Origin of the sequence: Pseudomonas sp. CFBP 8772, from assembly GCF_014841665.1 — a bacterium.
Taxonomy (GTDB): Bacteria; Pseudomonadota; Gammaproteobacteria; order Pseudomonadales; family Pseudomonadaceae; genus Aquipseudomonas; species Aquipseudomonas graminis_B.
On record NZ_JACYUI010000009.1, the window covers coordinates 1 to 115343 of the forward strand.

General features: G+C 57.0%; 92 protein-coding genes, 4 tRNA genes and 2 pseudogenes (1 of these 98 running past the window's edge). 30 read left to right on the forward strand and 68 right to left on the reverse strand.

Going from position 1 to position 115343, the window contains the following annotated elements; all coding sequences use genetic code 11:
* Nucleotides 1-169: 169 nt before the first annotated feature.
* The 10 genes from brnQ to sdhC form a co-directional block, all read right to left on the reverse strand.
* Complete coding sequence (brnQ, locus tag IFT99_RS18095) at nt 170-1483, reverse strand: branched-chain amino acid transport system II carrier protein (RefSeq protein ID WP_065986298.1); 1314 nt, start codon at nt 1481-1483, stop codon at nt 170-172.
* A 314-nt stretch (nt 1484-1797) separates the two neighbouring features.
* Nucleotides 1798-2685 carry a succinate--CoA ligase subunit alpha gene (sucD, locus tag IFT99_RS18100; protein ID WP_037009399.1) on the reverse strand — a complete coding sequence of 296 codons (888 nt, stop codon included), beginning with the start codon at nt 2683-2685 and terminating at the stop codon, nt 1798-1800.
* Complete coding sequence (sucC, locus tag IFT99_RS18105; protein ID WP_192134074.1) at nt 2685-3851, reverse strand: ADP-forming succinate--CoA ligase subunit beta; 1167 nt, start codon at nt 3849-3851, stop codon at nt 2685-2687. The genes sucD and sucC overlap by 1 nt, the downstream gene beginning before the upstream one ends.
* A gap of 198 nt (nt 3852-4049) precedes the next feature.
* Complete coding sequence (lpdA, locus tag IFT99_RS18110) at nt 4050-5486, reverse strand: dihydrolipoyl dehydrogenase (RefSeq protein WP_065986297.1); 1437 nt, start codon at nt 5484-5486, stop codon at nt 4050-4052.
* 172 nt (nt 5487-5658) lie between these two features.
* Nucleotides 5659-6909 carry a 2-oxoglutarate dehydrogenase complex dihydrolipoyllysine-residue succinyltransferase gene (gene odhB / locus IFT99_RS18115; protein WP_065986296.1) on the reverse strand — a complete coding sequence of 417 codons (1251 nt, stop codon included), beginning with the start codon at nt 6907-6909 and terminating at the stop codon, nt 5659-5661.
* A 42-nt stretch (nt 6910-6951) separates the two neighbouring features.
* Nucleotides 6952-9783 carry a 2-oxoglutarate dehydrogenase E1 component gene (locus tag IFT99_RS18120; RefSeq protein WP_065986295.1) on the reverse strand — a complete coding sequence of 944 codons (2832 nt, stop codon included), beginning with the start codon at nt 9781-9783 and terminating at the stop codon, nt 6952-6954.
* A 269-nt stretch (nt 9784-10052) separates the two neighbouring features.
* Entirely contained in the window at nt 10053-10757 is a 705-nt protein-coding gene (locus tag IFT99_RS18125; protein WP_065986294.1) for a succinate dehydrogenase iron-sulfur subunit, read from the reverse strand.
* Nucleotides 10758-10768: 11 nt separating this feature from the next.
* Nucleotides 10769-12541 carry a succinate dehydrogenase flavoprotein subunit gene (gene sdhA, locus IFT99_RS18130; RefSeq protein WP_192134076.1) on the reverse strand — a complete coding sequence of 591 codons (1773 nt, stop codon included), beginning with the start codon at nt 12539-12541 and terminating at the stop codon, nt 10769-10771.
* A 3-nt stretch (nt 12542-12544) separates the two neighbouring features.
* Nucleotides 12545-12913, reverse strand: coding sequence for a succinate dehydrogenase, hydrophobic membrane anchor protein (sdhD, locus tag IFT99_RS18135; RefSeq protein ID WP_065986292.1), 369 nt, complete (start codon nt 12911-12913; stop codon nt 12545-12547).
* On the reverse strand, nt 12907-13281 hold the full coding sequence (gene sdhC, locus IFT99_RS18140; RefSeq protein ID WP_065986291.1) for a succinate dehydrogenase, cytochrome b556 subunit: 375 nt from the start codon (nt 13279-13281) through the stop codon (nt 12907-12909). Before sdhC ends, sdhD begins: the two co-directional genes overlap by 7 nt.
* Before the next feature lie 362 nt (nt 13282-13643).
* On the opposite strand from sdhC, the gene gltA reads away from it, so the two are divergent.
* Complete coding sequence (gene gltA / locus IFT99_RS18145) at nt 13644-14933, forward strand: citrate synthase (RefSeq protein WP_037009384.1); 1290 nt, start codon at nt 13644-13646, stop codon at nt 14931-14933.
* 84 nt (nt 14934-15017) lie between these two features.
* Here the strand turns inward: gltA and IFT99_RS18150 are convergent, their stop codons facing one another.
* The 9 genes from IFT99_RS18150 to IFT99_RS18190 form a co-directional block, all read right to left on the reverse strand.
* A complete protein-coding gene (locus tag IFT99_RS18150; protein ID WP_192134078.1) occupies nt 15018-15626 on the reverse strand; it encodes an START domain-containing protein in 609 nt (202 codons plus the stop codon).
* A gap of 45 nt (nt 15627-15671) precedes the next feature.
* Nucleotides 15672-15929, reverse strand: coding sequence for a YkgJ family cysteine cluster protein (locus tag IFT99_RS18155; RefSeq protein WP_192134080.1), 258 nt, complete (start codon nt 15927-15929; stop codon nt 15672-15674).
* 95 nt (nt 15930-16024) lie between these two features.
* Nucleotides 16025-16705 carry a translation initiation factor 2 gene (locus tag IFT99_RS18160; RefSeq protein WP_192134082.1) on the reverse strand — a complete coding sequence of 227 codons (681 nt, stop codon included), beginning with the start codon at nt 16703-16705 and terminating at the stop codon, nt 16025-16027.
* A 140-nt stretch (nt 16706-16845) separates the two neighbouring features.
* Nucleotides 16846-18285, reverse strand: coding sequence for an aminotransferase-like domain-containing protein (locus IFT99_RS18165; RefSeq protein WP_192134084.1), 1440 nt, complete (start codon nt 18283-18285; stop codon nt 16846-16848).
* A 151-nt stretch (nt 18286-18436) separates the two neighbouring features.
* Nucleotides 18437-19252 (reverse strand): OmpA family protein, encoded by an 816-nt coding sequence (locus IFT99_RS18170; RefSeq protein WP_192134086.1) that lies wholly within the window; start codon nt 19250-19252, stop codon nt 18437-18439.
* Nucleotides 19249-19602 carry a DUF4398 domain-containing protein gene (locus tag IFT99_RS18175; protein ID WP_192134316.1) on the reverse strand — a complete coding sequence of 118 codons (354 nt, stop codon included), beginning with the start codon at nt 19600-19602 and terminating at the stop codon, nt 19249-19251. Before IFT99_RS18175 ends, IFT99_RS18170 begins: the two co-directional genes overlap by 4 nt.
* 21 nt (nt 19603-19623) lie before the next feature.
* Complete coding sequence (locus IFT99_RS18180) at nt 19624-20445, reverse strand: substrate-binding periplasmic protein (RefSeq protein ID WP_446731143.1); 822 nt, start codon at nt 20443-20445, stop codon at nt 19624-19626.
* Between the two features lie 136 nt (nt 20446-20581).
* On the reverse strand, nt 20582-21511 hold the full coding sequence (locus IFT99_RS18185; RefSeq protein WP_065986284.1) for an electron transfer flavoprotein subunit alpha/FixB family protein: 930 nt from the start codon (nt 21509-21511) through the stop codon (nt 20582-20584).
* Entirely contained in the window at nt 21511-22260 is a 750-nt protein-coding gene (locus IFT99_RS18190; protein ID WP_065986283.1) for an electron transfer flavoprotein subunit beta/FixA family protein, read from the reverse strand. The genes IFT99_RS18185 and IFT99_RS18190 overlap by 1 nt, the downstream gene beginning before the upstream one ends.
* A gap of 562 nt (nt 22261-22822) precedes the next feature.
* Between IFT99_RS18190 and IFT99_RS18195 the strand changes: the two genes are divergently transcribed.
* A complete protein-coding gene (locus IFT99_RS18195) occupies nt 22823-24487 on the forward strand; it encodes a 4Fe-4S dicluster domain-containing protein (protein WP_192134090.1) in 1665 nt (554 codons plus the stop codon).
* Between the two features lie 507 nt (nt 24488-24994).
* On the opposite strand, the gene IFT99_RS18200 is transcribed toward IFT99_RS18195, so the two are convergent.
* Nucleotides 24995-25900 (reverse strand): AraC family transcriptional regulator, encoded by a 906-nt coding sequence (locus IFT99_RS18200; RefSeq protein ID WP_192134092.1) that lies wholly within the window; start codon nt 25898-25900, stop codon nt 24995-24997.
* 178 nt (nt 25901-26078) lie between these two features.
* Here IFT99_RS18200 and IFT99_RS18205 point away from each other — a divergent pair.
* Together IFT99_RS18205 and IFT99_RS18210 are read left to right on the forward strand one after the other, a co-directional pair.
* A pseudogene (locus IFT99_RS18205) lies at nt 26079-26201 on the forward strand (NAD(P)-dependent alcohol dehydrogenase); the annotation flags it as partial.
* 116 nt (nt 26202-26317) lie between these two features.
* Nucleotides 26318-27802 carry a site-specific integrase gene (locus IFT99_RS18210; protein WP_192134094.1) on the forward strand — a complete coding sequence of 495 codons (1485 nt, stop codon included), beginning with the start codon at nt 26318-26320 and terminating at the stop codon, nt 27800-27802.
* A gap of 169 nt (nt 27803-27971) precedes the next feature.
* Here the strand turns inward: IFT99_RS18210 and IFT99_RS18215 are convergent, their stop codons facing one another.
* From IFT99_RS18215 to IFT99_RS18240, 6 genes are all read right to left on the reverse strand, one after another.
* Nucleotides 27972-28394, reverse strand: a complete 423-nt coding sequence (locus tag IFT99_RS18215) for a hypothetical protein (protein WP_017683598.1) — start codon at nt 28392-28394, stop codon at nt 27972-27974.
* Nucleotides 28391-30445, reverse strand: a complete 2055-nt coding sequence (locus IFT99_RS18220) for an integrase (RefSeq protein WP_192134095.1) — start codon at nt 30443-30445, stop codon at nt 28391-28393. Before IFT99_RS18220 ends, IFT99_RS18215 begins: the two co-directional genes overlap by 4 nt.
* A complete protein-coding gene (locus IFT99_RS18225; protein WP_192134097.1) occupies nt 30442-32235 on the reverse strand; it encodes a hypothetical protein in 1794 nt (597 codons plus the stop codon). The genes IFT99_RS18220 and IFT99_RS18225 overlap by 4 nt, the downstream gene beginning before the upstream one ends.
* Nucleotides 32236-32330: 95 nt before the next feature.
* Entirely contained in the window at nt 32331-33482 is a 1152-nt protein-coding gene (locus IFT99_RS18230) for a DUF4427 domain-containing protein (RefSeq protein WP_192134099.1), read from the reverse strand.
* Between the two features lie 493 nt (nt 33483-33975).
* Complete coding sequence (locus IFT99_RS26900) at nt 33976-34278, reverse strand: reverse transcriptase domain-containing protein (protein ID WP_206758799.1); 303 nt, start codon at nt 34276-34278, stop codon at nt 33976-33978.
* 696 nt (nt 34279-34974) lie between these two features.
* Nucleotides 34975-35193: a hypothetical protein gene (locus tag IFT99_RS18240; RefSeq protein WP_057426281.1), complete on the reverse strand. Its 219-nt coding sequence runs from the start codon at nt 35191-35193 to the stop codon at nt 34975-34977.
* Between the two features lie 295 nt (nt 35194-35488).
* Between IFT99_RS18240 and IFT99_RS18245 the strand changes: the two genes are divergently transcribed.
* Nucleotides 35489-36709 (forward strand): hypothetical protein, encoded by a 1221-nt coding sequence (locus IFT99_RS18245; protein ID WP_192134101.1) that lies wholly within the window; start codon nt 35489-35491, stop codon nt 36707-36709.
* 221 nt (nt 36710-36930) lie between these two features.
* Here the strand turns inward: IFT99_RS18245 and IFT99_RS18250 are convergent, their stop codons facing one another.
* Both IFT99_RS18250 and IFT99_RS18255 read right to left on the reverse strand, forming a co-directional pair.
* A complete protein-coding gene (locus IFT99_RS18250) occupies nt 36931-38043 on the reverse strand; it encodes an XRE family transcriptional regulator (protein WP_057426279.1) in 1113 nt (370 codons plus the stop codon).
* Nucleotides 38036-38656: a hypothetical protein gene (locus IFT99_RS18255; protein ID WP_192134102.1), complete on the reverse strand. Its 621-nt coding sequence runs from the start codon at nt 38654-38656 to the stop codon at nt 38036-38038. Before IFT99_RS18255 ends, IFT99_RS18250 begins: the two co-directional genes overlap by 8 nt.
* A gap of 453 nt (nt 38657-39109) precedes the next feature.
* Here IFT99_RS18255 and IFT99_RS18260 point away from each other — a divergent pair, with 453 nt between their 5' ends.
* Nucleotides 39110-40078: a DUF4238 domain-containing protein gene (locus tag IFT99_RS18260; protein ID WP_192134104.1), complete on the forward strand. Its 969-nt coding sequence runs from the start codon at nt 39110-39112 to the stop codon at nt 40076-40078.
* Between the two features lie 662 nt (nt 40079-40740).
* Here the strand turns inward: IFT99_RS18260 and IFT99_RS18265 are convergent.
* The 4 genes from IFT99_RS18265 to IFT99_RS18280 all read right to left on the reverse strand — a co-directional run bounded on the left by IFT99_RS18265 (nt 40741) and on the right by IFT99_RS18280 (nt 46225).
* On the reverse strand, nt 40741-43545 hold the full coding sequence (locus IFT99_RS18265) for an ATP-binding protein (RefSeq protein WP_192134106.1): 2805 nt from the start codon (nt 43543-43545) through the stop codon (nt 40741-40743).
* A gap of 493 nt (nt 43546-44038) precedes the next feature.
* The gene (locus IFT99_RS18270) at nt 44039-44371 is read right to left on the reverse strand and encodes a hypothetical protein (protein WP_057428312.1); all 333 of its coding nucleotides are present in this window, start codon (nt 44369-44371) and stop codon (nt 44039-44041) included.
* A gap of 131 nt (nt 44372-44502) precedes the next feature.
* Nucleotides 44503-45093 (reverse strand): hypothetical protein, encoded by a 591-nt coding sequence (locus IFT99_RS18275; RefSeq protein WP_192134108.1) that lies wholly within the window; start codon nt 45091-45093, stop codon nt 44503-44505.
* Nucleotides 45083-46225: an XRE family transcriptional regulator gene (locus tag IFT99_RS18280; RefSeq protein WP_197986032.1), complete on the reverse strand. Its 1143-nt coding sequence runs from the start codon at nt 46223-46225 to the stop codon at nt 45083-45085. The genes IFT99_RS18275 and IFT99_RS18280 overlap by 11 nt, the downstream gene beginning before the upstream one ends.
* A 284-nt stretch (nt 46226-46509) precedes the next feature.
* On the opposite strand from IFT99_RS18280, the gene IFT99_RS18285 reads away from it, so the two are divergent.
* On the forward strand, nt 46510-47439 hold the full coding sequence (locus IFT99_RS18285; RefSeq protein ID WP_122236242.1) for a bacteriophage abortive infection AbiH family protein: 930 nt from the start codon (nt 46510-46512) through the stop codon (nt 47437-47439).
* 40 nt (nt 47440-47479) lie between these two features.
* Here the strand turns inward: IFT99_RS18285 and IFT99_RS18290 are convergent, their stop codons facing one another.
* Both IFT99_RS18290 and IFT99_RS18295 read right to left on the reverse strand, forming a co-directional pair.
* Nucleotides 47480-48343, reverse strand: coding sequence for a hypothetical protein (locus IFT99_RS18290; RefSeq protein WP_234697548.1), 864 nt, complete (start codon nt 48341-48343; stop codon nt 47480-47482).
* A 393-nt stretch (nt 48344-48736) separates the two neighbouring features.
* Complete coding sequence (locus IFT99_RS18295; RefSeq protein ID WP_197986033.1) at nt 48737-49012, reverse strand: ASCH domain-containing protein; 276 nt, start codon at nt 49010-49012, stop codon at nt 48737-48739.
* A 425-nt stretch (nt 49013-49437) separates the two neighbouring features.
* Here IFT99_RS18295 and IFT99_RS18305 point away from each other — a divergent pair, with 425 nt between their 5' ends.
* From IFT99_RS18305 to IFT99_RS18320, 4 genes are all read left to right on the forward strand, one after another.
* Nucleotides 49438-49617, forward strand: coding sequence for a hypothetical protein (locus IFT99_RS18305; protein ID WP_057427499.1), 180 nt, complete (start codon nt 49438-49440; stop codon nt 49615-49617).
* A gap of 27 nt (nt 49618-49644) precedes the next feature.
* A complete protein-coding gene (locus IFT99_RS18310; protein WP_192134110.1) occupies nt 49645-51258 on the forward strand; it encodes a hypothetical protein in 1614 nt (537 codons plus the stop codon).
* 117 nt (nt 51259-51375) lie between these two features.
* Nucleotides 51376-51534 (forward strand): DUF7740 domain-containing protein, encoded by a 159-nt coding sequence (locus tag IFT99_RS18315; RefSeq protein ID WP_192134112.1) that lies wholly within the window; start codon nt 51376-51378, stop codon nt 51532-51534.
* A gap of 352 nt (nt 51535-51886) precedes the next feature.
* The gene (locus IFT99_RS18320; RefSeq protein WP_057426415.1) at nt 51887-52120 is read left to right on the forward strand and encodes a DUF7706 family protein; all 234 of its coding nucleotides are present in this window, start codon (nt 51887-51889) and stop codon (nt 52118-52120) included.
* 118 nt (nt 52121-52238) lie between these two features.
* Here IFT99_RS18320 and IFT99_RS18325 read toward each other — a convergent pair whose 3' ends face one another.
* Nucleotides 52239-53399, reverse strand: a complete 1161-nt coding sequence (locus IFT99_RS18325) for a DUF3800 domain-containing protein (RefSeq protein WP_192134114.1) — start codon at nt 53397-53399, stop codon at nt 52239-52241.
* Nucleotides 53400-53668: 269 nt separating this feature from the next.
* Between IFT99_RS18325 and IFT99_RS18330 the strand changes: the two genes are divergently transcribed.
* Nucleotides 53669-56257 (forward strand): UvrD-helicase domain-containing protein, encoded by a 2589-nt coding sequence (locus tag IFT99_RS18330; protein ID WP_192134116.1) that lies wholly within the window; start codon nt 53669-53671, stop codon nt 56255-56257.
* 284 nt (nt 56258-56541) lie between these two features.
* Here the strand turns inward: IFT99_RS18330 and IFT99_RS18335 are convergent, their stop codons facing one another.
* Nucleotides 56542-58446 carry an ATP-dependent nuclease gene (locus tag IFT99_RS18335; protein ID WP_192134119.1) on the reverse strand — a complete coding sequence of 635 codons (1905 nt, stop codon included), beginning with the start codon at nt 58444-58446 and terminating at the stop codon, nt 56542-56544.
* 30 nt (nt 58447-58476) lie between these two features.
* The gene (locus tag IFT99_RS18340; RefSeq protein WP_057426409.1) at nt 58477-59232 is read right to left on the reverse strand and encodes a response regulator transcription factor; all 756 of its coding nucleotides are present in this window, start codon (nt 59230-59232) and stop codon (nt 58477-58479) included.
* Between the two features lie 110 nt (nt 59233-59342).
* On the opposite strand from IFT99_RS18340, the gene IFT99_RS26505 reads away from it, so the two are divergent.
* Together IFT99_RS26505 and IFT99_RS26510 are read left to right on the forward strand one after the other, a co-directional pair.
* Nucleotides 59343-60086, forward strand: coding sequence for an SDR family NAD(P)-dependent oxidoreductase (locus tag IFT99_RS26505; RefSeq protein ID WP_269059404.1), 744 nt, complete (start codon nt 59343-59345; stop codon nt 60084-60086).
* A gap of 1 nt (nt 60087) precedes the next feature.
* A complete protein-coding gene (locus tag IFT99_RS26510; RefSeq protein ID WP_269059405.1) occupies nt 60088-60318 on the forward strand; it encodes an SDR family oxidoreductase in 231 nt (76 codons plus the stop codon).
* 115 nt (nt 60319-60433) lie between these two features.
* On the opposite strand, the gene IFT99_RS18350 is transcribed toward IFT99_RS26510, so the two are convergent.
* The 4 genes and pseudogenes from IFT99_RS18350 to IFT99_RS26910 all read right to left on the reverse strand — a co-directional run.
* A complete protein-coding gene (locus tag IFT99_RS18350) occupies nt 60434-62545 on the reverse strand; it encodes a hypothetical protein (protein WP_192134132.1) in 2112 nt (703 codons plus the stop codon).
* A gap of 145 nt (nt 62546-62690) precedes the next feature.
* Nucleotides 62691-65657 (reverse strand): DEAD/DEAH box helicase, encoded by a 2967-nt coding sequence (locus IFT99_RS18355; RefSeq protein WP_230692238.1) that lies wholly within the window; start codon nt 65655-65657, stop codon nt 62691-62693.
* A 289-nt stretch (nt 65658-65946) separates the two neighbouring features.
* The gene (locus IFT99_RS26905; RefSeq protein ID WP_192134134.1) at nt 65947-66240 is read right to left on the reverse strand and encodes a hypothetical protein; all 294 of its coding nucleotides are present in this window, start codon (nt 66238-66240) and stop codon (nt 65947-65949) included.
* 39 nt (nt 66241-66279) lie between these two features.
* Nucleotides 66280-66462 (reverse strand): annotated as a pseudogene (locus IFT99_RS26910) (methyl-accepting chemotaxis protein); the annotation flags it as partial.
* 172 nt (nt 66463-66634) lie between these two features.
* Between IFT99_RS26910 and IFT99_RS18370 the strand changes: the two are divergent.
* Together IFT99_RS18370 and IFT99_RS26385 are read left to right on the forward strand one after the other, a co-directional pair.
* Nucleotides 66635-67423 (forward strand): hypothetical protein, encoded by a 789-nt coding sequence (locus IFT99_RS18370; RefSeq protein ID WP_230692237.1) that lies wholly within the window; start codon nt 66635-66637, stop codon nt 67421-67423.
* Between the two features lie 285 nt (nt 67424-67708).
* Complete coding sequence (locus IFT99_RS26385; RefSeq protein ID WP_230692236.1) at nt 67709-68023, forward strand: hypothetical protein; 315 nt, start codon at nt 67709-67711, stop codon at nt 68021-68023.
* Here IFT99_RS26385 and IFT99_RS18375 read toward each other — a convergent pair.
* A complete protein-coding gene (locus tag IFT99_RS18375; RefSeq protein WP_159420298.1) occupies nt 68017-68169 on the reverse strand; it encodes a hypothetical protein in 153 nt (50 codons plus the stop codon). The two genes, IFT99_RS26385 and IFT99_RS18375, sit on opposite strands and share 7 nt — an antisense overlap.
* Before the next feature lie 49 nt (nt 68170-68218).
* Nucleotides 68219-68569, reverse strand: coding sequence for a hypothetical protein (locus tag IFT99_RS18380; RefSeq protein ID WP_192134137.1), 351 nt, complete (start codon nt 68567-68569; stop codon nt 68219-68221).
* A 658-nt stretch (nt 68570-69227) separates the two neighbouring features.
* On the opposite strand from IFT99_RS18380, the gene IFT99_RS18385 reads away from it, so the two are divergent.
* Nucleotides 69228-70130: an AbiJ-NTD4 domain-containing protein gene (locus IFT99_RS18385; RefSeq protein WP_192134139.1), complete on the forward strand. Its 903-nt coding sequence runs from the start codon at nt 69228-69230 to the stop codon at nt 70128-70130.
* A 156-nt stretch (nt 70131-70286) separates the two neighbouring features.
* Here the strand turns inward: IFT99_RS18385 and IFT99_RS18390 are convergent, their stop codons facing one another.
* The 4 genes from IFT99_RS18390 to IFT99_RS18405 form a co-directional block, all read right to left on the reverse strand.
* A complete protein-coding gene (locus tag IFT99_RS18390; RefSeq protein ID WP_192134141.1) occupies nt 70287-70919 on the reverse strand; it encodes an HAD family hydrolase in 633 nt (210 codons plus the stop codon).
* A 70-nt stretch (nt 70920-70989) separates the two neighbouring features.
* On the reverse strand, nt 70990-71670 hold the full coding sequence (locus IFT99_RS18395; RefSeq protein WP_192134143.1) for a DUF6957 family protein: 681 nt from the start codon (nt 71668-71670) through the stop codon (nt 70990-70992).
* Nucleotides 71671-71758: 88 nt separating this feature from the next.
* Nucleotides 71759-72085 (reverse strand): hypothetical protein, encoded by a 327-nt coding sequence (locus IFT99_RS18400; protein ID WP_192134145.1) that lies wholly within the window; start codon nt 72083-72085, stop codon nt 71759-71761.
* Between the two features lie 345 nt (nt 72086-72430).
* Nucleotides 72431-73165: a metallophosphoesterase family protein gene (locus tag IFT99_RS18405; protein WP_192134147.1), complete on the reverse strand. Its 735-nt coding sequence runs from the start codon at nt 73163-73165 to the stop codon at nt 72431-72433.
* A 302-nt stretch (nt 73166-73467) separates the two neighbouring features.
* Here IFT99_RS18405 and IFT99_RS18410 point away from each other — a divergent pair, with 302 nt between their 5' ends.
* Nucleotides 73468-73923 (forward strand): helix-turn-helix domain-containing protein, encoded by a 456-nt coding sequence (locus IFT99_RS18410; protein WP_192134149.1) that lies wholly within the window; start codon nt 73468-73470, stop codon nt 73921-73923.
* A 120-nt stretch (nt 73924-74043) separates the two neighbouring features.
* On the opposite strand, the gene IFT99_RS18415 is transcribed toward IFT99_RS18410, so the two are convergent.
* Both IFT99_RS18415 and IFT99_RS18420 read right to left on the reverse strand, forming a co-directional pair.
* Entirely contained in the window at nt 74044-74598 is a 555-nt protein-coding gene (locus IFT99_RS18415; protein ID WP_192134150.1) for a hypothetical protein, read from the reverse strand.
* 629 nt (nt 74599-75227) lie between these two features.
* Entirely contained in the window at nt 75228-76280 is a 1053-nt protein-coding gene (locus tag IFT99_RS18420; protein ID WP_192134152.1) for an NAD(P)-dependent alcohol dehydrogenase, read from the reverse strand.
* A 423-nt stretch (nt 76281-76703) separates the two neighbouring features.
* Between IFT99_RS18420 and IFT99_RS18425 the strand changes: the two genes are divergently transcribed.
* Nucleotides 76704-77687, forward strand: a complete 984-nt coding sequence (locus IFT99_RS18425) for an NAD(P)-dependent alcohol dehydrogenase (protein ID WP_342214633.1) — start codon at nt 76704-76706, stop codon at nt 77685-77687.
* Between the two features lie 36 nt (nt 77688-77723).
* Here the strand turns inward: IFT99_RS18425 and IFT99_RS18430 are convergent, their stop codons facing one another.
* Nucleotides 77724-78527, reverse strand: a complete 804-nt coding sequence (locus IFT99_RS18430; RefSeq protein ID WP_192134154.1) for an IclR family transcriptional regulator — start codon at nt 78525-78527, stop codon at nt 77724-77726.
* Between the two features lie 237 nt (nt 78528-78764).
* Here IFT99_RS18430 and IFT99_RS18435 point away from each other — a divergent pair, with 237 nt between their 5' ends.
* The 3 genes from IFT99_RS18435 to IFT99_RS18445 all read left to right on the forward strand — a co-directional run bounded on the left by IFT99_RS18435 (nt 78765) and on the right by IFT99_RS18445 (nt 87007).
* Nucleotides 78765-79787: a metallophosphoesterase gene (locus IFT99_RS18435; protein ID WP_244657013.1), complete on the forward strand. Its 1023-nt coding sequence runs from the start codon at nt 78765-78767 to the stop codon at nt 79785-79787.
* Nucleotides 79788-80742: 955 nt separating this feature from the next.
* Entirely contained in the window at nt 80743-83745 is a 3003-nt protein-coding gene (eprS, locus tag IFT99_RS18440) for an autotransporter serine peptidase EprS (RefSeq protein WP_192134161.1), read from the forward strand.
* A gap of 151 nt (nt 83746-83896) precedes the next feature.
* The gene (locus tag IFT99_RS18445) at nt 83897-87007 is read left to right on the forward strand and encodes an autotransporter domain-containing protein (RefSeq protein ID WP_192134163.1); all 3111 of its coding nucleotides are present in this window, start codon (nt 83897-83899) and stop codon (nt 87005-87007) included.
* Between the two features lie 268 nt (nt 87008-87275).
* Here the strand turns inward: IFT99_RS18445 and IFT99_RS18450 are convergent, their stop codons facing one another.
* The 4 genes from IFT99_RS18450 to IFT99_RS18465 all read right to left on the reverse strand — a co-directional run bounded on the left by IFT99_RS18450 (nt 87276) and on the right by IFT99_RS18465 (nt 91629).
* Nucleotides 87276-88589, reverse strand: coding sequence for an MFS transporter (locus tag IFT99_RS18450; RefSeq protein WP_192134165.1), 1314 nt, complete (start codon nt 88587-88589; stop codon nt 87276-87278).
* 180 nt (nt 88590-88769) lie between these two features.
* Nucleotides 88770-89918, reverse strand: a complete 1149-nt coding sequence (dgoD, locus tag IFT99_RS18455) for a galactonate dehydratase (RefSeq protein WP_065986272.1) — start codon at nt 89916-89918, stop codon at nt 88770-88772.
* A 54-nt stretch (nt 89919-89972) separates the two neighbouring features.
* Entirely contained in the window at nt 89973-90608 is a 636-nt protein-coding gene (locus tag IFT99_RS18460; protein ID WP_065986271.1) for a 2-dehydro-3-deoxy-6-phosphogalactonate aldolase, read from the reverse strand.
* A gap of 1 nt (nt 90609) precedes the next feature.
* Nucleotides 90610-91629 (reverse strand): 2-dehydro-3-deoxygalactonokinase, encoded by a 1020-nt coding sequence (locus IFT99_RS18465; RefSeq protein WP_192134167.1) that lies wholly within the window; start codon nt 91627-91629, stop codon nt 90610-90612.
* Between the two features lie 391 nt (nt 91630-92020).
* Between IFT99_RS18465 and IFT99_RS18470 the strand changes: the two genes are divergently transcribed.
* The gene (locus IFT99_RS18470; RefSeq protein ID WP_192134169.1) at nt 92021-93154 is read left to right on the forward strand and encodes an acyltransferase family protein; all 1134 of its coding nucleotides are present in this window, start codon (nt 92021-92023) and stop codon (nt 93152-93154) included.
* 1096 nt (nt 93155-94250) lie between these two features.
* Here IFT99_RS18470 and asd read toward each other — a convergent pair.
* The 4 genes from asd to leuC form a co-directional block, all read right to left on the reverse strand.
* The gene (gene asd / locus IFT99_RS18475; protein ID WP_065986059.1) at nt 94251-95363 is read right to left on the reverse strand and encodes an aspartate-semialdehyde dehydrogenase; all 1113 of its coding nucleotides are present in this window, start codon (nt 95361-95363) and stop codon (nt 94251-94253) included.
* Nucleotides 95364-95444: 81 nt separating this feature from the next.
* Nucleotides 95445-96527, reverse strand: a complete 1083-nt coding sequence (gene leuB, locus IFT99_RS18480) for a 3-isopropylmalate dehydrogenase (RefSeq protein WP_192134171.1) — start codon at nt 96525-96527, stop codon at nt 95445-95447.
* 148 nt (nt 96528-96675) lie between these two features.
* Nucleotides 96676-97314: a 3-isopropylmalate dehydratase small subunit gene (leuD, locus tag IFT99_RS18485; RefSeq protein WP_065986057.1), complete on the reverse strand. Its 639-nt coding sequence runs from the start codon at nt 97312-97314 to the stop codon at nt 96676-96678.
* A gap of 10 nt (nt 97315-97324) precedes the next feature.
* Nucleotides 97325-98749 carry a 3-isopropylmalate dehydratase large subunit gene (gene leuC / locus IFT99_RS18490; RefSeq protein ID WP_192134173.1) on the reverse strand — a complete coding sequence of 475 codons (1425 nt, stop codon included), beginning with the start codon at nt 98747-98749 and terminating at the stop codon, nt 97325-97327.
* Between the two features lie 155 nt (nt 98750-98904).
* Between leuC and IFT99_RS18495 the strand changes: the two genes are divergently transcribed.
* Nucleotides 98905-99801, forward strand: a complete 897-nt coding sequence (locus IFT99_RS18495; protein ID WP_192134175.1) for a LysR family transcriptional regulator — start codon at nt 98905-98907, stop codon at nt 99799-99801.
* Between the two features lie 51 nt (nt 99802-99852).
* Here the strand turns inward: IFT99_RS18495 and IFT99_RS18500 are convergent, their stop codons facing one another.
* The 9 genes from IFT99_RS18500 to gltX all read right to left on the reverse strand — a co-directional run bounded on the left by IFT99_RS18500 (nt 99853) and on the right by gltX (nt 105091).
* Nucleotides 99853-100296, reverse strand: a complete 444-nt coding sequence (locus tag IFT99_RS18500; protein ID WP_192134177.1) for an Hsp20 family protein — start codon at nt 100294-100296, stop codon at nt 99853-99855.
* A gap of 114 nt (nt 100297-100410) precedes the next feature.
* Entirely contained in the window at nt 100411-101370 is a 960-nt protein-coding gene (locus IFT99_RS18505) for a tRNA dihydrouridine synthase (protein ID WP_065986053.1), read from the reverse strand.
* A 76-nt stretch (nt 101371-101446) separates the two neighbouring features.
* The gene (locus tag IFT99_RS18510; RefSeq protein WP_192134178.1) at nt 101447-101887 is read right to left on the reverse strand and encodes an acyl-CoA thioesterase; all 441 of its coding nucleotides are present in this window, start codon (nt 101885-101887) and stop codon (nt 101447-101449) included.
* Nucleotides 101888-102164: 277 nt separating this feature from the next.
* Entirely contained in the window at nt 102165-102704 is a 540-nt protein-coding gene (locus IFT99_RS18515; RefSeq protein ID WP_192134180.1) for a TetR/AcrR family transcriptional regulator, read from the reverse strand.
* Between the two features lie 197 nt (nt 102705-102901).
* Nucleotides 102902-102977 (reverse strand) — tRNA-Glu (locus IFT99_RS18520).
* A 53-nt stretch (nt 102978-103030) separates the two neighbouring features.
* A tRNA-Ala gene (locus IFT99_RS18525) sits at nt 103031-103106 on the reverse strand.
* A 51-nt stretch (nt 103107-103157) separates the two neighbouring features.
* Nucleotides 103158-103233, reverse strand: a tRNA-Glu gene (locus tag IFT99_RS18530).
* Between the two features lie 83 nt (nt 103234-103316).
* Nucleotides 103317-103392 (reverse strand) — tRNA-Ala (locus tag IFT99_RS18535).
* Nucleotides 103393-103609: 217 nt separating this feature from the next.
* Nucleotides 103610-105091, reverse strand: a complete 1482-nt coding sequence (gene gltX / locus IFT99_RS18540) for a glutamate--tRNA ligase (protein WP_065986050.1) — start codon at nt 105089-105091, stop codon at nt 103610-103612.
* A 257-nt stretch (nt 105092-105348) separates the two neighbouring features.
* On the opposite strand from gltX, the gene IFT99_RS18545 reads away from it, so the two are divergent.
* On the forward strand, nt 105349-106404 hold the full coding sequence (locus IFT99_RS18545) for an HlyD family secretion protein (protein ID WP_192134182.1): 1056 nt from the start codon (nt 105349-105351) through the stop codon (nt 106402-106404).
* A 49-nt stretch (nt 106405-106453) separates the two neighbouring features.
* Entirely contained in the window at nt 106454-107944 is a 1491-nt protein-coding gene (locus IFT99_RS18550; RefSeq protein ID WP_192134327.1) for a DHA2 family efflux MFS transporter permease subunit, read from the forward strand.
* Nucleotides 107945-108203: 259 nt separating this feature from the next.
* Here IFT99_RS18550 and uvrB read toward each other — a convergent pair whose 3' ends face one another.
* Entirely contained in the window at nt 108204-110219 is a 2016-nt protein-coding gene (gene uvrB, locus IFT99_RS18555) for an excinuclease ABC subunit UvrB (protein ID WP_065986047.1), read from the reverse strand.
* Between the two features lie 333 nt (nt 110220-110552).
* On the opposite strand from uvrB, the gene IFT99_RS18560 reads away from it, so the two are divergent.
* The 4 genes from IFT99_RS18560 to IFT99_RS18575 all read left to right on the forward strand — a co-directional run.
* Nucleotides 110553-111749, forward strand: coding sequence for an amino acid aminotransferase (locus IFT99_RS18560; protein WP_192134184.1), 1197 nt, complete (start codon nt 110553-110555; stop codon nt 111747-111749).
* 597 nt (nt 111750-112346) lie between these two features.
* Nucleotides 112347-112694 (forward strand): hypothetical protein, encoded by a 348-nt coding sequence (locus tag IFT99_RS18565; RefSeq protein WP_192134186.1) that lies wholly within the window; start codon nt 112347-112349, stop codon nt 112692-112694.
* 397 nt (nt 112695-113091) lie between these two features.
* Nucleotides 113092-114417 carry an MFS transporter gene (locus IFT99_RS18570; protein WP_192134329.1) on the forward strand — a complete coding sequence of 442 codons (1326 nt, stop codon included), beginning with the start codon at nt 113092-113094 and terminating at the stop codon, nt 114415-114417.
* Nucleotides 114418-114558: 141 nt separating this feature from the next.
* Nucleotides 114559-115343: the 5' portion of an oxidoreductase gene (locus IFT99_RS18575; RefSeq protein ID WP_192134188.1), read on the forward strand. Its footprint extends 49 nt past the window's final position; 785 of the gene's 834 nt are visible here — the first part of the coding sequence; the start codon lies at nt 114559-114561; its stop codon lies beyond the right edge, outside the window.

Below are 115343 nucleotides of genomic sequence, written 5' to 3' on the forward strand. Positions count from 1 at the left end.
ATCCGATGCCAGGTATCTGGCATCGGATTTTCTAAGAACCCCGGCTGTGGTTCAAATGCTTAAGTGAACAGCATTACGCATTAAGCGGGCTTTGTTTTGTCTATCAAATGATCAGCTCTGCTTCAGAGTGATCGGCGCATCGCTTTCACGGCGCGCCAACCTCCCCCCCTCAGGCCAGTGCCTCGCTGCGCTTGCCGAGCATGCGGTCCACGACGAACGCGACGAACAGCGTGATCAGCGACGGGATCAGCCATGCCAGGCCTTGCTCGCTCAAGGGCAGATGAGCCAGCGCATCCGGCAGGTACACACCCAGCGCAGAGCCCTTCACCGCATCCACCGCACCGATCAGGAACGCCACCAGCATGACCGGCGCCACGATCCGCCCCTGCTCGTGCCAGAAATCCTTGCAGAAGCTCAACGCCACCAGTGCAATGCACGGCGGGTAGATCGCGGTCAGCACCGGAATCGAGAACTGGATCAGCTTGGTCAGGCCCAGGTTGGACACCAGCAGGGAAAACACTGCCAGCAGAATCACTAGCGTCTTGTAAGACAGGGGCAGCACGCGGCTGAAGTATTCGGCGCAGGCGCAGGTCAGGCCGACGGCGGTCACCAGACACGCCAGCGAGATCAGCACGGCAAGGAAGCTGCTGCCCAACGTGCCGAAGGTGTGTTGGACGTAGGCATGCAACACAGCGGCGCCATTGGTTGCCCCGGCAGCGATGGCGTGGCTGTCGGAACCCAGACGGAACAGGCTGATGTACACCAGTGCCAGTCCCACACCGGCGATCAGGCCGGCGATGATGGCGTAGCGGGTGATCAACCGAGGCGACTCGACACCGCGGGAGCGAATCGCGTTGACGATGACGATGCCGAAAACCAGCGCGCCCAAGGTGTCCATGGTCAGGTAGCCGTTGATGAAGCCTTGGGAGAACGGCGCGGCGACGTAGGCAGGTTCGGCAATACCGACGTCACCCGCCGGCAGGACAAACGCGGCGATGCCGAGGATGGCCAAAGCAATGATTTTCAGTGGCGCCAGGAAACGGCCGACGGTGTCGAGCAGACGACCCGGATAAAGCGAGATCCAGAACACCAGCACGAAATAAACCAGGCTGTAGAGAAACAGCGCGAGCGGACTTTCACCGGTTAAGGGCGCCAGGCCGACCTCAAACGACACCGTCGCCGTGCGCGGCGTGGCGAACAATGGACCCACGGACAGGTAGCAGACGGCGGCGAGGATGGTTCCGGCGACCTTGCCGATTGGACTGCTCAAGGCGTCCATGGCGCCGCCGACCTTGGCGAGCGCGATCACGGTGACCACCGGAAGGCCGACCGCCGTGACCAGAAAGCCCAACGCGGCCATCCATACATTGGGGCCGGCCTGGAGGCCTACGATCGGGGGGAAGATGATATTGCCAGCGCCCACGAACAGCGCAAACGTCATGAAACCCAGTGCCAGAATGTCCTGGCCTTTCAACACTTTCATTGAGGAAACCACACTGCTGAATCGGAATTAAGAAGAGGATTTCCCTGAGGGTGGGGGAAATGCTGCCCGCCCTTTTAAGACAGACCCTGAGCGCGCCGCCGCTCCTTGTGGGAGCCGACTGCACAAAACGGCGGCTAGCCTACCCTATTTGGCGCACCGATACAGGGCGGTGCGACCGCTGAACGCACGTTCGTGTCGCATATCAGAAATGTCTTACAGGATCAGGGCCTTCCCGCCGGCGCAAATCGAAACGCCAGAAACGCAAAAGCCACCCGAAGGTGGCTTTTGTTGATCAGGCAGTGAGACGAGGGCGATTAAGCCTTCTTCACTTCCCAACCGGTCAGCTCAGCCAGGGCTTTGCCGATGTCTGCCAGCGAACGCACGGTTTTCACGCCTGCGTCTTGCAGCGCAGCGAATTTCTCGTCTGCAGTGCCTTTGCCGCCGGAGATGATCGCGCCCGCATGGCCCATGCGCTTGCCCGGAGGAGCAGTCACACCCGCGATGTAGGAAACGACTGGCTTGGTCACGTGTGCCTTGATGTAGGCAGCCGCTTCTTCTTCAGCCGAACCGCCGATCTCGCCGATCATGACGATCGCTTCGGTCTTCGGGTCTTCCTGGAACAGCTTCAGGATGTCGATGAAGTTCGAACCCGGGATCGGATCACCACCGATGCCGACGCACGTCGACTGACCGAAACCGGCGTCAGTGGTCTGCTTCACAGCTTCGTAAGTCAGGGTGCCGGAACGCGACACGATACCGACTTTGCCTGGCAAGTGAATGTGACCCGGCATGATGCCGATCTTGCACTCGCCCGGGGTGATAACGCCTGGGCAGTTAGGGCCGATCAGGACCACACCCAGTTCGTCGCACTTGACCTTGGCTTCGAGCATGTCGATGGTCGGGATGCCTTCGGTGATGCAAACGATCAGCTTGATGCCGCCGAACGCTGCTTCAAGGATGGAATCCTTGCAGAACGGAGCCGGAACGTAGATGACCGAAGCGGTTGCGCCGGTTTTTTCTACTGCTTCGGACACCGTGTTGAACACTGGCAGGTTCAGGTGCGTGGTGCCGCCCTTGCCTGGGGTCACGCCGCCAACCATTTTGGTGCCGTAGGCAATGGCTTGCTCGGAGTGGAAGGTACCCTGGGAGCCGGTGAAGCCCTGGCAGATAACCTTGGTGTCTTTATTGATCAGGACGCTCATTATTTGCCCTCCGCAGCTTTGACGACTTGTTGAGCAGCGTCGGTCAGGCTGGTAGCTGCGATGATGTTCAAGCCGCTTTCTGCCAGTACTTTAGCGCCCAGCTCAGCGTTGTTGCCTTCAAGGCGAACAACAACCGGGATTTTCACGCCGACTTCTTTCACCGCGCCAATGATGCCTTCGGCAATCATGTCGCAACGGACGATGCCGCCGAAGATGTTGACCAGTACTGCAGCGACGTTGGTGTCGGACAGGATGATCTTGAACGCTTCGGTAACGCGTTCTTTGGTTGCGCCGCCGCCTACGTCGAGGAAGTTGGCTGGCTTGCCGCCGTGCAGGTTGACGATGTCCATGGTACCCATGGCCAGACCGGCACCGTTGACCATGCAGCCGATGTTGCCTTCCAGTGCCACGTAGTTCAGTTCGAACTTGGCAGCGTGGGCTTCACGTGGGTCGTCTTGCGACGGGTCGTGGAAAGCCTTCAGCTTTAGCTGACGGTACATGGCGTTGGCGTCGATGTTGATCTTGGCGTCGAGGCAATGCAGATCGCCGTCAGCCTTGATCACCAGCGGGTTCACTTCCAGCAGGGCCAGGTCGTGGTCCTGGAACAGCTTGGCCAGACCGGTGAAGATCTTGGCGAACTGAGTGACCTGCTTGCCTTCCAGACCCAGCTGGAAGGCCAGATCGCGACCCTGGAATGGCTGAGCGCCAACCAGTGGATCGATGGTCGCTTTGAGAATCTTCTCAGGCGTGTCGTGAGCGATTTTCTCGATGTCCACGCCACCTTCGGTGGACGCCATGAACACGATACGGCGGCTCGAACGATCGACTACAGCGCCCAGGTACAGCTCTTTGGCGATGTCAGTGCACGATTCAACCAGGATCTTGGTGACCGGCTGACCGTTGGCATCAGTCTGGTAAGTGACCAGACGCTTGCCCAACCACTGTTGAGCGAACGCAGCGGCGTCTTCCTTGCTGCGAACCAGCTTGACGCCGCCCGCTTTACCGCGACCGCCTGCGTGAACCTGGGCTTTGACGACCCACTCGGTTCCGCCGATCTTGTCGCACGCTTCTGCTGCTGCTTCCGGGGTGTCTACTGCATAGCCCTTGGATACTGGCAGGCCGTATTCAGCAAACAGCTGCTTACCCTGATACTCGTGAAGATTCATGCTTATTACCGTCTTCGTTAGGTACTGCGCATTCGGTGCTGCTCGTCAAAGCGTGCCGCACCACCTGTGACCGCTTCTCCCGGAGAACGCAGATCAGGCGTGAAGCCTGCCTGTGCTGCCGGGAGTTCGAGTCCAACGATCCTTCCGCGGTAAGCCCTGCGAGCAGGGCCTGCGACGGGCGGATCGTCGTGGTTATTTTCAGCGTTTTTTCTTGTTCTGGATGTGGATGGCGCCGCCATTCACTGCCAGTGCCGCTTCGTGCAGCGCTTCGGACAGCGTCGGGTGGGAGAAGACCATCATGCCGATGTCTTCGGCACTGGTGCCGAACTCCATACCGATCGCGCCCTGCTGTACCAGCTCTGCAGCGCCAGGACCAATGACGTGCACACCCAGTACACGGTCGGTCTTGGCATCAGCGATGACCTTGACGAAACCGCCGGTGTCATTCGCTGCCATTGCACGGCCGCTCGCCGCGAACGGGAACTGACCGACGTTGACTTCCACGCCTTCGGCCTTGAGCGTCTGCTCGGTCTTGCCAACCCACGCGATTTCCGGGTGGGTATAGATAACCGACGGGATCAGGTCGTAGTTCATCTGGGTCTTGTGACCCTTGATGCGCTCGACGACCATGATGCCTTCTTCGGACGCTTTGTGCGCCAGCATCAGACCACGAACCACGTCACCGATGGCGTACACGCCAGGAACGCTGGTCTCGCACTGCTCATTGACGAAGATGAAGCCGCGCTCGTCGATGTCGACGCCGCTGTCGGCAGCCAGCAGCTCGGTGGTCACCGGGCGACGGCCAACGGCCACGATCACGCGGTCGAACGTGATGTTCTGCTCGCCGTCCTTGTCGGTGTAGGTCACGACAACTTCATCGCCATTGACCTTGGAACCGGTGACGCGAGCGCCCAGCTTGATGTCCAGACCCTGCTTGTTGAAGGTCTTCTGCGCTTCCTTGGCAACGGCTTCGTCGGCGGCAGGCAGGAATTTCTCCAGCGCTTCGAGAACCGTCACTTTGGCACCCAGGCGAGCCCAGACCGAACCCAGTTCCAGACCGATGACACCGGCGCCGATGACGCACAGGCGCTCAGGCACTGCCGGGAATTCCAGGGCGCCTGTCGAATCGACGATGGTGACCTGATTGACCGGAGCCGGCGGAATGTCGATTGGACGCGAACCGGACGCCAGAATGATGTTTTCGGCTTCGATGACTTCGGTGGTGCCGTCAGGCTTGGTCAGCTCGACTTTCTTGCCGGCCAGCAGTTTGCCGTGGCCCTGCAGGGAAGTGACGCCGTTGGCCTTGAACAGGCTGGCAACGCCGCCGGTCAGGCCTTTGACGATCTGTGCCTTGCGACCAATCATGGCAGCAATGTCCATCTTCAGGTCGCTGAGCGAGATACCGTGAACACCGAACTGATTCTTGGCTTCGTAGAATTTCCAGGAGCTGTCCAACAGCGCCTTGGAGGGGATGCAGCCCACGTTCAGACAGGTACCGCCGAGGGCCAGCTTGCCCTCTTTATCCTGGTACTTCTCGATGCAGGCAGTCGTGAGACCGAGTTGCGCGGCCTTGATAGCGGCCACATAGCCGCCAGGGCCAGCGCCAATCACTACCACGTCGAATTTCTGGGACATAGAAAAGAGTTCCTCTTTAGCTGCGAGCTTTAAGCCACAAGCTGCAAGCTGATCCGTGATGCTTTACAGACGAGTTGCAGCCTGTTCATTAGGATGTTGCGACGACCCAAGCGTCGGCGCCAGGCTGCTGTAACTTGCAGCTTGACGCTTGCGGCTTGCAGCTGTCCTTGAATCAGATGTCCAGCAACAGACGCGCCGGGTCTTCCAGCAGGTTCTTGATGGTCACCAGGAAGGTCACGGCTTCTTTACCGTCGATCAGGCGGTGATCGTAGGACAGCGCCAGATACATCATCGGACGGATGACGACCTGGCCGTTGATCGCCATAGGACGCTGCAGAATGTTGTGCATGCCCAGAATCGCCGCTTGCGGCGGATTGACGATAGGGGTCGACATCATCGAACCGAAAGTACCACCGTTGGTGATGGTGAAGGTACCGCCAGTCATCTCGTCGATGGACAGTTTGCCGTCACGGGCTTTCTTGCCGAAGGTGGCGATACCGCCTTCGATTTCAGCCAGGCTCATCTGCTCGGCGTTGCGCAGCACCGGAACCACCAGACCGCGATCGCTCGACACGGCAACGCCGACGTCGGCATAACCGTGATAAACGATGTCAGTGCCGTCGATCGAGGCGTTGACGGCCGGGTAGCGTTTCAGCGCTTCGGTCGCGGCCTTGACGAAGAACGACATGAAGCCCAGGCGTACGCCGTTATGGGACTTCTCGAACAGGTCCTTGTACTTCGAACGCAGGGCCATGACTTCGGTCATGTCGACTTCGTTGAAGGTGGTCAGCATCGCCATGTTCGACTGAGCTTCAACCAGACGCTCTGCCACCTTGGCGCGCAGACGGGTCATCGGCACGCGCTTCTCGGTGCGGTCGCCAACGGCAGCCACAGGCGCGGCGGCAGCGGCAGCAGGCTTGGCGGCAGGTGCAGCGGCCGGAGCGGATTTCTTCGCTTCGATGGCAGCAACAACGTCTTCCTTGGTCACGCGGCCGTCTTTGCCTGTGCCTTTGACGCTGGACAGGTTGATGCCGTTTTCTTCGGCCAGCTTGCGGGCGGCCGGAGCGCCGATGGCGTCTTCGTCACCGGAAGCGGCGGCAGGTGCAGCAGCAGCCTGGGCAGGCGCAGCAGCCGGAGCCGATGCAGCAGCGGCTGGAGCGGCAGCGGCTGGGGCAGCGGCAGCACCGCCCTCTTCGATCGATCCCAGTAGCTGGTTCGACAGGACAGTAGCGCCCTCTTCGGCAACGATTGCGCCCAGTACACCGTCAGCTTCGGCCAATACTTCCAGCACGACCTTGTCGGTTTCGATATCGACGATCAGGTCATCACGCTTGACGGCGTCGCCCGGTTTTTTGTGCCAGGTGGCAACGGTGCCGTCGGCAACGGATTCCGGGAAAGAGGGGGCTTTGATCTCAATAGCCATTATCTGTAATTCCTTTAATTCGGTTTCTAGTGCGCGAAGGCGTTAAACGGAGAACGCGTCTTTCAGCAGTTTTTCCTGCTGTTCGGCGTGCATCGAAGCGTATCCACAAGCAGGGGCAGCGGAGGCATCACGGCCGGCATACTCGAGAACGAGGTTGCGGTTGTGATTGCCGATGCTGCGGCGCAAGTGGTGCTGACTGCTGTACCAGGCGCCCTGGTTCATCGGTTCTTCCTGACACCAGACCACGTTGGTCAGATTGGTATACGACGCGATAGCGTCCATCAGGTCGTCTTCCGGGAACGGATAGAGCTGCTCGAGACGCACGATGGCGATGTCTTCGCGGCCTTCGGCACGGCGCTTTTCCAGCAGGTCGTAGTAGACCTTGCCGCTGCACAGCACCAGACGCGTCACTTTCGCGGCATCGAGGGTGTCGATTTCCGGGATGACCGTCTGGAACGATCCATGGGCCAGATCTTCCAGTGTCGACACGGCCAGCTTGTGGCGCAGCAACGACTTCGGCGTCAACACGATCAGCGGCTTGCGCAGCGGACGGATCACCTGACGGCGCAGCAGATGGTAGATCTGAGCCGGGGTGGTCGGTACGCAGACCTGGATGTTGTGCTCGGCGCACAATTGCAGGTAACGCTCAAGACGTGCCGATGAGTGCTCCGGGCCCTGCCCTTCGTAGCCATGGGGCAACAGCATGGTCAGGCCGCACAGACGGCCCCATTTGTGCTCGCCGCTGGTGATGAACTGGTCGATCACGACCTGTGCACCGTTGGCAAAGTCACCGAACTGGGCTTCCCAGATCACCAGCGCATTGGGCTGAGTGGTCGAGTAACCGTATTCGAACGCCAGCACGGCTTCTTCCGACAGGAAAGAGTCGTACAGGTCAAAGCGAGGCTGACCGGCATACAGGTTCTGCAGAGGCACGTAGGTCGCGCCGTCTTTCTGGTTGTGCAGCACGGCGTGGCGGTGCGAGAACGTACCGCGACCAACGTCCTGCCCGGTTATGCGAACCTGATGCCCTTCAAACGCCAGCGTGGCGTAGGCCATGGTTTCGGCGTAACCCCAGTTGATCGGAAGGCCACCGACTTGCATCTTCTGGCGGTCTTCGTAGATTTTCTGGACCTGACGCTGAACCACGAAACCTTCCGGCACTTCCATCAGCTTGGCCGACAGTTCCTGCAGGGTCTTGAGGTCGAAACTGGTGTCGTGACGTGCAGTCCACGCGTGACCCAGGTACGGACGCCAGTCAACGAACAATTCCTTGTTCGGCTCTTTGACCAGGCTTTTGACAACGTGCATGCCGTTGTCCAGCGCGTTGCGGTACTCGTCGACCTTGGCCTGAGCGGCTTCGGCGTTGAGGATGCCGGCGGTGGCCAGTGCATCGGCATACAGCTCACGGGTGGTGCGCTGTTTGGCGATCTGCTGGTACATCAGCGGCTGGGTGCCACTCGGCTCATCGGCTTCGTTGTGACCGCGACGACGGTAGCAGACCAGATCGATGACCACGTCACGCTTGAACTGCATGCGGTAGTCGATCGCCAGCTGGGTCACGAACAACACGGCTTCCGGATCATCGCCATTCACATGGAGGATCGGCGCCTGAATCATCTTGGCAACGTCGGTCGCGTACTCGGTGGAGCGCGAGTCTTCCTGCTTGCTGATGGTGAAGCCGACCTGGTTGTTGATCACGATGTGGATCGTGCCGCCGGTCTTGAAGCCGCGGGTCTGCGACATCTGGAAGGTTTCCAGCACCACACCCTGACCTGCGAACGCCGCGTCACCGTGAATCGAGATCGGCAGCACTTTCTCGCCAGTGGCGTCGTTGCGACGGTCCTGACGGGCACGCACCGAACCCTCAACCACAGGGGAAACGATTTCCAGGTGGGACGGGTTGAACGCCATCGCCAGGTGGACTTCGCCGCCGGTGGTCATCACGTTGGACGAGAAGCCCTGGTGATACTTGACGTCACCGGAGCCCAGCTCGACCTTCTTCTTGCCTTCGAACTCGTCGAACAGGTCGCGCGGGTTCTTGCCGAAGGTGTTAACCAGCACGTTGAGACGGCCACGGTGGGCCATGCCGATGACAACTTCCTTGGTGCCGTAGGAACCGGAGCGCTGAATCAGCTCGTCGAGCATCGGAATCAGGCTTTCGCCGCCTTCCAGACCGAAACGCTTGGTGCCCGGGTATTTGGTGCCCAGGTACTTCTCCAGACCCTCGCCCGCCGTCACACGCTCAAGCAGATGGCTCTTGATGTCGGCGGAATAGGCAGGACGGCCACGCACGCTTTCGAGGCGCTGCATGAACCAGTTGCGCTGGTTGGAATCGACGATGTGCGTGAACTCGGCGCCGATGGTGCGGCAATATGTCTGCTGCAACGCTTCGACGATTTCGCGTAGGCTCGCTTCTTCTTTGCCGATGAACAGGTCGCCGGCACGGAATGTGGTATCGAGGTCAGCGTTGGTCAAACCGTAATGGTTGATCGACAGGTCAGCTGGCGCAGTACGCTTCCACAGACCCAGAGGATCGAGTTGCGCACCCTGATGGCCGCGCATACGGAATGCCTGGATAAGTCGCAGCACTTCAACTTGCTTCTTTTCATGCTCGCTGCTCACGCTGCCGGCAGAGACCGGTTGAGCGCGGCGCTGGTTTTTCCCCAGCAACACAAAATGATCGCGAACCGTAGAGTGCGATACATCGGTGGCAGTGCTGCCGTCAGCCGGCAACGTCTGAAAATAGGTGCGCCACTCTTCTGGCACAGCGTTAGGGTCGTGCAGGTAGAGCTCGTAGAGCTCTTCCACATAGGCAGCGTTACCACCGGAAAGGTGGGCGCTGTTCCACATGCGCTGCATCACGCTTTCTTGCATGCTTGGTCACCCTCGATTAGGGGACACCATCGGCGTCGATGCCAGCGCAAACTTGAAAAGTCCATGTGCAGCGACTTCAAGTCACTAGGGATCACGCAGATAGTCCGGGTACCAGCCCGGATGCCCCTGCTGGTTTCATTTCTTCAAAATAAGAGCTGAAGCCCTGCGACAACTGCTCAGGTTAAAACTACGGCGCCGGTTGAAGCCTGCGCCGCAGCGTTTACGGGTGCTGCAGTAGCGGGTGCTGCGGTGTTACAGATGCGGCAAACTCAGACACCGCTTTTGAGCAGCATGTTGCGCACGTGACCGATAGCCTTGGTTGGGTTCAGGCCTTTCGGGCAAACGTTGACGCAGTTCATGATGCCGCGGCAGCGGAAAACACTGAACGGATCGTCCATCGACGCCAGACGCTCTTGGGTCCGGGTGTCGCGGCTGTCAGCCAGGAAACGATAGGCTTGCAGGATCGCGGCAGGCCCGAGGAACTTGTCGGGGTTCCACCAGAACGACGGGCAGGACGTCGAGCAGCAAGCGCACAGGATGCACTCGTACAGGCCGTCGAGTTTTTCCCGCTCTTCCGGGCTCTGCAGGCGCTCGATGGACGGAGCCGGCGTGTCGTTCTGCAGGAATGGCTTCACCTTCTCGTACTGCTTGTAGAAGATGCTCATGTCGACGGCGAGGTCGCGGATGACCGGCAGGCCAGGCAGTGGGCGAACCACCAGCTTGTTGCCCTTGACCACAGCCGACAGCGGCGTGATGCAGGCCAGGCCGTTCTTGCCGTTGATGTTCATGCCGTCGGAACCGCACACGCCTTCGCGGCACGAGCGACGGTACGAGAAGCCTTCGTCCTGCTCTTTGATCAGAGCCAGTACATCCAGGACCATCAGGTCTTTGCCACCGGTGTCGACCTGGAAATCCTGCATGAACGGCGCGGCGTCCTGATCAGGGTTGTAGCGATAAACACTGACTTGCAACATGGCGGTCACCCTTAATAAGTCCGAATCTTAGGCTCAAAAGTCGGAACAGTTTTTGGCAAGAAGTTCACGGCACGCTTGGCTACGCGCTTGTCACCCGGGAAGTACAGGGTGTGACACAGCCAGTTCTCGTCGTCGCGATCTTCGAAGTCTTCACGGGCGTGAGCGCCACGGGACTCCTTGCGATGCTCTGCGGCGATCGCCGTTGCTTCAGCGACTTCCAGCAGGTTCTGCAGCTCCAGCGCTTCGATCCGGGCAGTGTTGAATGCCTGGCTCTTGTCGTTGATCTTGACGTTGGCGATGCGCGTGCGCAGGTCAGCCAGCTGGGCGATACCCTTCTGCATGTATTCGCCGGTACGGAACACACCGAAGTAGTTCTGCATGCAGCTTTGCAGCTCTTTGCGCAGGGTAGCGACGTCTTCGCCATCGGTGCGCGAGTTCAGGCCATTGAGGCGAGCCAGCGCAACGTCGATGTCGGTTTCGGAAGCGCGACGGTAGTCGACGCCTTCGTTGAGTGCCTGCTCCAGGTGCAGACCGGCAGCACGGCCGAACACCACCAGATCGAGCAGCGAGTTGCCGCCCAGACGGTTGGCACCGTGAACCGATACGCATGCCACTTCACCCACCGCGAACAGGCCCGGGATGATGGTGTCGACGCCAGCGGCGTCCTGGGTGATCGCCTGACCATGAATGTTGGTGGCAACGCCGCCCATCATGTAGTGGCAGGTGGGCACGACAGGGATTGGCGCAACGGCCGGATCGACGTGTGCGAAGGTCTTGGACAGTTCCATGATCCCTGGCAGACGGCTGTGCAGCACTTCCTCACCGAGGTGATCGAGTTTGAGCATCACGTGGTCACCGTCGGGACCGCAACCGTTGCCGGCGATGATCTCTTTAACCATCGAGCGAGCCACAACGTCACGACCGGCAAGGTCCTTGGCGTTTGGCGCGTAACGCTCCATGAAACGCTCGCCATGCTTGTTGATCAGGTAACCGCCTTCACCACGGCAGCCTTCTGTGACCAGTACACCTGCGCCGGCGATGCCGGTCGGGTGGAACTGCCACATTTCGATGTCCTGAACCGGAACACCGGCACGCAGCGCCATGCCCACGCCGTCGCCGGTGTTGATCAGGGCGTTGGTGGTGGAGGAGTAGATACGGCCAGCACCGCCAGTGGCCAGTACAGTCGCGTCAGCGCGAATGTAGGAGGTTTCACCGGTTTCGATGCAGATGGCAATGATGCCGACGAACGCGCCGTCCTGGTTCTTCACCAGGTCAACGGCGTAGTACTCGTTGAGGAATACAGTGCCGGCCTTCAGGTTGGCCTGATACAGGGTGTGCAGCAGTGCGTGACCGGTACGGTCGGCAGCAGCACAGGTACGTGCAGCCTGACCGCCCTTGCCGAAGTCTTTCGACTGGCCGCCGAACGGACGCTGATAGATGCGGCCCTGCTCGGTACGGGAAAACGGCAGACCCATGTGCTCGAGCTCGAACACGGCTTCCGGGCCCACGGAACACATGTATTCGATAGCGTCCTGGTCACCGATGTAGTCGGAGCCCTTGACGGTATCGTACATGTGCCAGCGCCAGTCATCGTTCGGATCAGCCGAAGCGATGGCGCAGGTGATGCCACCCTGTGCGGAAACGGTGTGGGAGCGAGTCGGGAAAACCTTGGTGACTACAGCGGTCTTGTGGCCGCCCTGAGCCAGCTGCAATGCGGCACGCATGCCCGCACCGCCGCCGCCAATGATAATGGCGTCGAATGAAAGCGTATTAATGTTAGCCATGAATCAGATACCCCAAAGAATCTGCACACCCCAGACGAAGTAAGCGAACATCGCAATGCCGCACACCGCCTGAAAAAGGAAACGCACCACTGTCGCGGAGTTGCCCAGCGCCATCGGCGTCAGGTAATCGGTCGCGATGGTCCACATGCCAACCCAGGCGTGAGCCGCCAGGGCAACAAGGGCCAACAGGCTGAAGATGCGCATTGCGTTATGGGAGAACAGCGCGTGCCACGTGGCGAAATCAAGGCCAGGGTGCGCGATCAGGTACCCGATCAGGAAAATGAAATAAGCCGCGAGTACGACGGCGGAGACGCGTTGCGCCATCCAGTCATACAGGCCCGAACGAGAAAGGTTAGTGACGTTGGTTACCATATCCACACTCCTGCCAGAACGATCACCACCACAGACACGGCGATAACAATTTGAGAGCCCCGCTTGCCGCCTTCCAGCGTCTCGCCGATGCCCGTGTCCATGATCAGATGACGGACGCCCGCCACCAGGTGATAAAGCAGTGCGGACAGAAGAGCCCAGATCACGAACTTGGCCAGCGGACTGGTCAGTCCCGCTTTCACCGACGCGAAGCCTTCCTCGGAGTCGAGCGACAGGTCCAATGCATAAAGCATGATGGCAATGCCGACGAAGAGGATGACACCGGAAATACGGTGAAGGATGGACGTGTAAGCAGTGATAGGGAGTTTGATGGTCCTTAGGTCTAGGTTTACAGGTCGTTGGCTTTTCACGGCTTTTTTTCACACTGAAGAGCCCTAACACTCAGGGCAAGTTGTTGGGAAGTGTACTGGTCAGGTACCCACTACCCAGGAAGTGACCAACCCCGTTGAATCAGGCCTGAAAGCCCCTGGCGGTCGGACGCCGAGTATAGACAGTTAGCCCGCTAATGACAACGCGCAGACCCTGTCCCAAGGGTGGATTGCTTTAGCCCGATAATTGGCGTAAATGGCCCGTAATTTCGACGAAAACCATGGCTTAAAGCCCTCTGCTACAAGACTTTTGGCAAATTGACTTTAGAATTTATCTCACTATAGTGATGCGGGCCCTGCGTGGGGGGTCTGTCTGATGATTTGAAGCATAATTAGGAGGCCACATGGCTGATAAAAAAGCGCAGTTGATCATCGAGGGCGCAGCCCCCGTCGAGCTGCCCATTCTGACCGGCACCGTTGGTCCCGATGTTATCGACGTACGCGGCCTGACTGCCACCGGACGCTTCACATTCGACCCAGGCTTCATGTCCACCGCCTCATGCGAATCGAAGATCACCTATATCGATGGTGACAACGGCATTCTCCTGCATCGCGGCTACCCGATCGAACAGCTGGCCGAGCAATCGGACTACCTGGAAACCTGCTACCTGTTGCTTAACGGCGAGCTGCCAACCGCCGAGCAAAAAGCCGAATTCGTCGTCACCGTGAAGAATCACACCATGGTGCACGAGCAACTGAAGACCTTCTTCAACGGTTTCCGCCGCGACGCCCACCCGATGGCCGTCATGTGCGGTGTGGTTGGCGCCCTGTCGGCGTTCTACCACGACTCCCTGGACATCAATAATCCGCAGCACCGGGAAATCTCCGCGATCCGACTGGTCGCCAAGATGCCGACCCTGGCCGCAATGGTTTACAAGTACTCCATGGGTCAACCCATGATGTACCCGCGCAACGACCTCAGCTACGCGGAAAACTTCCTGCACATGATGTTCAACACGCCGTGCGAGATCAAACCGATCAGCCCGACGCTGGCCAAGGCCATGGACCGGATCTTCATCCTTCACGCCGACCACGAACAGAACGCCTCGACGTCCACCGTGCGCATGGCAGGCTCGTCGGGCGCCAACCCGTTTGCCTGTATCGCAGCCGGTATCGCCGCGCTCTGGGGCCCTGCCCACGGCGGCGCCAACGAAGCCGTGCTGACCATGCTCGATGAGATTGGCGATGTGTCCAACATCGACACCTACATCGCCAAGGCCAAGGACAAGAACGATCCGTTCAAGCTGATGGGCTTTGGCCACCGGGTTTACAAGAACCGCGACCCGCGCGCCACCGTGATGAAGCAGACCTGCGACGAAGTCCTGCGCGAGCTGGGCATCACCAACGACCCGCAGCTCGAACTGGCCATGCGTCTTGAAGAGATCGCCCTGACCGACCCTTACTTCATCGAACGCTCGCTTTACCCGAACGTGGACTTCTACTCGGGCATCATCCTCAAGGCGATCGGCATCCCGACCAGTATGTTCACCGTGATTTTCGCCCTGGCGCGAACCGTCGGCTGGATCTCCCACTGGAAGGAAATGCTGTCGAGCCCTTACAAGATCGGCCGTCCACGCCAGCTGTACACCGGCGAAGTGTCGCGGGACATCGTTCCGCTGGCCGAGCGCAAGTAACTCGGCAGCACCCGCGAAGACACAAAAAAGGCTGCACTCGGGCAGCCTTTTTCGTTTGTCGCTTGAGTGTTGCGGGCGAACCGATCAGTTCTTCTCTGCACGCTCCTTGAGCGCCTTGAGCGTATTGAACGGCGCGTCCACCACGAACTTGTTCGCCAGCCACGACGGCACGCTGCCGCCCGGCTCGGTGTGCACCTGATAGGTGACCTCGGTCAGATTCTCGCCTTTGGGCACGAACTTCCAGAACCCCTCGACCTGCGCCACCCGCACAAAGCCCTTCTCTTCCGGGATGTACTTGGGGTCGCCTTCCAGCTGACGGGTCATGCTGCCATCGGCGCCCTCCACTGTGGTGACCTTCAACACCGAATCCCGGGGTGTGACCGGCCAGGGCGTGTTGAACTGGGAATAGGTCCAGGTCTTGTCGCCCTCATGCTTGAGTATCTTCTGCAGTTTGCATTCGTGAATCCAGGCACAGGCGCTGACCACGTCTTCCTGCAACGCACGGAGCTTGCCGATGCTCGCCTTGATGGTGGTCACGCCCTGATAGGCCTTGTACTGCGACCCGGGGAATTCGCTGAGTGAGACCTTGATCCCTGCCTCGTTCTTCGCGACTTTCCACTCCTCAGCCTGCGCCGAAGCCGCCACCCATACAGTCAGTCCCAATCCGAAAGCAATGCGGTACAGCGAACTCATATGTTGTTCCTTATTGTTGAAGTTCAGTCGTGCCTCGGCCGCAATTCACGCCACCGATGTCATCTTTTCCCACCAGCCAATCAGCCGGATCGCATCCTCGGGACCGCTGCCACACACTTCGGGCTCCGCTGCAAACTCGCCACATACCGCCGGCCTCCCCGGCTGCCCGAAGATTGCGCAGAGCATGTTCACCGACAGGTGCAGGCAGCGCATGCCGGCGGGTTTGCCGTTGGGCATTCCAGGGATCGGTGATGTGATGGACGGCGCGATGCAGCACGCGCCGCAGCCTGAACGGCATTCCATGGAGAGAACCTGTGTGGCAGTGAGGACGATGGCAGGATCTTACGCGCTAAAACACACGTTTGAAAATCGGGTCCTGCGACCGCGCCGTGCGTTCATCACTTTTTAAAGGTGAAATCCAAGGCAGCGCCTTCCACGTCCTTGCGTGCCTCATTACGCAACTGCAAATCCATTTCATTGCTCAGCAGACGGCCTTGCATCTGGAAGTCTGGGTCCGCATCCGCATCCGGGAACATTTTAGGCAGCAGCGGCTTGGCGCCAGTTGACTGGGCTTTGGACTTTGACGCCGAGGAGATCACATTCGCCGGAGGGGTCAGTTGCTTAACCATCTCGGGCGGGAGACTCAGGTCGAGGGGCACCTTGTTCAGGCGGGTCTCCTTGACCACTTGAGACGCCGATTTGCTCTTGCTGGCCACCGGCGCACGCCGCGCGACTTCGGCGTTATCCGCTTTAACCTTGGCAGATTTGGCGTTGGCACCAGCGGACTTACCGTCCGCAGCCTTGACATCGGTGACCGTCCGCGGCGCTTCAGCCGACGCCTTACCCGACGCGACTACAGGCACGGCAGGAATGTTCGGCGCCAGCGAATGGACCGCAGTCGCATCCGCAGCAGGCTTGTCCGCCAGCGCAGGCGCGGACTCAGGCTCTGACGCTGGCTTCGCTGCTTTTGCAGCTTCGGCCGGCGCAGCGTCACCCGCAGCAGGCGCAGAAGCGGTAGCTTTCGCCGGTGGGGTGGGCGCTTTATCGGCATCACAGGCGCTCAGCAACACCAACAACATCACACTTAAACAACGCAGTGATTTCATAGTCTGAACGGCAGTAAGTAAGACAGGGGCCATATGCTGGCCCGTTGCACGGCGGCTGACAAGTTCCCTGTCAGCCTCCCTCGATAGTATGGAAAGCTGGCGGCCCTACGAGTTCACCACGATTGCCCGGCGTCCTGGCATAACTGCTTGGCGAGCATGCCCACCGTCATCAACGCCCTCTCCGCTTCACGGTTCCACGGCAGCCCGCAATTCAGGCGAATGCAATGGTTGAACTGCTCGGTATTACTGAAGATCAGGCCCGGCGCGATGCTGATGCCCTGCTCCAGCGCGCGCACGTGCAACTCCTGAGTGTTCACCCGCCCCGGGAGGCTGATCCACAGGATGAACCCGCCCGCAGGCCGGCTGATCTGCGTGCCTTCGGGGAACATTTGCTGCACGGCGAGCTGGAAGGCGCTCAGATTCTTGCGGTGCTCCTGACGGATAAAGCGCAAGTGCCGGTCATACCCGCCGTTTTCGAGGTAGGACGCCACCGCCATCTGCGTCACGCTGCACGCCGAATGGGTGCTGAAGGTTTGCAGGCGCTGGATTTCCGCCTGGTACTTCCCGGCGATCATCCAGCCGATCCGCACGCCCGGCGACAGGGTCTTGGAGAAGCTGGAGCAGTAGATGACGTGGCCCAGCCGGTCGAACGCCTTCAACGCCTTGGTCTTGTTCTGCTCGTACATCAGCTCGCCGTAGATGTCGTCCTCGATGATTTGGATGTCGAAATCCGAGGCCAGGCGCAGCAGGTGTTTCTGCCGATCTTCCGGCATGGTGCTGCCCAGCGGGTTGCTCAGCCGCGACGTCATCACCAGCGCCTTGATCGACCACTGATTGGCCGCCAGTTGCAGCGCTTCCAGGCTGATCCCGGTGTTGGGGTCGCTGGGGATTTCGATGACTTTCAAGCCAAGCAGATCGGCCAGTTGCAGCAGGCCGTAATAGGTTGGGGATTCTGCAGCGATCAGGTCACCGGGGCTGGTCAGCACCCGCAGCGACATCTGCAGCGCATCGACGCAGCCATGGGTGATCACCACTTCCGAGGGGTCGATCACCACGCCAGCGTCACGCATGCGAATCGCGACCTGACGACGCAGCGGCTCGAAGCCTGGGCTGAACATGTAGTTGAATGCGCGGGGGCTTTGAAACCGGGTGACCTTGGCCAGTTGCTGATGCAACGCGCGCAGCGGCAAGTAATCGATGTGCGGGACAGCAGCGCCAAACGCGAACACCCCTTCACGCCGCGCTTCGACCAGCACCTGCTGAATGATGCTGGCGCGGGTGACCAGGCCGGGACGCTCAACCCGCGCGATATCGGGGGTCGCCGCCGTGAGGGCCGGGGTTTGGTGCACGTAATAGCCGGACTGCGGCCGGGCTCGGATCAGACCCTGATCTTCGAGATTAGCGTAGGCCTGGAGGACGGTGGCATGGCTGACGTTGAGCTGGGAGCTCATCTTGCGCACGGAGGGCACGCGTTCGCCTGGCTGGTACACGCCCCGGCGAATGTCTTCGGCCAGCTGTTGGGCGATGCGTTGGTACAGCAACAGACTGGTCATTTCGCGTCCCTCGATCCCGTGCTTTGATCATGCGTGCGGTGACCAAAGGAGCAGGATCACCGGAACAGTTCAGAAGTGTACGGTGACAGTTCCTGTTCCGGCTAGAGGGCGCGGTGTTTGAATCACTCGGATTGTGACCGTCCGCTGCTCTTCAACGAGGCGCGCTCAGATGCCCCTTGTCGTCCGAGAAGACGATTTCGACACGGCGATTCTGTGCACGACCGCTTTCAGAGGTGTTTGCGTCCACCGGGTACTGGTCGCCATAACCTTCGACCTGAATGCGGTCTTCCTCGATGCCCAGATCAGACAGCACGTCAGCGACGGCCTGTGCCCGGTCTTTCGACAGCGCGAGGTTTACCTCACTATCGCCGGTGCTGTCGGTGTAGCCCTCGATGCGCACGACGCGCTTGGGATTGAATTGCAGGAACTGCACGACCTTAAGTACCGTGCGGTTAGCCGAGCTTTTCAGTTCGGCGCGGCCGGTATCGAAGAGCATGTCGCCGAGGGTCATCACCAGCCCCCGCTCATTCTGCTGCGTCGACAGGCTGATCACCTGATCTTCGGCCCACTTGCCCTGTTGCTGGGCGCCGGCCAGCTTGGCCTCACGCAAGGCCAACTGCAGGCGCTGACGTTCCAGCTCCAGTCGCGCGAGCTTTTCCTGATTCAGCAACAGCTTGCTGTGCTCCCGGGCGATCGCGCTGTAACGGCTGCTCAGGTACGCGTAATGACTGACGTCGTCAGCGCTGCCGATGTAGCTCGACAGGCGCTCGGCCCGGCCCAGCAATTCACCGGCACGGATCACGTCCTTCGGCGCGCTGCGCAGGACGTTGGTGTCTTCCTTGACCTTCTGGTAATCGGCAACGGCGCCCTGCAACGCCTGTTCACTGCTCTGGTGGCCGGCACAGCCAGCAAGACCGGCACTGGCCAGCAAAAGGCCGAGACTGAGGCTTCGCGCAACGGCATTCATTGGCCAGCCCCCAGCTGCTTGCGCAGACGCTCGAGGCGGATGTTGACCTGGGCCACCTGTGCTTCACTCTTCTGCGTCAGCACACGGGCCTCCGCCAGACGGGCGTCCAGCTCGGCCTGCTCAGCCTGCATGCGCGCGTCCTTGTAGGACTTGTCCGCGATGTCGACCCGGGCCTGGGTCAGCTTGGTCTGCGCTGTCACCAGGTCCGGTTCTTCATCCGTAGCGCCAACCGCGATGGCCTGGGCGACAGCCTGTTCGGTGAGTTTGAGTTGTTCGGTGGGCGCTGGGTCGTTGGCACAGCCGACGAGAGCGACGAGCACGACAGCGGCGAATACAGGCTGGATTTTCAAAAGAAAGCTCAAAACACATTCCTACTGATGGAGGGCGCTACCGGACTGCTGCAACTGGATTTTCCACAGGTCCAGGTTGCGCGTGACGGCTTCACTGGAGCGACCGGAAGCGGCCAATTCTGTCATTTTTTTCGCCAGCTGTCCGCGCAGCCATGGATCGTTGCAGGCGGAGTTGAACGACAGCGCCAGATAAAAGCCCGGACGATCGAGGGGCATGGGCTGGGTTTGCAGGTCTTTGGCGACGTCCAGCGCCTGGGTCACGGCCATCCCCGCATAGCGGCCGGCCAGGACGAACTCGACCTGCCCCGCCGCCAGTTTCTGAAAGGCCTGGAGAAGACTGGCCTGCCTCTCCAGCGTCAGGTGCGCCTTGATCGCCTCATCGAACACAGGTGTCACGCGGGTTTTTTCAGACATGGCGCCGGGATGGCTCTGCAGATCGGCCAGCGAATTGAACGGCTGCTCATGGCCGGTGCGGGTCCAGACCATGATCTCGTTCTGGGCGATGGGCGGGTGGATGAAATCCAGGGATTCCAGCTCGGCGCTGTTGAGGGGCGTGTCCGCCAGCATGTCCATGCGCCCGGTGCGCACCTCTTCCAGGGCCTGGCTGCGCTTGCCGCCATACAGCAGCTCGACCTTGACGCCGATCTGTTGCGCGACCTCCTTGAGCAGGTCGGCATTGGCGCCCATCAGGTGCTTGGGGTCCTGCGGGTCGCGCCACAGGTACGGCGGCGCGTCCGGGCTGCCGGTGACAATCAGCCGGTCACACTTGCCCGCAGACCAGGCCAGCGACGGCAGCAACAGCAACCCGCCCAGCAGTGAAGCCAGCGTCTGCTTTGGCGACAACATGACAACGTCCTTTTTGAGTCCATAAAAAAACCCGCCAGCTCCGACTGCCTGAGCGCTGGTTCATCGAGTGAACGATGACCGGCGCTCAGGCAGCCCGAACGAACGGGTTCTCTTTATAAGTCAGGGAAGTGGATTAAACCAGCTTCTCCAGCTCGGGGATCGCTTCGAACAGATCCGCCACGAGGCCGTAATCGGCCACCTGAAAGATCGGCGCTTCTTCGTCCTTGTTGATCGCCACGATCACCTTGGAGTCTTTCATGCCAGCCAGATGCTGGATCGCGCCGGAAATGCCGACCGCGATGTACAGCTGCGGCGCGACGATCTTGCCGGTCTGACCGACCTGCATGTCGTTGGGCACGAAGCCTGCGTCGACGGCCGCGCGGGACGCGCCAACAGCCGCACCCAGCTTGTCAGCCAAGGTGTATAGGTGTTTGAAGTTGTCGCCGTTCTGCATGCCACGGCCGCCGGAAACGACAATCTTGGCAGCGGTCAGCTCCGGACGATCGGACTTGGCCAGCTCTTCGCTGACAAAGGACGATTTGCCCGCGTCATGGGCCGCGCTGACGGCTTCAACCGAAGCAGAACCGCCTTCCGCTGCAACGGCGTCAAAGCCGGTGGCGCGAACGGTGATGACTTTCACGGCTGCCGACGACTGAACGGTCGCAATGGCGTTACCCGCGTAGATCGGGCGCTTGAAGGTGTCAGCGCTTTCGACCGAGATGATCTCGGAGATCTGGTCGACGTCCAGTTGGGCAGCAACACGCGGCAGGATGTTCTTGCCGTTGGAGGTTGCAGCGGCCAGCACGTGGCTGTAGGCCGAAGCCAGCTCGACGACCAGCGGGGCAACGTTTTCCGGCAACTGGTGTTCATAGGCTGCGTGGTCAGCCACGAGGACCTTGGACACGCCTGCGATTTTCGCAACTGCTTCGCCGACGGCACCGACATTCAGACCGGCGACCAGAACGTGAATGTCACCACCGATCTTGGTGGCCGCGGCAACGGTATTGAGAGTGGCGGGAGCGATTGCGCCGTTTTCGTGCTCAGCGATAACCAGGGTCGTCATCAGATCACCTTCGCTTCGTTTTTCAGTTTATCAACCAGTTCAGCAACCGACTTGACCTTGATGCCTGCGCTGCGGGCAGCCGGCGCTTCAACCTTCAGGGTCTTGTTGGTGGACGCAATCGAAACGCCCAACGCATCAGGGGTCAGCACTTCGAGGGGCTTTTTCTTGGCTTTCATGATGTTCGGCAGCGACGCGTAGCGCGGCTCGTTCAAACGCAGGTCAGTGGTGACGATGGCCGGCAGCTTGAGCGAAACGGTCTGCGCGCCGGCGTCGATTTCACGGGTGACGTTGACGCTGTCGCCGGACACTTCGACTTTGGACGCGAAGGTGCCCTGGGCATAACCGCTCAGCGCAGCCAGCATCTGGCCAGTCTGGTTGTTGTCGCTGTCGATCGCCTGCTTGCCGAGAATGACCAGCTGCGGTTGTTCTTTGTCGACAACGGCCTTCAATAACTTGGCCACGGCCAGGGAGGTCAGTTCGTCAGCGGATTCCACGAGGATGGCGCGATCGGCACCCAGTGCCAACGCGGTACGCAGTTGCTCCTGGGCGGTGGTCGGGCCGATGGAAACGACGACGATCTCGGTCGCCACGCCTTTCTCTTTCAGGCGGACGGCTTCTTCTACCGCGATCTCGCAGAAGGGGTTCATCGACATTTTAACGTTGGCGAGATCGACGCCGGAGTTGTCCGCTTTGACGCGAACCTTGACGTTGTAGTCGACCACTCGTTTGACAGCTACAAGAACCTTCATGGATTCCTCGTTTCTCTCCGGTGAAAAGAAAATCGCCAGGCCTTGCCCGGCGATGGGTACTCGTCAGTGTAAAGAACACCTGTGAAAACAACGTATTCGTGGTTGGTGAATGCTGATATCAGCAAAAGCGGCCACGCTACGGCGGCAATCCAAGCCAGACGTTGCCCGCCCGTGTAAACTGCAGCGCGCCGCAGGCCTGGGGCTGAGGGTTGCGCGGGGGCGATGCTCACGTTGCTTTTAGCGGTGCTCTGCTACCGACAGTTTGCACGCAGCCGACAAGGCCGGCGGCCAACTGTAGCGAGCGCAAAACCGCCCGTATCTTGACCGCAACGCCGGGTCGGGTCAATACGACATAAACGCCAGTCACAAGCCGTCTCACCATGATTTATCAGGGTTTCGGCCGATTCAAACAAACGTTTGTATTGGACCTGCGAGGTGGTGTAGATATAATGCGCGCCTTCAAGACGACACCCGGATAAATGAGCTTCCGGGGGTCGGTTTTAGCCATCTATAAAAATACGCCTAAAAAATACGCCGTTGAGCCTTGAGTAGGAGATAGCCTGTGGAACGCGAATTTATGGAGTTCGACGTCGTCATCGTCGGAGCCGGGCCCGCCGGGCTGTCTGCCGCTTGCCGCCTGAAACAGAGAGCCGCTGACGCCGGTCAGGAAATCAGCGTCTGCGTGGTGGAAAAAGGCTCCGAGGTCGGTGCTCACATCCTCTCCGGCGCAGTGTTCGAACCCCGCGCCCTCAGCGAGCTGTTCCCCGACTGGAAAGCCCTGGGCGCCCCGCTCAATACCCCGGTCAAAAGCGACGACATCTATGTGCTGACCGGTGCGGACGCCAGCCAGAAAGTCCCGGGCGTGTTCGTGCCCAAGACCATGCACAACGAAGGCAACTACATCATCTCCCTGGGCAACCTGTGCCGCTGGATGGCACAGCAGGCCGAGAACCTCGGCGTCGAAATCTACCCGGGCTTCGCGGCTCAGGAAGCGCTGATCGATGAGACCGGCGTGGTGCGCGGGATTCTCACCGGTGATCTGGGCGTCGACCGTGAAGGCAATCCGAAAGAAGGCCTGTACACCCCCGGTATGGAACTGCGCGGCAAGTACACGCTGTTCGCCGAAGGCTGCCGTGGTCACATCGGCAAGCAACTGATCAATCGCTTCAAGCTGGACAGTGAGGCCGACGCCCAACACTACGGCATCGGCTTGAAGGAAATCTGGGAAGTCGATCCGGCCAAACATCAGCCGGGCCTGGTGGTTCACACCGCCGGCTGGCCGCTGGATATCATGGGCACCGAAAACACCGGCGGCTCGTTCCTTTACCACCTGGAAAACAATCAGGTCGTGGTCGGCCTGATCGTCGACCTCTCCTACGCCAACCCTTACCTGTCGCCGTTCGACGAATTCCAGCGCCTCAAGCACCACCCGGTCCTCAAGCAGTACCTGGAAGGCGGCAAGCGCATCAGCTACGGCGCACGGGCCATCTGCAAGGGCGGCCTGAATTCGCTGCCAAAGATGGTCTTCCCCGGCGGCGCACTGATCGGTTGCGACCTGGGCACCCTGAACTTCGCCAAGATCAAGGGCAGCCACACCGCCATGAAGTCCGGCATGCTCGCCGCCGAAGCGGTGGCGGATGCGCTGTTTGCCGGCAACGAGGGTGGTGACACGCTGAACGGCTACGTCGAGGGCTTCAAGGCCAGCTGGCTGCACGAAGAACTGTTCGCCAGTCGTAACTTCGGCGCGGCGGTGCACAAATTTGGCGCGATCCTCGGCGGCGCGTTCAACTTCGTTGACCAGAACCTGTTTGGCGGCAAGATCCCCTTCACCCTGCGTGACACCACGCCGGACTATGCGTGCATGAAGCTGGCGGCCGACTCGAAGAAAATCGACTACCCGAAACCCGACGGCAAGCTGAGCTTCGACAAGCTGAGTTCGGTGTTCATCTCCGGTACCAACCACGAAGAAGAGCAGCCGTGCCACCTGAAGCTGAAGGATCCGAGCATCCCGATCAGCGTCAACCTGCCCAAGTACGACGAGCCTGCCCAGCGTTACTGCCCGGCGGGGGTTTACGAGGTGGTGACCCAGGAAGACGGCGCCAAGCGCTTCCAGATCAACGCGCAGAACTGCGTCCACTGCAAAACCTGTGACATCAAGGATCCGTCGCAGAACATCACCTGGGTAGCACCGGAAGGCGCAGGCGGCCCGACCTATCCCAATATGTAAAGGATTCTGAGTAGGACCAGCTTTAGCCGGGAATCCGTCAGCGGCCACATCGCACAATTGATGGTGCACACACTGGCCTCTTCCCGGCTGAAGCCGGTCCCACAAAGACACCGCGTAACCTTCATAGGACCAGCTTTAGCCGGCAATCCGTCAGCGGCCACATCGCACAATTGATGTTGCACACACTGGCCTCTTCCCGGCTGAAGCCGGTCCCACAAAGACACCGCGTAACCTTCGTAGGACCGGCTTTAGCCGGGAAGGCGTCAGCGGCCATCGTGCAAAATTGATGGTGCGCACACTGGCCACTTCCCGGCTGAAGCCGGTCCCACATAGACACCGCGTAACCTTCGTAGGACCGGCTTTAGCCGGGAAGGCGTCAGCGGCCATCGTGCAATTGATGTTGCACACACTGGCCTCTTCCCGGCTGAAGCCGGTCCCACAAAGACACCGCGTAACCTTCGTAGGACCGGCTTTAGCCGGGAAGCTCTTGAGGTTCAGCGTCACCCCTCACGCTGATATCTTCAGCCGCTCGCCCTCTTCCCCCGGATTGCGTTCGAAGTAGCGCTTGTACTCGCGACTGAATTGCGACGTGCTCTGATACCCGACCTTGTGCGCGACCTGCGCCACGCCCATGCCCTCGCCGATGAGCATCTGCTGAGCCTTGAGCAGCCGCACGCGTTTCAAGTACTGGACGGGTGACAGCAGCGTGCTGCGCTTGAAATGCTCATGGAAGGTCGAGGCGCTCATGTTGGCGCAGCGCGCCAGATCCTCGACACTCAAGGCCTGATCATAGTGGTCGCGCAGATGCTGCAGCGACGCGGCAATGCGCGCGAAGTGGCCGGTCTGCTCGACCAATGCCCGCAGCACCCCGGCCTGGGGACCGCGCAACGCGGCATACACCACCTCCCTGACCCGCGCCTGGCCCATCACTCGTGCGTCCAGCGGATCGTGCAGGCAGCGCAATAGCCGCTCGACACTCTCACGCATCGGCGCATCCAGCTCGGCGAAGGTCATGGATTCCGGCGTCTGCGCCTTGACCTTGACGTTCGGCGCCTCGCCCATGGCATGCACCAACTCGCCCAGCAGCGCGCGATCGATTGACACGGCGACGCCATACATCGGCGCCTCGGCCGTGGCGAAGGTTTCGCACATGAACGGCACCGACAGCGCCTGCACCAGATAATGACCGGCGCCGTATTCCAGCGTTCGCGGGCCCAGGCGCGCGAGCTTGCTGCCCTGGGCAATGATCACCAGACTCGGTTCATAGATCTGCGGGCTGCTGGCGACGTAGTAATCCCAGGACATCGCCTGCACGCCCGGGACGCGGGTGTCGACGAAACCCGGGCGCGACGCCAGCGGTTTGATGAGGGCGACCAACTCGGCGTTGGCATCGGAATGGGAAAGAGGAGACATGGGCAGCCGTACAGAGGATTTGACACCGCCATCATCGCAGATCAGCGGCGTGACGCCCTACTCGATTCGTGAAATCCGGAGGATCAGGCATGACAGGTGGAGGAATGACCATGGCCGGCAATGCCCTGCCTGGGGACAATACACCGCCTTAACCGTCATCGTTTCTGCGAGGTTCTTCATGTACACAGCCATCGGTTACGCCGCCCAGTCCGCCACCGCCCCCCTCGCCCCCATGACGTTCAGCCGCCGCAGCCCGCGGCCGGACGACGTGGCCATCGAGATTCTGTACTGCGGCGTCTGCCTAACGTGTAACGCATGATGATTGACTGCACCGCGTATCTTAGAGATTGACAAAAAAATTGACAGACTGGCCGCAACGCCTAGCCTTGACTACAACTAAAGCTGGTAGTGATCGCAATGGCTTCATACGTCAATTCCACACATGCAGGCAGAATCTTACTCATACCCGTCATCCCCAACGCATTTGCTACCTTGTACGCAACCGTCTGCCCAACAGGAGCGGTACCTGAACAGCTGCATGGCTGTCAGTTTTCGCCGGAGCTTTATCGCGAAGACGAGGTTGAGAGTGATGAGCACCTGCGGAATGCGTACAACTTTCCATTCTTGTTTCACCAAGACGGGACGCCGTGGGTTGAGGCTAATTCCTACCTCCACCATCTCATTCAGAACCAGCACCCCGACGACCGCCCTACAGATCAAGCAAGACGCATTGCAGGCGAGTTGCTTGAGTATCTGATCTTTTGTGAGTCGCACGAGATCGACTGGAAAGATTTTTCGGGAAAGCGCCCGTCGCTCCGACCAAGCTACAAGTACTTCCAGCATTTAAAAACAAAAAGCCAACGGAGTAGTAGAGTAACAAACCAGTACACTGGCGCCGTATATAATTTCTACGAGTACGTTTCTCGCTATTGGCACGCCATTGACTTGGATCGCGTCGACACTGTCCGAAAGTTTATGGTACGGATTTCAACTGCTAAAGGTTCCCGTATCATTGAACGATTAAAGAGAAGTCAAACGCTGGCTACTCCCTTAAGTGCCGCTCCAGACATAGGCACGGTAAGAGATGACGGCGAGGATCTCAGGCCGCTTACTAATCTTCAACTGAAATCACTTCAAGACTCTCTCACAAAGCATAAATGGCTCGTGCAAGAACGGCTTATCGTCGACACTGCGTTGATGACAGGAGGGAGAAAGCAGACAGTTCTTACATTACGCGCCAGACACCTCTCTCAGTTCACGGATAAAAATCTAAGGAGAGATAATACGTACGCGTTAAAGTGCGGCCCTGGAACTGGCATCGATACCAAGCACAATAAGCCCCTAACAATTTACATCCCGAAAGGACTAGCATCTCGACTATTGGTATGGGTCAAAAGCCCAACATATCTGAGACGAAAGAAAAAATTCATTGAAGCCAGGATGGCAGAATCAAGTGAGAGCTGGAACTCCGGAGATGTCTACGTTTACTTGTCTGAGCAGGGAAATCCTTACTACATATCCAAAGATGATCCCGCTTACCCTTTCTTAAAGACACCTGCTAAAGGGCAAGTCACCTCAACCATTAAGCGTAAAATGGTAAAGTACTTGGGGAACGAGCTTCCGAAAGACTTTGTATTCCATTGGTTAAGAGCGACCTTCGCTTTCCAGCTATATCAATACTTGCAGCCATTGGTAGATGCGGGAAAGCTATCCCCGCACGAACAGATTTCAATCATTCAGGTTAGGCTAGCCCATAGCGACCGCGAAACTACTGAGCATTATCTGAAACTGTTCAAGTCGGTCAATGCCAACCTGGAAGCGCAAGAAGACTGGGAAGACTGGATCATGGGAGGCGAATACATGCTGCAAGACGACGGAATAAAGAAGTCAAATACGGAATAATACAGCAACTGAGACAGTTCAAAAAAGATAACCTCACTCAACAAATACAAGCTCCACTAAGAGCTTGTAACGAGACAAAAGCGCACCAAGCAAGTTAAGTATCTGTGAATAAATATCATAATAAAATAAATTTACATACTTGAAAACGCATTACCTAGATGAAACCAAACTACCCATGCGGATGCTTTGTTACGTTTCGGTAGCCTTTTAGCTCTAACTCCAAAAGTCTTACTCTGTCGACAAGCTGAAGATTTTGAGCAACAACTCTCTGCATGAGATTCGTTAGCGACAAAATCTCCGACTCCTTCTCTTCTAATTTTTTTAATGCTTTGTTGAGCCGCGTCAAATTTACAGATGAATCGGGTTTATTAGCCCGCCGAAACCTGTTTATCTCATCAATAAGACTTGCGTGAATTGCCCGAGACTTCTTGAGATAACCCGGATCGAAGCCTGCCTCTACACTGACTACCGCTGGAGTTACCTTGTAAGGAGCCAGCCCTTTGTGTGCAGGGTGTAGCGGCTCCCCAGCCTTAAGGCGCTCAAAAGCAACTCTACAGCGCTCAAAACCATTTTTATTAGCAGGCTTGTTCATTGCTTAAAATTTTCTTTCGCTTTATGTTTTGCATAAAAGGATTTCATTGTATCCAGCTCCCTTTCAAGTATTTGGCGCTCGCCGGAACCAACTGCGTAAGCTAGCAATTCACGCTCACCGCTTTCGATTTCAGCTTTCAATTTTATCAATGAAATCGCCGCCCCGTCACATGTCAAACAGGTAGTAACTTGACCAAGCATATAGGTGTCACAGTCACCATTTTTCGTACATGACCCAAGAAACGTACTTCGATAACTGAACTCTCCAGACTTGAACCCTTTCATGGTATCTTCTCGAAACTCTACGACGGTGATCTGATTTGAGGCAATACGCTCCCTCTGAGCCTGAATCTGAGCGCCGCCACCGCCGTACAAAGGCATCTCGCCTAATACATCAGCTATCAGCTCATAGGCCATTTGCATCGGCATAGCTAGTTGAAATTCGTAAAGAAAGTGGGTATTAGGAAGTGTAAACTCCCTAGTTTCAGGATCGTAACTCCCAAATATTGTCTTTATTTTTTCAAAATTATTTGCATAGTATTTGGCTAACTGCTTGGTGAAGTGCTTAAACTGCTTACTCACACTAGGCAAAGAAACAAAACCGCTGCTGCTTCCATATAGCGCTAGGGATCGGCGGAGTTGATGCGTGCTCAGCGGCCATGGTTTTCCAACCTCATATCCATCCTCCGGGAGAAAAATTCGGCAAGGGTCTGTTAGGTTGAGCTCATCCAGATCGGCCTGTGAAATTGTCAAGCGTTTCATGAAAGCGGGTTGCGATGGATGTTCAATGGTGGCCGGGCGTGGAGAGGATTGGAGGCTCCTGATCACCCCACTGCTGGTAAATAGATTCAACGATTCCGGCGCAACGCCATGTATTTTAGCCAGCCCCCTACAGACAGCTTGCGCGACTCTCACGGCCCTTACCACTTCCGCTGTGGCAAGCCACGATGCCTCTTGGCGATATCCAGTGTACTTAGTCGTTGTAGAAATGATATTTATCATCAGTTCAGGGTCACGTAAAAATCCACGGTCATCATAGGTTGCAGGTTCAATTTGCTCGTTTGCTATGCAATCAAATGGCAAGCGTCCGACCTCTTGATCGCGCATCCCCGTGTAAAGATGAATCGTGTATTTGGCGACGTGCTGGATAGTGGTCAAAAGCACCGTAAAACGTTGCCGCGAATCGCAATGATAATCGCCAGAGAAGAAGTCTGCCAAATTGTGAGACGCCGCTGCCATGCCAAAGTCAGGCAGCAACTCAACATTTGTACTGTCCAAAATCTTATGCTGAGTCCGGGAATCAACTGCATAGCACCGATCAGCGAACTTCCCAATAAAATCCTCAAGGATTGGTGCAATAGATTCGATCACCCCAAGATCTTCGCTCAACCCATTGATAAGTTTTATATACAGCATACTTGGAATAGCTGGATGTTGCTGGGACTTCTTTGGAGCTGCAACATCAAATTCATCAGTTTTGCCAATAACGAGATAACCAAGATTCGATCGACCCATTAAGGCCATTCGACTCAGTATGCTCATAGTATTTCTCTGCTGCTGGGGACGAGACTTCAGCTCTTTTAAAACAGCCCCCATATACACCGGAGTCGTGAATATATTTTCAAAGCTCAGAACGCCGACTAGGGGGTTCCCTTTCATCTTATAGCAAAATCTTCCGATGATGCGCAGGGTAATGAAATAGTCTAGGACTGAAGCCGGGGAGAGAGAACCACCATATCCAATAGAGGCATAGTACATGAAGCAAAATACTAAATATTTCGCTTCATCTACAATTGCAACCTGCTCGGCGTTCATCTCACCCTCAAAAAACTTGTCAAATCTAAGCTTTGACAAGTATTTCGCACTTAGCCTCAATGGGTTAATATCCCAAATATATTCGCCGTATATGGCGGTAGGCATGCCAGCTTTATCACGACAAATTATGAAATCCGCTGGAGGCCGAGCTCCGGGTCGGATACTCCCTACTACTGGGACGATATGATCGTCACTGGGATAGGCGTCGCTTGATATAGGGTTGTAGATGCTGGTCATAGGATTCCCATACGCTCGTAGCGCTGTAGTCGCGACTCCCAAAATGGAGTTAGCTCTCCCAACTCAAATACCCGATGCCTGACCTTTTCAACCACCCCCTTGGTCATATCAGATTTCGAGGAAATAGCGCTAATTATTTCAGCAAGCCGTATATCCAGATCTTTAAACAACCTGATAGTTTGACTGCCTGCTGTTGCAATTGCTCGGACAGTTTCAATCACATACGCCAAGCTCAATATCTTGAAGGTGTCTTCCTCATCCGCATGACATGAAAAATGTACACAATACAGGCATCCTAGCTGGGATTCACATATGGGCTGGATAGGTATCAACTCTTCACTCGGTTCGGGATTATTGAGCGAGTTGCATTGCCCTGCGGCGATTGAGGTCGTATCGGCTTTATCGCGTTCTTGCACAACCTGCGCCACCTTTCTAACAGCGGCCCAATAGTTGCTGTACTCACGGCGCTGACCATCGATCGATGGATGTGAGTAATGCCGAATATTAACCTCTTCAGTATGATTAAGAACATCAGCAACAACTTCCAAAGAATGCTCGATACTTAACAGCACCACACTTTTTACTTTCCGAGAAAGCTTTGGCGATATATTTTCAGCCGATGCATCAAAGTAAAGATCACGGATTCTCGTCCACAATGTCCACTGAAATCTTTTCGACAAGCCAGTGATAGACCTCAGACCCGCTCTGAAACTGATGAACAACTGATCACATTCCTCGCCGCGCGCAACCCACTTACGAAATTTTAGGTACTCGCGAAGAAGCCTAAGCCCTGTCTTCCGCCCAATTGTATACTTAGTCACTCGCCCATTAGCTCTTAACTTAATGGCTTTGAGCTGTTTCCTGAGTGTATCCTCAGTAATCAGAACCCCGTCATCAAAGTCAAATTGACACAATTCTCCGGCTGATGCGGCGGTGATATAAATGAATATATTCGCATAAGCCTGGAGCGCCAAGGATGCTAGCGCATTCCGGACACGACAATGAGGGTTACTGTTTGCAGATTTTAGCGTCTTTCTTAATCCTTTAAGTCGGTTAAGAGCATCACTTTTATCTATCCCATGTTTTCTAACGATCTCTTCAGCATTCAGAATGCTACCACTGCTAGTATCGATCGAACTTATTACTTTCGGATTTCTCTCAGTACTGATCATCCCATTCACGTAGGGAAGAAAGCATGAATGCTGCCCAGCTATATCCAGAACGAATGGAAACGGTCTGACCTCCATCAATGCTGCAGATAACTTCTGCGCCAGATCAAGCAGAACAGTTATCTGATTGCGAATGCGCATTTCCTCTGGAATTTCGCCCTCGATAAATCTGTCGAACCGTAATGTTTTAATCCCCCCTATTATCGATAACGCGGCCTCCTTTCCAAACTTCAGCTCGATTAAACGTTTCACGATTGACTGCAGAAATGAGCATCGAATCTTTCCCAGCTCGCGGGTCACATGAAGCTTATGTTCCAACGCAGCAATGTAATCCAAGTATGCTCGTCGGCATAAGTCTGGATTTAGAAAGACATCCTGGTGGTTATTGAGGTCAAACCAATCAATGACAAGCCTTATCGTCCCTAAGAAGGGATATATAGATGACTGACGTTTGTAATCCTTAACAACAACATCTAAAATCGCTTCGACTAATCCGATGCGCTCTTGCCTCAACGACTTTTCATCAACCGGTGTCGCATCTGAAGTGGCCCGGATTTTTTTTCGGCTTACTGGTATATCCCTGACTGAATAGGCTAAGGCACCTATATCAAAAGGAACCATTGCAACCTCCGGCAAAGAAAGCCTAACTAGTTCCGGATGAGTAACCTCCTCACACAAATCCTCTAGCGTGTAGATCATTGTGTCGCGAATGCATGTCATTTAAGCGAACTCTGCTCTGAGGTGGTTAGTAGATCAACGTCCGCTGTGACATCCGCGACGTAGTATGCTCCTCCACATTGTTCGCCGCTGAAGAATGGAATGTCATCAAACAACCCAGAGTTCAAAACGCTAAAATAGGTACTCCGAATTCCAAAATCATTCTGCAAATCGCCAGAGAGCTTCAACGCTATCTTTTCACGCTCACGTAGATCTTTTTGGCCAATCACGTCTCCCAAAGATGCCAAATAACGCCCGTGTTTATTTACCTTGACTAGATTAGCCTTTACCAAGGCCCTCACATACTCGTGAGTATTGTCTTCAAACCAGAGCCAGCAACCTCCCTCTTCGACATTAGGTTTATTGGGGACAAGCGCAGCCTGTTGTAAAACGCGCGCTTTAAAATCCAGCGGAGAGATGCAGCAAGTCATCGCACTAAGGTTCAAGCACGATTTGAAGTCATAACAAGCATTCGCGAAAGCAATCCTCACCTCATCCTCGCTGAGACCTTCAATGCTTGCAGGCAGGTACTCGCACACAAGAATGTGATCGAATTGCGTTTCAGAAATAATTTTCCGATCAATTAGAGATATTATGTCGTACTGTAAAGCTCTAGCACTCACCATGTCCGGCACCACAACTCCTATCCCCGACCACTTTTTTTGGGATAGCTTCAGTCCTGGAATGGTATGACCTTCCCACCCATCCATCTCAATCTTTGAAATACGACGACTGTAGTTCCCTGCGTGCTGCCACCGCCACTCGCGGTTACCATCGTTGTTACGAGACCGCTTAAACTTCAACCGAGCATCTTCGCTTTTGTGCTCTTGGCTCTCGTGTATCGCCCTATCCTCAGGACGCGCTTGCCCGCCGTTACTTTCAACCACAGGGTGAATGCCGCCTTTTTCCGCGACAGCTACGGGTAAGGTGAGGGCATACTGCGTAGCTGCATCATTGTGGGGGCGAAAACCGTCACGTACCGCGATCAGGTCAGCCAAACTGAAACTTGCGAAACACACTGCTGGTTGCGCGCTATGGATGGTTCTTTCACCCTCTCGGATGCCGAAGGTAGCCAAGATGTGCTGCAGACGCACTGCAGCCCTCAGAAGGAAGCCCGGCGACCAATGCTCATCGTCATACTGGAAGTTCATAGGAAACGCTTCTGGGATAAAGTCCGGGCGCGACTCACTTGTTAGATGGACGTATCGAAAGTAGTGCGCGATGCGAGGGCCCGTTCTCTGATACACCTTCTTATGCATTCCTAGCTCCGGTTTAAAAATACAGGCTCCCTCGCTTTCATATTTTTTTGAAGGCGACGAACTAGCCAAGCTGATGAAACCAACATAGATGCAATAGGAAAATCACGCAAGTAGGATCTTTGATTTTTCCGAGAAAAAAGCCTTAAAGATCATTATCAGTATAATTGCAAAAATAACAATAAAGCGCTCATCAATTATCGGCTTAAACGACCAAGAAAACCAATGACTGCCAATCCAAGTTAACGAGAAAAAACCCATATAATGATTATTTAACTAACAATTGAAGGACGCAAAAAGACTCGTTGAGGTGTCCCTCGTCACCGCTCCTGAAGCAACCCTGCCTCACTCTGCATCGGCGCTTACAGCCCGCGTCAACACTACGAGATCACCCATTTCGGCTCTGGTGATGTTCCAGAGCCTTAATTATCAGGTCGTGCCCAACGTGGTCGAAGAACGCGCTGATATGCACCTCCAGTGCCCAGTTCTTACGACGGCACCGGATGGAACATTGACGCAAGGCATCGTGGGCCGATCTTCCGGGCCTGTACCCATACGAGTCAGGATGGAAGATCGGATCGATCACAGCCTTCACATATCTTTTCACTGCGCCTTGGGCTACCCGATTAGAGACCGTTGGGATGCGAAGGATGCGCTCCTTGCCATTGTCTTTTGGAATGCGGTTTTCCATACAGGTAGCGGGAAATACGATCCTGAACACAGCCGGTTCCAGATGCGGTAGAGGTTATGATCGCGTCGCCGATCAAAGTCCGTGAGCCTCTGACCACCACAGACCGGCGCGCCACGATTGCGGCGTACATCCTGATACGCCATCCACACCAGCAACTTCGGTATCTCGAATGCTTTTCGCTGCACTAAAACGTCATCCTCATTTGAGTTGTGTCCCGCATAACGAAAGTGATCCCCACCCCTTCGCTCCAGCCCCATTACAGGTCTTTCATCACTACTACGGATGAGTCCGTCCCTATCCCCTCGGTACGTGCCGAGGATAGGTTCTCACGTTCCCCAAAATGGCCTGGCGCAGATTCTTCCTGCCTTAATAACAGGTGCCGTGCAGTCGGTAGAAAGGTGTCCTCTGCACTTCTCGGGGCTCGGCTATGGCCGAGCGCGACGCTGGCAATCGAAGCGCCGGGCTGTGCACACTCTTGAATGACCTGGGCCTTGAAGGACTCGGAATAGCAACGGCGTGTTGGCTGCATGAAATACCCGCTTGAAAGGCTAGAACTGGTGTCCACTTAAAATTCAAGTGCACACCATGTCTTGGCTTTGCGGGGCTGGGTAGTTGACTTGGCCGGACGCATACGTCCTAGGCGCTTGCGGCGGATTTTGCCAGCGCCCCGGGTGCCCATCAGCGGCAAGCTACCTGTCAGCCAAAGGCTGTTGAGGTCTTAGCAGAAAATGCTTTGCCTTTAAAACGCGCCTCACCAGCGATAAGCCGACGACCGATCTCTACAAAGCCGAGAATTGCTTCGTCGGCGCAATCCGCGACGTCGGGGAAGACAGTACGAATTTGATCGCACGTCAGATTGGCGTCTCTTGCACGCTGGAGCGTACTGTGACCTTCAAGGAGGCGAGCAGTACCCATAGGAGCCCGTACCGTATCGATTAGAGTATTCACTATCATTTTTATCACCGTCAGATGTATGAGGCCGACAACGTTATCGACATAGCCAAAATTACCAGCCGTCGACAGACTGGTCGCCCCATACCTGATGCGTGTTGAGGTATGGGGCGCATGCTCGGCATCGCCGGGATATGGTTTCACACACCGATGGGCGAGCTTGATACATTATCGGCTCAGCCGCTAGGTACCTGCCCCTCACACCTACTCAGATGGCGTGCAGAATTGGCGCAACCTAAATTATTTTTGGAAAAAAATTATGGGAAAAGAATTTTTAAAGTCTCGCGGAAATCGCACCAAAGATGAAAGCGTCATACATATGAATGACATGAAAAAAATCGACGAAATAATTGTACAACAATACTGCATCCGGAGATTAAAGCTGGAGAGCCCGGATGAATTTGAAAAGCTGGCAGCTTTCAGGGGAGAATTAGATGAGACATTGAAACAAGCGGGCTTCACTATCTCTACCAACCCTATTCAGCTTGACAGGGTTTTGGCGCTAATGGGATGCCTTCGCTTCGTCGAGCTCAAGAAAAATCGTAAACTAGTAAAACAGGGAGAGCCTGAACTAGCTCGTGCGGCTTTGATAGATGAACTGGCAGATGACTCCCCAATTGAAATTACCAAAAATTTCCTGACCAATGAAATTTTGGATAAGCTGCTGAGCTCAATGCGAGAGTGGGAGCCCCTCTTAACAGAATTTGAAAAAAAGTATAACTATCTAAAATACTATAGCCTATACGGCATTACCAATCACGTCCCAGGAGAGGTAATATATAAGCGTTTTTTTGAATCATATCATGAATTGGATGAGGTTTATTATGACGCAACCATGTTCAAAAAAGAAGCATTGTGGCTACATAGTAAAACGTCTTACCGTGATGAGCAGCTAGCTCACCTAGTCAGGACTAGCGCGAATGAGGTTGCTCATTTCTCTTCAAATATTAAAATCTTCGGGGGCGGACAGCACCAGATAAAAATTGAAGAAGTCGAACTAAAAGATCACTTAATACTAGCAATACCAACAGATCAAACACCTAAAAACATTGATGACGCTTTGTACAAGCTAAGAACAGCACTACTAAGTGCATTCATTGAGCAGGGAGGGTACCATCGCTTCTCATCTGACGAATTTGATAATTCAAAATTCATGTCTGACTATACATACAAACCTTGTGTAGTAGGGCAATGGAACAGGGTCAAAAATAAGATCGTAGGCCTGTGGGCCTGGGATACTTCAAGAAGCAAAACAGTGGCCGAGACAGTTAATTTTGTCCGTGAAGAAATGGGAAATTTCGCAAAAACCGTGGGTATAAAAACAGCCAGCTACTCCGAAAAATCAATCCAGTTGTATTATGAATCTGCCGTGGGTCAGATTGGCACGGGAAGACGAACTAGCGATGGTTTTTGCAAGATGCGTGATATTGACAGACAGGTTACAAAATCCGAAACCATTTTGGGGCTTACCGAGCATTGATCACCTGTTTAGAGGCGCCGAAATTCTTTAGGGACATCTGGTTATGGCTAGTACAGCAGGAACCTCACTCATAACATCAACGCAGAGAGCAGGTCTGGCTCAAGAAGGGCTGATCAAGGATCAAGGTCATCCGGGATGCGAATTCGAGATGGCCGGAGCAGGATCTTGAGCACGCATCGCGACAACAGCGGTGCGCGCCAGTCTAGCTGTAGGTGGCACTCCTACCCAGAGTGTGTGCTGACGAGTCGTAGTGGTGAAGCCGGTACGTTCAACAAATACCGCCCGCTGACCCACTCAAACGTCAATCCAGAAGCAACTAATACCTTTTTCCAGCTGGAATAGTCCAGCAAATCCAAAGCCCTCTGCACCAGCATAGGGGCCTCTAATGGGAGAAGATCGTCATATTCTTCAACCTTGGTGAATCCCTTGCGGCTGAGATGGGTAAAGCCCGATTTCGCCTGCTCGGCGGTAAGGAGATCAAGCGCCCTACCCCGATAAATCAATGCCTTGAAACTTACCTTCCAGCGCAATTTGAGCTCCTTCAACGCCGGCCAGTTAAGGTACCGACCGCGCATTGCAGGGAACTCAGAAGCAAAGCTTGCACGCGGCATCAGCAGCGCGCTCGCGAATTGATTTGCTTGATCCTCGGTGTGCCGGCAACCAGTCTCGATTCCTTGGTGCATGACCAGATGACCGAGCTCGTGAGCTAGGTCAAAACGCTGACGGCCTGGGCTGCTTTTGGCCGTACTGCGAACGATCAACGGTCGTTTGTTGAAGAGCGAAAAAGCATCCACGCGCTCGTCGACATCAGCCAAGTTGACGACGAGAACACCGACTTTTTCAGCCAGCTTGGTCATGCTGGATATGGGGCCAAGGCCCAGGCCGTGGTCGCGGCGAAACTTCTCGGCGATTTTCTCAATGTCCCCTGCTGTCGGCGTCGGCCCGTCGTAGGGTTTGAAACTAACCGCCGGAAAGTCGACCTCCTTTTCAAGCTCATCAACCAGCAATTCAAACATTTCCACTTGAGCAGCGACTGTCTTTTTCAGCGTCTGAGAGGAGGATCGCACGCTACGAAAATGGCACTGCTCAAGGTCTACTTGCCCTCGGCGAACGGTAAAGAAAAAACGCTCATCAACGCCTAGCAAATCGCTCAACTGTTGAAGCTGGGCCGGAGATGGCACGGCGTTGATTTCAAGCTTGTGGGCGTACTGTCGCGTAACCGCGAGCAGGTCACCGATGTCAGCCAGCGAACGGCCCGCAGCGCATCGTGCGAGCCGAAGCTTGTCTGGAGAAAATTCATCCCCAAGCGGCAAAAAACCATTTCTATCATTCATCGATCTGGTCAGCGTCTATCGGTACATTTCGGTCGGCATCTTTTTCCCTGCGAGTAGGGAATTGTTCCGGAATATCTACTTCCACTGGCAAATCGATCGTACGAACGGACTGCAGTGGTGTGTAATCGTGCATCCACTGACAAACGACATTTTGATTGGTATCGAATCCCATCACCGTAACAGTCAGCTTGGGATCTTCCATATTGCCGTCGCTGTCGACATACAGGCGCCAGGTTAGGTTGCCGTCGTTCGAAGGGCCCAGTAGGCTCGCCTGATACAGCTCGGCTCGGCTAGCCGCCATGCGATGCGCTTTCTTGCGCACATCTGGATCGTCCATGACGACTTGCATCAAGACGCCATTGACGCTTGGGGTGTAGTCCATCGTGCTATTAGCGAGCTGGAACCAAGCCAACGACTTATCACGATGCATGGTTTTGAACCGGCCATGTACGCGCCCATAAAGCAGTGTCCCAACCGTCCAGTTCGTGTCGTCGTCCGTTGATGCCGCGACTAGGGCGCGGTAGGCCGCGTCCAGCACGTTGTTGCATACGATCCCCAAGTATTTGGGGGTCAGCTTAGGCTCGAAATCACTTGGATGCTGGATTTGGGGCATGCATGGCGCTCCTAAAAGCGTGCAGAAAACGGTTACTGTCAACCGGCATTTTTGTGCAAAATTAGGAGTATGTCAACTGCATTGACATCGCATGGTGAAAGCGAGACTCGACAAGCGGAAAGACTTGGCTCAATGCATTGGAGCTACCTGAGTGATTTCGTCAGCGGCGACTCGTTTACCCAGCGTTGCCGACTGGGCCAGCAGTGCATGCCCACCGAATGCGCATCCTTCGCGAAAGGCTCATTCCCTTACGGTTTTTTATAGGGGTATTCGTAAGGTCAGCGCACTTGGCAAAGCCGATTGTTGTGAGTAGCGGCCAAGCTCTCTCGTTTGCACACCGACGCTCAAAGGCGAAAAGATGCCTCTCACCGAGCATTCAGCCACGTATTCTGATCCAACCTTTCGCACCCCTAAGTGGAGGCCTCCCCACATGACTTCAAAAGGACAACCCAGTTGCGTCAAGGAAAAATTAGCAAGCACAACCATTATGTGTGGGCCCATTATCTTCGCGGCTGGGCCAATGCCAACAAAGACATTTACCACCGAAGCAACGGAGGAATCAGCGCAAGTAACTCTAAAATTCTGGCGTGCGAGTACGGCTTCTACAAAATGTCGCCCGTCTCTGAGGCCGAAGAGCAGTCGTTGCTGACCTGGATCAGCGCGTTCGACGCTGAACTACAGCCGATACACAGATCGTTGCTTGCCAAAGTGATGGAGGTATCCTGCGCCTATCAAGCATACGGCGACGCCGACCAGCCGCGTGGGCAGGAGATGCTGGCCTTCAATCTCATGGAAAACCTGCACACTCGTTTTGAGGATGCTGGACGCCGGGCACTCGACGAAATTCGACTGGGCAACTATTCCTACCTCAGCTCCTCCTTGAAAGCCGCAGAGGGATTTCACAGTTACATTGGGCAGCAGATGACTCGCACCAATCAGTGGAAGAAAAACGCGATCTCAACCGCTCGTGTAGCGTCACAGGCGCTTTGCGACTTGGTGGAGAAACACTGGTGGCTCATGAGTTTCATGTTAGGTGCGAACGTTGGCGTGAAGCTCTCGATGACAGCCATCTCCGGACATTTCGTTATTCTGGAAAACCAGACCAACACTCCATTCGTAACGAGTGACAATCCGGTTATAAATGTTCACCCGTCTGCGTTGGCGAACGAGAGTGAAGACAATTCGCTGCGATATTCGGATGTGTATTTCCCCATTTCTCCAAGGGTCGCTTACATCGTCAGTCAAAGCGACACCTACGGACGAGGAATCAGGCAAGCCTCCGAGGGCCTCGTGCGCAGGCTCAATAGTGAGATGCGCCGTCGGTGCGACAAAACACTGTTCGCCGACTCAAGGGAGATGATCAAAGCAACCAAGCAACCCTCCCCGTTTAACCACGATGGCCTCGCGAGGGATTTGCTCTGAACCTCGATTTTTTGTGGTGCACAGCACAGCAATGACCTAATAGGTCTCTCAACCACCCTTTTCACGATGCGATCCGCGAGCAGCGCGTTGGCTCTCGGGATCACGTGTTAGCTCGGCTGTCCAGGTTCTGAGGTGATCAAGTACACCGCCTTCAACGCGCACCATCGAGGGTCAAGATAGCAGCAGCCATGGATCGTTTCGTTGAGAGCCAGAGCCCTACAGAGCCGCAAACTCTGGAGCTGTGACCGCCATCGGCCACGAACTAAAGCCCCAAATACGAGGTAAAGAAATCATCTCGGATCTTGGGGCTGGCACGGCCTTGGCTGACCAAGAAAGATTGCAGGTACCGGGCAATGTGCCAATGAAGTCTGTACCGAATCTCAATGAACCCATCATGAAGCTCGTACCAACTCTGCGGAGAAGCTGAAAAAGAGCATTAGCCAGAACCCCTAACCCTGAGCCTGCCATGCGCACATGCAAACGTGACAACTCGTCGTAACCCGGACGTCTCCGGGACAGAGCCAAGCCATAAAACAAGAGCCAGGATCCCCTGCTCTTTGTGTTGCCCGCCCTCAAAAAGCCACCCACTGTAGAAACTAGCGGAGTGGAATGCGCGTCCTGCCATTCAGAAAGCAGTCTGCGACGCGCATAACACTATGATGCTATGGCAATTTCGCTGTCAGCTTTTGGAGTTGAGATTCCAACTGTTCGCGGTATTTGAGGTCAGTGGTGAGCTCGCATGCAGCTGTCATACTGGCTACGGCCTTTTCTACTTCACCCAATGCCTCCCAACATTGGCTCTGCTGGACATGATAAATATTCCTTCTGCCTTGTGCCTTTTCATCATTCTCAACCATATCCAATGCAAGCGTCGCAGATTCAATTGCAAGCTCTGGGGTACCCAAGGCCAGCTCAGCCCGGGTCTTTTGATAGAGTACCCAGTGATCAATACGGTCTGGGGGTACCTTATCAATCGCCACCAAGGCACCTGACGCTCTGTTTGCTTCAATCAACGTCTTCGCTACCACACGAGCTGTGTAAGAAGTCAACCGGTCACCGCGACTGACTTCATCTGCGAAGCTGCAAGCCGCCTCGTTGAGCTCATTGGCAAGCGCCTGCTTCCCAGCCGAGCGAGCCGCAACGGCAACATTCGTCAGCCCTTCACACGTATTCGACCATTGTCGCGCCTCCACAGAGTTGGGACGAATCGTCAGCATCTCTGGAAATGCCTCAGCGAGGACAAGGCAGATACCAGCGTGGTGATACCCATAGAGGCTAGTGAGGGCCAGAAATGCCTCATAGAATTGATCGAAGCCTTCCAGCGCCGAAAGCCCAACGACATCGGCGAGCTGTTGAACCTTTACCGAATCATTCTTGATTTGATCACTAAGCGTAAAGTAGCTCCTAAGCCTGCTAATGGCCGCTAGCGAAACGCGAAGCGGAACTTTCTCCGGCGAATCAAGCGTGCGGTCGATAAGATATCTATTGGCTATCTCACCCTCTGCCGCCATTGTCTGCGGAACACCTTTCTGGGTGCCTAGATGTGCAACCTGACCATGAGCAGCGTGCCAATCGGGTTTTTCAGCTAGTAGGCGCTTGAAACAATCCAGCGCCAGCTCTGGCTTAGCGCAGCGACGAAATGCTTTCCCTTGATGGTGCAGCAGCTCAGCTCGCACCTCTGGATCAGAAGCCGAATCGAGAGCTTGGCCAAATTCTTCAGCGCATCGTTCGTAGTACGCGCTACGCTCTTCCTGAGGCAGGGTATAGGCATGTCCTTCCTTGGCGTCCACGACGCACAGCAGTTGGGCCATCGGCATATCACCAGTGACTGAGGTTTCATGCAAGCTGGGCACTAAATGCCTGATAGGGTCAACCTGCATGAGCGCGTATGTCAGCCAATCAGGCGCCCTATCCCCTTTTCGATGATTCGCAGACTTGAGTTGCGCGACGGCCAAATGGATCTGGCGCAACGTGCTTGGAACCATTTCACCGTGGCTGAGACTCACATACTGTTCGATGGCGGTGGCCAAAACGCCGTCGTCCTCAGCGGTGCGAACGGCCCGGCAAATAAGCTCATGCACGGCAACAGTTGAGGAGGTAGCAGTTCGGCTCAGAATTGCCAATCTCTGTAGCGCCGCTCGCGCCATTGTGCCAATGAAGCTGTTGAGAAATTTTATTTCGTAGGTTCTACAGCCACCATTGGCGATCTTGACTAAGGCGTTGCGGTTTTCCGGACTCAACTTCCCCAGCATTAGCGACAGTATTGAGGTGCCATCTGCTTGCTGTGCTTCACCAGGGCTCTCAAGCACCTCCCGATACAAATCTTCCTTGGATATATTGTCCTCGTCACCTAGACTTCGCACGATCGATAGAATAAGAGGTGAGAATCGACATTCATCGACAAACCTTCGACAAGCGTCAGTAGCGGTCGCCTCGCTTTCATCTAAAATCTGAAATGCTGTTTTATGGGAGACTCGCTCAATCGGGACACAAACCCTGGCCTCCTCCTTACCAGTCGCTCCAATCTGAGAGGTTACCAGCACTCTGCCGCCCTGACCGAACCCGGCAGCCAGCTCCGACTCTAGCTGGCTGGGCTGCAACGCACGAGTCAGGTCGTCTACGATAAGCAGGGTTTTAGAGGCATTGAATATCCCCGCAACGTTGATGGCGACCCCGCCGCGAACCCGTTTTATCGCGCTAAGGGCTACATCAGGCCTCCAATCCTCTCCGGAAATCCAAATATAGTTTTCGTATTCATCCAGGGTCTCGCGAACGTAATTAATTGCGGCTTGCGTTTTGCCTGCTCCGCTCAGCCCATGCAGCACGCAAATCTGAGGGCCGGCAGCGAAATGATCGCGGATCTGGCGAAAGAAAATCTCTTCACTTTTGAAATCCGCACAAACTGGCGGTACACGGCCAAAGTATGCGTAATTGTCAAGATTCTGCCCGAAATCTGGAAAATACTCGCGAAAAAAATCGGCGTGATTTGAATTGCCGATGGATGCATCAAATATATGCTCAGCAAGATCACGTGCGCTTAGAAATCGAATCTGTTCTGAGAACTCTTCGGCCAATTTAGTTTTGTTAAATTTAACACGAAAGGACGCCGGCTGTTCCTCGCTAGAGACCAAATAAATTCTCTCTGGAACTCGACCAGCGCAATGCGCCAACACATGAGTCAAATCTTTCTCAATTTTTGCAAATTTAATACTGTCATCGGCGGCTTTTACACCAACAAAGTAACCTTCTTCAGTGCTATATTCACCCACCACCTTGAAATCGTGAGAGTAGGTATCCAAAGTGTAGCCGACCGGCTTGTAGTCCTTGTTCACGCCGCGCTGAATCAGGGGGGTACCTTCAAGGATTTCGAGAACTTTGTGACCTACAAACTCAAGTGACACGGCATCAATTTCAACTATTTCTTCGATCAAGTCTTTGACAATGCGCTTTCGAACAAACTGAGCCATTCATTCCCCCTAACCATCAGATATTGTGCTGCGGCGAGCCAACGCAGACGTCGCCCAACCTCGATCTATCCGTCCTGGTAGACCTCATTTTCGGCCACCAGTGCCTACTGTCCGGTGTATTTTACCTGAGCCGGATGAGGTAATGCTGAACCGCCTGCAGTGGGAAGCGCGGGAAAAAGTACGAAGCGAAAGGCGTACCCGATCCGGACGCTGCCATACTCCGGGCACTGAGCCCACTCAAGGAGTCGACATGCTGATCGAGTTCGACCTCAACCATAATGACGCGCATCCCAGATGACCACCCCATCGCACTCGACCTATTCAGGCGTTCGCATCGGATCTGGCCAGAATATGTGCGTTCTCTATCTACAGAGTCAGTCCCGAGCGATCGCTTTCGACCCAGTACAGCCAGCAGCACGAGGCAGAAACCGACCAGCAGCTAACCTTCAGGGTACGTCAAAAATCGGTAGCGATTCCTAGGTCTTCATACGAGCTACATCGTGTTGATGGAGACGACTTCCACATAACGGTATTTTTTGCGCGCCGCTTTTACCGCCTCTTGCTCTGCTAAGAGCTTGCTCAGCGTGTTGGCTTCGTGGGTGAGCTCAAATGTTTTGCCTTCAAATTCATTTCCTACACGCAGGGTTACTCGCAGTCGGGGGGTGAATGCCTTGGCTACTTTCTTCCTGGCTCCAGGCGCCGCAGGCTTCACGAACACAACCTCAGGAACCGGCTCCTGGATCGGGGCAGCTGAATCCTGCGTTACAGGCTCAAAGGAGCCAAAAAGCGCACGGCGCATTTCTTGTTCAGTTAACTGTGAAGTCATGTGGACTCTCGGATGACAGCCATTTCAGGCAAGCATCATTTTACCAGTATGAATGGGGCGTCCCAAGCCCGAACATTTGATCCGCCAAGAATGTGCTACTGGATAGACGGCTTCGATATCTGCGAAAGCGTTCAACACTGGCCACCACCTGACAGTGCGTTCCGTATGCATTGCAAAGCCAAGAAGTAGGCGTCCTCAAGATGGCGTGCGAGACTGCCTTTCATCTCGCCATGCTGACTGAGTACGTCGGTATGGTCGGCATCGTCGAGTCGTCTTTTAAAAATCAGCCAGCTGTGGAGATGTGGGGTTGTCTGGGTGGGATGGCTTCCCGCTGACGCCGAGAGTTTCCGAGCGCCCTGGTCGTCGGTAAGGACAGCAAGGCCTCGGCTCATAGCAAAAGCAATCGTCGATAGTTCACCTTTTCCGAGGCGCTTGCGATCTTGCAATTGGCTGATTGCCTGCAGATCGTCCAGGCTGCATGCGCTCACAGGGAAGTGACCACTCTTTTGAGCATCAATCAACCGACGTTGAAGTTCACGGCTCTCATCGGTGGGCGCCGTCCTCGGTTTCACAAGGGCTTCGTATTGCACAAAACCAGTGACGCAGAAATGGCATTGTGCAGCGAGTGCTGCCCGATACAAGGTTGGGGAAGACAGCACATTCCATACGGCACAGGTATCAGTGACATTGATGAGATGAAAACGAGACGGGTCAATGGCCATTGCGAGATTTTCCGTAAAGGCTGAGCAGATCGTGGAGTTCATCCGAATCACAAAGCAGTGCTTCAGCAAGACGACCGTGGGTGATCAGCCCTTGGCTCGCAGCCTCCATGCAGAGGACGACGTAACTATCGGATAGCCCTTTCGCCAGCAGCCTGGACTTACGGTCGCGTTGATGCGGCGTTAGCTGTGCTGGCAGTTCGGGATCGATCTTTAAATCCCGTTGCACGCGGTGGGACTTGATGCGCTCGAATGCGCTGTCGCCAACCAGCCCCTCAGACTTGAGGCTCACGGCCAACGCAAAACAGCTGACTCTCAGCTCTTGAGCCCAATGCTCTATTTCCATCGACGTCCAGCCCTCAGGATTGGGAAGCTGACGGAGGACTTCTGGCGGCATTATATAATGCGATGCAAACGTGTTGGCCCGCAGCTCCAAATAATCCCCTTTGGGAGTGCGGGAGTACGTGATGCTTGGGCCACCTGAAGCATCGAATAGTGCGTGAGCAAACTCATGTGCCGCACTAAATCGTTGCCGGTAGATGTCCTCGCTGTAGTTGACCAGAATGCACTGTCCGGCGGTGGGGTGATCCAAAAACAACCCAGAGATGCCAGAATTTCCGAGCTGTCGCCGGAATACGTGCACGCCGGTTTGCCTGATTTCCTGGTAAACATCTCGGGGTACTGCATTACTGCCATGTTGGTTGAAGCGTCTAAAGGCTTTAGCTGCCTGAATCCCATCAGTCTTGAAGTGGCCAGACGCAGAGGATGGATCGAATGCCCGATGCCTGATGTTCAGCTCTTTCATCAGGAAGTCTTCTGTTTCGCAGAGGTACAGAAATTCCTGAATGGCCCTGCGGTCGTCCTTCGTGAATTCATCACCATGTTTGCGATACAGGATGTCAGTCTGTTCAAACGGAGCCAGCGATTCATTTGAAATGAAAAACTTGAAATCACAGCGGTAAAGATCAGCCAGGATGAGTACCTCATCACCCGAGGGCTCAGTGACTCCTGACTCGATTGATCGTAACCGTTCAAGTGGAATCAGGGCGGCTGCACTCACCTCTTCTTGGCTCATCGCGAGCTGGTCGCGGTAGCGAGATAGCTTTGAACCCAAGGCATTTAGATTGATTGCCATAACCACCCTCCTGATCGGGGATCTCAATCCTAAACGTGTTACCACCCACCTGGCTATCAGAGTCCTGGTTAGGGAGTGATCATGAACACAACGCCTGCTAGACGTTACATTTGTCAAAGGTCGGCTGTTGCGTTGCTCAAGGTTTGAGTTTGGTGATAGGCCTCAACAGCAACTTGGATTCCAGGACGACATCGATGTCGAGATCGGGCAGTGATCAGCGACCGGGCTGGCCAGGCCCCAGTCCTTGAGCAACACTGGAGCCTATCCCTGCTGCGGTCATACCTATGCTCACCAAGACCCTTTACATCATCGGTAACGGCTTTGATTTGAACCACGGGTTGCCGACCGGCTACGGGCATTTCAAGGCCCACGTCAGAGACCATGATCGCGAGGTCTACGACTGGGTGGAAGAGTATCTGCCTGCGGGCGAAAGCTGGGCGGATCTGGAGATGGCCTTCGCCGAACTCGACACCGACCACATCGTCAGCAGTCTTGAACACTTCATGGGATCTTACTCTGACGATGATTGGAGCGATTCTGGCCATCACGATTTTCAGTATGAGGTCGATCGAGTGGCAGGCGGACTGGGAGGAGCTCTTCAGAAGCTTTTCGCTGAATGGGTCAACACCATTCAGATCCCTGACGCCCAGAATGCTCTAAACCGACTTACCGGGCTGGACATCAACGCCACCTTTCTGACCTTCAATTACACCAGCACGCTCACTCGCGTGTACCAAGTACCCACCGAAAATATTCTGCACATTCACGGCGAATCGACAGACGCTGATTCCGAGCTCGTACTTGGGCACGGCTGGGGCCCTGCAGAACGGACATCGCTGTTCGATGCAGTGAATCATGAGGACTCTGATCACCGCCTCATCGAAGCCATGCAGTCCCTGGACGATTATTTCTCAATCACCTTCAAACCTTCCAACGACATCATCGAGCGCAATACTGATTTTTTCGCAGGTCTGGCAGAGGTTGATCAGGTGGTGGTGCTTGGACACTCGCTCAGTCCCGTGGATGCCCCTTACCTTTCCGCTGTAGTACAAGCGTTAGAACACAGGCAGGTGTCGTGGACAGTCGCCACCCTGCCGAATGATGACTTAGGAGAAAAAACTGTTCTCCTGAACGCCGTCGGTGTCCACCCTGAGCGTATCCGTTACAAGCTGTGGAGCGAGTTTCACGACGTCTCGCCTAACAAACAGCTGTGACGCCGTCAGCGAATAGCCGGCTAGTTCAAGTAGCCCCGAGCTAGACGTCAACTCCCCAAGCCCGAACCTTATCCCGAAGCTCCTCACGATGGACTTTATTCTCGGCATGCCCTAGGTAATGGGTACCAACTAGCTGGTTGAATTCAGGCCGAACGCCAGGAGTGATCAGGGGCCTGCCTTGCTTGAGTCCTAAATGGATCTCGATGTTCCGATAACTGAGCTCATCGCTATCGTCTGGTGTGACGTCATCCTGAAACAAGTCGAGGAGATCCTTGAACGGATCCAAGAGAACACTCCTCAACGCGAAAATTGTCCTTCCCTGATGCATCTGGCCCAGATGCCTATAGAAGAATGACGTGACGCCAGCAGCGCAAATGTGTGCCCTTTCCTTCGGCGATGGATATTTGGGCGATAGGCCGGCAGGCACAAAAACATCGTCATAGACGCGACGCAATGCCCTGCCATACTGCGGTAACAGCGCATCCGGGCCAGCGGCCTCGAAGGCGGGCGTACGCAGTCGGCCAGCGATGATTGCCTTGACATTCGTACAGCGTGCCACAGCGGTGAACACGAGTCTGGTACCGAAGAAGTCAGCCCACATCTCAATGGCTTTGCTGTCGAGATCATCTTTATCTAAATGCTTGGTATGAGCGTTCGCCCAATGAGCGAGCTCATGGCCAGCAATAATCAGGCAATAAAACAAATCGCTGTGATCGCTCACAGTGCTGTCGGCGAAGCGATAGGAGAACTGCAAGGTTGGCTTGCCGCCAATGGGTATGACTTGGGCGAGCTGGGACGGGTCACCGTCGAAGTCACACACCACATCGGGCTGCAGATCGTCACGATGCATTGATTTGAAGTCTTCGATGAAAGCCGTGATTACGTCCTTGTTTGTGAGCGACACTTGGCACCTCCGTTTCGATGGAGGCCGATCTTCACCTGTTCCCACGCAAATCGCCAATACGGTCTTCAAAAGCGGGAGACAGAAACGCCCGGACTATCCCGCCTCAGCAATGGCTGCAACCGCTACCAACGCGCAGAAGATCTCATTTCTGGAGACAGGCTTTGGCTACGCTCAGCTGCTTGTGACCGGTTTCTGCCGGTGGTGAACGACTGAGGTGGGTCGGCAACTGCCAGGCAAGAACTCACAGTGCGCTGGTAAAATGCAATGCTCCACAGCACATCACCGAACTCCTCGTCCATGAGATGTGGTGGCACTGCAGATGCTGCGCCCCGCAGCAAACACCCGCCATGGCTGCTCACAGTAAGCGTCTGCTCAACACATCTTGCTTAATGGTCAGCGCTTGTCTGGAAGCAAGAAGTCTACCTCGTAAATACCGCGCGCCACTCGGATGGCCACTGAGTGTGTGACAGGCTTTAAGTCACTCAACTGCCATGCGAGGCAGCCGTCTTCAAAATAACCTGCACAGGCCGCTTGCATGTCAGCCAGGACGAATGGGCGCACGGCTTTCACGCGCACAATTGCGACGGCAATACCGTTATCGTCTTCGTCACCATCGTTATGAAGAAACCTCCCGTTTTCGACAATCAGAAGATCCTCGAAAGGATCCAAGTCTGGATATCAACGACGAATTTCGAGGGTTTTCTCGCCAGAAGCGATTCGACCGCCACTGGGCCGTACAATTGATAAAGCCTTGATGGTTCTCTCCTAACAGTTGGGCGCTTGGAAAATAGTCGCCTTGATGGGATTCCACTCATGCGGCAGCAACTGATCGATTTCACTCGCCCGCTGCGTCGGCAGCCGCGTGAGAACATCCTTCAGCTAGGTGACTTGGCCGGACGGGTACGGTCAACGCACAGCCCAGCATTTCGTAAATCAGATCGGCAAGAGCGCTTGCCTTGCGCGGAGCACCGCGTAAGCCGAAAAACTCGTCGCCAGTTTCGACCTAGAACCATCAGCCCTCGCTGGATAACCTGAATGCACTACTCACGGAGCCACCCCAGCCAGCCTGGAACTCCAAATTCAGGAGCATCACCATGAACCAGAAAAACCCCACCAACAAATCCTCAGGCACACAGCCATCGTCCTCTCAGCGGGCTCAGGCCAACCATCGTTCTGATACATCAAACGCCAACAAAGGTACGAAAGGTTCGAACATCACGAACTCCCAGGTGCATGGCAACCGGGGCAAACAACTCAATCCCAACCAACACTAAGCACTAACGGCGATCGAGGCATTACCCATGGAACGACTCTACACCTCCCCTACCCTCGGCGACGTCGCGCAGTACGCCGTTGCAGCGTCCGGCGTGATGCCTCGCAAAGCCCATAATCGTGAAGACGAGACCGAGTTTGATCAAGGCATAGCAAAGACCTACCAGAAGCGTATGCAGAGGTTGGCCAAGGAGGATTGCAATTTGCAGGAGGCGTTTGAAGATATCGCTGATCTGCTGACCGCTTCACTTCGCAGGTACATCCGCTGCCCCTTTTGGGCCCAGCAGGTTCAAGAGGTACTGAACGAGCTTTATGGCTCATATGCGTCGATGGTCAAGACCATGGGTACGACCATGACCAAACGCGATACCGCGCGATTCTTCTTGACCAGCTACGCCGTCGAAGTCGCCGTACGGTCACTGGCTCGAAACTGGGTAGTCTTTCAGGGATACATCTACGCAGCCCCGCAACCGATGGAACCGTGCTGGTTTCTGCCATCGAGTGTCGAGGGAAATATTTCAACGCCGCTGGATAAAGTTCTGGCTTGGGCTTATGCCTCCTGCGGCCTCACCCTTGCGACATTCCACGATCCAATCGGTGTAGTCGGCGATACCACACACCTGAAACAAAATGAGCGGGCAGCACGAAGCTGGAAAAACGCCAAGCACCTGCCGTCACTTCCCGCACTTGTGAAAAACCTTGAGGACTCGTTTCAGGCGCAGGCCTCGGTTAGTAACGCCGTTGATCAAAGGCTCCAAGACGGCATCATCACTTGCGCCACCATCGCGCGAATCATCACATTCATTTTGATGGATATTCAGGAGCGGCTGGGAACCGAGTATCTTCAAGACATCACGCGCCAAACTCGCCTTTACTTCGGGTGGATCAAGGAAGAAATCACCGAGTACCTAACCCAACTAGATCGGGAAGTCGTGGCGGCTGTCTCAGTCAAACCTCGCGCGTACACCCCACAAGAACAAATTCAAATCGAAGCCACGGAACGAGTTGAGCTTGGGATCAGGATGGGCCCGCACTTCTGGGGACATTTTGAGGGCAAACTCCAGAACGCGAATGAGCTGTTGCTAAGCAATCAAGATAGTCGAGGTTACGTCCCAGACAAAGTCGTGCAATGGATTGAAAAGAGATACGGATCCTACGCTGCAAGGATTCGCTCGGACGCGATTTCTCGCTGGAGCGTAGATAAGCCTGAACATTTTGATCACTACCTCCAGCGTGCCCTTGCCATGAGAAACAGCGAAGGTGTCACGCTGGAGGCTGTGGATGCGCTGTGCGAACAGATGAGACTGGCGGGGGTTGCCGAGCGCCTTCCATGGCTTATGCACTGGCTGAAGGGAATAGTGTGCTATCGGGCTGAAGACTTTGCCTCTGCGTCCCCTCACTACACTAAAGCCTTTCAGCTTGCTAAGTACTCCGCTGGAGACCTGCAGTATTTGTTGGTCAACCAATACCTGGAGGTCATGGCCAAAACTAAGCAATGGAGGCAATTCAAACAAGGTGCACGCTGGGCAGGTTATCTGGATATTCCCGTCCGCTGGCTGCGTGACAAGGAGCCCACAGAGCAGAACATTCGCAATAGCTACGGCATTCTCGGACTTGAGAAAATCCAATACGCACGCCTGTAGTAGACGCGCTACCTCGATCATGGCTCAATCTTGTTATCTGAGTGCCAGAGCATTGCTCACAACATCACGCGGGGCACTCGCCAATGCGGGGTGCGAATAACATCCACAGAGCCTGATATGAACCTCAGCCATGCGACACTGGTTTTGCTATTAGCCGCAAAAATCCACGGCACGGATGCAGGTGTGAGGGCGGCAGCGAAGAATGTGGTCAAAAAATTGCCCCGTAGTCAGAGCGACCTCATCTACTGGGTAATCGACAGCAAGCAGCCACTGTAAATGGTCAGGCAGATGGCGTTGAATCTTGACGTTTGATTATCTTGATTATCTTGACTCGCTTTGACGACAGAGTGATACAGGGCGAACGACCGCCCTGCATCCACACATTTTGATCAACCTGGCCATCGAATCGATGGGTAGTCGCTCCACCAACGGTGCCACATGTTGCCCCACCGCGCCCAGTACCCTCGCGTAAGCCCGCTCAGTTTAAACTGTCCGCGCTCTTCCCAGTCTCTCTTACCCCCTACAGACACTCTTGGCCTAAGCGCTTTTGGAGTGGTCAGCTAAGCTATTGAGCAATCTCATTGGCTGAACACGCCAAACTACCACTGGCCAAAAATGGAGCCTCCCTATGAACAAGCCGACCCAGCCCAAAGACGTCACCGTGACTTTCGGTATAAACGGCCTCCAGGCGGATGCCGATCTGAGCCAGGAGGAAACCTTGGCACTTGCCCAATTCTTTAAACGGCTCGATTGGAGCGAAGTACGTGGGTGCGCAATAGATGATAACGAAGCCTATACAATTCGAGCCGCTGTCGGAAAGCTGCAGGATGCCCTGGCCCGTGGTGGTTACGCACCACGCTGATCCTTTCGGTATGACCTAAAAAGCTAGCCGCCTCCCCGCCCGATCACCACGACCACTTTGGCTAGTGCGGTCTCAGCGATTGCTACAGACAAAGCAATAGAGCCGCCATAGGACTCGCCTATAACGCCTCAAGCGACAACAACAGCTTCCTGATCTCTGCGAATTGGTCTTCCGCCAAGATGTCGTATTCCCCGACGCTGCTGAGCCGGTAGACATCCCGAGCCTTTTTGACCCGATCAAGCAGCGGAAGAATCTGGCTCGATGCAAGCTCCAGAAAATCGTTTATGTCAGCGCGTGTTCGAGGGATCTTGTACCCCTTCGTAGCGGAGGCGATGATTACATCGCAGTCCCGCAGCTTCGCGATCCCACTTGATCTGATCTTCTGATCGCCCAGCCCAGGGAAGCCTCTGTCCGCCAGATGCTTGGCGATGTCGTCAGTGGAGACGTACTCGTCGCTGACAAATTCGCTTCGAAAGCGCAGGTAATCCAGGATGCAGAGTGGTAGCCGCTCCTCTTCGCTTGGATGCTCTCCAATCTTGGCGAGAAACAAATCTGCCTGCTTCAACGCTTGCTGGTGTACTCGGTAGTCCGCATGCGCAGACTCGCTCATTGGTGGAGGCAGGAAAGGCTGAAATTTGGGTGGCCACTCCAGCAGCCCCAGAGTGCAGTTACGCAGGATATTCTTGTAGACCTCCACTACCTCGTTCGAGGCTTTGCCTTCGTAGATATGGGCCACAGTGCCGGCGAAAAAATCAGCCACCTGGATCAATACATCGCTCTTGCTGCTCTTGGTCTGAAACGCCGAGTCCCCGAATAGGTCATTGGCGTACCGCGCTGCAACGTAATCCCGCAAGCTCTCTTGGAATTCCGGCCCGCCGTGCTCGTCGACGGTCATATGGAGATCTTGGCAATGATTGAACAGGCGTTCGTACAAGAGGTTATTCACGCTTTTGATGAAGGACTGCTTGAATTGGTTCCCACCGTCCTTGTACACACGCCTTTTGTCTACAACCGTGAAATAAAGCTTTAGGGGCAGCTCAGCAAGATCGACAAGGATCTTCCGGCGACGATCAGAATCCTTTGCTTTGAGCTTGCTGGATTTGATCTCGCCCGTTTGAAAGTGTTGTGCCCGTAGAGGCTCCGCAAGCTCATAGGCTCGGGGCAGATCTTTTTCGGTGATGATGATCGAGCAGATCACGAAGAAGCTTGAGCTTCCCGATTTCGACGTGTTCAGGTCGTGATTGCCTGACTCGTCAACGAATGCGAACGTCCTTCCCACACACCTACTCCATCAGTCAAAGCGCTCAGCGCAGCTCTGAGCATACTACCTGAGTTCCAGACGCCAACAGTCATACGCTCCGGGGCCCTATAAGACCAAGACCCTCTACATAGAGCGTCATTTGCGCAGTCCTTGATCTGCCCTCGTAACAAAATGATACCCTCCGTACGACCTGAAATAGGGCTGAAGCGCTCGTTGGCCAGTGTCGCAAAAATCGACACCCACATTCGGCACTCGTCCTCGTCGAAAAAAATGGAGATTTACCGCAAGTGGATGCTAAAGATTCCAGCTCGCCAGTTGATGAGCTACCAGAGCCATCCTTACCGAATGGCATCTTGTCCCGGATGACCAACCTGATTCTCGATGCAGCAGGTATATGCCAATTATCCGCCTGGAGAGCTGGCCGATCCGCCGGACGCCATGAAGGCTATCGGGAGGGGTGGAACGCTGGGCAGATTTCGGGGGTTTCGACTGGGGACGAAGCAGGACACTCCCGGGGGCTTCACGAAGGGCATGAGTCTGGGCATGAGAAAGGTCGAGCAGTGGGGTATGACGAGGGCCGCGCGGAGGGTCTTGAAACCGGCTATAAAGCTGGATTCGATGAAGGAAAACTGATCATTGAACTGCAGCCCGGGCCAGCTCCGAAGATTGATGCTCCGGGTATCAGGGAGGACGTGCTTTTCAAAAATTGGCGCTTCCCGATAACAGATGAACTGGAACAGGAGATTCGATCAGACGTAGGAGCCAGGCTACCGAATCAGCCTCCCTCAGCGGATCAGTGGAAGATGATCCTCTCCAAGACGCCTACCACGTCAGTTGTTGCCGGCGCTGGCAGCGGCAAATCTACGACGATGGTATTGCGGCTCTTGGTCTTGCGGCACTACCTAGGCATTGATTTCTCCAACCTCACCGTAGTGACCTTTACGGTCGAGTCCAAGAAAGACTTTGCGAACAAGGTCAGGGAGGTTTTCAAGCTTTGGGGCTATGACATATCCCATGATGACTCACTGAAAATTGTCCGCACCTTCCACTCGCGGATCCTTTCGTTCGCTCGCTGCCTTCCTGGGATGGCGAGCGTGCAGCCGTTCGAGTTTTTAGAAAAGGATGGGAGCGCGAAGGAAAAAGGCTCGGTGTTCCAAGTGAAAATGGGTGAGCCCCAGCTTGAGCTGATGAATAAATGCTATATGCGGCTGTACGACAATAATCCCGAATTCAAGGCGTTGATCGGCAAACTGTATCGCCACGCATTAGCGATGGAGAAGGTCAATGCAGACAGCCCCGAAGCGTTGAAAGCCCAACGACAAGCTCGTGACCTCGCGAAAGCGGACGAAGACATCTGCGATACCTTAGAGAGGCTATGGCGTGGTGCCGGTAAATGGCCGATCGACGGGATTGAGCCTTCGCGCAAGGTAATTCAATTGCTGGGACACGATTTCCAAGTCAACGGATACATCCCGGAGCTTGATGCTTTCGTTATTCTTGGAGTGGACAAGTCAGAGTCCCAAGATTTGAAGGCAAAGGAAGGACGTTTTCCTTACCTGAATACGGATGTCAAAAACAAACGAATCCTCTTTCAGGCGCATTGTTCCCGCCCTGTAATCTATCTCAAAAGCTACGTCGACTCAGCCAGCTCCATCGAGGCGATCAAGAGCCTAGTGAACACGTGCCCCAAATTCACCTACAAGATCGAAGGTGACATTTCTCCTCAGTACATCACTGAAGCTTTCTACAGCGCTGCGTCGTACATGGAAAATCTGGGCTTGGACGTCTTCGAAGCCATCCGGGCGATGCGCTTGCCGAAGGGCGATGTGGATCGAGATTTCTTCCATGCGTTGGCAATCTACTGGAATGATTTTACCCGGATGCTGTTCAACATGACCCCGCCGGTGATGACGTTCAATACCATGTTCGCCATCTTCAGCGAGCGTAAGCCGCACAATCTCAAAGCGCTCTCACCGGGCGTGCTAAAACCCATGACGACTCTGCTTGTTGACGAGTTTCAGGATGTCGGCGCCAACACGATATCGTGGATTCGTGCGACGTTCGCCGAGATCGAAAGGCGCAATTTGACAGTTCCCACCAACGGTTCACCAGCCTACGCTTCGCTTATGGCAGTAGGTGATGACTGGCAAAGTATCTACGGCTGGCGAGGTAGCTCTCCTCACTACCTCATCGATTTCGACAGGGTGTTCGAGTCGCCTGAGCCAAATCAGGTGCTCATGCAAGAGAACCATCGATCCCACCAGATGGTGATTGATGCAGCAGAGGAAATTGTGAAACGTACCCTTGGAGGCGTTCCCAACAAGCAAGGGGTTGCGAAAAACAATTCCGTAATAAAGCACCAAGTGCCAGTTGAAGTCCGGGAACTGAACTGGAAGCAAATCGCTGCTGACGTTGAACGACATTACCTCGCCGGAGACTCCATACTCGTCTTGACGCGCTCAAACTCAGTGAAGGATGAGGCACGCGACGAACTTGAGGAGTTGCTTGATAGGGCAAGGATGGAGAAACGCTCCAGCCAGATAAAATTCCTTACCTACCATTCAGCCAAGGGTCTCCAAGCAAAAGCTGTATTTCTACTCGGTGACTGTGACCTGAAGACTTCCTCGCCCTCAAAGAACGACCTATACGCGCAGGCGGGTCTAAATCGGGTAGGAGACCCGTGTGGATATGACACCGCGCAGGGCGAGGAAGCACTCCGTACGGCATATGTAGCGATCACTCGCGCCATCACGTACTGCTACTGGTATCTGGATGATGAGTCGAGACCGGCAATTCAGAGGGCCAGCCGACATATCCAGTCGGCACAGCCGTATTGGAATGTAGTGAAGGCGCCCGTCCCTAAATCCAAGCCATGAAAGGTAGAATGCCCCACCCCAGGTAGTCAGGAAATGTGTGCCGGCGAGCTTTTGAGTACGCGCCAGTTCATTCCGAATGGGCCTCCTGGCAGCGTGAGCCTCAACACAACGCGACAAGCCTGATTTCTTTCACCGATCAGACCCTTGCCCAGGCTGAGGTTTGCGCTCAAATCGAGCTGGACGCCTGCCACAATGCCCGGCGCCCATAGACTCCTCGTGACGCCACCTGCTCCCCGTAGCAACGCATTAGACTGTCTGCAACGCCCCTAGGATGAACTCTTTGCTCAGGACGCATTCGCCCGACTTATGAACTTAACCATGTCGTCAAGCTCGCGCGAAAACCCCCAGAGCATGTCTTCTGGCGTCAGGCCCTCCAACGTGAGAGCGGCCCTCATCATTGCCACCTTGTTGGCCTCTCCCCATAAGCTTTTGCCATGAACATGAATTTTCTCGACGCCGTCTTTGACTTTCAATGAGGTGACACCGGCGCTCTCAAAAAAAGCCTGCAGGGCCTGGTGAAAAGGCTGGTATTGCCCGCACATAAAATCATCCACTGGCAGAGTTGCTTCATGGTCTGCGTATCCCTGCCAGCACGAAGACGCTGCGTGGAGCAGCGCTTTAGGTGGGAGATAGTTTTCAATCTCGCGCCCTTTGGTAACGCAAAATAGGGCAGAGTCCGCCCGGCTGCCATTCAGTCGATCCACCTCAGCTTTTACCGCCCGTGCACCAGGCTTCAAATGCTCAGAGCCGTTACCCACCACTACCCCATCAAGATCTGAGTCGATGGCGATGATGATGTTGCGGCAGATACTGAGTGCATCAAAGGCCAACTCGCGGTGCTCATCATCCGCAACGCCAAGGTACGAAATCAGCCCACCCCCATAATGCATGATTGTGTAATGAAACCCCTCCTCCAGATCCAGTCCCTGCAATGCATGCTTAAGCCAGTGCCGGTAGAACACGAGCTCCGTAGGGCCTTCAACCCAAAGCACGACATTTGCAGTAAAAAGGGTACGAGCAGGTTGCACGCCCAGTGCCTCTAGCAGAAGGAAGCCATCCTTGCGACTGGTCACCTCTCGAACTTGAAGAGTCGTATTCTCTGCGTCCTCCTCGTAGGAAGCATCGCACCTGTAAATCTTGCTATCGACCGCGAAAATAGGAGCAAACTCTAGCGCATGTGTAGCAATCAGAAATTGCCGTGGATCTTGTTGAATGAGATCCAGGATTCTGATCCGACGGGTCGGGTGCAGCCCATTCTCGGGCTCGTCCCAAATTACGAAGTCTGTATGGTTCAGAAAATGAGTCAGACCAAAGTATGCAAGTGAGACACGGGTGCCGGACGATGCCCTGCGGTAGTCCACGCCATCAATGGATAAGCATTTCTCGCCATCAACCTCATGAAAATCTACCTCATGCTGCAGAAGGTGGTTCAACGTCGCATGAGCAGTGCGGAATTTTTTCTTCTCGGCTGGTTTGCCGGACTGCTGCTCGCACATCCGATTGATGAAGTCTGGAATGACGCCCTCTAGGTTCTTGGCCGAATCCACCCAAACCGCTGCGGGGAAACGGGTGTTGCCCAGAGCTTCATCCAGCAGCTTTCGGTTGACCTCCTCCGTCACAGTGCCCGGCTTTATGATCTCGCATTGCATCGCCACCTCAAGATCAATTAGGTACTTTTCGTGCGCTTGCCGGAGACGGTCGAGCTCCAGCCTGACACCTTGGTTACTTTGATTCTGATTGAGTTGAGCCTGTGCTTCGTCTATACGTTCCTCGGTCTGCTGTATAGTATTCTGCAAATTCTCGATTACCTCAATTTTCTTAGCAGATACAACATGGACTTCTGACTCGGATTTAATAGATTCAATAAAAAAATCAGTATCATCGCATTTAATTCTTAAGTGCAAAGTATCTGATACTATCTCAAGCAAGTCACACATGGCATTGGCGAGAGTTCGATCTTGATCCTGAAACACCATGTCAACTGAAGTGAACATCAGCCAGCTTGGAACATCACCAATCTCACCGCATATGGTCTTGCGCGACAGGATATCAAGCGCCTGCTTCATCACTAACAACGCAGTGGTTTTCCCAGCCCCATTGGGCCCGACAAAAACATTCACCTTTTCAAAATCCAAGCACAGCGTTTCTACACCCGGCAACCCATGAAATACAGCACTCCGAAGCCTCATTTATACTCCACGAATATTTAGATTAAACTATCAAGCACTGATCAAGAAACTCGCAAACAATTCGGACTGAGTCTTGATGTTCAATTTGCTATAGATATGCCGGCGATGCGTCTTCACGGTATCAACCGAGATCGCCAAGCGGTCGGCGATTCCCTTGCTCGAATGGCCACTGAGCATTAGTTGGCAGATATCGAACTCCCGAGCGGTCAGCGCTGCTCGCAATCCATCAAGGCCATCTGTCGCTGGTACCTCCACTCGCTCCTGAGCTTCATACGCAACGCGCTGACGCATCAAGGAAATGACCCATGGCTGGATCATGGCCAAAGCACCCATTTCCTCGTCTGTGTAACTCCGATGCGAACCGAATGACAGGCACACCAACCGATTGCTATCCAGCTGACAGTTGAACTGGACTTCATCAGCAACGATGTTGAGGTGAAAGTAGCGCTGATAGTACTCCGTGTCTTCAAAACAGTCGGGGGCTACATCTCGCAGCTGTATCAGCCCGCTGCGGGGAGTCTCGCAGTTTACGCCGTAGAACGGGTCAATCGGATAGATGCCTTTCAGGTAATCCTGAAACAGCGGGTCAGGCCCGCCGCCTGGCGCAGAGGACTCGGCCAAAAGATGAGGCCTCCCCTCCTGGAAGAGCAACGCCACCCAGTTGTCGAAATGAAGTACGTCGGAGATCCGTCCAACAACCGCTTGCCAAAAGCCTGGGCGGTCAATGCTGTCTATCAGAAGACCGACTGAGCGATGCCATGCGATTTCTGGAAACGAGGGGGCCATTGTCACTCCTTGGGATTACCCACCACGTGTGATTACCGTCATGGTAAGGGCAGCCCATAATAGCCCAGCGTGAAGGCGTTTAGCCCGTTCAGAGTGCTTGGAGATTTGGAATGAAAGTCGAGTTGGCCCAGATAAAAGGTCGAGATGGCGACACCGCATACAACTTGACCAGGGCGTTGGAGGTGATCGCTACCTGCGCGGTCGATACCGAGCTGCTGATCCTCCCGGAAACCTACATCACCGGGTTTCCGACCAAGGACAACATCGCCATCCTAGCTGAGCCTTTGAATGGCCCAAGCATTCAAAGCCTGCACGCTGCCGCCAAACCCATGATCCAGGGACGACACATTGGGCGGGTAGTTCTTGTCTCCGGAGCAGCGAGTGGCATCGGAGCAGCGATCGCGCTGCGGTACTGCGAGGAGGGTGCATCTGTTGCCCTGCTCGACAGAGACCCTGAGAGTCTCAAAGCCCAGGCCGATGCCTTCATAAGCCAAGGCTTCACAGTCGCCTACGCCATTGCCGATGTCGGAAACTTCGAGCAATGCCAATCCGCTTGTACGCAATTGGGAGCACAGCTGGGGCCGATCGAAACATTGATCAACAACGCAGGCATCTCTCCCAAAAAAGATGGAAAACCTTGCCCCATCTGGCAGATGGAGCCGAAGGAATGGCTCAATGTCGTAGACGTGAATCTGAACGGCTCTTTCAACCTGGCAAGGCTTCTGACGCCCTCTATGGTTGAGAAACGCTTTGGCCGAGTGGTGAACATGTCTTCCGTAGCGGGCAGCGCTTACCTTCCGTTGGTGGCCAACCAAAGCTGCGGTAATTGGGCTCACTCGTCATCTGGCGGGTGAGCTGGGTGAGTTCGGGATTACCGCCAACGCGCTCGCGCCAGATCGCATCGAAACCCCACTTCTCAAAACGGTCTCCGCCGCTGCGAACGAAGCGGTCGTCGCCGAAACACCAGTTCGTCGATTGGGACAGCCTTGGGAGGTAGCAGATGCAGCCTGCTACCTCACGGCCCCCGAAAGCGGATTTATCACTGGTCAGGTGCTTGATGTGGCTGGCAGGTGGCTAATGCGATAGCGGTTATGTTGGGCACCGCGAGAAGGTGGTGCTCAACATGTCTATTCAAGTGACCGTACTGGTCAAAGCAAGATTATGCTCGATACTCTGCATGGCCCTGCTCGTATTTAAATACCTATTTGTTTGACACATCGGGCGCCTCTAGCTTCGCCAGCTTCATAGCGTCTTCGTCAACATCTAAAACACCGGAAAAAAACATAGAGCCTTCAGATGTATAGTGCGCATACTTATGATATGTAAAATGACTTGCAATCAGTTTTAATTGAGGAGGAAACCCCAGATACTCCAGCAACTCCTCCACGGTTGGTTTCTCACCCACCCACAACTTATGTAAAACTTTATTGACTTTCTTTTTGCCATCGACGTAGCTGAATTCAGAAATATTACACTCCTGAAAAAACTTACCAATCAATGAGAAGTCAGAAATATATACACCATCGATAGGAGGACTGGAATAGGTGAACGAATTAAGAATTAATGGTATTAGTCGAAACTCTGATAGATCTCGCCCAAACAAAGATTTTACGATATCAGGCTTAAGTTTAAGCCCGATCTCCAACCGTTTTATCTGACCGATAGTTTCCGATAGAAACTGGGCATATCTCAAAGCCTTAACGGCGTTATTCCCGGATATTGACGTATTTTTACATTCAATCAACAGCAATGCATCATCAACAACAAGGAGCGCATCATACTCGAATGGCACGCCATCAATATTAAATTTAGCCCCCTCACAGTCATAACCCAACTTATTAAAAAAGGATATTACTTTCCCCTCGAACCCCTTCCCCTTTTTGGCGGAAATCTTTGACTTCTTAGACGAGTCCCGCTCACTTCTGGGCATTCCTTTCTCGCTTTTCTCAAGCTCGATGTCAAGCGTGCTCAACTTGGATGGTATAACCACAACCAAATTGGCGGAAAGCAGCGCCTGAGGCAAGAACGAATACTTACCGTCTTCTGAAACAATTAGCGGGGAATCAAAAAGGTCTCGCCCATCCAGACCAAATGTTAAATGGTTGATCAGGATAGACGCGCTAGCTTCGGACAAATTATACGCCCGCAATGACGCCTTAAGAAAACCCTTATCCACTTGCACAAAGCTGGTGTCCGAAAATTCATTCTCTGCGACGAGTTTTAATACAGAGTACCCTCGCACCCACTCACAGAGTGTCAGGCCATGATGCTTTTCTTGATCATCTTTGATGTCGAAGGCGAATAGCTCACTCAGGCTGGCAGCGACTATAGCTTCGTCCTTGGAAATGTATCTATGTATCGCCAAGCCAGGCGGCGTTTCGCCCGCGCCCATGACGACGGCATCTATGTGCGGTGAGTAAAACATCCGGGTCATATTCTGGAACGCCCAAGAATGAAATCTTCGATTTGCTAGAAAATCTAATTTCTCGATATCACAAGGGCTACGATAAAAAACCTTCCTATCTTCAAAAGTCGCAAAAAAACTTTTGTCAAACAACTCCTCAGGCACTCCCCCATCTTCGAAGCTCGTGATTTCGCCTCCGAAAAATAGTGTTCTGTTAGCGGCATCCTCAAGAGCATCCCATGCCAAAGCGAACTGCTGAATGGCAGCCGCTTTAGACACATGATCTGCCGAAATTGTAGGCCTAGAAGGCGCGATAAGCTTCCCACCTTCAATCCAACCATTCTGATGAGCTAACATTTTCAACGTCAGGCCCAGAGTGCTTATTATCGAGGAAAATGCACCATCAATATTGACATCACCGCCTTCCTCATTTTTTACAATAAGCATCTCGGGCATAGCATAGTGGGCATTGCCGCCCACATTTTCTTGAATTGCCTGATCAATTTTATCATGAAAATGTTTCAAACCCTGAGAGGCGCCCTCGACTGCGCTCCACATCTGAATATCGACTGGATATTTGGAAATGTCACACTTCGGCAGCGTCGCACGTATTTTATCAAACTCACTTTCAATGGTGAGTATCTTCGCATGCTGCCCCTTGACGTACTCTTGGGCTTTCGCGAACTGCTGGGAAAATAATTTATCTCCTAATAACTGCGAATAGAAATTATTTCGCGCTTTTTGGCCACCACGAATACTATAAGATCCTGGCTGCGCAAACGACTCCTCAAAAAAGTCTAACATTTCATCTGAGGATAGCTTCGTCATGTTCTCAGTAAACAATTGAAAATCATATTTCTTTAAAGCAGTTCCTAACAGCTGACGAAACGATTCATTTTCAACGCTCATAATCCCCCACTTAGACTTTAAGATTTCTAGATAATTTAGAAAACGGGTATGGAGCGGTGCTCCGCTTCAGCTTTCTGATTCGTGAAAAACCACTAGCACGCGAGATAAAGCGTTATATCATTAGCCCTAAAGGCGGCGACGATTACTACTCACTTACGAGCCAATAGGCGCGTGAAGCACCTCCCTGTCGAGCGTAACCAATACAAAATGCCATCAGATCACTCAATCTTTCATCAACCAATGAACTGCGGATGCCAGGTTGAACACCAATCACCGAAAAACTTAACTTAGTCGCTGGAGTAGCCTTCAGAACTTGCGAGATTTCCGGCAGACTGCCCGTTACGAAATAGGATGGAGAAGTGTGCCTTCGATGCATACGATCCTCCATGTGTTCCAAGAGCGTAGCCACATCGCAGTAATAAACAGATTTGACGAGTTGGCCAGCGACTTCATACACATCACCCACTCGACCTCCATTGGCCGGGCCGCCTGCGCCTTTGCAGTGATAAAGACTGACATTTACCTCATTATCTGCGTTTTTTGTGACACATATATAGTCGGCTGCCTCACCCGTCCTGTGGTCGTAAAAAATCCCCTCAACGTCCGGCAAAGTGAGTAAATGCTGCCGGAGGTGCTCCTGCACTGTAGCCTTGCCTTGTAGTAACGCTCGCCTTCGCTGTGTCTCAGCTGAGTTGTCGTTCGGCAAGAATTCAACCCTAATACTGCAGTTATCCCAATTAATTGTGGCGGTGTCGCCGGGCACAAGTCTCAGCGTTTGCAGGAGCGGGGCCGCCATTAGGTTCATGCTCTCGAACGACGATTTATCCGCAGTATAGAAGACAGGGCTATGGTCACACAGCCAGTCTGCAAGCGGAGTCCAACTGTCATGAGCAGGCTCAATCTCGATTGTGACGGCAGGATCTTCGCACGTAATCATTCGCCCCTGCTCAAGATGGAAACACATGCCAACCGCGCGATCTACGTGGGCGACGGAGAACTGCATTCGGCTATTTTGCGGGTCACTCCAGAAATCCTGCAGATCCCACTCAACCAACTTTGAGTAGCGAAATGCCTGCTCATGTGCACGGTATCGGACTCGTGGGTTGTTCTTGAATGCTTCCTTTGGCCAGTTTGCCGCAATCACGTTATCAGGAAGCCGGCGCAGCTTAGTGGTTGTACGCACGATATCTAGATGTGTAGCGCTGAAAGGAACATTACCGGCGATGCGTTCATTCAGCGTGCGTATCCAATCGACAAAATCAGGGATGGAAAGGCGTTGATTGCTCCACATTCTGGAGCTACTGCTCGCTCCTATGGTCTCCTTGATCTGCCCATTCATGCCACTACCAAAGAAATGCCCTTGGGCATACGCACGGCTGTCTCCAGAGGTCACTGCTCGCTCTGCCTGAGGCCCGGTCAGCGTTCTGTAGGTTTCGCTCTGAGAGTTAAATGCCGTGTTCTTTAATCCAACGTTGAAGAACCTCACACTGTCCAAGCCTGCACGCGCCCTACTCGTTTCCTCATAGCTCAGTGCCCGACAACCTGCCGGACAAACGACATCCATAATTGCCAGGTAAAGCTTCTCCGTCCTGAGGGTTGAACCGATAAAACAGTAACCAGATCCGGGAAAGTACATTAGAAGAAAGGCTTGATGGCTGATGTCAATCAGCGCATCCAGAGCTGTCCAGTTGGGCGGTGCCTCGTCGGCAGTCAGTACAAGGGAAAGGGTTCCATCCCCAGCTGCCCACTGCTTAACGATTCGTAGTTGTCGGCCAATCTTCGTCCCGAATAACGAAAAATCAGGAGCTTCATCACAACGGAAGCCGCGAACGTGGGCATATAGGTGAAAAGATAAAGGCGTCACAGAATCATAATCTGACTCCGTCACACGTCTGACAGGCAAACCTTCCATAAACTGCTGATCGTCAAGCGTGCCCTGGATCTCGGCAAGAGCGGCGTCATCAATCATCTGGGCAAGGTTGACACCCTCTTTAAGCAGCGCCGCAGTCGCCTCCCTGATTCTAAAGCTTGGAGCGATCAACGTCGGCGTACCGGTGGAGTCATCAATCCTCGCGAATCGGCCTATGAACTGGATGGTAGGCACCAGTGATTTATGTGGAGCATGCAACGCTGCGACTTTGAGCTTCGGAAAATCATAGCCCTCGCCAAACATGTCCACACAGATGATTGCTCCAAGCTCGCCCGAGATCAGCCTCGCTTCAACATCATCTTGCTGACGTCTGGTTAGCTTGCTGTTGATCGCTTCCACAGCAATTCCCAACCCCTGATACAGAGGAACGAGGTCGTGCGCAGCCTTAATCGTTGCCGCCCTGATGAACAAGCGATGGTCGAATCCATTGGCCCGATCTAGATTGAAACGCTCTACGGCTGCCCTGGCGATAACCTGATCCACATGGGCATCATCAAGCTCGTTCTCGACTTGCACGGCGCAGAAGGTAACAGGGTCAAAAGCGCCCTCCTCTACCGCTCTCATGACCGGGTAGCGATAGATGAGCTTCCCCGGAATTACCAACCCATCTCGTCTAAACGGCGTCGCGGTAAGGAACACAAACCTCGCCTGCTGGTAATGCTCCAAGTAGGCCATCCAAGAGTTGGCTGGTGCGTGATGTGCCTCGTCGAAAATAATGAGATCGAAGAGATCGTCAGGTGAACCGGGAGCAATCGCTGGAGATGAGCTTCCTGGCGTTGACACGACGACGTCGTACTGTTCTAGCGAGCTCCAGTCTTCAACTGACTGAGGTCGTCCTGAATGCAGATGAACAGCGGGTAGCGGAGAAACTTCAGCTAAGACGCCAATTCTCTTCAGCGTCGATAGCACCGAGAAGTGTGAATGGACTTGCTTTCGAAGTGCGCTCGACGGCTCAACTACCAAAATCCGCTTGGGGCACATCAACAGGGGCAGCGCCATCATCAACGAGGTTTTGCCATAACCGGTCGGCAGACAAATGATCGCTGGGTCGTCCTGCACAGAAAAATGAGCGAGTACTGCATGCAGCGCACCGAGCTGTCCAGGCCTAAAGCCCCGGTTAGGAAGCATTTGCTGCTGGAACAGGTTCAATGAGCCCGCTTGCGCGGCAAAGTAGTCGGGCACGACACCCCTCCATGGGAATTAAATCTCTGCCCTCATCCTAATAGGGTGCTGGCCATAAGCAAGCACCAAAATGGATTTTTCCCACTACACGGATTCAAGCAAAAATCGACACCTACTCTGGAATCGATCGAGCTTACCGCTTTCCGCCTAGCCAAGCACCGTGTCGTGGCTGAGTGGATGTAAGGTCGTAAACACAGGTGTTCCTCGTGATGTTGCGCGCACTGGGCGCATGCATGTAGGTGTTACGGGATAGCGCCATACCGAGAGTCAGTTCTCAACGTGAGTGACTCTAGATTTTGAAGCTGTTAACCAGCCGCTGGAGCTTGCTCGCCTGCTGGTCAAGAGTGATGCAGGCATCCAGAGTTGACTGCAGGTTCTGCACGCCAGCCTGGTTAAGGTCATTGATCTGGCTGATGTCGAAGTTCAGCGACTCAACGACAGAGGTTTGCTCCTCAGTGGCAGCAGCGACTGACTGGTTCATGTCATCGATCTCACCAATGCGTTCGGTGACACTACCCAAGTGCTCACCCGCCTGATTGGCAATAGACACACTCCCCTCGCTCTGGCGCTGGCTGGCAGTCATCGTCTCCACCGCACCTTTCGCCTCGACCTGAAGCTCTTAGATCATGCGCTGGATTTCTTGTGTGGACTCCTGTGTGCGGTGAGCCAAACCTCGAACTTCGTCCGCCACAACGGCAAAACCTCGACCGGCTTCACCTGCGCGAGCGGCTTCAATGGCAGCATTTAATGCCAGAAGATTGGTTTGCTCGGAAATACCCTTGATGACCGCCAGAATCTGACCGATTCCCACCGTCTTCCCATTCAACGACTCGATTGCGCGACATAACGTCCTGATTGTCTCGGACAACTCCGTCATCGCCATCATCGTCTCGCCCGCCCTAAACGCTAAACGGCGCTTTGCTAAACGCAAAAAAGATAATACTGTATGTGCATACAGTATTATTGTGGAAATGTTTATGGACGCCAGCCAGATTGCTGAATCCCTGGCGCAATGGAAGACGAGTCTCGATGCTCGCGCGGCTTGGCAAAACCCCGGGGCCCGATACCGCTTCCTCGTGCGCTACGCCGACAAGTTGGCGGCATGCAACGCCATCGACCCGCTGGAGCGATTCGACATGGTCGAAATGGCGCTCGCCGCGTTTTGCCATTTTGTTGAAGAGAAGCCAGAGGAATGGCGGCACCCGGCGTCCGAGTATGATGTTTACAACGATGCGGGCGCCCAGGTCGGAAGCCTGCAAGGGAGCAGATACTTCCTGCACGGTGCAACTGTACGACCCGACCCGATGGGGTTTTTCGCACAGATCCAGGAGAAAGACGGCGAGTGTTTGCTCACGACCCGCACTTACGCGCCCTACGGCGTGCTGCGCGATCGATACATTCACACCCATACCGGCCAACGCCTGACGCTGGTGGAAACAGCTCGAATGATCAACGGCAAGTGGCGAGTCCGTATTGATGACCCGGATACGTACCGATGTGTCGTGGATGCCTCCCAAGTAGCGTTGGAGCAAGGCAACACGGCGGCCTACGTTGACCTGTGGGAGAAGGAGCATTTCTCGATATTCACTCAATGTTCGCGGTGCTGCGACCGCTTCGACCTGCGGGAAGATTGCACGGGATGCGAAGGACGCGGCTTCATCGAAGATCTGCAATGTCCGAGTAGGCTTCCGTCATCGGCGATCGCCAGAAAGAGCCAAGCACCTGACCTTCAGGTGCCGAAAAACCATGAACCTGCACCGTACTGACCGCTCTAAAATCTGTATCGATGGACACATATCAGGAAAGCCTTGGGGCTGGCCAACAGGATGCAGGAAACACAGGGGGTACCGATGGGCCTGACAATGATCTTATTCACCATGATCGCAGCCTGGGTGGTCGCGGCGATGGCAATGCTATGGGGAGTACTGCGCATCGCACGTCGTCACTATCCCATTGCCCAGGCAGATATCGACATGTCTAGACCGAGCAAGACCTCCCACCTTTCAGCTGCAAGTTGACGTCGAAATGGCTCACAGCAGCGTCCACCGCCTATGAACCCTACAACCCCTGACGGTCGTTATTTCGTCGTAAAAGGGCAACTGTGGCGCTGCTCCAATCCCTTGTTGAACAGCGATGAACGGCAGCGACTCGTGAGTGAGTTGATGAGCGCGCGGCGAGCCGTGAAGGCGGCGAAGGCGTCAGGCGATCCAGGAGAAATGGAGCTTGCGCGATCAGGCGTTCAGGCCGCGAAAGTGGCGCTTGGCGAGCGTGGCCCTGTCTGGTGGGACGATGGCAGCCCGGACTTCAACCGACACCGGGCGGAAAACTCACCCTATGCACACTGGTATCGATCGCTGCCTCATTGATCGGTTTCCGACGGTGCGTGAAGTTGTTCTTGAGCAACCCGACGCTGCTTCAACTGATCGAGCATCCAATCTTGAGCTTCATCCAGCTCGCGCATCATTGCGTCAAACTCATGGGGTGTGAGTGGCCCTGGCGTGTTGTCGTGCATCAAATGTCTCCGATGATCACCCGTAGGAACGATATACCCCGGTAAGGCCCTACAAGCCCAGGTCACCTGCAAAGTAACTATCGCCGATCTCATCACTCCAACCTGCCGTCTGCATCAGTTGCCATTGCAGATGCCGCCTCAGATGAGTTCGTAGATGCGATCGGACGACAATGAAGCCTTGGCCACTCCAAGCGCTCTCTGCGATGCCCTGCGTCTCCAGAGCCCCCTGCAGCGCATCAAACCCCGGTACTCCGATGGTAGATGCATGCACTCGGGGTGGGTCATCTAAACCGGGCTGACGCTTGAAACTGGCGATCCCCTGTTCCACCAGGTTCTGCAATCGCGCACCAAAGACCTGTGCGGCTGTTCCCCACACGCGGCCTTCGAAATCAATATCCACAAAACCTCATCTGCCAGAGCACCACACTGTTGTCCGACACCGGTACAAATACAGACGAACCTGTGGCGCTTTTCAAGAGCAATCTATTTGAATCCAAATGAAAAGCAGCGGCCTAACGGCCAAGGAGCGATTCCCCTATGCCCCCTGCCCTGCCAACCGACCTTTTCCTGCTTCGATACCTCGGATTGAAAACCCAACAGCTAAGAACCAACAGCCTCAAAAACCGGGCAGATCGAGGAAGAGTCGGAGGGTTCGTGAGAGCTGCTTTTTCTTTGGTCTCAAATAATAATACTCCGTCTCGTTTAAAAATTTTTAAGTGGGGGGGGTGAAAGTAAACGAGCCCTGTCCGACAGACGGTAGCTGAATTGGCTTTTTGGCAATTGTGTTGAGTAAGCCAGAGGCCCCGAATTTATTGGCTTAGAAGCAGGCTACCGGCCAAAAAGCGCCTTAACGACTCCCGTCGCTGAGATTCGAGCTTGGCGGGGCTCATTCCTGCCCAATTGCAAGTTTAGGGTTACTACGGGCTGCCCAGGTCAAGCACCCTAAGTCCTTCGTTTCATGCTTGGCTTCATGCTTGGTTCCGGCGATGTTTGATCCGATGATAAGCTTTGGTGCAGGCCATCCTGCATGCTGCCAGCTATGGATACGGAGCGACTTCTTGAAATTTTCCCATCGCAACGGTTTTGATCCCAATCGCCAGCAAGGCCCGATCGTGGAGGACGCTCCGCCATGGTTACGAGATGAGTTCCATATTTCAATTCTCTCGAAACTGACCTACGTGGACTTGGACAGCCGGGTAAAAAACAAGGAGATGTTGCCTCTGGGCATCAAGAGCCTCAACGAACGGCTATGCATAGAGACGCAACGTCAGATGGACGAGAGTGACTGGGACACTTGGACGTGCGTTGACGGCCTTGCGTACACCCTCAAGCATTGCGAGTGGTACCAGTTCTACGATTGCGTTGAAGTGGTAGGAGAGCAGCTGAAGTCCGTCGAGCCGTCCTATAAGGGCGCTCCGGGCACCATTGATGTGGCTGCTTTTAGCTTCGCCACGTACCGCAAGAAAGTGAATGACGTTTTCACCAAGCACAATGTGGGATGGCGCCTGAACAGCAAGAGCCAGCTGGAATCTGCGCTTCCCAAGGATCTCGCGGATCGCATGGATGGCGTCGAGGCGGAACTCGACAAATTTGAAGCTGCACGGGAACACTTCGGCAAGGCCAAACGGTATGCATTGGGCACACACCGGGATTGCGAAAACTCGATCAAGGAATCGGTGAGCGCTTTTGAGAGCGTGGGCAAGGTTCTGCATGATCGAACTGCAACGCTGGGAGACGTGCTCAACCGCATGAAAAAAGACGGTTCAGTTCCCCCAATGCTCGTGACTGTCATGGAGAAGTTCTACGCATATGCAAACGCAGAACCAGGCGTGAGGCATGGCGGAGTTCAGAAGCCTAAATCGGGGGATATGGACGCGGAATTGGCCTTGCACCTCAGCGGCGCTTTCATCCGATACATCATTGAAGTGCAAAGCCAGGAAATCAATGAGAACGGTGGGTAGGTTGAGGAAGCGCAGTAAGCAGCTGAACTGTGTTGACGACTTGATCGCGGTACTGCCCTGAAGGACGCGACGCTGATGGTTACCCTTACCCCTGATCTGAGCTGATATTTTGTGGAACAGCCCAGCTGGGCCTCCACACTCTAAGTCACGCCACCCTCAATCCCGATCGATGACCAACCTGGCAAACTGGGTAAGATCTCGGATCTTCCCTCCATCTGTCCGACGGAGCAGAAGCCCCATGATACCTGCCACCCTCGGGCCGTCCCTGTCACACCTCGGCGAGTCTCCAATCATTAAAACGCGACCCATTCCGACCCCGAAATAATCACCAGGCTCTACGCCCATCTGGTCGCAAGCCGACAGATAGATTTTAGGATCGGGCTTCATAATCCCCTGCTCGTAGCTTAAAGCGTATCCGTTCATCATGGGAAACAGCTCCCTAACAACCCGGCCAAAAGGAGCTGCGAGGTTTGAGCAGATACCCAGCTGGCACCCCGATTTCTGGAGCATCTCGATCGCCTCCAAGGCCTCGGGATACGGTCTGATCGACGACAGTTCGAGTGCCAGTGCACGGTTCAACTCCTTACGAACCGAGGAGCGGAGATTGATGCCGAGATGAGCGGCGAACTCATCCAGCGATAAGTCCATCGTCATCGCGCAACCGATTGTGTTCGGCCCCAAAATGCGCCCTTGCCGGCGACCTTCGCGAAAGAGTTGGAGATACGGATTCGTCCGCGGGCCGATCTGCAGGATTGTCCCAAACGCATCAAAGATTATTGCATCGACCATTGCCCTCTCCTTCTCAGGCACCAATCACTTGCCTTGTACGGCCCGCTCTGCCCGCGCTACGGAATTCACCTCAATTGCGCTCTCTACGAATACCCACTGAGGTGCCCACCTCTCGTTCAATATCGCGAAAGACACTTTCCAGAATGGCATGGTGACCCGAGTCTCTAAGGGCTTGAACCAGAGCCACAAGCGCATGCCCCTGGGCCACGGACATCTGAATATCGCAGTGAACTACACTTGAGCTGCGGCTCAATGCAGCAATGCCTGTACCCTGGTCGTGAAAGTCGAAATGCCAGGATTTGTCGATGACTCCTTCCGGAATGGCATTAATGGCTTCGAGAGCAGCAGGCCGTCGAAAGCCTTTCCCAAAGAGTACGTAGATCGTGTCATCCGTCTCAAAAATGCCGCGACCGTCGTAAGAAATTGCGTAGCAGCTTCTGATGGATACGCCCTTGTCGAACCGTCCTGCACTATCGAATCCGACATCATGGGAGAAAAGCACCAGTGGCAACCTCGCTGGCCTAGAATCGCTCGGAACAACGTCAGCGGAGTCTTGAAGAGTGGCGCTAGGTTCGCTCTCAAGACCGCATTTCGCTGCTTCCACATCAAGTACGATCCACGAATACACTGCACAGTAGGGCTTCGAGGTGCGCGCTCCGAGGGCTGACAAAATCGAAGAGTCTTTTAATGGAAGCCCTTCCAGTAATTCACCGCTGAGGTTCGACGGCGCCACACAATCTGGGATTGGCATAAAACCCTCCTGCAACATGGCTCACGGTAGCAACGCCGCTCCACGGCCTATATCAATACATACATCACTAGGCTCATCGACCGGGGCTTTAGTGCAGGCTGCCTTGCGGATCTGAGCTGGTTAGCCGCAGTTTGCTCAATCCAGCGAAGGCGTTGCCACCCGCCTGAACCAGCAGGTAGCGACTGCCCGAGAACGTATGCGCAATCGTCCAGCCGTCCTCTTCTATCAGCCTCAAGATTTGGGACGTTCTGATCAAACGGCCATCCCCGAATCGATTACTCAGATCCATGTAAATGCGGCCTACGAGGCACGGGTAATCGATCTCTGGCTGCCACAGCAAAGCACTGATCGGCGTTGCTAGCTTCACAGTAGCTGCCGCCAGTACCTGAGCTGGCCAATCAACCGCGATCGCCATCAGCAGCCTCCCTTGGCTTGGTCTCAGTCGCAATGACGTAGTGGTCTGCGCCATCCAATGTTCTCAACAACTTGAAGCCCCCTATAGTGGAAACCAGGCGCACTGGTTGAGTTGCCACCGTCATACCATCGGACGCTGCACCTGACCGGTCACAGAACACTGTCGCTGCGAAGCGATTGCCTACACAAGCTGCGTTGAACAAATAAGCGTCGACTAGAACCCCCCAGTCCTGGGTCATTGCCTGGACAACCTCGCTCGGCAGACTAGGTTTGTTCATCGCTTCAGCCCGGGTGCGTGCGCACTCTGTTAAAGAGATAACGTTCGATTTCAAAGCCCATTCACTCATCAGATCTCGATCTCAAAAGCGGGGTTGAAACCTGTCGATTCGCTGGGATAACCACGGGGGTTTGAAACGATCCGACAACCGCCGTGTTCAACATCGACAAATTCGTGGGTGTGACCAAAGACCCACAGATCTACCTGTTCAATCAGTCGTGGCCAGTCGTTCGTGTACGCTGCGTTCAGGTGTCCCTCATGCTTGCTCCCGACTACAACAGGGGATGGGCTGTGATGAGTAATGACGATCGTTCTACCTGAGAACGGCTTTGCGAGTTCTTCGGTCAGCCAGCTCTTGGCTACATGATTTCGGGCAATCAGATCCGCCGGTCTGAGCCGTCGGTAACCTGCATCGATGCGAATGTAGCCGAAGTCGTTCATGCGCTCCCAGGCGACCCTCGAAGCTGCAACTTGATCGCCGGTGGAGCTGAAATCTGTCCAGCCTGTTGTCCCTAGAATCCTCACATCGTTAAGGATGACGCTATCGTTTTCAAGCACATGGACATGCGGCTCTGCCACGTCCCTCATCTTTGAGAGCGTGCGATCGATGTGCCCATCGTAGTATTCGTGGTTCCCGCACACATACGCGACTGGGCAAGTGAAACTTTCATTTGCCCATTTTACGCCTCTGCACTTTTTGTCGATGTCGCCAGCCAAAATCACAAGGTCGATGCTCGGGTCTAACGCCGGCATATCGTACCTGGCGAATTCGAGGTGTAAATCTGAGTAGATTCTCAGCTTCATCTGGGCTTCCAAAATCGTGCGATGTGTCATGGGGTAAGAGACGCTGCAGTGATGCAGTTGAAGGCTTGCTGGACTTGCTCGCAACGCGTGTTTAAATTCGATTTACGCAATAATTGAATTTGGCTGAGCAGGAGTGTGGTCTCAAAAGGCCTGTACCGCCCTTACTCATTCGAAGCCGCTGGTTGGCACCACTTCCGATAGAGCAGGAGGTGTTCACGCCTTCGTGCTCTTTTTTTTAAATATATAGATTTGAGTAAGCATTAGCAAACGCGGCATATCATTTCGTTTGCGCGAGAACACTGATGATGTCGCTACGCCAAGCGTTCGCTGCCGCCCTAAGATTCGTTAGGGCACACCACAAGCTTCTGCAGCAGGACGTGTCCAGCGGCGTCACACAGGCACGCATCAGCCAGCTCGAATCCGGTAAGAACAGCGCAACATTGGAGACCACGCAGCAGGTCGCCCAAGCCATGCGTATGACGACCACGTCGTTCGTGGTAACGGTACTCGCCGCCAAGGACAGAACGACTCCCCGCCAAATTCTCAGCGAAGCGCTTGCCGAACTGGAAACACTTGGACTGTTGGACGTGGACATCTCTGAGCACGTCCCAGATCCGAGCCATCCCGTTACACAAAAGTCAGCAAATACCCGAGAGCAGGTTCAGAAGCTGAAGGCAGAGGGGCACAGGCATGTCGAGGTTGCGAGGATACTTGGGTTGAGTAAGTCGACCGTGACTCGGCATTGGCGAGAAGAATGATTGGCGCCGATGCACGGCGATCCTCCTACTGCCTACTCAGCCAATGCCCCTTGATCCGATTTTGAAAAATTGCCCTCAAACTACATGCAATAGAGGCTAGGGAGACGAGTGCCTAGCCAATCATTCCAAGATCGCCGGCTCTGACCCGTCCCGTCCAGTTTCCATGGCCGGGCGCCCTGCCAACTTCATCGCTGAAGAGTCCTGAACTAAGATCACACGGCTAACGGTTTCGAAATCCGCTCGATAGAAACAGAGCCTTTCGAAGTTTGCATACATGGCTTTCGACATCGCCAACGCATGGCCGCAGGTCTCACCGGTCGTAAGAGCCGGTAGGTTCAACAGGATAGCGTCGCGCAGAGCGATCGCCGCCCTGTCATTTTCATCAGTCGACGAGCGACCAGAATGGTATGGACGTGCTGCGCGAGCCTGCATCAACTCCGTGGCCTCGTCGTTGATCCGGGATAGAGAGGCGTTGCCATTTTCTGAGAACGGGAAGTTATCGTCGTGCCGCATGTCGGTGTATACGCACAGCGCGTCAAACATACCTTGCACATGGGCGTTGCTGATCACGCCACTGAAATCATTATCGAATTCGCACAGATGGCCGAGCTTCAACTGGGCAGCCTCAAGAAGCGCTCTATCCCAAAGACTCGAAAATGCGGGTTGCTGATCCATGACCGTGAGGGACTGCAGAGCTATCTGGACGATTACAATCAGAAGCTGATTGAGGTGTTCCAGGCTGAGGCGAAAGACGAACAGATATCATAAGCATTTGGCGACGTTTGAGTCGTAGCTGCTAGATGACACTCCCTATAAGCCGCATCTGATCGAATCCGCTGGTTCAGTATCCTCCAAATCTGCAGCCCTCCTTTGCTTCCCTCCTTGCTCCGAACGTTGAGCCAGGCCTACTGAGACTAGCGAACTGTAAAGCGCATTTTTGCTCTGTAAACCGAGGTACTTTACAGAGCAAAATTTTGGTTTACACATGATGCGCCCTACGTTCTTCGACGAGACGTTCTTAACTGCAAAAAGATGGAGGCGACGAATGAGGTTGGCGCGGGAATTTATCGATGAGCATGATTGGACAGCCACCCGGAAACTGGATTACAGCATATTTGAAAACTACTGGCCGAACTTAGCGTTTCTAGATGTTAATTATCAAAGCTCGCAGAAGCGGGTGTCTGGGGCTTGAGGATTTGAGCCCCCCTTAAGTGTCATTAAATCTTAACACAACTTGAGGGAGGCGGCGTGGGCCAGCCCGAGCTCACAGTAAAGGAGCTCACAGGTGAGCTGGGACAGACATATTAAGCCTTGAGTGTTGCCATGTCGATTACGAAACGATATTTGACGTCACCCGCAATAACACGACTAAAAGCTTCGTTGATATTCTTGATATCAAGCATCTCAATGTCGCAACTGATGTCGTGTTCGGCACAGAAATCAAGAACTTCCTGAGTTTCGGCGATTCCACCGATAAGAGAGCCGGCAAGCACACGGCGTTTCATGACCAAGTTAGCGGCGTGCACAGGTGGATCAATCGGCTCGATTAATCCCACCAAAATGTGTACGCCATCAAACCGCAAAGTCTCTAAGTATGGATTCAAATCGTGTTGTACAGGGATAGTGTCCAACAAAAAGTCGAAATGACCAGCAACCGCTTTCATCTGTTCGGCATCGGTGGAAACAATCACGTGATCAGCACCCTGACGGCGAGCTTCTTCCGCCTTGCTTGCCGAACGCGTGAACACGGTGACTTCGGCACCCATGGCCTTCGCGAACTTTATACCCATATGACCCAGACCACCCATGCCCAGCACCCCAACTTTGTCGCCAGTCTTCACACCGTAATGTTTGAGCGGCGAATACGTCGTGATGCCTGCACATAGAATCGGAGCGGCGGCAGCCAAGTCTAATTTTTCTGGGATGCGAACTACAAAGTGCTCGCTGACCACGATGCTGCTGGAGTAGCCACCCATGGTATTGCTCCCGTCGATGCGATCGGGTGTTGCATAGGTCATCGTCGGCCCCTCAGAGCAGTATTGCTCTAGATCCGACTTACAGGCGGCGCAATGACGACAAGAGTCGACCATACACCCGACGCCAACGACATCACCAATCTTATATTTTTCTACGCCACTGCCCACGCCTGTGACTCTTCCAACAATTTCATGTCCAGGCATCAATGGGTAAACTGCTATCCCCCACTCGTTTCGCGCCTGATGAATGTCGCTATGACACACTCCGCTGAATAAAATCTCAATGACTACATCATCCACTCTTGGGCTACGACGCTCAAACTTAACAGGAGCAAGTGGAGATGTGGCAGACTCGGCGGCATAACCAATAGCAGTGTACATATAGACCTCTTAGGAAGTGCAAGGGATACTCCTATTTTCTAATGCTGAGGAATTATTGGCTATGCTATATCCTCCGGCAGTAATGCCTATTTCACCGAATTGCGTCGCGAACCTCAGGAGGCTGCGATGTGCAAGCGCGCTATCGGGAGGCCTAAACCTACCCTCAAGATCCTCGGTAACGATGCTCTACGACGTGAGAAAGAGTTCATAGACACTGCGCCAAAAGCGCGTCGGAAACCCCTTGCTTTAAGTGCTGAGGGGCGTCACTGCAGGACGTTGAGAGGCGTCAATCATAGTGACCCAATGAGCTAAAACGACCCGATTTTCTGTCAATCTGAAGGTACGGTGGAGCTAGGCCTGTCAATCTTCAGAAGCCAATTTTGGCTGTCAATCCGCGCCCATAAAAAACCTCTTGAAGCCTTTATTTTCGTGGCCTTGCGGGCATGTCAATGTACCCATCCCATAACCGTTGTTTGTCACTCCGACATCCACCAGGCGCGCAACGAGTGGGGCATCGCCGTGTACCCGCTGATGCCGGGCCACGAGATCGTCGGCAAAGTCACCGAAGTCGGCGCCAATGTCAGCAAGCACAAAGTCGGCGATCTGGTCGGCGTCGGTTGCATGGTCGACTCCTGCCGTCAGTGTGAAGCCTGCGCGCAGGACCTCGAGCAGTATTGCCTCGAAGGCCCGACCATGACCTACGCCACCCCCGACCGCGTCGACGGCAGCAACACCATGGGCGGCTACTCCAACAGCATCGTGGTCAGCGAGCACTTCGTCGTGCGTATCCCGGAGAAACTCGACCTGGCCGCCGCGGCGCCCATCCTGTGTGCCGGCATCACCACCTACTCGCCACTCAAGCATTACGGCGTCAAGGCCGGCGACAAAGTGGGCGTACTGGGCATGGGCGGTCTGGGCCACATGGGCATCAAGTTCGCCAAGGCCATGGGCGCGGAAGTGACGCTATTCACCCGTTCGGCGAGCAAGGCCGAAGAAGGCCGTCGTCAGGGCGCCGATCACGTCATCGTCTCGACCGATGCCGAGCAGATGAAAGCCGCTGCCGGTCACTTCGACTTCCTGCTGGACACCATTCCGGTGCAGCACGATTTGAACCCCTACCTGGAAACCCTGAGTTTTGACGGCGTGCACATTCTCGTCGGCCTGATCGAACCCGTCGACCCGGCGCTGCATGCGGCCAACCTGGTGATGAAGCGCCGCGTACTGGCGGGCTCACTGATTGGCGGCATCGCCGAGACCCAGGAAGTCCTGGATTTCTGCGCCGAGCACGGCATCACCTGTGACATCGAGATGCTCGACATCAAGAACATCAACGAGGCCTACAGCCGCATGATCGCCGGTGACGTGAAGTACCGTTTCGTGATTGATATGGCCACGTTGAAGGCCTGACCCACCGGTTCGCCCCGCGCAATGCGGGGCGAAACGCTAGCCGCCCAGTTCCGCCGACAACCGTGCCGCCGCGTCCTTGATCACCGGCACCAGGTCGGCCATCTTTTCCAGCGGCATGTACGGCACGGTACTGGCGATGCTGATGCCGGCGACAATCTGCCTGCTGGCATCACGCACCGGCGCCGCCACACAGCGGATCGACGGTTCGTTGTCTTCCAGATCGAACGCATAGCCGCCCTGTACGTACTCGTGCATGCGCGCCTGCACCTGCTCCCAGGTCTGTTCTTCGTGGGCCGGCCATAACGGGTTCTTGCCGGTGGTGGGCACACTGATTTCGTACAGCCGTCGCCATTCGCTTACCGGGCTGTCCAGCAGCAATGCCTTGCCGATGCCGGTGCGCGCCAGCGGCATGCGATGGCCCACCCGCGATCGCATCTCCGGGCCATTGCGCCCGGGATTTTTATGCAGGTACAAGACCTCGTCGCCATCGCGCATGGCCAGGTGCACGGTGTCCCCGGTGAGTGCCGACAGTTCGTCGAGAAAGGGTCTGGCCAGCACCAGCAGCGGCACTTCTTCCCGGGCCTGGAACCCCAGCTCGATCAATCTCGGCCCGAGCACATACCCCACCTGCGGCAACACCCGCAGGTAGCGCTCCTCCACCAGACAACTGGCGAGCCGGTGGGTGGTGCTGCGGGTGGTACCGATCAACCGGGCGATTTCCTTGAGGTCGCGAGCGCCGCTGGCGACCGCCTGAATCACGCCCAGGCCACGAATCAGCGTCTGCGTGCCGGTGGGTGCAGGGTCTTTGCCAGTGACGGCGGTGTCGGATGCATCTTGCATGGCGCGCCTTATCGAATCAGAAAACCGGCGCCATTATCGTCGCCAGCCTTGAAGCCTGCCAGCGCTGTGCAGAATTTGCTCGGCGTCGGCGCAGGGTCATACCCACTCGATGCGTTCGACCTTGCCCACCAACAGGATGTAGGACAACGCGCCGTACGCACGCTCGAAGACCACCGCATTCTCCCCAAGATTCACCTTGGTAGCACGCGTCTGAGGGCAGATAATTAAGCCGTTTCGATGACCAAGGATTCCGCAGGCATGAGGCAAAAAGTTCTGAGACTTTCGCAAAATCACCATGGCCGTGACTTTGTCGTTGGTGACATTCACTTCAAAACCACCGACTTGTACAAAGGCCTGCGCAAACTCGGCTTTGACAGCCAGACTGACCGAGTCATCGGCGTCGGCGACCTCATTGATCGCGGCCCGGGCGTGCTCGACGGGCTCAAGCTTTTGGGCGAGCCGTGGTTTTTCACCGTAATGGGTAACCATGAACAGATGCTGATTCGGGCTTACCGTGAAAACCCGGACGCTCGTTATGTCTCTCATGGGGCTGGTTGGTGGGCAACCGTCGCCGATGAGTCGAAAGAGATGATCATCGTCAAGCTTGAGACCCTCCCTACCCTCATCGAGATCGAATCACCCCGTGGGGTCGTGGGCGTTGTACATGGGGATGTACCGAGAGGCTTGTCCTGGCAGGGGTTTGTCAACGATATCGACAACGCACAAGTCGAAGAAATAGCCCTCTGGGGGCGAGAGCGGATCAAAAAGCATTACCGTCAAGGCGTCGCCGGCGTTTGGCGTGTTTGCACGGGTCACACGTGGATTCCAGAGCCGTTACGCCTCGGGAACGTGCTCGCGCTGGATTGCACCGGAGGCGGTGACGGGCCGTTGGGGATTTACTGCGTGCAGGACGACACCCTCTATGTCGACGGTCTTTCCGTGGCGCTTGACCAAGCTGAAGTTTTCACGGAGTTGCTTAACGATCTAGAGCGCACGCAGGCAGAACTCAACAGCATGTTGAGTGCGAGCACGCTCATCGAATCCCAACGCCTGAGTCGTAAGGCTGAAGATTTGGCGGCTCGGGCGAATACTGCCTGGCTTGCACTGCAGCCTGAGGTCGAAGCGTCTCAGAAGCTCTTGAATGAGCTCCACGGGCTCAGCCTGCTTGGCGGGGAGCGTAGGGTCCTGAAGCTCGAAGAATTACGGTCTGGATACGAAGGAACCCCCATTGAAGGATTACTGAACAGGCTGTTTTGCTAGACGCGAGATCTATTGCTTCCCGACAGTATCCATAGATCTGCTCTACGAGCCTTTCCCCATGCCAGCATTATCGCAAGCCGTCGTTATACTCCTTCCTACAATGCGGCCAATACTTGAGGAACGGCGACGGCGGAGTCATCAAGTGGATTGTGGCGTGCCACAAGATTGCTCGATCAACAAGAAAATTGGGCAGTACCGCCTAATCCAGTGTGTCTTTGCCATTCACTTGCGGTGCATTCGCCGGCCGCTTACGAAGTATTGCTTGCCGTGGCCAGCACTACGAAAAGTTGCGCCAGTATAAAATCATTGCGCCGGCAGACCCTTCGCGCTTGTGCGTTTAAAACCCATTACTGCTCATAACGCAAATAATCGGAGCAAACCAGCAGCCAGAAGTCTCAGGCGCCCCGAGGTTCTCTGACCCCAAGTTACTGGGCCATGACGCGCCAAAATATAAAGGCTACCCCCACTTGTAGCGATAATGATCACTTCAAAGCACCCCACTGTTTTGGGCACCCGGCATGACCTTCTCAACTACCACGGCTGCGCGGCTGCCGCTTGCTCAACAGCGAGACGCTGGCCAAGGATGATGTTGTGGCATGGCTAAGTAATGGCTAGGCTAGGGTTTGACTATTCATTATTTGAATACCTCTTTTCTACCCTCCCTGCCTGGCTCTCGTGACTGAGCGAAGCCGCCAATACGCCAACGCTAGATTAACTAAAAAACGCGCTGGATTTTCGACAATGGAACTAAAAGGCCACTATCTCGCAATGCACCGTAATTGTGCCTGCTCCGTCTAGATGCCTCATCACATCGCCTTGTGCCTTATTACCTGCCTGCTTAGTTACTGTTGGCTTTGTATCAAATTTGAAACAAATAAGTTGCCATCCCCTGCGCAGCGGACTATTTTCTTACGGCGCTCACTAGGGAGCTAACAAATAAAAAAGGTGTGCAGGGATGCGAAGGTTCAAGCCGTCCAATGCTGTCCGTTATTCCGTTAAACCCGCAACCACTACCGCACTTTGCGCGTTGTCTTTTACCTTTGGCTGCTCGGCTTATGCCGACTATGCAGAACAGGGGAAGTTAGGCGACGCGGCCAGTTGGCGCTCGGAAGAATTCAAGAGCGACTGGGGATTGGGCCGTATCCAGGCTGACCAGGCTTATGCCGCCGGTATCACCGGCGCCGGCGTAAAAATCGGCGCGATGGACTCAGGTTTCGACCCCTCTCATCCCGAAGCCAGCCCATCCCGCTACCATGCGGTAACCGCCAACGGCACCTATGTAGATGGTTCGCCCTTTAGCATCACGGGTGCCATCAACCCCAATAACGATACCCACGGCACGCACGTGACCGGGACCATGGGCGCGGCCCGTGATGGCGTCGGCATGCATGGCGTGGCGTACAACGCGCAAATCTATGTGGCCAACACCAACCAGAGCGACAGCTTCCTGTTTGGCCCGAGCCCGGATCCGCAGTACTTCAAGGCGGCCTATGGCGCGCTGGCCGATGCCGGTGTTCGGGCGATTAACAACAGTTGGGGTAGCCAGCCGCCGGATGTGACCTACGCGACGTTGCAAGGCGTACAGGCTGCCTATGCCCAGCATTACAACCGGGGCACCTGGCTGGATGAAGCGGCTAACGTGTCGCGCAAGGGCGTGATCAACGTCTTCAGTGCTGGCAATACTGGCTATGCCAACGCCAGTGTGCGGTCTGCGCTGCCCTATTTCGAGCCGGACCTGGAAGGCCACTGGCTGGCGGTGTCTGGCCTGGATAGCGCCAATGCCCAGCGCTACAACCAGTGCGGCATTGCCAAATATTGGTGCATCACCACGCCCGGTAGGCTGATCAACAGCACCGTGCCTGGCGGCGGCTATGCGCTCAAGTCCGGTACGTCCATGGCCGCGCCCCATGCCACGGGCGCATTGGCGCTGGTGATGGAGCGCTACCCTTACATGAACAACGAGCAGGCCTTGCAGGTGCTGCTCACCACCGCGACCCAGCTCGATGGTTCGGTCACCCAGGCGCCCAATGGCGCTGTGGGCTGGGGTGTAGTCAACCTGGAACGGGCCATGCGCGGCCCGGGCCAGTTGCTGGGCACCTTCAATGCCACCCTGGGTGCCGGCCAAACCGATGTCTGGAGTAACAATATTTCTGATCAGGCGTTGATCCAGCGTCAGGCCGAGGACACTGCCGAACAGGCCGCCTGGCAGCAAACTCTGGTGAGCAGAGGTTGGCAGAACGGCGTGGCCAGCACCGCCAGCCAACAGGACCAGACCGATTACGCCGTGGGCACCGCCCGTGCTGCGGCAGCGGCTCAGCGCCAGTACCAAGGCAGCCTGATCAAGTCCGGCGCGGGCCGGTTGATTCTTGAAGGCAACAATACCTATCGCGGCGATACCCAGGTCAACGGGGGTGTGCTGTCGGTCAATGGCTCCCTGGCGTCCGCTGTGCAGGTCAATGCGGGGGGCACCTTGGGCGGCAACGGCCAGGTCGGTAACCTCACCGCGTTGAGCGGCGGGCAGGTGGCACCGGGGAACTCCATCGGCACCTTGCAGGTGAACGGTGACGTAACCTTCGCGCCGGGCTCAACCTACGCGGTAGAGCTTTCGCCCACGGCCAGTGACCGCATTGTGGCCACCGGCAGTGCCACGGTGTCGGGGGCCAACATGACCCTGGCCCTGGACCCAACGCCGCTGGCCTTGAATGCGACGCCTGGCCAAACCCTGGTTGGCCGCCAGTACAACGTGTTGCAAGCCGCCAACGGTGTGAACGGGCAGTTCGCGGCGGTCACCTCCAACTACGCTTTCCTCGGCGGCCGGCTGGACTACGCCGCTAACGGCGTTGCCCTGAATATCGAGCGCACGGCGGCTTTCGACAGCGTGGCGCAAACCCCTAACCAGGCAGCCGTGGCCTCGGCCGCCGAGCAATTGGCGACGGGCAACGCGGTGTATGAAAACCTGCTGCTCGCGCCAAGCGCCGCCTCGGCCCGGGAGAGTTTCCAGCAGCTGTCGGGTGAGATCTACCCGGCAGTCGCTACCCAGTTGATCAACGACAGCCGCTACGTGCGTGATGCCGTTGGCGAGCGCCTGGGCGCCAGCGTGTTCGGTGCCGATGCCAATACGGCAGCGCAAGACAATGTGTGGTTCAAGGCCTTGGGCGCGTGGGGCAAAACGGATTCCCGTAGCGATACGGCTGGCTATACCTCATCGATTAGCGGCGTGCTGGCGGGTGTCGACGGCGACGTAGGTGACGACACCCGCCTTGGCCTGGTAGGCGGCTACAGCGACAGCTCGGTCAACATGGGCTCGGGCACCCATTCCCGTGCATCGGTAGACACCTACCATCTGGGCGCCTACCTGGGTCATGAAATCGGCGCCTGGCGCTTGACCCTCGGCGGTGCCTACAGCTGGCACCGTATCGATGGCAAGCGCGATGTACAGGTCGGCGACGCCAGCGGGCGGGAGAAAACCAAACACGATGCGCAAACCGCACAGGTATTCACCGAAGCGGCGTACCGCATTCAGTTGCAGCCCGCAGTGCTTGAGCCCTTCGCCAACCTGGCCTATGTGCACCTTGGCACGGATAGCTTCACCGAGAAGGGAGATGCCGCAGCGCTTGCCTCCGGCAGCGACACCCGTGAAGCCGTGCTCGGTACGCTGGGCGTACGGGCGCTTAAAACCGTCGCAATCAATGATCATCAGAAGCTCGACCTCTCCGGCAGCCTGGGCTGGCAGCACAACCTGAGCGATACCGATTCAGAGCAGCACATGGCCTTTGCGGCAGGTGGCAGTCGCTTTGGTATCGAAAGCTCGCCCTTGGTGCGTGATGCGGCCCTGGTGAGTGCCCATGCCCGCATGGCGCTGAGTCGTGAGGCCAGCGTTAGCCTGGACTACAACGGCCAACTGGCCAGCCGTGAAAAAAGCCACGGCATTGGCTTGAGCCTTAACTGGCAGTTCTAAACGCAAAGCGGCAGGCCGAGCCAGGCCTTCGCCCGCCGCTTTCCTGAAGCTGAATGTTTCAACCTACCCATTGTTGGAAAAAGAACGACGCGGATACCAAGACGGCATTCGCGCGGGGTTTTGTGTGCGCTAACTAAGGACAGTTGTATTTATGAGAAAGCCATCCACCACTCGACAGCTTGCTGTCAGCTCCATTCGGCACGCTATTCGGCAAGCCAATCGCGTTTCTTGCGGCGCTCTGGCCTGCTACCTGGCCACCCTCGGTGCAGCCCAGGCTGCGCCTTACGTAGAAGCCGGCCAGGCCGGGAATGTCGCCAGTTGGCGCAGCCCGGAGTTCACGGCCCAATGGGGGCTGGGCGCGATCAACGCCGACCAGGCCTACGCCGCCGGCTACACCGGGAAGGGCGTGAAGCTGGGAATTTTCGATCAGCCGGTGTACGCACCGCACCCGGAATTCGCCAGCCCGGATAAAGTGATCAACCTGGTCACCAGTGGCATTCGCGAGTACACCGACCCCTATATCCCGGTAAAGGCCGGCGACGCCTTTCGTTACGATGGCACCCCTACCCCTGACTCCAACGGCCGGCTGGGTAACCATGGCACCCACGTAGGCGGCATCGCGGGCGGCAACCGTGACGGCGGGCCCATGCACGGCGTGGCCTTCAACGCCCAGATCATCAGCGCCGACAACGGCGACCCAGGCCCGGAAGACGGCATTGTGCTGGGCAACGACGGCGCGGTTTACCAGGCGGGCTGGAATGCATTGGTCAGCAGTGGCGCGCGCATCATCAATAACAGCTGGGGCATTGGCATTACCGACCGCTTTGACCAAGGCGGTCGCGATCCGGCCTTTGCGCACTTTACCGTGCAGGATGCGCAGCTGCAGTTCAATCAGATCCAACAGATCCTCGGCACTCGCCCAGGGGGCGCTTACCAGGGCGCCATCGATGCCGCGCGCAGCGGCGTGGTCACCATTTTCGCCTCCGGCAACGACTACAACCTGAACAACCCGGACGCCATGGCCGGGCTCGGGTATTTCGTGCCAGAGATCGCGCCCAACTGGCTGACGGTTGCTGCCTTGCAGCAAAACCCGAACGCCGCGGCCGCCGGCACCACGCCTTACACCTTGAGCACCTTTTCCTCTCGCTGCGGCTACACGGCCAGCTTCTGCGTGTCAGCGCCAGGCACGCGGATCTACAGCTCCGTGCTTAACGGCACCAGCTTGCAAGACCTGACCGTGGGCTGGGCCAACAAAAACGGTACCTCCATGGCCGCGCCCCATGTGGCGGGCAGCATGGCGGTACTGATGGAGCGCTTCCCCTACATGACCGGCGCACAGGTGGCCGACGTGTTGAAAACCACCGCCACCGACCTCGGCGCGCCTGGCGTGGACGCGCTCTATGGCTGGGGCATGATCAATCTGGGCAAGGCCGTCAACGGCCCGAGCATGTTCGTCACCGAGGCGGATATTCCCGCTGAGTTTCGTATCAGTGGCGCCTATGGCGACAGCCAGTTCGTGGCCAACCTGCCGGGGGTAGGCGCGGTGGTCGATGCCGGTAAACCGACCCAGCGCCTCTGCAGCGGGCCGCAATGCGGGCGGGACACGTGGAGCAATGACATAGCCGGGCATGGCGGCTTGACCAAGACAGGTATCGGCACCTTGGTGCTGACCGGCGCCAACACCTACAGCGGCCCAACCCTGATCAATGAAGGGCGGCTGGCGGTCAATGGTTCGCTGGCCTCGGCGGTGACCGTCAACGACACCGGCATACTGGGCGGCAACGGCCGGATCGCGTCACTTGCCGCCAACCGCGGCGGTACGGTAGCGCCGGGCAATTCCGTGGGCACCTTACAGGTGGCGGGGAACCTTAATCTGGCGCCCGGCGCTGTGTATGCGGTGGAGTTGTCGCCCACTGGCAGCGACCGCATCATCGCCGGCGGGCAGGCGACGGTGAGCGGTGCGACCATGGCCCTCTCGCTGGAAAACGGCGCCGGCTTCAGCACAGGCGAGGTCAACAGCCTGATCGGCCGGCAGTTCAACGTGCTGCAAGCGGCTGGCGGCGTGCAGGGCCAGTTCGGGTCGGTGCTGGATAACTACGCCTTTCTGGATGGCAACCTGGCCTACAGCGGCACGGGCGTTGCCTTGGCCCTGGAGCGCAACGCGGACAGCTTCGCCAGCGCCGCGCACACCGCTAACCAGGCCAACGTAGCGGCTGCCGCCGAGCAATTAGGGGCCGGTAATGCGGTGTACGAAGAGCTGCTGTTGAGCCCCGATGCGGCTACCGCTCGGCGTGCCTACACCCAGTTGTCCGGCGAAGTGCATCCGGCCATCGCCACTCAGTTGATCAACGACAGCCGCCAGGTCCGCGATGCCGTCGGTGATCGCCTGCGCGTCGACGGGCTGTATGACCAGCCTGCCGCGGGTGTTGAAGACAACAACCTGTGGGTGAAAGGCCTGGGCGCCTGGGGCAAAAACGCCGGTAGCAGCGACAGCGCCAGCTCAACCTCATCCCTGGGCGGCCTGCTCGCCGGTGTGGACGGCCTGGTGGCTGAGCACACCCGGTTGGGCGCCATGGTCGGTTACAGCGATACCTCGTTAGGCATGGGTGACGACACCCATTCCCGCGCCTCGGCCAATAGCTACCACCTCGGTGCCTACATGGGCCACGAGGAAGGGCGGTTGCGCCTGACCGCGGGTGCATCCCATAGCTGGCACCGCATCGACGTCAAGCGAGACCTGCAACTGGGCACCTCGACCGACCGCCTGAAGGTCAAGCGCGACGCGCAATCGACTCAGGTGTTCACCGAAGCGGCCTATCGCCTGAACCTGCAGCCTCTGGCGCTGGAGCCCTTCGCCAACCTGGCCTATGTGCATTTCGACAGCGACAGCTTTACGGAGAAGGGAGGCGCTACCGCGCTCAAGGGTAATGACGACACCCGCGACGCCGTGCTATCCACGCTGGGCATGCGTGCCGGTAGCCGGTTCAACCTCACCGATACTCAGAAGCTGGACGTCTCAGGCACCTTGGGCTGGCAGCATAACCTGAGCGATACCTCGGCCGAGCAGCACCTGGTCTTTGCCAGCGGGGTGAATACCTTTGCCGTGCAAAGCGTGTCCATGGACCGGGACGCCGCCGTCGTGGGCGCCCGCGCCAGCCTTGCCTTGAACCGGGATGCGCGGATCAACCTGGATTACAACGGCCTGCTGGGCGCCCGGGATAAAACCCACGGTGTAGGGCTGTCACTGAATTGGGCATTCTAACCTCAAGCGCTGCCTGAAAGCCCGCGCCAGCTTGGGTGCTCCCGCCCGATACTAAAAACCGTTTGGAGGGTCGATTTTGTCCCTCCAAACGGTTCAGCAGCTATCCAATGGGGCGCCTGAGCACCGGCTCGAAAGGTCGCTCTCGTTGATGCAGACAACCTCTCAAGCCCGGTCATGCCAAGGCATAGCCGGCTTCCACGCCTCTCTCAAGGAAACGTTGGTCACGGCGCAAGTGATTGACGTCCCTCATTCCGTATCGACACGGCCATCACAACTCGATGCGTTCCACCTTGCCCACCAACAGGATGTAGGACAACGCCCCGAGCAACGCGAGAACGGCAATGTAGGTGATCGCCGGCGCAAAGGAATCACCCGACGCCAGGAAACCGATCACGATTGGCGTGGCGATCGCCGCCAGGTTGCCGATCAGGTTGAACGTGCCGCCGGTCAGCCCCAACAGCCGCGCCGGGGCGAGGGTCGAGACCAGCGACCAGGTGATCGACGCCAGGCCGTTGCCGAAAAACGCCAGCGCCAGGAACGCAATTACCAGCGGAGTCGAATCGACGTAGTTGGCGCCGATGATCGAGGTGGAGATCAACAGGCCGGCGATGATCGGCGTCTTGCGTGCGAAGCCGACGGTGTAGCCGCGACGGATCAGCCAGTCGGAGAAGAACCCGGAGCAGAGCACGCCGACGAACGCTGCGAGAAACGGCAGCGACGCCAGCAGGCCGGACTTGATGAAGTCCATGCCGCGGTATTTGACCAGGTAGGTCGGGAACCAGGTGAGGAAGAACCACAGCGTCGAGTTCAGGCAGAACTGGCCCAGGTAGATGCCCCACAGCTTGCGTTTGGTCAGCACGATGCCGAGGTCCTGCCAGCTAAAACCGCTTTTGCGTTTCGAGGCATCGGTCTGCATGTCGACCAGACCGCCGCCGTCCTTGATCAGGTCGATCTCACCCTGGTTGATGCCTTTGAAGTCACGCGGTTCGCGATAGACCATGTACCAGATGGCCGCCCAGAGCACGCCGACGCCACCGGTGGCCACGAACACCATGTGCCAGCCGTAGCGGGTCTGCAGCCACGCGAGCACAGGGGTGAGGAATGCCAGGCCGACGAATTGGCCGGAGGTGTAAAAGCCTACGGCGGTGGCGCGTTCTTTCTCCGGGAACCAGGCGGTGACGACTCGGCTGTTGATCGGATACGCCGGGGCCTCCAGCGCGCCGACGGCCATGCGCAGGAAGAACAAGCCGATGAAGCTGCCGACGAAGCCGAGGAAGATGGTCGCGATGGACCACAGCGCCAGCGCGACGGTGTAAAGGATGCGCGGCGGCACGCGATCCACCAGCCAGCCGCCGGGCAGTTGCATGGCGGCGTAGGTCCAGCCGAACGCGGAAAAGATCAGCCCGACGTGCACCGGATCGATGCCCAGCTCGCTGGTCAGTGCGGGCGCGGCGATGGACAGGTTGCTGCGGTCGAGGTAGTTGATCACCACGGTAATGAACAGCAGCACCATGATGAAAAAGCGTTTGCGGGTCGGCGTGGCGGTGGTCGCCCGCGCCTGGGTTGCGGTCTGTGTGCGCAAGGGAAGTGCCTCTTTTTATGGTTATCTGAGGTCTGGAGTGTCATAAATTGATTGTTCCCACGCTCTGCGTGGTAACACTGCTCTGGACGCTCTGCGTCCGGCAGTCGACGCCGAGCGTCGGGGGATGCATTCCCACGCGGAGCGTGGGAACGATCAGTCGGGCTCAAGCCCGGGGAGCAATCACCACTCGGCAAAGCTGCCGTCGGCATGGCGCCAGATCGGGTTGCGCCAGCGGTGGCCGATGGCGGCGCGTTCCTTGACGTACTCTTCGTTGATCTCAATGCCCAGGCCCGGCCCGTTCGGGATCTTCACCATGCCCTTGTCGTAGTCGAAGACTTCCGGGTTCTTGATGTAGTCGAGCAGGTCGTTGCTTTCGTTGTAGTGAATCCCCAGGCTCTGCTCCTGAATGAACGCGTTGTAGCAAACGGCGTCCAGTTGCAGGCACGCGGCCAGCGCGATCGGGCCCAACGGGCAATGCAGCGCCAGCGCCACGTCATAGGCTTCGGCCATGTTGGCGATCTTGCGCGTTTCGGTGATGCCGCCGGCGTGGGAAGCATCCGGCTGGATGATGTCGACATAGCCTTCGCTTAACACGCGCTTGAAATCCCAGCGGGAGAACAAACGCTCGCCCAGGGCAATCGGCGTGCTGGTCAACGGCGCCAGTTCCTTCAGCGCTTCGTAGTTCTCGCTGAGCACCGGCTCTTCGATGAACATCAGCTTATACGGGTCCAGCTCTTTCATCAGCACCTTGGCCATCGGCTTGTGCACACGACCGTGGAAGTCGACGCCGATGCCGACGTTCGGGCCCACGGCATCGCGCACGGCGGCGACGTTGGCCAGGGCCAGATCAACCTTGTCGAAGGTGTCGAGGAACTGCAGCTCCTCGGTGCCGTTCATTTTCACCGCAGTGAACCCACGCTCCACCGCTTCTTTTGCCGCACGCGCGGTGTCCGCCGGACGGTCGCCGCCGATCCACGAGTACACCCGAATCTTGTCGCGCACCTGGCCGCCAAGCAGGTCGCTGACCGACACGCCCAGCGCCTTGCCCTTGATGTCCCACAGCGCCTGATCGATGCCCGCCAGCGCGCTCATGTGGATGGCGCCGCCCCGGTAGAAGCCGCCGCGATACAGCACGGTCCAGATGTCTTCGATGTTGCGGGGGTCTTTGCCGATCAAATAGTCGGACAGTTCCTCAACCGCTGCAGCCACGGTGTGGGCGCGGCCCTCGACCACAGGCTCGCCCCAACCGGTGACGCCCTGGTCGGTTTCGACTTTCAGGAAGCACCAGCGCGGCGGAACGATGTACGTCGTGAGTTTGGTGATTTTCATGTTTTGTCTCTCTTATTCAAAAACACATGCTCGATGGCGCAACGAGCGGGTGGGTCACTGGTTGTTTGCTGGCTTGTGCTGGTTCCAGGCGTCCACGTAGGCCTTGGCGCTCTTGGCAACGTCCTCGGCGCTCATGCCCGGCTTGAACAGCCCCGAACCCAGGCCGAAACCGGAAACACCGGCATCGAGGAACACTTTCATGTTGTCCGGGGTGATGCCACCGACCGGAATCAGCGCCGTGCCGGCCGGCAACACCGCCAGCCAGGCCTTGACCACCGCCGGGCCCATTTGCTCGGCAGGGAACATCTTCAGCACGTCGGCGCCTTCGGCCAGGGCGGCGAAGGCTTCGGTCGGCGTCGCCACGCCCGGAGAAAGGAACAGGCCTTCGGCTTTTGCCGCGCGCAGCACCTTCGGATCGCTGTGGGGCATGACGATAACCTGGCCGCCGGCCTCCTTGACCTGGCGCACTTGCTCCGGCGTCAGCACCGTGCCCGCACCGATCAGGCAATCGGCGGGCAGGCTCTGACGCAGCAAGCGGATGCTGTCGTACGGCTGCGGGGAATTGAGCGGCACTTCGATGACGCGGAAACCGGCGGTGTACAGGACATCACCGATGGCCGGCGCTTCTTCGGGGCGCAGGCCGCGCAGAATCGCGACCAGACCGTTTTGCACGAGGGCTTGCTTGAGCATGTCAGTTCTCTACGTGAAGGGGCCGGGCAGCGGCCGAAGAGGAGGATTGAATCAGACCGGCCTGCACCGCGACCTGCCACAGACCGCGCTCGGTGGCCTGTTCAGCCAGGGTCACTTGGGCGAAACCGTTGGCATCGAGGGCGCGCTGATAGCGAGCGATGAGCGCGTCGCTGCCGATCAGGATGACGGCGGGCAGCTGCGCGTCGGCCTGGCGCAGCAGCTGTGCCAGCGCGACGATTTCGTGGCCGATTAACAGGCCGGACAGGTAATCGGATTGAGCGGAGCCGGACAGCACGCCGGTCAAGCCGAGGGTGCGGCAACTGAAGATGGTCGACAGCGGACCTGCCGCACCGTTGGCCGACCGCGACACCGCCACGCCTCGGTCAAACGCTTCGGCGTCGAAGGTGTCGCTGCGCTGCATCGTGCGGCCGAGAATGGTGTGGCTGGACAGCGCGGCGTAGACCTCGCCGGTCATGAAGGTGTCGAAATGCTCGATCCGGCCGTCCACCGCCCTCACCCACTTCGAGTGGCTGCCGGGCAGGCCGATCAACAGGGGTCTGGCGGCTTCGCTGGCGGGCAGCGCGTCGACGAGAATACCCAAGACTTGGGTCTCTTCGCCGCGCATCACGTTGGGCAGCTCGGAGCGCTGCAGGATGCCGGGAATGATGTGAACGTCGACGCCGCGCACGCTGCGCACCGTGACCAACGCAGAGCTAAGCGCTGCGACGCTGGCGGGCGTCTGCTGATAGACCGCCTCGCGCCAGCCCTGAGCACTGCCGACCATCCCGCAGGCGATCACCGGCAGCGTCGGTTCGGCGTCGAGCCAGTCGCCGCAGGCTTCGTCGAAAGCGAGTTCGAATCCGTCGGAAACCTGCTGCCCGCCGATCAAGCGAGGCGTCGATGGCAACTGCATGATGCCCGCGCTGAGCGAACGTTGTTCCAGTACCCGGCCGTGTTCGCCGAGTCGATATGCGCGAAGGGAGGTCGTCCCCCAATCGAGCGCGATCAATTGCGCCTGCATGGCTTCACCTGATTGTTATTAATGAGTGAATGCGGAGCGGACTATAAACCGGTTGCGCCGGAAATCTCAATATATAACGAGTTATCCCATATATAGGGATTCTCCCGTCTTGGGTGGTCAGATCTTGATGAATGCCTGTTCCGAAGGAGGTTGCGGTTCGGGCATACTGCTGCCCCTCTGGCAAAACTTTCACGAAACCAGTGTTAGCTTCTGCCTCCAGCCTGCGGTGCGTCACCTCCTGTTTTTCACACTGCTTGCGCCACTCATCAGCCCCAGCGCCGAAGGTGGTAACTTTCGTGCTCGCCCAGCCTTACGTTCTCTGCCCTGCACGCCTGCCGGCGCCTGTTCGCGTGCCCGCGCGCTTGACTCATCTGAAACAAGGACCCTCAAGATGAAGCGATTCCTCGTGCTCGACAGCCTGCGCGGTCTCTGCGCCCTGACGCTGATTGTTCATCACTCGCACATCGAGCGAAGCATCACGGAGTTGTCGTTTTTCCGTAACGCCAGTCAGTTCGCCGGCCTGTTCTTCGCCCTGAGCGGGTTTCTGATTTACCGGCGCTACGTCGGCACGCTGAACACCCCGCGGCAGTTGGGCGACTTCATGATTGCCCGCGCCGGGCGGGTCATGCCGCTGCATATCGCGGTGCTGGTGTTCTTCATCGGTTTCGAGTGTTTGAAACTGGTGCTGGAGCGCTATGGGCTGCTGTTGAATTTCCCGGCGTTCAGCGGTGACCGCGCGCCTGGGGAAATTCTTCCAAACCTTTTGCTGATTCAAGCCTGGTGGCCGGGCTTCAATGCGCTGTCGTTCAACTATCCGTCGTGGTGGGTCAGCGTCGCGTTTTACCTGTGGCTGATCTTCGGGCTGGTCTGCTACGCGCTGCCGGGGATGGCGCGGGCGATTTTCACGCTGCTGGGGGGGTTGGCGTTTGTCGGGTTGTTCGCGGATTCCGTCCTGCTGACGCGCTATGTGTTGTGGGGCGCGGCCTGTTTCTTTGCGGGCACGGTGACGTATCGGCTGTACGCGAGGCTGCGGAATTTCGCGCCGGGGGTGGTGCTGGGCAGTGTGCTTGAGGTGGGGGTTTTGGCGACTATCGGCTGGCTGATGGTGGACGGCCAAGCCCCGATGACGATTGAGCTGGCGCTGCTGTTTTGCCTGGCGATTCTGGTGTTCGCCTGGGAGGCTGGTGCGGTGTCGCGGCTGTTGCAGGTGCGGGTGTTTCCGGCGCTGGGCCGGTTGTGGCTGTCGATTTACCTGACCCATGCGGCGGTGATTTTCGTCGTCGCGACGGGATTGACGGTGGCCGCGAAGTTCGGCGGTTATCCGCTGTTGGTGGACAAACCGGGGGAGATTCCGGGGTCGCTGGTGCGGTATCTGAGTACGGGCAGTGCGCTGAACGACAACCTGTTGATGTTGCTGGTGGTGGTGGCGGTTGTGGTGGTTTCGATGTTGGCTCATCGCTTCATCGAGGTGCCGGGGATGCGGTTTTGTACGGGGTTAAGATCAAGATCAAGGGCGTCGGCCTAACGGCCTCGGTTTCGCCTTCGGCGAGTTACTTGGAAAGGCACCCCAAGTAACCAAGGGTGCTTGCTCTCGGTTTGGCCCTTCCTTCGTCAGGGTTCCTTCACTCCGGTCCCGCTCCGTGGGCCCGCCGCCATCCGCCATCCATGGCGGGGGGCGGCTCTCGCGGCATCCATGCCGCTCGGCCCACGGAGCGAGACCTGCGTTCAGCCTGCACCAAAGTCGCTATTGGCGGTGGCTGGACCTTTTGTGTTTGAAGGGCAAAAGCAGATCAAGAGCAAGATCAAAAGCTTCCCGGCTGAAGCCAGTCCTACAGGAGACCGCGTGCATACAGTGGGACCGGCTTCAGCCGGGAAAGCGTCGGTGGGCGCGCCGCGAAATTGATGGTGAATGAACCGGCCCCTTCCCGGCTAAAGCCAGTCCTACCAACAGAACGCGCGCATCTGTGGGACCGGCTTCAGCCGGGAAAGCGTCGGTGGGCGCGCCGCGAAATTGATGGTGAATGAGCCGGCCCCTTCCCGGCTAAAGCCAAGTCCCACTAACAGACCGCGAGCACCCGTTGGACCGGCTTCAGCCGGGAAAGCATCGGTGGGCGCGCCGGGAAATTGATGGTGAATGAGCCGGCCCCTTCCCGGCTAAAGCCAGTCCCACCAACAGAACGCGCGCACCCGTAGGACCGGCTTCAGCCGGGAAGCTGTTGATCTTGATCTTCTACGCAGCAAGTCCAGACGACACCCATCGCGACTTGGGTGCAGGCTGAACGGAGGTCTCGCGGAGTGGGTCGAGCCGCAGGGATGCGGCGAGAGCGCCGTCAGGGCATGGATGCCCGTTCGGCGCGGGCCCTCGGAGCGGGACCGGAGTGAGGGGATTCCGACGAAGGAGGAACCAAACCAGGAGCAAGCACCCTTGGTTACTTGGGGATGGTGCGACTTTCGACTTTTCCAAGTAACTCGCCGAAGGCGAAACGTCTGCCCTTAGGCAGACGCTCTTGATCCTGGCGTACTAACTCAAGCCGCAGATCCGGGGACAGATTAATTTACGGTGAAGCTATGTAAATAAATCAGTCCCCTACGAGAATAAATCAGTCCCCTACGAGCAGTGATTACCGCTCGAGCAGAATACGAAGCATCCGACGCAACGGCTCCGCCGCGCCCCACAACAACTGGTCGCCCACGGTAAATGCGCCCAGATACTGCGAACCCATATTCAACTTACGCAGACGCCCCACCGGAATATTCAACGTCCCGGTCACCGACGTCGGGCTCAGCTCCTGAATGCTCGCTTCGCGATTATTCGGCACCAGCTTCACCCAGGGATTGTGCTGACTGATCATCCCCTCGATGTCAGCGATTGGCACATCCTTGTTCAGCTTGATGGTCAGCGCCTGACTGTGGCAACGCATCGCACCGATGCGCACGCAAATGCCGTCCACCGGAATCGGGCTCTTGAAACGACCCAGAATTTTGTTCGTCTCCGCCTGCCCTTTCCACTCCTCGCGGCTCTGACCGTTCGGCAGCTCCTTGTCGATCCACGGGATCAGACTGCCCGCCAGCGGCACCCCGAAATTCTCGGTCGGGAAACCCTCGCCGCGCATCGCGTCAGCCACTTTGCGATCGATGTCCAGAATCGCACTGGCAGGGTTCGCCAGCTCATCGGCCACCGACGCATTGATCGCGCCCATCTGCTTGATCAACTCACGCATGTTCTGCGCACCGGCGCCGGAAGCGGCCTGATACGTCATGACGTTCATCCACTCCACCAGACCGGCCTCGAACAGCCCGCCCAGGCCCATCAGCATCAGGCTGACGGTGCAGTTGCCGCCGATGTAATTCTTGGTGCCGGCATCCAGCTGCTGGTCGATGACCTTGCGGTTGACCGGATCAAGGATGATCACCGCATCGTCCTGCATGCGCAGGGACGACGCTGCGTCGATCCAGTAACCCTGCCAGCCCGCTTCACGCAACTTGGGGAAGACTTCGTTGGTGTAGTCGCCGCCCTGGCAGGTCAGCACCACGTCCAGGGTCTTGAGCTCGTCGATGCTGTAGGCATCTTTCAGCGGCGCGACGTCCTTGCCCACCGACGGGCCTTGGCCGCCGACGTTGGAGGTGGTGAAAAAAACCGGCTCAATGAGATCGAAATCCTGCTCTTCCAGCATGCGCTGCATGAGCACGGAACCGACCATCCCGCGCCAACCGACCAGACCTACACGTTTCATCGCAACTACACCTTAATTAAAAGTGGGGCCCCGACCGCAGAGAGCCACTGGGCTCAACCTGACAGTCGTGGGCCCGAGATATTACAGATTGCGCAGCGCGGCGACTACGGCGTCGCCCATTTCCTGCGTACCGATCCGGGCATTGCCCTCAGACCAGATGTCGCCGGTGCGCAAGCCCTGATCCAGCACCAGGCTCACGGCTTTCTCGATGGCGTCGGCAGCGGTGTGCTCGTTGAAGCTGTAACGCAGCATCATCGACACCGACAGAATCGTCGCCAGCGGGTTGGCCACGCCTTTGCCGGCGATGTCCGGGGCCGAACCGTGGCAAGGCTCGTACATGCCCTTGTTGTTCGAATCCAGCGACGCCGACGGCAGCATGCCGATGGAGCCGGTGAGCATCGACGCTTCGTCGGAGAGGATGTCGCCGAACATGTTGTCGGTGACGATCACGTCGAACTGCTTCGGTGCGCGGACCAACTGCATGGCAGCGTTGTCGACGTAAATGTGGCTGAGTTCAACGTCCGGGTAATCCTTGGCTACCTGTTCGACGATTTCACGCCACAACTGGCTGGACGCAAGCACATTGGCCTTGTCCACCGAGCAGAGCTTCTTGCCGCGCACACGGGCCATGTCGAAGCCGACGCGGGCGATGCGGCGGATCTCGCTTTCGCTGTAGGGCAACGTATCGTAGGACTGACGCTCGCCGTTTTCCAGCTCGCGGGTGCCACGCGGGGCGCCGAAGTAGATACCGCCGGTCAACTCACGGACGATGAGGATGTCCAGGCCGGCGACGATTTCAGGCTTCAGACTGGACGCATCGGCCAGTTGCGGATACAGAATCGCCGGACGCAGGTTGGCGAACAGGCCCAGTTGCGAGCGGATCTTCAGCAGGCCGCGCTCCGGACGGATGTCGCGGTCGATGGCGTCCCATTTCGGGCCGCCAACGGCGCCGAGCAGCACGGCATCAACGGCGCGAGCGCGCTCGAGGGTTTCATCTGCCAGTGGTACGCCGTGTTTGTCGATGGCCGCGCCGCCGATAACGTCGTGGCTCAGTTCGAAACCCAGCTGATATTTCTCGCTGGCCAGTTCCAGCACCTTGACCGCCTCGGCCATGATCTCCGGACCGATACCATCACCTGGGAGAATCAGAATCTGCTTGCTCATAAAACCCTCGTTTCAGAATACGTGTCGAGCCGGTGATCGGTGCCGACTCGGGAGCGGCAAGCTCCAAGCGGTGAGCTGCAAGAATCAGCAGTCACACCGCGGTCAATTTGCCGCTTGCAGCTTGAAGCTTGAAGCTAATAACTGCCCCTCAGCGAAACAGCCACGGCTGCGAAGCGCGATGCTTGCTCTCGAACGCGGCAATCGCCTCGCCGTCCATCAGGGTCAGGCCGATATCGTCCAGGCCGTTGAGCAGGCAGTGCTTGCGGAAGGCGTCGATTTCAAAGTGGTAGACCTTGCCATCTTCACGGGTCACGGTCTGGGCTTGCAGGTCCACGTTCAACTGGTAGCCCGGCGTCGCCTCGACCACTTTGAACAGCTCATCGACTTCGCTTTCGCTCAGGATGATCGGCAGCAGGCCGTTCTTGAAGCTGTTGTTGAAGAAGATGTCAGCGTAGCTCGGCGCAATGATGCTGCGAAAACCGTACTCTTCCAGCGCCCATGGGGCGTGCTCACGGCTCGAGCCGCAGCCGAAGTTTTCCCGGGCCAGCAGGACGCTGGCGCCCTGGTAACGCTCGGCGTTGAGCACGAAATCCGGGTTCAGCGGACGCTTGCTGTTGTCCTGATACGGCTGACCCACGTCGAGGTAGCGCCACTCGTCAAACAGGTTCGGGCCAAAGCCGGTCCGGCGGATCGACTTCAGGAACTGCTTGGGGATGATCTGATCGGTGTCGACGTTGGCGCGATCCAGCGGAGCGACCAGACCGGTGTGTTGGGTAAAAGGCTTCATACGGGGCTCCTTATGCCTGGCTCATGGTGCGAACGTCGACGAAACGGCCGCTGACCGCAGCCGCTGCTGCCATCGCCGGGCTGACCAGGTGAGTACGCCCACCGGCGCCCTGACGGCCTTCGAAGTTGCGGTTGGAGGTGGACGCGCAGTGCTCGCCGCTCTCCAGGCGGTCCGGGTTCATCGCCAGGCACATCGAGCAGCCCGGCTCTCGCCACTCAAAGCCGGCTTCGATGAAGACCTTGTCCAGCCCTTCCCGCTCGGCCTGTTCTTTCACCAGACCCGAGCCTGGCACGACGATCGCCTGCTTGATGGTCGACGCCACTTTGCGGCCTTTGGCGATGTCCGCTGCGGCGCGCAGGTCCTCGATCCGCGAGTTGGTGCACGAACCGATGAACACGCGATCCAGCTGAATGTCGGTGATCGCCTGATTGGCTTTCAGGCCCATGTACTTCAAGGCGCGCTCGATCGAGCCACGCTTGACCAGATCGGCTTCCTGCGCCGGATCGGGCACATGCTGATCCACGGCCACGACCATTTCCGGCGACGTGCCCCAGCTGACTTGCGGTTTGATCTGGGTCGCGTCGAGCTCAACCACGGTGTCGAACACCGCGTCGTCGTCGGACACCAGGTCTTTCCAGGCCTCGACGGCTGCGTCCCACTGCTCGGCAGTCGGTGCGAAAGGACGACCCTTCACGTAGGCAATGGTCTTTTCATCGGTCGCCACCAGACCCACACGGGCGCCGGCTTCGATGGACATGTTGCAGATGGTCATGCGGCCTTCGACGGACAGGTCGCGAATGGCGCTGCCGGCGAATTCGATGGCATGGCCGTTGCCGCCGGCGGTGCCGATCTTGCCGATGATGGCGAGGACGATGTCCTTGGCCGTGACGCCGAACGGCAGCTTGCCTTCGACCTTCACTTGCATGTTCTTCATTTTCTTCGCGACCAAACACTGAGTCGCGAGGACGTGCTCGACCTCGGAAGTGCCGATGCCGTGGGCCAGCGCGCCGAATGCGCCGTGGGTGGACGTATGCGAGTCGCCGCAGACCACGGTCATGCCCGGCAAGGTCGCGCCCTGCTCCGGGCCGATCACGTGAACGATGCCCTGACGGATGTCGTTCATCTTGAATTCGGTGATGCCGTACTCGTCGCAGTTGTCATCCAGGGTCTTGACCTGCAAGCGCGACACTTGATCGACGATGGCGTCGACGCCGTCCTTGCGGTCGGGGGTGGTCGGCACGTTATGGTCGACGGTGGCGACGTTGGCGTCGATGCGCCATGGTGTGCGTCCGGCCAGGCGCAAGCCTTCGAAAGCCTGAGGCGACGTCACTTCGTGGATGATGTGACGGTCGATGTAGAGCAGCGCAGAGCCATCGTCGCGCTGCTTGACCAAATGCGAATCCCAGAGCTTGTCGTAGAGCGTTTTGCCGGCCATCAGACGGTTCCTCATCAGCGTATTTCTATGCCCCGGCCGCCGATGTCGAGATGACACCGTAAAGACCCTTGGCTTGTGGGGGTGATGCTATGGAATATGCTTAAATAACTCAAATTCATATTTTTCATGCTTTGCATAACCAACAGGAATCCGAGATGGATCTGGCTAATCTCAATGCCTTCATTGCCATCGCCGAGATGGGCAGCTTCTCGGCCGCTGGCGAGCGCCTGCACCTGACTCAGCCGGCGGTCAGCAAGCGCATCGCCGGTCTGGAGCAGCAACTGGACGTGCGGCTTTTTGATCGGCTGGGCCGTGAGGTCAGTCTGACCGAAGCCGGACGCGCCCTGCTCCCCCGCGCTTATCAGATCCTCAATGTGCTGGACGACACCCGTCGCGCGCTGACCAACCTGACCGGCGAGGTCACCGGGCGGCTGACTCTGGCGACCAGTCACCACATCGGTTTGCACCGGTTGCCTACGCTGTTAAGGGCGTTTACCAAGACCTACCCGGACGTCGCGCTGGACATTCAGTTTCTCGATTCGGAAGTGGCCTACGAAGAAATCCTCCACGGCCGTGCGGAGCTGGCGGTGATCACCTTGGCACCCGAGCCCCACGCGCTGGTGAAAGCCGTCAAGGTCTGGGACGACCCGCTGGATTTCGTCGCCGCGCCCGAGCACCCGCTGGCGACCCGGAAAAACGTCAGCCTGGCCGACCTCGCCCGCTACCCGGCGGTGTTTCCGGGCGAGAACACCTTCACCCACCACATCGTCAGCGAGCTCTGTGAGTCGCAGGGGCTGAAGCCGAATATCGCCATGAGCACCAACTATATGGAGACGATCAAGATGATGGTGTCCATCGGACTGGCCTGGAGCGTGCTGCCCCGGACCATGCTCGACGAGCAAGTCACCCCCATCCCGTTGCCGGGTGTCCAGTTACGGCGGCAGTTGGGGTATATCGTCCACACCGAACGCACGCTGTCTAACGCGGCGCGGGCGTTCATGGCGCTGCTGGATGCGCAAGCTGCAGGGCTGGAGCAATCGCCCGCGCGCTGAGCGCGCACAAAAAAGGCGCCCCGCAGGGCGCCTTCTCACGCTGACTCTGGTTCAGTGAGTCAGGGTTTTCTGGGCATTGATCTGGATGCGTTTTGGCTTGGCCTCTTCAGGCACCAGACGCAGCAGGTCAATGTTCAACAGGCCATTGGCCAAAGCAGCGTTCTTGACCTCAATGTGGTCAGCCAGGCGGAACGACAGCTTGAAGGCACGCTGGGCGATGCCCTGGTGCAGAAAGGTCACGCCTTCCGCCATATTCTCGCGCTTGTTGCCGGTGACGGTCAGTACGCCCTTCTCGACTTGCAGCTCCAGGTCTTCCTCCTGGAAACCCGCTGCCGCGATGACAATGCGGTATTGGTGATCAGCGTGTTTCTCGACGTTGTAGGGAGGGTAGCTGCTGGCCGACTCGTTGCGCGCCGCCGACTCGAACAGGTCATTGAAGCGGTCAAAGCCAACGGAGTGACGGAACAGTGGAGCCAGGGAAAATGCAGTAGTCATCTGAAAATCTCCTGATAAATCAGCAAGTGGTTATCGCCGCGACCCGACTTCGGCATCGCGTAATCCCAAAATAGGGACGGCCATTTGCGTTTCAAGAGTCGTGCAAAAAAATTTTCAGGCGGCTTCCGGCACGCTCACACCGAGCATCTGGCTGATCCGCTCGCAGTCGGTTTCGCGGCGCAGGGCATCGAACAGGACGGTCGCTTCGGGGTAGCTTTTGGTGAGCAGGACCACCCACTGCTTGAGGCGGCCCGGCGCTTGAACGCGGGTCATCTTGGCCATGGCCTGCAACCAGAAATCCCGCAGCAGGGGCTGCAATTCGGCCCAAGTCATGGGGATGACCTCACGCCCGGCTTGCGCCGCGGCGATCTGCCGGCCCAGGTCCGGACGCGCCACCAGACCGCGGCCGATCATGATGTCGCGGGCGCCACAGATCTCCCGGCAGCGGCGCCAGTCGTCGACGGTCCAGATCTCGCCGTTGGCGATAATCGGAATCTTCACCACGTCCTGAATCTTGCCAATCCACTCCCAGTGCGCCGGCGGCTTGTAGCCGTCGACCTTGGTGCGGGCGTGGACGACGATGTGCTCCGCGCCGCCCGCTTCCAGGGCCCGGGCGCAATCCAGCGCCGGTTCAGTGCTGTCGTAGCCCAGGCGCATCTTGGCGGTGACCGGAATGTGCGCAGGCACGGCGCGGCGTACGTGACTGAGGATGGTGTGCAGCAGCTCCGGCTCCTTGAGCAACACCGCCCCGCCTCGGGATTTGTTGACGGTCTTGGCGGGGCAGCCAAAATTCAGGTCGATGACCGGCGCCCCCAGTTCGGCCGCGAAGGCTGCGTTCTCGGCCAGACATACTGGGTCCGACCCCAGTAGCTGCACACGCAAGGGCACGCCGGCGCGGGTCTTCGAGCCCTGCAACAGCTCGGACGCGAGCTTGTGGAAGTAATGCTCCGGCAACACGCGCTCGGTCACCCGGATGAATTCGGTCACGCACCAGTCGATGCCGCCGACTTGGGTCAGCACGTCACGCAGGATGTCGTCGACCAGGCCTTCCATGGGTGCCAGGGCAATTTGCATGGGGTCACACTCGAAAAAAAGTCCGGCAGTTTACGCAGAGGCCGGCGGATTGGATACGGTTTACGCGCGCCGAGCGTCAGGAGACCGCGCTGTGCAAGCCTGCGGCGTAGCCGTCGATGAACTCGCTCGGCATGCGCTTGGGTTTGCCCGACGACAGTTCGATGCAGACGAAGGTGGTCTGCGCGCGCAGCAAGGTCACGCCATCACTGGGCCGCTTGAGCTGGAAGCGCCGGGTCATTTTCAGGCGTTGATCCCAGTCGACGATCCAGGTCGCCAGTTGCAGTTCGTCATCCTGATAGGCGCTGGCCAAGTAGTCGATCTCATGCCGCACCACGGCCATGGCCCGGTCGAGTCGACGGTACTCGGTCAGGTCCAGGCCCAGTTGCTGGGAATGCCGCCATGCGCAGCGTTCGAGCCAGGTGACATACACCGCGTTGTTGGCGTGACCCAGGCCGTCGATATCCTCCTCGCCCACCTGCAGATCGATGACGAACGGCGTTGCCAGATCCCAGACCATTTCTTAATGCCCTATCAAATTCATCACCCGGGCAGTGTAACTAAAAGCATCGGACAAGAAATGGTCCAGCCGGGGACAGATTAATTTACGGTGAAGCGATGTAAATAAATCAGTCCCCTCAGCCGCCGAGTCCCCTCAGCCGCCGGAAGCCAGTCCTACGGGGTGCGTGGGAGTTCTGTAGGACTGGCTTTAGCCGGGAAGGCTTCGGATGTCACGCTGCAAAATTGCGGGTGCCCACGCTGGCCTCTCCCCGGCTGAAGCCGGTCCTACAATGGCATCACAGCACCGCGGACTTCGCCGCCCGGAGCACGCGGTCTGATAGTTCACCGGGCCCCAGGGCTCGGGCGAGGGCCAGGCCGCCGACCATCAATGCGATATCGGCCAGGGTCTTGTCGGATTCTTCAGGGCTGGCAGCGAGCTGTGCCACCATCAGTTCGACGTGTTCCGCCAGGGCGTTGCGAAAATCCTCGGACAGACGCGCCATCTCCCCGATCGCTGTCGGCAACGGGCACGCGTGCTCTTCGGCGTCGCGATGCCTGCGCGACAGGTAAAACGCGGCCAGCAGCGCGCGACGCTCCTCACCCGGCAATTGACCGTCGATGCCGGCGACCATCTCACGGCGTTCCGCCAGCAACTGGCGGAACGCTTCAAGCATCAGCGCTTCCTTGCTGTCGAAATGCGCGTAGAAGCCGCCTACCGTCAGCCCGGCTGCGCCCATGATCTCGTTGACGCTGGGTTCGATCGGGCCGCGGGCGATCAACGCGGTGCTGGCAGCTGTGAGAATGCGTTCGCGGGTCTGTGCTTTTTTATCGTTCATGACCGCCTCCGGGATAATGGCGATAATATTATCCTCATCATGTGCATTGGCAAGGACGACACCGGTGCTTGGGATGAACGATGGGCAGATGAACGAAGAGAGAGGCAAAGAAAGGCAGGGTCTGGAACCAAACCCCGGAAAAACAAAAGGGTCATTCAATAATCGAATGACCCTTGGTCTCGCAGAGCGAGAAATCGTGGCGTCCCCTAGGGGACTCGAACCCCTGTTACCGCCGTGAAAGGGCGGTGTCCTAGGCCACTAGACGAAGGGGACGCAAAACCTTCGAGCAGATTCGCCGATGACAACTGACGAACCCTGGCAGAAATTGGTGGAGCTAAGCGGGATCGAACCGCTGACCTCCTGCATGCCATGCAGGCGCTCTCCCAGCTGAGCTATAGCCCCGGATTTACGCCTCTCGGCGGAGATCAGCTCTAAAGCCTCACTCGGTAAAACTGGCGTCCCCTAGGGGACTCGAACCCCTGTTACCGCCGTGAAAGGGCGGTGTCCTAGGCCACTAGACGAAGGGGACGTAACCCTTGCGTACCGCCTCGGTGCTGGTTCCGGAGCGGGACAAACTTCAAGGCAGTAAAGCAAACCTTGAAGCTTCTAATTTGGTGGAGCTTAGCGGGATCGAACCGCTGACCTCCTGCATGCCATGCAGGCGCTCTCCCAGCTGAGCTAAAGCCCCACAATACACTTACGTAGAACGCCGCGTTACCGCGTATTTCTGCGTTGCCGTGTGGACGGGGCGCATATTAAGTGCGACCCACAAAGCTGTCAAACTCTTTTTCAAACAATTCCAAAAGAATTTTCCGGGATAACAATCACTTACCGCCTCCCGGAAAACCGGCCCACGCCGGCCAACGGGCCATCGCTCAATGGCCCTGGCTAGTTCAGGTGGTCACTCAGCCGATGGCGCCGAGCAGCTTCTCCCATTCTTTGTTCTCTTTCTTCGACACCCCGCCCAGCATGTCCAGCGCCTGGCGCAGACGGAAACGGGTCAGGTCCGGGCCCAGAATCTCCATGGCGTCGGTGACCGATACCGAATTCGCCTGACCGGTGATGGCGGCGAACATCAGTGGCATGGCGTCCCGCAGCTTCAGTTCCAGGTGCTCGACCACTGCCTGAATGCAACCGGTGATCTTGTCCTTCTCCCACTGACGCAGGGACTCCAGCTTCCACAGAATCAGCTGGATGACCTGACGCACCTGTTCCGGCGACAGCTTCTTGTGTTCGAACAGCTTCGCGTCCGGCGTCACGCCACCGGCGAAGAAGAAGCCGCCCAGCGGTGCGATCTGGCTGAACGTCTCGACGCGGCCCTGAACGTGGGGGGCGATCTTCATCATGTAGTCGCTGTTGAACGCCCACTTCTGCACGCGGGTGGCGAACTCTTCCACCGGCAGCTCACGCAGCCATTGGCCGTTGAGCCACGACAGTTTCTCGATGTCGAAGATCGGCCCGCCCAGGGACACGCGGGTCAGATCGAAGTGTTCGACCATTTCGTCCAGCGAGAACTTTTCGCGCTCGTCGGGCATCGACCAGCCCATGCGACCGAGGTAGTTGAGCATCGCTTCCGGCATGAAGCCCATGCGCTCGTAGAACGTCACCGAAGTCGGATTCTTGCGCTTGGAGAGTTTGCTCTTGTCCGGGTTACGCAGCAGCGGCATGTAGCACAGCGCCGGCTTTTCCCAGCCGAAGTACTCGTAGAGCAGGATCAGCTTCGGTGCCGACGGCAGCCACTCTTCGCCGCGCAGCACGTGGGTGATGCCCATCAGGTGGTCGTCGACGACGTTGGCCAGGAAGTAGGTCGGCAGGCCGTCGGTCTTCATCAGGACCTGCATGTCCATGCGGTCCCACGGGATTTCGACTTCGCCACGGAGGATGTCCGGTACCACGCAGACGCCTTCGCTCGGCACCTTCATGCGGATCACATGGGGTTCGCCGGCGGCCAGGCGGCGCTCGACTTCTTCTTTCGACAGCAGCAGCGCGCGGCCGTCGTAGCGCGGGGTTTCGCCCCGGGCGGTCTGCTCGGCGCGCATCTGGTCCAGCTCTTCAGCGGTGCAGAAGCACGGGAAGGCATGACCGGCGTCGACCAGTTCCTGCACGTACTTCTTGTAGATGTCGCCGCGCTCGCTCTGGCGATACGGACCATGGGGACCGCCGACGTCGGGGCCTTCGCTCCACTCGATGCCAAGCCAGCGCAGGGCGTCGAAAATCTGTTGTTCGGACTCGCGGGTCGAGCGCAGTTGATCGGTGTCTTCAATGCGCAGGATGAATTCGCCGCCATGCTGCTTGGCGAAGCAATAGTTGAACAGCGCGATGTAGGCCGTGCCAACGTGGGGGTCGCCGGTGGGCGATGGCGCGATGCGGGTGCGAACGGTGGTCATGGAAAATCCCGGATAGGTCGAACAAGCCGCGAATGTTAACAGGCGCGGGCTGCGCGGCTCCAGCGCGGACGCTTGATGGAGCGCAGAATCGTGGTAATGGCAGGACAGGCAGCCACGCCCTCGCCGCCCGGCACACGTCGCCACGCGTGTTGCAACGAATGCCGCGCCATCAGTGGCGGTCATGATCGCGACGATGGCTAGGTGCCAGACCGCCAACCCTGATAAATTTGCGTACATTCCAATAATCCAGAACGCCCATGCCCGCCCAACTCAAGCGCCGCCTGTTCATCTTCTTCGGGGTGGTCCTGCTGATCGCCCTCGCCTTCTTCGCCCAGTGGTACCTGAAAGGACGCTTTCACGAGTCCACCGACAACGCCTACGTGCAGGGTGAAATCACCCGGGTGTCCAGCCAGCTTGGCGCGCGGATCAACGAGGTGTTGGTGCAAGACAACCAGCACGTGGAAAAAGGCCAGTTGCTGGTGCGGCTTGAGCCGGATGATTTTCGCCTTGCCATCGACCGGGCCCAAGCGACCCTGGCAACCCGCGAAGCGGAGCGCCTGCAGGCACAGAGTCGCTTGACCCAGCAGTCGAGCCTGATCGCCGCCAGCGATGCGCAGGTGCAAGCGAATCAGGCGACCCTCGGGCGCACGCAACTGGACCTGGCGCGGCTGCAAAAGCTGCGCACCCCGGGCTTCGTCTCGGAAGCCCAGGTGACCACCATGACCGCCGACAGCAACGTCGCCCGCTCCCAGGTCACCAAGGCCCAGGCCGATGCCCAGAGTCAGCGCCAGCAGGTCAACGCGCTGAACGCCGAGATCAAGCGCCTCGACGCGCAGATCGCCACCGCTCGAGCCGACCTGGTCCAGGCGCAGATTAATGTGCAGCGCACCGAGATCCACTCGCCCCTCAGCGGGCTGGTCGGCCAGAGGGCGGCGCGCAGTGGCCAGTTCGTTCAGGCCGGCGCGTATCTGCTGTCGATCGTGCCGGACCAGGACATCTGGGTGCAGGCCAATTTCAAGGAAACCCAGATCGAGCACATGGAGATCGGTCAGGTCGGCCAGCTGACCTTCGACAGCTTTCCCGGCACGCCCATCGAGGGCCGCGTCGACAGCCTGTTTGCCGCCTCCGGTGCGCAGTTCAGCCTGCTGCCGCCGGACAACGCCACCGGCAACTTCACCAAAGTCGTGCAGCGCATCCCGGTCAAGCTGACTTTCGCGCCGGACAACCCGCTGCACGGCAAGATCCGCCCGGGCATGTCGGTGACCGTTTCAGTCGATATCCGGCCGCCGAACGACGCCCGACATGGCCAGTGACGAGCTGATCCGCCCGGTTGGCGAACCGACCCGGCGCGACTGGATTGCCGTGATGAGCGTCATGCTTGGCGCGTTCATGGCGGTCCTCGATATCCAGATCACCAACTCGTCGCTCAAGGACATTCAGGGCGCGCTGTCGGCGACACTGGAAGAAGGCTCGTGGATTTCCACCTCGTACCTCGTCGCGGAAATCATCATGATCCCGCTGACGGCCTGGTTGGTGCAGTTGCTCTCGGCGCGGCGCCTGGCGGTCTGGGTGTCGGTGGGGTTTCTGCTGTCGTCCCTGCTCTGCTCGATGGCCTGGAGCCTGGAGAGCATGATCGTCTTCCGTGCCCTGCAGGGCTTCACCGGCGGCGCGCTGATCCCGCTGGCGTTCACCCTGACCTTGATCAAACTGCCGGAGCATCACCGGGCCAAAGGTATGGCGCTGTTCGCCATGACCGCCACCTTCGCCCCGTCCATAGGCCCGACCCTGGGCGGCTGGCTGACGGAGAACTTCGGCTGGGAGTACATCTTTTACATCAACATCCCGCCAGGGCTGGTGATGATCGGCGGCCTGCTCTACGGACTGGAGAAAAAGGCGCCCCACTGGGAATTGCTCAAGAGCACCGACTACGCCGGCATCCTCACCCTGGGGGTCGGGCTGGGTTGCCTGCAGGTGTTTCTTGAAGAGGGGCATCGCAAGGACTGGCTGGAATCGAACCTGATCGTCAGCCTGGGCAGCATTGCGCTGGTGAGCCTGATCAGCTTCGTGATCATTCAGTTTTCCAAGGACAAACCGCTGATCAACCTGGGCATTCTCGGCAACCGCAATTTTGGGCTGTCGAGTATTTCCAGCGTGGGCATGGGCGTCGGACTGTATGGCTCGATCTATCTGCTGCCGCTGTACCTGGCGCAGATTCAGGGCTACAACGCCCAGCAGATCGGTGAGGTGATCATGTGGATGGGCGTGCCCCAGCTGTTTCTGATTCCGCTGGTGCCGCAACTGATGAAGGTGATCTCGCCGAAGCTGCTGTGTACGCTGGGGTTTGGCTTGTTCGGGCTGGCGAGCTTTTCGTCCGGCGTGCTCAATCCGGATTTCGCCGGGCCGCAGTTCAATCAGATTCAGCTCGTGCGGGCGCTGGGTCAGCCGCTGATCATGGTGACTATTTCGCTGATCGCCACAGCGTTCATTCAGCCCCAGGACGCGGGGTCGGCGTCGAGCCTGTTTAACATTCTGCGGAATCTGGGCGGCGCCATCGGCATTGCGCTGCTGGCGACGTTGCTGGACGCGCGGACCAAGACCTACTTCGACTATTTGCGCGAGTCGATCTCCCCCGCCAACCCGCAAGTCGCCGAACGCATGGCGATGCTCACCGACCGGTTGGGCAGTGAAACGGCGGCGTTGGGCAAGCTCAGCGAGATCGCCCATCAACAGGCGGCGATCATGGCCTACAACGACGCGTTTCATTTTGTCGGGATTGCGCTGGGGGTGAGCATGCTGGCGGTGCTGTTGACGCGGAAGTTGCCTTCGGGGGTCGAGAGTGGCGCGGCGCATTAAGCCGCCCTGAAACGCCGAGAACGCATTCGTGAGCAAGCTCACTCCCACAAGGTTCAGCGGCGTGACCGAGATGCCAAGTCGAACACAACCCCTGTGGGAGCGAGCTTGCTCGCGAAAGCGTCGGCACATCCGCCGCATCTCCATCTGCAGGACCAGCCTTCGTGAGCAACCTCACTCCCACAAGGCCCAGCGGCGTGGCCGAGATTCCAAGTCAACCGGGATCGTGTGGGAGCGCCACCCCGGTCACTCCCGCGAGTCCTCAAACTGCCAGCAGGCGCTCGCGCAGTTTGCCGATCTCGTCACGCATTTGTGCCGCGGCTTCGAACTCCAGGTCGCGGGCCAGTTGGTACATCTTCTCTTCCAGCTGACGAATGCGTTTGGTGATTTCGCTCGGCGAGCGCAGTTCGGCCTCGTACTTGGCGTTCTCTTCGGCGGCTTTGGCCATGCCTTTGCGCTTCTTGCTGCGCGAGCCGGGCACGGTGGCGCCTTCCATGATGTCGGCGACGTCCTTGATCACGCTTTTCGGCGTGATGCCGTTGGCCAGGTTGAACGCGATCTGCTTTTCGCGACGACGATCGGTTTCTTCGATCGCACGCTCCATGGACCCCGTGATGCGATCGGCGTACAGGATCGCGCGGCCGTTGAGGTTACGCGCGGCCCGGCCGATGGTCTGGATCAGCGAGCGCTCGGAACGCAGGAAGCCTTCCTTGTCGGCATCCAGAATCGCCACCAGCGACACCTCCGGCATGTCCAGGCCTTCGCGCAGCAAGTTGATCCCCACCAGCACATCGAAGGTGCCCAGCCGCAGGTCGCGGATGATCTCGACGCGCTCGACGGTGTCGATGTCCGAGTGCAGGTAACGCACGCGCACGCCGTGGTCGGCCAGGTAATCGGTGAGGTCTTCGGACATGCGCTTGGTCAGCGTGGTCACCAGCACCCGCTCCTCGATCGCCACGCGCTTGTGGATCTCCGAGAGCAGGTCGTCGACCTGAGTCAGCGCCGGACGGATCTCGATCTGCGGGTCGACCAGACCGGTCGGCCGCACCACTTGCTCGACGATGCGGCCCGCGTGCTCGGCTTCGTAGTTACCCGGCGTCGCTGAGACGAAAATGGTCTGCGGGCTGACGTTTTCCCACTCATCGAAACGCATCGGCCGGTTGTCCAGCGCCGATGGCAGGCGGAAACCGTATTCCACCAGCGTCTCTTTGCGCGAACGGTCGCCCTTATACATGGCCCCGACCTGGGGCACGCTGACGTGGGATTCGTCGATCACCAGCAGCGCGTCAGCGGGCAGGTAGTCGTAGAGCGTTGGCGGCGGCGCGCCAGACGGACGCCCGGACAGGTAGCGCGAGTAGTTTTCGATGCCGTTGCAGTAACCCAGCTCGAGGATCATCTCCAGGTCGAAACGGGTGCGCTGCTCCAGACGCTGGGCTTCCACCAGCTTGTTGGCGCCCCGCAGGTATTCCAGACGCTCGTTCAGCTCGACCTTGATGCCTTCCATCGCCTCCAGCAGCGTTTCCCGCGGGGTCACGTAATGGCTCTTCGGGTAGAAGGTGAAGCGCGGCAGTTTGCGAATCACCTCCCCGGTCAGCGGATCGAAGGCAGAAAGGCTCTCGACCTCATCATCGAACAGCTCGATGCGGATGGCTTCCAGGTCCGATTCCGCCGGGAACACGTCGATCACGTCGCCGCGCACCCGGAAGGTCGCCCGGGCGAAATCCATGTCGTTGCGGGTGTATTGCAGGTCGGCCAGGCGACGCAGCAAAGCGCGCTGGTCGAGCTTGTCGCCGCGATCCACATGCAGAACCATGCGCAGGTAGGTTTCCGGACTGCCCAGACCATAAATGCACGACACCGTGGTGACGATGATCGAGTCTTTGCGCTCCAGCAGCGCTTTGGTCGCGGAAAGGCGCATCTGCTCGATGTGGTCGTTGATCGACGCATCCTTCTCGATGAAGGTGTCCGACGACGGCACGTAGGCTTCCGGCTGGTAGTAGTCGTAGTAGGAAACGAAGTACTCGACCGAGTTGTTCGGAAAAAAGGCCTTGAACTCGCCGTACAGCTGGGCGGCCAGGGTCTTGTTCGGCGCCAGCACCAGGGTCGGGCGCTGCACTTGCTGAATGACGTTGGCGATGCTGAAGGTCTTGCCCGAACCGGTTACACCGAGCAGGGTCTGGTGCGACAGGCCGGCGTCGATGCCTTCAACCAACTGACGAATCGCCTCCGGTTGATCGCCGGCCGGCTCAAAACGGGTAACGAGCTGAAACTCGGACATAACGTACCTCTGGAGGGGCCACTGCCGGATGAATCCCGCAGCAACGCAATTGAGCACGGACGGCTGATCCCGTCAGGGAAAAGACGTACATAAAAGAAGTGATGGGACTACAAGTGGAGTCGACGGCGCCACCTTTCAAGCCACCCTCCGCAGATTAGTCCGCGGCACAGGACTAACGGTCGAAAAATTTCGCGAAAAACCCTGAAAAACCTGCGCGGGACTGTCGCCCGCACTGGCGCAGGCCTTTATACTTGCTCCCCGTTTGTGCACCGCTCTAGTGCAATCGGCTGGAGCGACGCGACCCATTCACTCCCCATTCAGAGCCCCCGCACAATGAGCCTGTTCTCCGCTGTCGAAATGGCACCACGCGATCCAATCCTGGGCCTCAACGAAGCATTCAACGCCGATACCCGCACGACCAAGGTCAATCTGGGTGTCGGCGTTTACAGCAACGAAGAAGGGAAAATTCCGCTGCTGCGCGCCGTTGTCGAAGCGGAAGAAAACCGGGTGGCCCAACACCTGCCCCGCGGCTACCTGCCCATCGACGGCATCGCTGCCTACGACAAGGCCGTGCAAACCCTGCTGTTCGGCGCCGGGTCGCCGCTGCTGGCTTCGGGTCAGGTAATGACCGTCCAGGCGGTAGGCGGTACGGGCGCTCTGAAAATCGGCGCGGACTTCCTCAAGCAGCTCTCCCCTGACGCCGTTGTGGCGATCAGCGACCCAAGCTGGGAAAACCACCGCGCGCTGTTCGAAACCGCCGGTTTCCCGGTGCAGAACTACCGTTACTACGACGCCGCCACCCATGACGTGAACCGCACGGGCATGCTGGAGGATCTGCAGAACCTGCCGTCCGGCTCGATCGTCGTGCTGCACGCCTGCTGCCATAACCCCACTGGCGTTGACCTGACCCTGGAAGACTGGAAGAAGGTGCTTGAGGTGCTGAAGGCCAAGGGTCATGTGCCGTTTCTGGACATGGCGTATCAGGGCTTCGGTGACGGGATTGACGAGGACGCAGCGGCGGTGCGTTTGTTCGCTGACAGCGGCATGACGTTCTTTGCTTCCAGTTCGTTTTCGAAGTCGTTTTCGCTGTATGGCGAGCGGGTCGGTGCGTTGTCGATCGTGACGGATTCGAAGGAAGAGACGGCGCGGGTGTTGTCTCAGGTGAAGCGTGTGATCCGTACGAACTATTCGAACCCGCCGACCCATGGCGCGTCGATTGTGGCGACGGTGTTGAACAGCCCTGAGTTGCGTGCCAAGTGGGAGGAGGAGCTGGGCGAGATGCGCCTGCGGATTCGCGGGATGCGTGAGGAGATGACGCAGCGTCTGGCGAATAATGCGGCGGGGCAGGATTTCAGTTTTGTCGCGCGGCAGCGGGGGATGTTTTCGTATTCGGGTCTGACGACGGCGCAGGTTCATCGGTTGCGCAATGAGTTCGGGATTTATGCGTTGGATACCGGGCGGATTTGTGTAGCGGCGTTGAATCAGGGGAATATCGGGGCTGTGACCGAGGCGATCCTGGCGGTTATCTGAGGGCTTTTTTAGGATCAAGATCAGGATCAAGAGCGTCTGCCTAAGGGCAGACGTTTCGCCTTCGGCGAGTTACTTGGAAAAGCACCCCAAGTAACCAAGGGTGCTTGCTCCTGGCTAGGTTCCTCCTTCGTCGGAATACCCTCACTTCGACGACGCTCCGTGGGCCCGCGCCGAACGGACATCCATGTCCTGACGGCGCTCTCGCCGCATCCATGCGGCTCGGCCCACTGCGCGTCGTCTGCGTTCGGCCTGCACCCAAGTCGCGATGGGTGTCGTCTGGACTTTTTGTGTAGGAAGATCAAAAGCAAATCAAAAGCTTCCCGGCTGAAGCCGGTCCTACTGAGTGCACGCGTCGCTTTTTTGTGGGACCGGCTTTAGCCGGGAAGAGGCCGGTGTGGGCGCCGGACATTTTTGCTGTTGCTGATCGTTCCCCCGCTCCGCGTGCGAACGCATCCTGTGACGTTCCGCGTCAGATACCTGGCGTGATCACAGGTCTTGCTGGACGCAGAGCGTCCAAGGCGGTGTTACCACGCGGAGCGGGGGAACGATCGGGTAAATGAAGCCGCGACATTGCCAGTCAGCACATGGATCGAACCCTTGCGCGCCGTTGCCCTCGATATCTGTAAGTCCTGTGAACGGGATATGACAGAAGAGGTGCATATGGCTACCCAGAACAATGATCAAACCGTCAACCGTAACGACCCGGCGATTAATCCTGAGACGCCGGATAGCAGCCTGGCGCAGAACGATGCGATGAAGAACCAGGGCGGGTCGCAAAGCCAGTCCGAGGACGGCGCGCGGAGTCAGGAGAACAACGGCAACCTGACCGACGAGAACAGTTTCACGCCTGATTTCGAGCCTGAAGAGCATGAGTCGCCGGACACCACAAAAGAGGAGCTGCAGACGGGTGAGCTGGACAAGGACATTGATACCGCCGGAGGTTGAGGGCGGTTTGAAAATCAGATAGCCGGATCAGGCCGATGGGTTTGATTGCCGGGTCGGATCCCGCCCAGGTCCATGCGGGAGTGAGCTTGCCCACGAAGAGGTCGGTACAGCCGCTGGATCTTCAAGGGCTTGGCTTAAGTCTTCGCGAGCAAGCTCGCTCCCACGGGATTCTCACCGCTGCCTCTGACCTGGTTCGGATCTAACAGCTCCGCCACCCGCTCGGTCTGGCGGATATTCCATTGCATGGCACCCTAACAAAACGGCACCATCACGCCTTGGTCTGCGCCCGCAGACTTGCCTGAAGTTCATCCCCGGAGCGTTGTCGATAATGGTCCAGCCCGCCACTCAGGATGCCCCGCGCGTCGGTAATAAACTCACACCCCGCGAGTTTCGCGGCATGGCGGCGATTCTGATGTCCATCGCCCTGGCCACCCTCGACACCGCCATCGCCAACACCGCCCTCCCCGCCATCGCGGCTGATTTGAACGCCTCACCGGCGGCGTCGGTGTGGATCATCAACGCCTACCAGCTCGCCGCCGTCGCCACGCTGTTGCCGTTTGCGGCGCTGGGCGGCGTGCTTGGCCATCGCAAGGTGTATCTGGGCGGGCTGATTCTGTTCGTGGTGTCGTCGGCGTTGTGCGCGCTGTCCTGGTCATTGCCTACGTTGACCATCGCTCGCGTGCTGCAGGGCATCGGCGCCAGCGCGATCATGAGCGTCAACGCCGCGCTGATCGGCTCGATCTTCCCCCACGAACGGCTCGGCCGCGGACTGGGCATGAACGCGCTGGTGGTCGGCACCTCGTTCTCCATCGGCCCGACCGTGGCCTCGCTGGTGTTGTCGGTGGCGAGTTGGCCGTGGCTGTTCGCGATCAACCTGCCCATCGGCCTGTTCGCCCTGGTGTTCGCCTGGAATTCGCTGCCCGCGACCCGTCTCGGCACACTGACCTTCGACCGCGTCACCGCCGTGCTCAACGTCGTCACCTTCGGCGCGCTGATCTTTGCCCTGAGTCAGGCGGCGCAACTGGGCTCCATGGCCAGCGTGCTGATCGCCCTGGCGGTTTTTCTGGTGGGCGGCGCGCTGATGCTCAAGCGCGAGGTCGGGCACCCTGCGCCGATGTTCCCGCTGGATTTGCTCAAGCGGCCGATGTTCGCGTTGTCGGCGCTGACGGCGTTCTGTTCGTTCGCCACCCAAGGGCTGGCGTTTGTCTCACTGCCGTTCTTTTTTGAAAGCACCCTGGGCCGCGACCCGATCCAGACCGGGTTTCTCATGACCCCATGGTCGGTGGTGGTGGCCATGATCGCGCCGTTCGCCGGGCGCCTGTCAGACCGTTATGCGCCGGGGCTGCTGGGCGGGATCGGGCTGGCGATTCTCTGTATGGGGATGATTTCCCTGGCGACTATGCCGGCCGACGCCAGCGTAATCTCCATCATCGCGCGGATGATCCTGTGCGGAATCGGCTTCGGTTTCTTCCAGGCGCCGAACCAGAAAGCGCTGATGACCAGCGCCCCGAAGGAGCGCTCCAGCGGCGCCAGCGGCACGATTGCGACGGCACGCCTGATTGGCCAGGCCACGGGCGCGGCGTTGGTGGCCTTGAGTTTCGGCATTTCCAGCACCCACGGCCCGGTGTTGGCGTTGAGCATTGGCGCCGGCTTTGCGGCGGTGGGCAGTCTGGCGAGCGGCTTGCGGTTAGTGACGAAGAACACGGCCAATCCGCGGCCTTAAGCGTCGTCAATCCAGCCAGCGCAGAATCAGGCAATCATCGCGCAGGACTGGGTCATCGGTTTGGCGCCCAGGGTTCCTACCATGGGGGACTTCGAGCATCGACCATCGATCAACGGCTTCGGCCCCGAGAGGAAACCCACAATGAGCACATCAAAAACCCTGTTCATCACCGGTGTCAGCAGCGGCTTCGGTCAAGCGCTGGCGCAACAGGCGCTGGCGGCGGGTCATACGGTGATCGGCACCCTGCGCAATGAAGACGCCGTTCAGGCATTCGAAGCCCAGGCACCCGGTCGCGCCCACGGCGTGCTGCTGGACGTCACCGACTTCGACGACATCGACCGCGTGGTCGCCGAGGCCGACACCGCATTCGGGCCCATCGACGTGCTGGTCAACAACGCCGGCTATGGTCACGAAGGCATTCTGGAAGAGTCGCCGCTGGAGGATTTGCGTCGGCAGTTCGACGTCAACGTATTTGGCGCGGTGGCGATCATCAAGGCCTTCGTGCCGCTGTTCCGCCAGCGCCGCAGCGGGCACATCCTCAACGTCACCTCCATGGGCGGCTTCATCACGATGCCGGGGATTTCCTACTACCACGGCAGCAAGTTTGCGCTGGAAGGCATTTCCGAATCCCTGAGCAAGGAGTTGAAGCCCTTCAATGTGTTTGTCACGGCCGTAGCGCCGGGTTCCTTCCGCACGGACTGGGCCGGGCGTTCGATGCAGCGGACTGCGCGGCAGATTGCCGACTACGACGCCAGCTTCGACCCGATCCGCAAGGCCCGCGAAGAACGCAGCGGCAAGCAGCCGGGGGATCCGGTCAAGGCGGCGGACGCGATGCTCAAGCTGATTGATAGCCCCACCCCGCCCGCGCACTTGTTGCTGGGCAGCGATGCGTTGAAGCTGGTGCGGGAAAAGCTCGCGCAGCTGGA

Bases quoted from the DNA above. Each gene is read 5' to 3' on its own strand.
- IFT99_RS18445 (WP_192134163.1), top strand. From the start codon at position 83,897: ATGAGAAAGCCATCCACCACTCGACAGCTTGCTGTCAGCTCCATTCGG.
- IFT99_RS18560 (WP_192134184.1), top strand. From the start codon at position 110,553: ATGAGCCTGTTCTCCGCTGTCGAAATGGCACCACGCGATCCAATCCTG.
- odhB (WP_065986296.1), bottom strand. From the start codon at position 6,909: ATGGCTATTGAGATCAAAGCCCCCTCTTTCCCGGAATCCGTTGCCGAC.
- IFT99_RS18160 (WP_192134082.1), bottom strand. From the start codon at position 16,705: ATGTTGTTGGTGTTGCTGAGCGCCTGTGATGCCGATAAAGCGCCCACC.
- IFT99_RS18320 (WP_057426415.1), top strand. From the start codon at position 51,887: ATGAACAAGCCGACCCAGCCCAAAGACGTCACCGTGACTTTCGGTATA.
- IFT99_RS18515 (WP_192134180.1), bottom strand. From the start codon at position 102,704: ATGAACGATAAAAAAGCACAGACCCGCGAACGCATTCTCACAGCTGCC.
- IFT99_RS18275 (WP_192134108.1), bottom strand. From the start codon at position 45,093: ATGGCCATTGACCCGTCTCGTTTTCATCTCATCAATGTCACTGATACC.
- IFT99_RS18435 (WP_244657013.1), top strand. From the start codon at position 78,765: ATGACCAAGGATTCCGCAGGCATGAGGCAAAAAGTTCTGAGACTTTCG.
- IFT99_RS18310 (WP_192134110.1), top strand. From the start codon at position 49,645: ATGGAACGACTCTACACCTCCCCTACCCTCGGCGACGTCGCGCAGTAC.
- IFT99_RS18400 (WP_192134145.1), bottom strand. From the start codon at position 72,085: ATGGCGATCGCGGTTGATTGGCCAGCTCAGGTACTGGCGGCAGCTACT.
- IFT99_RS18545 (WP_192134182.1), top strand. From the start codon at position 105,349: ATGCCCGCCCAACTCAAGCGCCGCCTGTTCATCTTCTTCGGGGTGGTC.
- IFT99_RS18200 (WP_192134092.1), bottom strand. From the start codon at position 25,900: ATGTCTCCTCTTTCCCATTCCGATGCCAACGCCGAGTTGGTCGCCCTC.
- sucD (WP_037009399.1), bottom strand. From the start codon at position 2,685: ATGAGCGTCCTGATCAATAAAGACACCAAGGTTATCTGCCAGGGCTTC.
- IFT99_RS18395 (WP_192134143.1), bottom strand. From the start codon at position 71,670: ATGCCAATCCCAGATTGTGTGGCGCCGTCGAACCTCAGCGGTGAATTA.
- IFT99_RS18220 (WP_192134095.1), bottom strand. From the start codon at position 30,445: ATGACCAGCATCTACAACCCTATATCAAGCGACGCCTATCCCAGTGAC.
- IFT99_RS18315 (WP_192134112.1), top strand. From the start codon at position 51,376: ATGAACCTCAGCCATGCGACACTGGTTTTGCTATTAGCCGCAAAAATC.
- IFT99_RS18335 (WP_192134119.1), bottom strand. From the start codon at position 58,446: ATGAGGCTTCGGAGTGCTGTATTTCATGGGTTGCCGGGTGTAGAAACG.
- sdhA (WP_192134076.1), bottom strand. From the start codon at position 12,541: ATGGCTAACATTAATACGCTTTCATTCGACGCCATTATCATTGGCGGC.
- IFT99_RS18230 (WP_192134099.1), bottom strand. From the start codon at position 33,482: ATGAACTTCCAGTATGACGATGAGCATTGGTCGCCGGGCTTCCTTCTG.
- leuD (WP_065986057.1), bottom strand. From the start codon at position 97,314: ATGAAGCCTTTTACCCAACACACCGGTCTGGTCGCTCCGCTGGATCGC.
- IFT99_RS18370 (WP_230692237.1), top strand. From the start codon at position 66,635: ATGGACGCCAGCCAGATTGCTGAATCCCTGGCGCAATGGAAGACGAGT.
- leuB (WP_192134171.1), bottom strand. From the start codon at position 96,527: ATGAGCAAGCAGATTCTGATTCTCCCAGGTGATGGTATCGGTCCGGAG.
- IFT99_RS18340 (WP_057426409.1), bottom strand. From the start codon at position 59,232: ATGGCCCCCTCGTTTCCAGAAATCGCATGGCATCGCTCAGTCGGTCTT.
- IFT99_RS18215 (WP_017683598.1), bottom strand. From the start codon at position 28,394: ATGAACAAGCCTGCTAATAAAAATGGTTTTGAGCGCTGTAGAGTTGCT.
- IFT99_RS18420 (WP_192134152.1), bottom strand. From the start codon at position 76,280: ATGTACACTGCTATTGGTTATGCCGCCGAGTCTGCCACATCTCCACTT.
- IFT99_RS26385 (WP_230692236.1), top strand. From the start codon at position 67,709: ATGAACCCTACAACCCCTGACGGTCGTTATTTCGTCGTAAAAGGGCAA.
- IFT99_RS18465 (WP_192134167.1), bottom strand. From the start codon at position 91,629: ATGCAGGCGCAATTGATCGCGCTCGATTGGGGGACGACCTCCCTTCGC.
- uvrB (WP_065986047.1), bottom strand. From the start codon at position 110,219: ATGTCCGAGTTTCAGCTCGTTACCCGTTTTGAGCCGGCCGGCGATCAA.
- IFT99_RS18240 (WP_057426281.1), bottom strand. From the start codon at position 35,193: ATGGGTACTGCTCGCCTCCTTGAAGGTCACAGTACGCTCCAGCGTGCA.
- IFT99_RS18165 (WP_192134084.1), bottom strand. From the start codon at position 18,285: ATGACCAGTCTGTTGCTGTACCAACGCATCGCCCAACAGCTGGCCGAA.
- IFT99_RS18225 (WP_192134097.1), bottom strand. From the start codon at position 32,235: ATGGTTCCTTTTGATATAGGTGCCTTAGCCTATTCAGTCAGGGATATA.
- brnQ (WP_065986298.1), bottom strand. From the start codon at position 1,483: ATGAAAGTGTTGAAAGGCCAGGACATTCTGGCACTGGGTTTCATGACG.
- dgoD (WP_065986272.1), bottom strand. From the start codon at position 89,918: ATGAAAATCACCAAACTCACGACGTACATCGTTCCGCCGCGCTGGTGC.
- IFT99_RS18305 (WP_057427499.1), top strand. From the start codon at position 49,438: ATGAACCAGAAAAACCCCACCAACAAATCCTCAGGCACACAGCCATCG.
- IFT99_RS18155 (WP_192134080.1), bottom strand. From the start codon at position 15,929: ATGGAATGCCGTTCAGGCTGCGGCGCGTGCTGCATCGCGCCGTCCATC.
- IFT99_RS26900 (WP_206758799.1), bottom strand. From the start codon at position 34,278: ATGGAAAACCGCATTCCAAAAGACAATGGCAAGGAGCGCATCCTTCGC.
- sucC (WP_192134074.1), bottom strand. From the start codon at position 3,851: ATGAATCTTCACGAGTATCAGGGTAAGCAGCTGTTTGCTGAATACGGC.
- IFT99_RS18265 (WP_192134106.1), bottom strand. From the start codon at position 43,545: ATGGCTCAGTTTGTTCGAAAGCGCATTGTCAAAGACTTGATCGAAGAA.
- IFT99_RS18280 (WP_197986032.1), bottom strand. From the start codon at position 46,225: ATGGCAATCAATCTAAATGCCTTGGGTTCAAAGCTATCTCGCTACCGC.
- IFT99_RS18120 (WP_065986295.1), bottom strand. From the start codon at position 9,783: ATGCAAGAAAGCGTGATGCAGCGCATGTGGAACAGCGCCCACCTTTCC.
- eprS (WP_192134161.1), top strand. From the start codon at position 80,743: ATGCGAAGGTTCAAGCCGTCCAATGCTGTCCGTTATTCCGTTAAACCC.
- IFT99_RS18170 (WP_192134086.1), bottom strand. From the start codon at position 19,252: ATGAATGCCGTTGCGCGAAGCCTCAGTCTCGGCCTTTTGCTGGCCAGT.
- gltX (WP_065986050.1), bottom strand. From the start codon at position 105,091: ATGACCACCGTTCGCACCCGCATCGCGCCATCGCCCACCGGCGACCCC.
- IFT99_RS18210 (WP_192134094.1), top strand. From the start codon at position 26,318: ATGGCTTCATACGTCAATTCCACACATGCAGGCAGAATCTTACTCATA.
- IFT99_RS18255 (WP_192134102.1), bottom strand. From the start codon at position 38,656: ATGCCCCAAATCCAGCATCCAAGTGATTTCGAGCCTAAGCTGACCCCC.
- sdhD (WP_065986292.1), bottom strand. From the start codon at position 12,913: ATGGTAACCAACGTCACTAACCTTTCTCGTTCGGGCCTGTATGACTGG.
- IFT99_RS18500 (WP_192134177.1), bottom strand. From the start codon at position 100,296: ATGACTACTGCATTTTCCCTGGCTCCACTGTTCCGTCACTCCGTTGGC.
- IFT99_RS18185 (WP_065986284.1), bottom strand. From the start codon at position 21,511: ATGACGACCCTGGTTATCGCTGAGCACGAAAACGGCGCAATCGCTCCC.
- IFT99_RS18430 (WP_192134154.1), bottom strand. From the start codon at position 78,527: ATGCAAGATGCATCCGACACCGCCGTCACTGGCAAAGACCCTGCACCC.
- lpdA (WP_065986297.1), bottom strand. From the start codon at position 5,486: ATGTCCCAGAAATTCGACGTGGTAGTGATTGGCGCTGGCCCTGGCGGC.
- IFT99_RS18250 (WP_057426279.1), bottom strand. From the start codon at position 38,043: ATGAATGATAGAAATGGTTTTTTGCCGCTTGGGGATGAATTTTCTCCA.
- IFT99_RS18125 (WP_065986294.1), bottom strand. From the start codon at position 10,757: ATGTTGCAAGTCAGTGTTTATCGCTACAACCCTGATCAGGACGCCGCG.
- IFT99_RS18495 (WP_192134175.1), top strand. From the start codon at position 98,905: ATGGATCTGGCTAATCTCAATGCCTTCATTGCCATCGCCGAGATGGGC.
- IFT99_RS26905 (WP_192134134.1), bottom strand. From the start codon at position 66,240: ATGACTGCCAGCCAGCGCCAGAGCGAGGGGAGTGTGTCTATTGCCAAT.
- IFT99_RS18190 (WP_065986283.1), bottom strand. From the start codon at position 22,260: ATGAAGGTTCTTGTAGCTGTCAAACGAGTGGTCGACTACAACGTCAAG.
- IFT99_RS18375 (WP_159420298.1), bottom strand. From the start codon at position 68,169: ATGCACGACAACACGCCAGGGCCACTCACACCCCATGAGTTTGACGCA.
- leuC (WP_192134173.1), bottom strand. From the start codon at position 98,749: ATGGCCGGCAAAACGCTCTACGACAAGCTCTGGGATTCGCATTTGGTC.
- IFT99_RS18405 (WP_192134147.1), bottom strand. From the start codon at position 73,165: ATGAAGCTGAGAATCTACTCAGATTTACACCTCGAATTCGCCAGGTAC.
- IFT99_RS18460 (WP_065986271.1), bottom strand. From the start codon at position 90,608: ATGCTCAAGCAAGCCCTCGTGCAAAACGGTCTGGTCGCGATTCTGCGC.
- IFT99_RS18350 (WP_192134132.1), bottom strand. From the start codon at position 62,545: ATGAGCGTTGAAAATGAATCGTTTCGTCAGCTGTTAGGAACTGCTTTA.
- IFT99_RS18285 (WP_122236242.1), top strand. From the start codon at position 46,510: ATGCTCACCAAGACCCTTTACATCATCGGTAACGGCTTTGATTTGAAC.
- IFT99_RS18410 (WP_192134149.1), top strand. From the start codon at position 73,468: ATGATGTCGCTACGCCAAGCGTTCGCTGCCGCCCTAAGATTCGTTAGG.
- asd (WP_065986059.1), bottom strand. From the start codon at position 95,363: ATGAAACGTGTAGGTCTGGTCGGTTGGCGCGGGATGGTCGGTTCCGTG.
- IFT99_RS18470 (WP_192134169.1), top strand. From the start codon at position 92,021: ATGAAGCGATTCCTCGTGCTCGACAGCCTGCGCGGTCTCTGCGCCCTG.
- IFT99_RS18505 (WP_065986053.1), bottom strand. From the start codon at position 101,370: ATGCAAATTGCCCTGGCACCCATGGAAGGCCTGGTCGACGACATCCTG.
- IFT99_RS18390 (WP_192134141.1), bottom strand. From the start codon at position 70,919: ATGGTCGATGCAATAATCTTTGATGCGTTTGGGACAATCCTGCAGATC.
- IFT99_RS18150 (WP_192134078.1), bottom strand. From the start codon at position 15,626: ATGAGTTCGCTGTACCGCATTGCTTTCGGATTGGGACTGACTGTATGG.
- IFT99_RS18270 (WP_057428312.1), bottom strand. From the start codon at position 44,371: ATGACTTCACAGTTAACTGAACAAGAAATGCGCCGTGCGCTTTTTGGC.
- gltA (WP_037009384.1), top strand. From the start codon at position 13,644: ATGGCTGATAAAAAAGCGCAGTTGATCATCGAGGGCGCAGCCCCCGTC.
- IFT99_RS18570 (WP_192134329.1), top strand. From the start codon at position 113,092: ATGGCGGCGATTCTGATGTCCATCGCCCTGGCCACCCTCGACACCGCC.
- IFT99_RS18510 (WP_192134178.1), bottom strand. From the start codon at position 101,887: ATGGTCTGGGATCTGGCAACGCCGTTCGTCATCGATCTGCAGGTGGGC.
- IFT99_RS26505 (WP_269059404.1), top strand. From the start codon at position 59,343: ATGAAAGTCGAGTTGGCCCAGATAAAAGGTCGAGATGGCGACACCGCA.
- IFT99_RS18415 (WP_192134150.1), bottom strand. From the start codon at position 74,598: ATGGATCAGCAACCCGCATTTTCGAGTCTTTGGGATAGAGCGCTTCTT.
- IFT99_RS18245 (WP_192134101.1), top strand. From the start codon at position 35,489: ATGGGAAAAGAATTTTTAAAGTCTCGCGGAAATCGCACCAAAGATGAA.